Source organism: Mycobacterium interjectum (assembly GCF_900078675.2).
Taxonomy (GTDB): Bacteria; Actinomycetota; Actinomycetes; order Mycobacteriales; family Mycobacteriaceae; genus Mycobacterium; species Mycobacterium interjectum.
On record NZ_LT546237.1, the window covers coordinates 2,828,343 to 2,943,685 of the forward strand.

The following is a 115,343-nucleotide window of genomic DNA, read 5'->3' on the forward strand; positions in this document are numbered from 1 at the left end:
TATGTCGCGAAATTCCTTGGCGGCCCCGACCTTTCGCGTGTCCTTTCGGGGCGTTCCCGGCGTTCGCGCCGTTCCAGCGGCGCCTCGGGCGCCATCAGGAACGCCTCGCCGTCGCGTGACTGCACCGCCAGCGCCGCGGCGATGTCGGCCATCGGGACGTCGTGCTCACGTTCGTAGTCCTGAACCAGCTTGCGGAACAGGTCGATTCCCGGGGCGGCGAGCGTGTCGGTGATGGAGTCTGCGAACTTCGTGATGCGTTGGGTGTTGACGTCCTCGACGGTGGGAAGTTCGGCCTCGGTGAGCGTTTGTCTGGTGGCCTTCTCGATCGCCTTGAGCAGATGGCGCTCGCGCGGGGAGACGAACAGCACCGCGGTTCCGGACCGCCCGGCCCGGCCGGTGCGCCCGATGCGGTGGACGTAGGACTCGGTGTCGTGCGGGATGTCGTAGTTAAGGACGTGCGAGATGCGCTCCACATCGAGGCCCCTGGCCGCGACGTCGGTGGCGACCAGGATGTCGATGCTGCCGTTTTTCAGCGCGGCGATGGTGCGCTCCCGTTGCGCCTGGGGGATGTCGCCGTTGATGGCTGCCGCGGAAAACCCTCGGGCCCTCAGCTTTTCGGCAACTTCCTCGGTCGCCTGCTTGGTGCGCACGAAAACGATCATGGCCTCGAACGGCTCCACCTCCAGGACCCGCGTGAGCGCGTCCATCTTGCGGGGCCCGGCAACCTGGATGTAGCGCTGCGAGATGTTCTCGGCGGTCGCGGTTTTCGCTTTTGCGGTGATCTCGACCGGGTCGTGCAGGTACTTCTTCGTGAGCTTGCGGATCGCCGGCGGCATGGTCGCCGAGAACAGGGCGACCTGCTTGTATTCCGGGGTCTCGGACAGGATGCGCTCGACGTCCTCGGCGAATCCCATGGTGAGCATCTCGTCGGCCTCGTCGAGCACCAGGTAGTCGATGTGGGACAGGTCCAGCGTCCCTCGTTCGAGGTGGTCGATGACGCGGCCGGGGGTGCCGACCACCACCTGCGCGCCGCGCCGCAGGCCCGCCAGCTGCACGCCGTAGGACGAGCCGCCGTAGATCGGCAGCACGTGGATCTGCGGCAGGTTCGCGCCGTAGCGGCTGAACGCCTCGGCCACCTGCAGGGCCAGCTCGCGGGTGGGCGCGAGCACCAGTGCCTGCGTCGCGGTGCTCTTCACGTCGATCTTGGACAGGATCGGGATCGCGAACGCCGCCGTCTTGCCGGTACCGGTCTGCGCCAGCCCGACGACGTCGGACCCCGCCATCAGCGGCGGGATCGTCGCCGCCTGGATGGCCGTCGGGGTCTCGTAGCCGACGTCGGCGGTCGCCCTTAAGACCGCAGGGTGGATCTGCAGGTCGGCGAAGGTGGCAGGGGACGCCGCAGGCGAATTTTCGGAGGGTGCCATTGTTCATCGCAGTTTAGTGGGTGGCCGACCGGCGAGTGGTCGGGCACGCGGCCACGCCTGCCACACCCGCGGGCCCGATAACGGTACGGTTTCGCGATGTGTGTTCGCTGACTTATCGCGCGCTGACGGGTCTGGCCGTCGCCGTTTCGGCCGCCTCGGCTTTGACCGCCTGTAGTTCCGGAGATTCCACCGTCGCCAAGACACCCGAGGCGACGACGACCAGTGAGACGGCGTCGATCACGGCCCCCGCCACCCCGACCCCGGCGGCTGCCCCGCCCAGCAGCAGCCCGGTGCCGGCCGACCCGTGCGCGGTCAACCTCGCCTCCCCCACCATCGCGAAGGTCGTCTCGGACCTACCGCGCGATCCGCGCAGCCAGCAGCCCTGGAATCCCGAGCCGCTGGCCGGCAACTACAACGAGTGCGCCCAGCTGTCGGCCGTGATCATCAAGGCCAACACGAACGCCGGCAGTCCCTCTACCCGGGCGGTCCTGTTTCATCTCGGCCAGTTCATCCCGCAGGGGGTGCCGGATACGTACGGCTTCAACGGGATTGACGCCGCGCAAACCACCGGCGACACGGTCGCGCTGACGTACCCCAGCAGCATCGGTCTGGCCACCACGGTGAAGTTCCGGTGGAACGGCAACGGCGTCGAGCTCATCGGGAACAAGCCCGGCGCCTGAGGGAAGGGCCGAGCCCGCGAGACATCGGCCGACATCAATGATCGGTTGGCACCACCTGCCACGCCGATGCCCCTGGATCAAGCCGCGTTGCCGCCGCTGCTCTTTGGCTCGGCTGTCGGGGGGTTGCCCCGCGTGCCCCCTTTGCACCGCCAGCACCACCAGCACCGGCGTTACCACCGCTACCGCCGTCCGCACCGGGTGCGGCATTGGGGTGGCCTGATCTCGAGCGCGGCGAATCGGACCGGATTATCGGTCTCCACCTGGGTGAGCACGACAGGGGCGAACCGCGCCACCCGGTGCTCCCCGCCCCGAAGCCCGACAGCACGCCACCGGACACGGTGAGCTTGCTGCCCACCACCGAAGCCGCTTCGGCGAGAAAGGCCCCGGTAATCACCCCGCTGAAGGACCGCTTCGTCGGCTCTCAGCAAGGGTCCGGCGGGTGGGACGCCGATCAGGGTCGGCCAAACACTGCACCGGCGCGCCGGACCGGTGTCGGATCCCTCACCTACTGTTGCTGCTGTGTTCGTCACCGACGACAGCATCGTCTACAGCGCGTCGGATCTCGCGGCGGCAGCCCGCTGCGAGTACGCCCTGCTCAGGGACTTCGACGCGAAACTCGGCTGGGGTCCTGCGGTCGGCGTCGAGGACGAGTTACTCGCGCGCACGGCCACTCTCGGCACCGAACACGAACGACGGCGCCTTGACCGATTCCGCGACGAGTTCGGCGAGGGTGTGGCGGTCATCGGGCGCCCGGCATACACCGTCGCCGGGCTGACGGCGGCGGCCGAGGCAACCCGGCGCGCCATCGCCAACCGCGTCCCCGTGGTGTATCAGGCCGCGATGTTCGACGGGCGCTTCGTCGGCTTCGCCGACTTCCTGGTGCTCGACGCCGACCACTATCGGGTCACCGACACCAAGCTGGCGCGCTCGCCCAAGGTCACCGCGCTGCTGCAGCTGGCGGCCTACGCCGACGCGCTCGCCGACTCGGGCGTCGCGGTGTCACCGGAGGCCGAGCTGGAGCTGGGTGACGGCACCCTCGTACGCTACCGGGTCGGTGACCTGATTCCCGTCTACCGTTCGCAACGCGCGCATTTGCAGCGACTCCTCGACGAGCACCATGCCGCGGGCGCCCCGGTGCGCTGGGACGACGACGGCGTGGCCGCCTGTTTTCGCTGCCCCTTGTGCACCGAACAGCTGCGCACCGCCGATGACCTGCTGCTGGTCGCCGGCATGCGAATCGCCCAGCGGGACAAGCTCATCGACGTCGGCATCACCACGATCGCCGGGCTTGCCGAACATCCCGGCCCGGTGCCCGACCTGGCGGCTCCGGCGCTCGACAAACTGACCGCACAAGCCAAACTGCAACTGCGCCAACGCGACACCGGGGCCCCGCAATTCGAGATCGTTGATCCCCAGCCGCTGACCCTGCTGCCCGAACCGGATCCCGGCGACCTGTTCTTCGACTTCGAGGGGGACCCGCTGTGGACGGCCGATGGACACGACTGGGGCTTGGAGTATCTCTTCGGGATCCTGGACGCCACCGGGGACTTTCGCGCGCTGTGGGCGCACGACCGGCTAGACGAGCGCAAGGCGCTCACCGACTTTCTCGCCATGGTCAAAAAGCGCCGCACGCGCCGGCCCAACATGCACATCTATCACTACGCCCCCTACGAGAAGACCGCCCTGCTGCGGCTCGCCGGACGGTACGGGGTCGGCGAGGACGAGGTGGACGAGCTGCTGCGCAGCGGCACCCTGGTGGACCTTTACCCCTTGGTGCGCAAGAGCATTCGCGTGGGCGCGGAGTCGTTCAGCCTCAAGGCGCTCGAGCCGCTCTACATGGGGGCGCAGCTGCGCGCCGGCGAGGTCACCACCGCCGCCGAATCGATCACCTGCTATGCCCGCTACTGCGAGCTGCGCGCCGCCGGCGAACACGACGACGCCGCATCCGTGCTCAAGGAGATCGAGGGCTACAACCACTACGATTGCCGCTCGACCCGCGAGCTGCGCAACTGGCTGATGCTGCGCGCGTACGAGTCCGGCGTCGTTCCGATTGGCGCCCAACCGGTTCCGGAGGGCAACACCGTCGAAGACCGCGACCGGCTGGCGGTCGCCTTGTCGGCGTTCACCGGCGACGCCGGCGTCGGCGACCGCACGCCCGAGCAGACGGCGGTGGCCCTGGTGTCGGCGGCCCGGGGCTACCACCGGCGCGAGGACAAGCCGTTCTGGTGGGCGCATTTCGACCGGCTGAACTTCCCCGTCGAGGAATGGTCCGACGACACCGACGTCTTCATCGCCGAGTCGGCGTCGCTCGACGCCGACTGGCACACCCCGCCCCGCGCGCGCAAGCCGCGGCGTCAGGTGCGACTCAAGGGACGGCTGGCGCGCGGCGATTTGATGAGGAGCGTCTTCGCGCTGTACGAGCCCCCGGCCCCACCCAGCATGACCGACAACGCGGACCGGCGCGCGACCGGTCGCGCCGAAGTCATCGTGGTCAACGACCCGGCGGTACCCACAGAGGTCACCATCGTCGAGCGAGTCGGCAATGACGGCAACACCTTTGACCAACTGCCGTTCGCGCTGACCCCCGGCCCACCTATTCCCACGACGGCGTTGAGGGAGTCGATCGAAGCAACCGCCGCCGCCGTCGCCGCCGGGTTGCCTCGACTACCGCACAGCGCCGTGGTCGACATACTGCTGCGCCGCGCGCCGCGCACCCGCCGTGCCAGCGCGCTGCCCCGCAGCGCGGACACCGTCGCCGACATCATCGCCGCGGCAATCGATCTGGACTCGTCATACCTGGCGGTGCACGGGCCGCCGGGCACCGGCAAGACGCACACCGCGGCGCGCGTCATCGCACGATTGGTCACCGGCCACGGCTGGCGCATCGGCGTGGTGGCGCAATCCCACGCCACGGTGGGGAACCTGTTGGACTGCGTGATCGACGCCGGCCTGGACCCGGCGCGAATCGCAAAGAAACCCGCCGGCCACGACGCACCCCGGTGGCGGGAGATCGAGTCCAACGAGTACGCGGCGTTCATCGATGGCAACCAAGGCTGCGTGATCGGCGGCACCGCATGGGATTTCGCCAACGCCAGCCGGGTGCCGCCGGGCACCCTGGACCTGCTGGTGATCGACGAGGCCGGCCAGTTCTGCCTGGCCAACACCATCGCGGTGGCGCCGGCGGCCGCCAATCTGCTGCTGCTCGGCGACCCCCGGCAGCTGCCTCAGGTCAGCCAGGGCACGCATCCCGAACCGGTCGCCACGTCGGCGCTCGACTGGCTGGTGGACGGCGGGCGCACGCTGCCCGACGAACGTGGCTACTTCCTGGACCGTTCCTACCGCATGCACCCGGCGGTCTGCGCCGCCGTGTCCGCGCTGTCCTACGAGGGCAGGCTGCGCTCCCACGAGTGCGCCGCGGCGCGTCGCCTCGACGGCTACCCACCCGGCGTGCACGTGAGCGCCGTTGCCCACCAAGGCAACTCGACCGAGAGCCCCGAGGAGGCGGACGCGATCACCGCACATATCGACGAAATCCTCGGCCGGCCGTGGACCGACGAGCGCGGCTCCCGGCCGTTGGCCGCCTCCGACGTGTTGGTGCTGGCCCCCTACAACGCGCAGGTGACGCTGATCCGCCGGCGGCTGGATGCCGCCGGGCTCGGCGCGGTCCGGGTCGGCACCGTCGACAAATTTCAGGGCGGTCAGGCGCCGGTGGTCTTCGTTTCGATGACGGCGTCGTCGGTCGACGTGGTGCCACGCGGGATCTCCTTCCTGCTCAACAGGAACCGGCTCAACGTCGCCGTCAGCCGGGCGCAGTACGCCGCGGTGATCGTCCGCTCGCAGTTGCTCACCGAATATCTCCCGGGCACACCCGCGGGCCTGATCGACCTGGGCGCTTTCCTGGCGTTGACTCGGGACTAGTCGCCCGACGAGTGCCGGCCGTAGCCGGTGGGGGCCGCATCCGGATCGGGACGGTAGCGGTGTCCCGGAGACACCATCGGGCGCGGCGCCTTCCCCCCCTCGACACGAGAGCCACCAGAACCCCTGTGGGCAAGGCTGGTCGGTCCCACAAGCGGCGCGGGGCCGGCGTCCGGTTCGCGAAGCAGGATGAATTCGACGTACTCGTCGTCGTCATAGTCGTCGTCGACGACGTCGCCCTCGTCGGCCAGATCCCGGGGCCCGACGGCCGAGCGGGCGAACCCGACCAGGAACAGCGCCGCGATGATGCCGAACAGCGCGATGAACGCGGGCAAGAGCACCGACTGCGCCATCGCGGTCGCAAACGGCGCGCGCAGGAAATCGGGCAGTTGCACCGAAGGGCTGTCGTCGCCGACCGGTGCGGCCGTGGGCATCTCGGCGCCGATCCGCCACGTCATGAACGCGGCCATGCCCGCGCTCCCGAGAACCGCCCCCAGCTGCCGCACCGAGTTGTACACGGCGGAGCCCGTCCCGGCCAGGGCGTCGGGCAGGTTGCGCGTCGCGGTGGCCGTCAGCGGCGCCCACACGAACGCGCTCCCGACGCCGATCACCGCGAACGGCAGCAGCAGCCGCCAGATCGGCGTCGACGGGGACATCTCGAACGAAAGCCAGGTCAGCCCGATCGCCATCATCGAGAAGCCGAAACCGAGCACCGGGCGCGGGTGGTGCCTGTCGACGATCATGCCCGCGAACGGCGCCAGCACACCGCCCGTGACCGCCATCGGAGCGATCACCAGGGCCGAGCGCGTCGGCGACAGTCCACAGCCGGCCTGCAAAAAGAACGGCAGCGGCAGCATCACCGCCGTCGTCGCGAACGAGGTGATGGCGACCCCGGCGTTGCACACGGTGAAGTCGCGGTCGGCAAAGACCTGCGGCGGGATCAACGGCTCACGGGTGTTGACGGCCTGCCAGTAGACGAACACCGACACGAACCCGACGCCGGCGACGATCATGGCCCAGACCCAGGGCTGCCAGTGGCCGGCCTGGCCCTGCTGCAGGCCGAACACGATCAGGAACATGCCCAGCCCGGACAGCCCGACACCGACCAGGTCGAACCGGTGCGCCTGGGTGGGCAGCGCGGGAACCAGCCACACTGCCAGCGCCAGCCCGACGACGCCGATGGGGACGTTGACGAAGAAGATCCACTGCCAGCCCAGCCCGTCGACCAGCGCGCCGCCGACCAGCGGGCCGACCAGCGTGGCCACCCCGGCGGTGGAGCCCCACAGGCTCACCGCCACCCCACGCCGCTCCGGCGGGAAGATCCTGGTGATCGTCGACAGGGTCTGCGGGGTGAGCACCCCGGCCCCCACGCCCTGGACCACGCGGGCCGCGATCAGCATGGCGGCGCTGCCCGACAACCCGCACCACAGCGATGCGGCGGTGAACACCGCCAGCCCGATCAGGTAGAGGTTCTTGGTGCCGAACCGGTCGCCGAGCCGCCCGGCCACCAGCAGCACCACCCCGTATCCCAGCAGGTAGGCGCTGGTCACCCAGACCACGGTGGCGTAGCCGATATGCAGGTCGGACTTGATGGTCGGGTTGGCGATGACGACGATGGTCGAGTCGACCATGATCATGAAGAAGCCGACCATCATCGCCCAGAGCGCGTGCCAGGGATTCCCGGAGCCCCGCGAATTCGAGGGCATCGCGGAGTTCCATAGCTTCATGAAGTCGGTGCGACTCGACGTCGCCCTGGTCATGTGGCCTCCCCCTGGAAACGAACGGCCCGGAACCTCACCCTGCCCGCATTATCCCGATGCGGCAATCGGGGCCAGCGCCGCGGGCTTCGCGACCGACCTATGTTTTGGCCACCGCGGGTTAGCCTGGAAAGGACGCCACGCGGCGGGAAAGACCAGGAGAGGCAAGATGCGGGCCCGACGGAACAGAGCTTCACATATGTCAAAGCCGGACCAGCCGCCGGCCAACGGCGGTCGGCCCAAAGCATCGGCGCGCGCATTGGCGCAGGTCATCGAGCGCAGCACGCGGATACACGGTCCGGCGGCCGAGGCTTACGTCACCAGGCTGCGACGGACGCACCCCGGCGCCGGTCCCGCCGACATCGACGCCAAGCTGGAAAAGCGCTACCTGGCGGCGCTGACGGCCAGCGGGGCCGCCGTCGGTTCGGCCGCGACGTTCCCCGGGGTCGGCACGGTGGCGGCGGTGTCCGCGGGCGCCGGGGAAACCGTGTTCTTCGTCGAGGCCACCGCGTTGTTCGTGCTGGCGAAGGCCGCGGTCTACAACATCCCGGCGGACCACCGGGAACGACGCCGCGCGCTGGTGCTGGCCGTGCTGGTCGGAGACGACAGCCGCCGCGCGATCGGCGAGTTGATCGGTCCGGGCCGCACCCAGGGCGGCTGGCTGGCCGAGGGCATGGCGTCGGTGCCGTTGCCGACGCTGGGCCGGTTGAACACGCGGATGCTCAAGTACTTCGTCAAGCGGTACACGGTGCGCAAGGGCGCGCTGATGTTCGGCAAGGCGCTGCCGGTCGGCATCGGCGCCGTGATCGGCGGCGCGGGCAACCGGATGGTGGGCAAAAAGATCGTCACCAACGCCCGCCACGCGTTCGGGCCCGCGCCGACCCGTTGGCCCAGCACGCTGCGGCTGTTGCCCCCGGTCCACGAGGCCGGCTAGCGGTTCGCTCACCGGTCGCACTCGCGGATCGCCGGCAAAGGGTTAGCCTTTATTGGGGCGGCAACGCTCCGGGACCGGCGCGGGTGTGAGGTGCCCCACCATCAGGGGCGCGGGAGAGTCGCAGGCGTGAGGAAAGCGCTTGCAGAGCAAAAGAATTGAGGCGAACAGCGGCCGTGAGCAATATATCGCCATTCGGGCAAAACGAATGGCTGGTCGAGGAGATGTACCGCAAGTTCCGCGACGACCCCTCTTCGGTCGACCCGAGCTGGCACGAATTCCTGGTCGACTACAACCCCGAGCCCATCGCCGACACGGATGACGGGCAGGCTGCGGAAGCAAACGCGCCCGCGCCGGAAGCCAAGCCCGCCGCCCCCGCGGCTCCGCAGCCCACCGGTGGCAACGGCGCCGCGGCGCCCGCCCCGGCGGCGCCCGCAGCGCCCCCCCAGCGGTCCGCCGCTCCCGCGCNAAGCTGATGATCGACAACCGGATCGTCATCAACAACCAGCTCAAGCGCACCCGCGGCGGCAAGATTTCCTTCACCCACCTGCTGGGCTACGCGCTGGTGCAGGCGCTCAAGCAGTTCCCGAACATGAACCGGCACTACGCCGAGGTCGACGGCAAGCCCACCGCCGTCACCCCGGCCCACACCAATCTGGGCCTGGCCATCGACCTGCAGGGCAAGGACGGCAAGCGCTCCCTGGTGGTGGCCGGCATCAAGCGCTGCGAGACGATGCGGTTCGCGCAGTTCGTCACCGCCTACGAGGACATCGTCCGGCGGGCCCGCGACGGCAAGCTGACCGCCGAAGACTTTGCCGGCGTGACGATTTCGCTGACCAACCCCGGCACCATCGGCACCGTGCACTCGGTGCCCCGGCTGATGGCCGGCCAGGGCGCCATCATCGGGGTCGGTGCGATGGAATACCCCGCCGAGTTCCAGGGCGCGAGCGAGGAGCGCATCGCCGAGCTGGGCATCGGCAAGCTGATCACACTCACGTCGACCTACGACCACCGCATCATCCAGGGCGCGGAGTCCGGCGACTTCCTGCGCGTCATCCACGAGATGCTGCTCTCGGACGGCTTCTGGGACGAGATCTTCCGCGAGCTGGGCAACCCGTACCTGCCGGTGCGCTGGAGCACCGACAACCCGGACTCGATCGTCGACAAGAACGCCCGGGTGATGGAGCTCATCGCGGCCTACCGCAACCGCGGGCACCTGATGGCCGATATCGACCCGCTGCGCCTGGATTCCAGCCGCTTCCGCAGCCATCCCGATCTGGAGATCCTGAACCACGGCCTGACGCTGTGGGACCTCGACCGCATCTTCAAGGTCAACGGCTTCGCCGGTTGCGAGTACAAGAAGCTGCGCGACGTGCTCGGCCTGCTACGCGACGCCTATTGCCGCCACATCGGCGTGGAGTACACCCACATCCTCGAACCCGAGCAACAGGCGTGGCTGCAGGAGCGGGTCGAGACCAAGCACGTCAAACCCACTGTGGCCGAACAGAAATTCATCCTGAGCAAGCTGAACGCCGCCGAGGCATTCGAAACCTTCCTGCAGACCAAATACGTTGGGCAGAAAAGGTTCTCGCTGGAGGGCGCCGAAAGCGTGATCCCGATGATGGACGCGGCCATCGACCAGTGCGCCGAGTACGGCCTCGACGAGGTGGTGATCGGGATGCCGCACCGCGGCCGGCTCAACGTGCTGGCCAACATCGTCGGCAAGCCGTACTCGCAGATCTTCAGCGAGTTCGAGGGCAACCTGAACCCGTCGCAGGCGCACGGCTCCGGCGACGTCAAATACCACCTCGGCGCCACCGGCGTTTACCTACAGATGTTCGGCGACAACGACATTCAGGTGTCGCTGACCGCCAACCCGTCGCACCTGGAGGCCGTGGACCCGGTGCTGGAGGGCCTGGTGCGGGCCAAGCAGGACCTGCTGGATCGCGGCTCCAAGGATGACGGCGACGACAAAGCCTTCTCCGTGGTGCCGATGATGCTGCACGGCGACGCCGCCTTCGCCGGCCAGGGGGTGGTGGCCGAGACGCTGAACCTGGCGAACCTGCCCGGCTACCGCGTCGGCGGCACCATCCACATCATCGTCAACAACCAAATCGGGTTCACCACCGCGCCGGAGTACTCCAGGTCGAGCGAGTACTGCACCGACGTGGCGAAGATGGTGGGGGCACCGATCTTTCACGTCAACGGCGACGACCCGGAAGCCTGCGCGTGGGTGGCCAAGCTGGCCGTCGACTTCCGGCAGCGCTTCTGCAAAGACGTCATCATCGACATGCTGTGCTACCGGCGGCGCGGGCACAACGAGGGCGACGACCCGTCGATGACCAACCCGTCCATGTACGACGTCGTCGACACCAAGCGCGGGGCCCGCAAGAGCTACACCGAGGCCCTGATTGGCCGCGGCGACATCTCGCTGAAGGAGGCCGAGGACGCACTGCGCGACTACCAGGGCCAGCTGGAGCGGGTGTTCAACGAGGTCCGCGACCTGGAGAAGCACGGCGTGCAGCCCAGCGAATCGGTGGAGGCCGATCAACCCGTGCCCGCGGGGCTGTCCACCGCGGTGGACAAATCGCTGCTGGCCCGCATCGGCGACGCGTTCCTGGCCTTGCCGGACGGGTTCACCGTGCACCCGCGCGTGCAGCCGGTGCTGGAAAGGCGCCGGGAGATGGCCTACGAGGGCAAGATCGACTGGGCGTTCGGCGAGCTGCTGGCGCTGGGTTCGCTGGTCTCCGAGGGCAAGCTGGTGCGGCTGTCCGGGCAGGACACCCGGCGCGGCACCTTCTCCCAGCGGCACTCGGTGATCATCGACCGCAACACCGGCGAGGAGTTCACGCCGCTGCAGTTGCTGGCGACGAACCCCGACGGCACCCCCACGGGCGGCAAGTTCCTGGTCTACGACTCACCGCTGTCGGAGTACGCCGCCGTCGGCTTCGAGTACGGCTACACGGTGGGCAACCCGGACGCGCTCGTGTTGTGGGAGGCGCAGTTCGGCGACTTCGTCAACGGGGCTCAGTCAATCATCGACGAGTTCATCAGCTCCGGCGAGGCGAAGTGGGGCCAGCTGTCCAACGTGGTGCTGCTGCTGCCGCACGGGCACGAGGGGCAGGGCCCCGACCACACCTCCGGGCGCATCGAACGCTTCCTGCAGCTGTGGGCGGAGGGTTCGATGACGATCGCGATGCCCTCGACGCCGTCGAACTACTTCCACCTGTTGCGCCGCCACGCCCTCGACGGCATCCAGCGCCCGCTGATCGTGTTCACGCCGAAGTCGATGCTGCGCAACAAGGCCGCCGTCAGCGACATCAAGGACTTCACCGAGATCAAGTTCCGCTCGGTGCTGGAGGAACCCACCTACGAAGACGGCATCGGCGACCGCAGCAAGGTCAGGCGGATCCTGCTCACCAGCGGCAAGATCTACTACGAGCTGGTGGCGCGCAAGGCCAAGGACAACCGCGACGACGTCGCGATCGTGCGCATCGAGCAGCTCGCCCCGCTGCCCAAGCGCCGGCTGGGCGAGACGCTGGACCGCTACCCGGCCGCCGAGGAGTTCTTTTGGGTGCAGGAGGAGCCGGCCAACCAGGGCGCGTGGCCGCGGTTCGGCCTGGAGCTGCCGGAGTTGTTGCCGGACAAGCTGACCGGGCTCAAGCGGATCTCGCGCCGCGCCATGTCGGCGCCGTCGTCGGGCTCGTCGAAGGTGCACGCCGTCGAGCAGCAAGAGATCCTCGACACGGCGTTCCGCTAGCCCGGTGACGCCCCTTCGCCGCGAGCGTGCGCGTTTGCACATCGACACGCCGCGGTGAGCGTCATTGTGCGCACGCTCATCGGCTGACCCGGGCTAGGTGCCGTTGGTAGCGCCGTTGTTTCCGGTGGCACCGGCGGCCGAACCCGACCCACCCGCGGCTCCGGCGCCGCCCAACCGCGGCGCGTCCTCCTCGTCCCTCCTCGCGACGCTGCCGGTACCCCGGGTACCGTCTAGCCTCGACGAGAGCCCACCAAGGAGGATGGTCATGCACGGATTCGCGGGGAAGGTCGCCGTAGTCACCGGAGCCGGTTCGGGCATCGGCCAAGCGCTGGCCATCGAGCTGGCCCGCTCCGGTGCCAAAGTGGCGATCAGCGACGTCAACACCGAGGGCCTGGCGCAGACCGAGGAGCAGGTGAAGGCGATCGGCGCGTCGGTCAAGGCCGACCGGCTCGACGTCACCGAGCGCGAGGCCTTCCTGGCCTACGCCGACGAGGTCGCCGAGCACTTCGGCAAGGTCAACCAGATCTACAACAACGCCGGCATCGCCTTCACCGGCGACATCGAGGTCAGCCAGTTCAAGGACATCGAACGGGTGATGGACGTCGACTTCTGGGGCGTCGTGAACGGCACCAAGGCGTTCCTTCCGCACGTGATCGCCTCCGGGGACGGCCACGTCATCAACATCTCCAGCGTGTTCGGGCTGTTCTCGGTGCCGGGGCAGGCGGCGTACAACTCGGCCAAGTTCGCCGTCCGGGGCTTCACCGAGGCGCTGCGACAGGAAATGATCCTGGCCCACCATCCGGTCGCGGTGACCACCGTGCACCCCGGCGGCATCAAGACCGGGATCGCTCGCAACGCCACCGCCGCCGAGGGGCTCGACCGCGATGAGCTGGCCAAGCTGTTCGACAAACGGCTCGCCAAGACCAGCCCGCAACAAGCCGCCCGGGTCATCCTGGACGCGGTCCGCAAGAAGAAGGCCCGGGTGCTGGTCGGCAACGACGCCAAGGTCCTCGACCTGATGGTGCGGGTGGCCGGCCCCTACTACCAGCAGCTGTTCGGGCCCGTCATGGGCCGGTTGATGCCCAGGGTCTGACCCTCAGCGCCGAGACTGCGCTCAGCGCGCCCGATCATGGCCGAGGCACGCGCCAGGCGCAGGCTCGATGCCCACGCCCTCAGCGGCCCAGCGGGTGTTCGGCCAGCCATCCGCCGGCCACCGCCCGCGGATCGGCGCCGCCGGCCACCTGCCGGCGCATGTCGACCAGGGCCGCGGTGTCCAGCACCCCGGCCACCTCGTTGATCGCCAGCAGCTGCCGATCACTCAACGCGTTGCGGCGATACAGCGGCACCACGTTCTCGGCCCGGATCAGCGCGGGTTTGCCGTCGGCCAGCACGACCAGGTCGGTGGGGCTGGCCGGGTCGGCGGCCGTCGTCCACCCCGCGGTGAGTTGGCCGGCCCGCACCGCCGCGAAAAGCGCATCCGCCGAAGGGAATTGGCGCACCGCGGGCAGCCGGCAAGATCCCACGGAGGCGGGCGCGGAAAATCCCTCGACCGCCCCGAGCACCAGCCCGTCGCAGTGCTTGGGCAGGGCGCTCAGGTCCGCGGTCAGGTCATGGCCGCCCCAGGCCTTGGCGGTGGCCTGCGTGACCAGCAGCACCGGCTTGTCGTCGGCCGCCGTGGTGTAGTCGCCGGCCAGGACGCCCTCGGGCAACGCCGCGATCATCGCGCGGTAGACCTGCGCGTCGGACATCGCCACCGCGCCGGGTTGCAACCGCTGCAACGTCTGGCCGGTGAACGCGGGGACGACGGTGTACGCGCCTGAGTCCAGCTTGGCCATCGGGTCGGCGTCGGCTTCTGGCCGAGCCGCGAAACCGTAGGACCGCAGCGCCGCCACGTACACGCCCGCCAGCAGCGCCGACTCGGGGTCGGGCCGGGATCCCACCACCAATTCCGGGGCCGGCCGGCCCTCGCCGCAGCCCGCCACCGCAAGCAGGGCGGCCAGCAGCAGCGCGGCCAGCCTGATCACACGGACGTGTCTGCGGCGATCGCGACGGCGGCGGCGACGGCTTCCCCGACTCGCGAGTCCAGCGGGCTCGGAACGATCCGGTCGACCGCGAGGTCGTCGCTGACGACGGAGAAGATCGCCTCGGACGCGGCCACCATCATCTTCTCGGTGATCCGGCGCGCCCCGGCGTCCAGCGCGCCGCGGAACACCCCCGGGAACGCGAGCACGTTGTTGATCTGGTTGGGATAGTCGCTGCGGCCGGTGGCCACCACCGCCGCGTACTTGGCGGCCACCTCGGGGTGGATCTCCGGGTCGGGGTTGGACAGCGCGAACACGATCCCGCCGGGCGCCATCGTGGCGATCAGCTCCTCGGGCACCACGCCGCCCGACAGCCCCAGGAAGACGTCCGCGCCCTCGAGCGCCTCGACGAGGCCGCCGGTGAGGCCGTCGGGGTTGGTGCGTCGGGCGAGGTCGACCTTGACGCGGTTCATGTCGTCGCGCCCGGTGTGCAGAATGCCGCGCGAGTCGAGGACCGTGACGTCCGAAAGACCCATCGTCAGAAGGAGATTCGTGCACGCCACGCCAGCGGCGCCGGCGCCCGAGACCACCGCCCGCAGCGACGACATGTCGCGGCCAAGCAGCTTGCTGGCGCCCATCATCGCCGCCAGCACGACGATCGCGGTGCCGTGCTGGTCGTCGTGCATCACCGGGCAGTCCAGCGCCTCGATGACCCGCCGCTCGATCTCGAAACACCGTGGCGCCGAGATGTCCTCGAGGTTGACGGCGCCGAACGTCGGCCGCAGTCGCACCAGGGTCTCGACGATCTCGTCGGGGTCCTTGGTGTCGAGCACGATCGGGATCGCGTTCAGACCGCCGTACGCCTGGAACAGCGCGCACTTGCCCTCCATCACCGGCAGCGACGCCTCGGGCCCGATGTCGCCCAGGCCCAGCACCGCACTGCCGTCGCTGACGACGGCCACCAGCCGGTTCGACCAGGTGTAGCGGGCGGCCAGGGTGCGGTCCGCCGCGATCGCGCGGCTGACCTGTGCCACGCCCGGGGTGTAGGCGATCGACAACGCGCGCTGGGTGTTCAGCGGCGCGCTCAGGGCCACCGAAAGCTTGCCACCTACATGCGCATCGAAGATCTCGTCGTCTCCGATGGCGACCTGTGGGTGCGCGATGTCCGGCATCGCATCAGGGTAAGGGCTACCCATTAGTAGGCCTAATTTCCGCTCGGGTCAGATGAGCCCGAGCTCGGTCACCGCGCTGCGCTCGTCGGCGAGCTCGGCCGTCGACTTGTCGATCCGGCCGCGGGAGAACTCGTCGATCTCCAGGCCGGTGACGATCGACCAGTCGCCGCCCTTGGTCGTCACCGGGAACGACGAGATCAGGCCCTCGGGAACCCCGTAGGAACCGTCGGAGATGACCGCCATCGACACCCAGTTGCCCTCCGGGCTGCCGAGCAGCCAGTCGCGGGCGGCGTCGATGGTCGCCGACGCGGCCGACGCGGCCGACGAGGCGCCGCGGGCATCGATGATCGCCGCGCCGCGCTTGGCGACGGTCGGGATGAAGTCGTTCTCGATCCACGCCTGGTCGCCCACGACCTCGGCGGCGTTCTTGCCGCCCACCTCGGCGTGGAAGATGTCGGGGTACTGGGTGGCCGAGTGGTTGCCCCAGATCGTCATCTTCTTGATGTCGGTGACGGCGGCGCCGGTCTTGCGGGCCAGCTGCGTGATGGCCCGGTTGTGGTCGAGGCGGGTGAGCGCCGAGAACCGCTCCCGCGGGATGTCGGGCGCGTTGCTCATCGCGATCAGCGCGTTGGTGTTGGCCGGGTTGCCGGTCACGCCGATGCGCACGTCGTCGGCCGCGACCGAGTTCAGCGCCTTGCCCTGCGCGGTGAAGATCGCGCCGTTGGCCTCCAGCAGGTCGCCGCGCTCCATGCCCGGGCCGCGCGGACGGGCGCCGACGAGCAGCGCCAGGTTCACGCCGTCGAAGATCTTGTTCGGGTCCGCGCCGATCTCGACGCCGGCGAGCAGCGGGAAGGCGCAGTCGTCGAGCTCCATCACGACGCCCTCGAGCGCCTTAAGCGCGGGCTCGATCTCCAGCAGGCGCAGCTCGATCGGGCGGTCGGGGCCCAGCAGCGCGCCACTGGCCAGGCGGAACAACAGGCTGTAGCCGATCTGGCCGGCGGCGCCGGTGACGGCGACCTTGACAGGACTTGCGCTCACTTCGCTTTACTCCTCAGGACACAGTTGCGGTCGTGCTCGAAACTAGCGCACCGCCCTCCGGCCGAAACCTCCGGTCCACGGCCCGCGCGCAGTCTTCACGTCGTGTTTCGCCGGGACGCGTAGCATTGAGCACCGCTTTCCCGACCTGCACCCGCGATCGGAGGTGACGGTGTTTCCCGGACCTGACGCCTTGCCCGAAGTGCTGCGACCGCTCGCGCGCGAGCCCCACGAGCCGCCGACCCAACCCGTCGAACAGGCGCCCAACGAGACCCTGGTCGACTGCGCGGTTTACGCGGCCGGCCACCGGCTGCCGGGAAAGTTCACCTACGCCGCCGCGCTCGACCGGGTGCGCCAGCTCGAACTGCTCGGGCAGGCGGCATTCGTCTGGGTCGGCCTGCGTGAGCCGAGCCTGGCCGAGATGCAGGAGGCGGCGGACGTCTTCGGGCTGCACGCGCTGGCCGTCGAAGACGCCGTGTGTGCGCACCAGCGGCCCAAGCTGGAGCGTTACGACGAGACGCTGTTCCTCGTCCTGAAGACCGTCAATTACGTGCCGCACGAATCGGTGGCGCAGGCCCGCCAGATCGTCGAGACCGGCGAGGTAATGGTCTTCGTCGGCCAGGATTTCGTGGTCACCGTGCGCCACGGCGAGCACGGCGGGCTGTCTCAGGTGCGCAAGCGGATGGAGGCCGACCCCGAGCAGCTGCGCCTGGGACCGTATTCGGTGATGCACGCCATCGCCCACGAGGTGGTGAACCACTATCTCGAGGTGAGCCATCTGATCGAAGCCGACATCGACAGCATCGAGGAGGTGGCGTTCTCCCCGGGCCGCAAGCTCGACGTCGAGCCGATCTATCTGCTCAAGCGCGAGGTCGTCGAGCTGCGCCGGTGCGTCAACCCGCTGTCCGGCGCGTTCAATCGCATCCAGATGGAGAACAAAGACCTGATCGCCAAGGAGGTGCGGCGCTACCTGCGCGACCTCGCCGACCACCACTCCGAGGCCGCGGAGCACATCGCCAGCTACGACGACATGCTCAACTCGCTGATCCAGGCGGCGCTGGCCCGCGTCGGCATGCAACAGAACAACGACATGCGCAAGATGGCGGCCTGGGCGGGCATCTTGGCGGTGCCGACCATGGTCGCCGCCATCTACGGGATGAACTTCCATTTCATGCCGGAGCTGAACTGGACGTGGGGCTACCCGGGCGTGATGGCCGGGATGGCCCTCGTCTGCCTGGTGCTGTACTTCCAATTCCGCCGCAACAACTGGCTCTAGCCGCTTGCGTGTGCGCTAACGGCTTTGCGTGTGAATCCAGGGCGGGAATTTCGCGATTTGACCGCCGCGGCCGCACACTCAAAGCCGTCAGCGCACACTCATTAGCAATCAATCCGGTTGCGCCGCAGGGCGTTTCGGGTCCAGCACGTCGACGCCGTCGTTCAGCCATGCCTGCCGCATCGCCTCGGCGCCCTTGAGCCGCACCCACGCGGCCTCGGTCGCGGTGATCGGGGTGGCCGACAGGAACTGCACCGGGTCGCGCGGCGGGTCCAGCGGGAGATCGCCGATGTCGCTGTGGCCCAACAACACCGCGGTGAACGGCACCCGCCCCGACGGCCAGGCCCACAGCGGCGAACCCCGGTCGATCAGGGCGTCGGGGACCAGCACCACGCCGTCGACGGCCGGCGTGGCCGCCAGCACCGCCAGGCTGCGGGCGATGCCGGTGGCGCGCCCGGGATCCCGCAACCGCAGCACGACCTCGGCGCGCGGGCCGCGCTCGGGGTCGGCCACCAGGTCCGTCGGGTCGGTCATCGGATGGCGCGAGCACCCCAGCGACACGTAATGAACCAACCCCTCGGCCCCGCGGAACCGCAGCACCTCAAGCGTTTCGGTGCCCAGGAACGTCACGCTCGCCGAATCGGGCTGGGCGCCCGCGAAGTGGGCGCGCAGGTGCGCGCGCACCAGGTCGGTGATCACCCGACGGCGGCCGGCGCGATCGTCAGGTTCGCCCCGGAGTCGGCGTCGAAGACGGCCACCTTCGTGGTGTCGAGTGCCAGCTCGATCGACTGCCCGACGGACGCCTTCGACTCCGCGGAAACCCGTGCCACGAATTGGTTTTCGTGCATTTCACCTTCGGCCTCCAGCTCGTCCAGCTGGGCCGCGTGCACGGCCGGGCCCGCGGTGGTGAAGTACACGTACTTGTCGGCCCCCAGCGATTCGACCAGGTCGACCTTCACCTCGAAGGTCAGCGCCCGGATGCGCTGGTACCCGTCGATCAACGCCGCGTCGGCCAGGTGCTCGGGCCGCACCCCGACGATGACGTTCCCCGGCCTCGGGTGCCCCTCGATCACCCGCTGGACCTCCGGCGCCAGCATCACCTCGCCGAAGGACAACGTCAGGCCGGTGGGCGTCAGGCTGGCGGGAAAGAAATTCATCGCCGGCGATCCGATGAACCCCGCGACGAACAGGTTCGCGGGGCGCTCGTACAGCTCGTCGGGCGTGCCGATCTGCTGCGCGACCCCGCCGTGCATCACCACCACGCGGTCGCCCAACGTCATGGCCTCGGTCTGGTCGTGGGTGACGTAGACCGTGGTGGTGCCCAATCTGCGCTGCAGGCGGGCGATCTCGCCGCGCATCTGCACCCGCAGTTTGGCGTCCAGGTTGGACAGCGGCTCGTCCATCAAAAATGCCTTGGGATGGCGCACGATCGCACGGCCCATCGCCACCCGCTGCCGTTGCCCACCCGACAGCTGGGACGGCTTGCGATCCAGAAGTTCGGTCAGGTCAAGGGTTTTGGCGGTTTCCTCGACCTTCTGCGCGATCTCGGCCTTCTTCATCTTCGCCAGGGTCAACGGGAAGGCGATGTTCTGCCGCACGGTCATGTGCGGGTAGAGCGCGTAGGACTGGAACACCATCGCGATGTCGCGGTCCTTGGGCGCCTTCTCGTTCATCCGCACGCCGTCGATGCGCAGCTCGCCCGACGAGATGTCCTCAAGCCCGGCAATCATGTTCAGCGTCGTCGTCTTGCCGCAGCCGGAAGGCCCGACCAGGATCAGGAACTCGCCGTCGGCGATGGTGATGCTCAGGTCCTGCACCGCCGCGGCACCGTCGGCGTAACTCTTGTTGACGTGCTCCAAAACGATTTCGGCCATCGCGCTATCCCTTCACAGCGCCAGAGGTCAACCCGGCGACAATCCGTCGTTGGAAAATTAGAACAAAAACGATGATCGGGACGGTAATCACGACGGCACCCGCCGCGATCGACCCGGTCGGTTCCTCGAACTGCGAACTGCCGCCGAAGTTCGCGATCGCGACCGGGGCGGTGATCGCCGCCTCGGTCGCAGTCAGCGACAGCGCCAGCAGCAGGTCGTTCCAGGCGAAGATGAACACCAGGATCGCCGCGGTCACCAGGCCCGGCGCCGCCAACGGCACGATCACCCTGCGGAAGGCCTGCCCCGGCGTGGCGCCGTCCATCTTCGCCGCCTTTTCCAGATCCCAGGGGATCTCCCGGAAGAACGCCGACAACGTGTAAATGGCAAGGGGCAGCGCGAAAGTGATGTAGGGCAGGATCAGCCCTGGCCAGGTGTCGAACAGGCCCAGTGCGCGTTCGATGTTGAACAACGGGGTGACCAGTGAGATCGCCGGGAACATGGTGATCAGCAGGGTCGCCCCGATCAGCACCCGCTTGCCGGGAAAGCTCAGCCGGGCGATCGCGTAGGCCGCCATCGCGCCGAGCACCACGGCGATCGCGGTGGTGATCAAGCCGATCCCGATGGAGTTGATCAGCGCGGAGGCGAAGAACTCGCCGCGGAAGATGCCCCGGTAGTTGTCGAGGGTCACCGACGACGGAATCAGCTTGCCGTCCTTGATCGTTGACGACGGCTTGAGCGACAGGGACAGGATCCACAGCACCGGAACGAGCGCGTACACCACGACCAGCGTGTCGATCACGGCCCAGGCGGCGGCGCGCCGCGCGCCCACCGCTTTAGCGGCCATCGCCATCGCCACCGGGCACGGCGGCGCCGAACACCTTGATGTACACCAGCGCGATGATGCCCACGCAACAGAAGATCAGCACGCTGATCGCCGAGCCCAGCCCGACGTTGAAGCCCTTGAACAGGTTGTCGTAGCCCAGGATTGACACCGAGTCGGTGTTGTTGGCGCCGTCGGTCAGCACGTAGATGTTGTCGAAGATGCGGAAGGCGTCCAGCGTGCGGAACAGCAGCGCGACCACCACCGCCGGCTTGATGATCGGCAGGATGATCCGGGTCAGCCGCCGCCACGCGCCGGCACCATCGACCTGCGCGGCCTTCACCAGGTCCTCGGGGACCAGCGCCAACCCGGCCAGCAGCAGCAGCGACATGAACGGCGTGGTCTTCCAGACCTCGGCCAGCACGACGATGCCCAGCGACGGGATCTGTTGCGTCAGCGGCGCGCTACCGTGCGGCAACAGGTTGGCCAGGTAGCCGGTGCCCGGCGTCCAGGCGTAGTACCAGCTGTAGGAGGCGACGACGGTGACGATGCCGTACGGGATGAGCACCGCGGTGCGCACCAGGGCCCTTCCGACCAGCGTGCGATGCATCACCAGCGCCAGGGCCAGGCCCAGCACGAACTCGATCGACACCGACACCACCGTGATACCCAGCGTCACCGCCAGCGCGGTCCACCAATACCGGTCGGTCAAAATCGTTTGGTAGTTGCCCAACCCGATGAACGCGGTGTCGTGCGGGGTGGCGAGGTTGTTGCGCTGCAGGCTGAGCCACACGGCGTAACCGATCGGATACGCCGTCACCGCCAGCATCAAGATGGCCGCCGGTGCGACCAGCATCAGGCCAAGTCGCCGCTCGGGGGCGCTCACGGCAGCAGGCCCTTCCCGTCGATCGCCTGCTGCGCCTGCGCGGTGAGCACGTCGGCCGTGCGCTCCGGATCGATCTCGCCGATCGGGCTGAGCGCCGTCGACAGCCGCAGCGACAACGCCTGATACACGGGTGTCGCCGGACGCACGGCGGCGTCGGTGAGCTGCCGGCGGATCGCCCTGTACATCGGATACTTGGCCTGAAACTGCGAATCGGAATACAGCGACGTGCGCACCGCGGGCAGGCCGCCCTCGATCGACACATACTTTTGGCTGGCCAGGCTGCGCAGGCAGCGCACCGCCTCGAACGCCTCGGCGCGGTGCCGGGTGGTGCTGGACACCGCCAGGTTCAGCCCGCCGATCGTCACCTTGGCCGGCCGGCCCGGCGCCACCCGGGGATAGGGCGCGAAACCGAACACCTTTTGGCTGGCCTCATACGCGATGCGGAATTGCTCGTCGTTGGGCACGAACGTGCCGACGTCGTTGACGCTGCCGGCCAACGCCGGGTCCCGGTTCAGCGGCAGGAAGGGCACGCCGCCCTTCACCGCGTTCTCGAGCAGCGACGCCAGCACATAGGGCCAGTTGACCTCGAGCGCGGCCTTACCCTGCTCCACCGCCAACCGTGCGGTGCCCTCGTCGGTCCGGCTGATCGACGGGTCGGCCCCGGGTGCGGTGGCCACCGATTTGAGGACCCGCAACGCGGCGACGGCGGCGGCCCGGTGCGCGGGCGTGTCGGTCAGCGTGACCCGCGTGCCGTCGTCGGAGAGCACCTGGCCGCCCGCGCTGACCAGCAGCGTGTTGAACCACACCACCAGGCCCTCGCCCTCGTTGGCCTGCACGGCAATCCAGCCGGGCAGGCCCGCGGCGTGCAGCCGGGCGGCCTCGGCCACCATGGCGTCCCAGGTCATCGGCGGTGGGTTCACCAAATCCGTTCGGTACCAAAGTAATTGAGTATTGGTCGTCACGGGTGCGCCGTACAGCTCGCGTTTCCAGCGAGCCGTCGCCAGCGGGCCCGGCAGGGTGTCGACGGTCGCGTCCGTCTCGGCCCGCCCCGCCGGGTCGGCGGAGAGCGGCAGCGCCCAACCGGCCTCGGCGAACTCCGCGGTCCAGACCACGTCCAGCGCCATCACGTCCAGCCCGCGGTCGTGGGCGCTCAGCCGCCGGGCCAGCTGCACCCGCTGCTCCCCCGGCCCCCTGGGCAAGCTGACGTGCCGGATCGTAAACCCAAGTTTCTTCGTGCACTCCCGCGCGACCGCGGTGAACGTGGCCGCATCGGTGGCCGGCGTGTAGAAGCTGATCACCAGACCGCCCCCGGGCGACCCGCAGGCCGAAGGCACCGACGCGATCGTGAGCATCGCCAGGGCGGTGGCGCCTATTCGGCGCGCGCGCCCGCGACGCCTGCCCACCAATTCAGATCGCCAGGCGCGCCAGCAGATCCCGCGCCTTCTCTGCGTTTTGCGGATCGCAGAGCACGTCGTAGCGGCCGGCCACCAACTGCATAGTCGAGCTGAAATCCCTTGTGCCACGGGCCATTGCGTAGGGGACGGCAGAGGTGATCAAGCCGAAGAACACTCCGGCGACCAGGCCGGTGACCAGCGCGGCCCAGGGGTTGGGGCTGAAGAAGCCGAGCACCAACCCGATGAACAGGCCGAGCCATGCCCCGCTGATGACGCCGCCGCCGAGCACCTTCGGCCACGACAGCCGGCCGGTGACCCGTTCGACCTGCATGAGGTCGACGCCGACGATGGTCACCTGCTGCACCGGGAACTGCTGGTCGGACAGGTAGTCGACGGCGCGCTGCGCCTCGGCGTAGGTCGGGTAGGACCCGACCGGCCAACCTTTGGGCGGGGTCGGGAGCGAGGGCCCGCCGCGCCGCGCGGCCGCCGNGCATTCCGTCTATCGCCCTCGCCGCCTACCGCAGCGCCGAACAGAAGATGGCCGTCGCCGCCCCGGGCTGCGGCGTCAGCTGGAACCTGCTGGCCGGGATCGGGCGCATCGAGTCGGGCCACGCGGGCGGTGGGGCCGTCGATGCGCGCGGCACCGCGGTCGTCCCGATCTATGGCCCCTCGCTGGACGGCACGCTGCCCGGCAACGAGGTCATCCTGCAGAGCACGGTCGGTAATCGCCCCACCTACGCGCGCGCCATGGGGCCGATGCAGTTCCTGCCCGGCACCTGGGCGCGGTACGCCGTCGACGGAAAGGGCGACGGGACCGCCGATCCGCAAAACCTGTTCGACGCCGCGCTGGCCGCCGCCCGATACCTGTGCAGCGGCGGGCTCAACCTCCGCGACCCCATGCAGGTGATGTCGGCGATCCTGCGCTACAACAACTCGGTGCCCTACGCGCAGAACGTGCTGGGCTGGGCCGCCGCGTACGCCACCGGCGTGGTCCCGGTCGACCTGCCGCCGATGACCGGACCGCCGCCGCCGCTCGGCAATGCGCACGACGATCATCCGGAGGGGCTGGGGCCCAACCTGCCGATGAACGTCATCGGCCTGCCGTCGGACGACTTCTTCGCGCGGACACCGCTGATCGACCTGAGCGGGACGCCGCCCACCGGCCAGCAGCCGATGTTCCCGTGGATGCAACCCACGCCGCAGCAGGCGCCGACGCAGCTGCCCGGCTGCACCGTGATTTGCATCGGCCCGCAAAACCCGGCACCGCCGGCGCCGTTCGGGCAACCGCCGTTCGGGCAACCGCCGTTCGGGCAACCGCCGTTCGCGCCGCCACCCCCGCCACCCCCGCCCGNATCGCCTCGCTCATCGCGTCGTTCACCGGTTTCCTCTGCTGTGTCATCGGCTCGGTCGCGGCCATCGTGCTGGGCGCGGTCGCGCTCAACCAGATCAAACAGACCCGCCAGGAGGGCTACGGCCTGGCGATCACCGGCATCGTGCTCGGCGTCGGCACCCTGGTGGTGTTCTTGATCATCGCGATGTTCAGCATCCACTCGCGCTAGCGGCGACACTTCGCCGAACACGGCATGGCCCGCCCGCCGTCCGCACGGCGGCTGAATAGGCTCTCCTGCATGGGACCGGTCAACAGGGTGTACGTCGCGCGGCTCCCGCGGATGCTGGTGCTGGGTCCACTCGGCGAAAACTTCGGCCGCGTCCGCGATGTCGTGATCAGCATCAGCATCGTCCGCCAGCAGCCCCGCGTCCTGGGACTGATCGTCGATTTGGCCACGCGCCGCAGCATTTTCATTCCGATGCTGCGGGTCGCCGCGATCGAGCCCAACGCGGTGACGCTCAACACCGGCAGCGTGTCCCTGCGCCACTTTCAGCAACGCCCCGGCGAGGTGCTGGCGATGGGCCAGATCCTCGACACCCCGGTCAAGGTCAACGATCCCGAACTTCCCGAGCTGGCCGGCCTCGACGTGGTGATCACCGACCTGGGCATCGAACAGACCCGAACCAGAGACTGGATGGTCACCCGGGTCGCCGTCCGCAGCCAGCGAAGGCTGGGACGGCGCGGCCCCGTCCACGTGGTGGACTGGCAGAACGTGCAGGGCCTGACGCCGTCGGCGCTGGCGTTGCCGGACCAGGGGGTGGCCCAGCTGCTCGCCCAGTTCGAGGGGCGCCGGGCCGTCGACGTCGCCGACGTCATCCACGGGCTGCCGCCCAAGCGGCGCTACGAAGTGCTCAAGGCGCTCGACGACGAGCGGCTGGCCGACGTCTTGCAGGAGCTGCCCGAGTTGGATCAGGCCGACGTCCTCTCCCAGCTGGGCACCGACCGATCGGCCGACGTGCTCGAGGAGATGGACCCCGACGACGCCGCCGACCTGCTCGGCGTGCTGAACCCGACCGACGCCGAGATGCTGCTCACCCGGATGGACCCCGACGAGTCCGAGCCGGTGCGCCGGCTGCTGACCCACTCCCCCGACACCGCGGGCGGGCTGATGACTTCCGACCCGGTGGTGCTGACGCCGGACACGTCGGTGGCCGAGGCGCTGGCCCGGGTGCGCGACCCCGACCTCACCGCCGCCCTGGCATCGATGGTGTTCGTGGCGCGCCCGCCGACGGCCACCCCCACCGGGCGTTACCTGGGCTGCATTCCGTTGCAGCGGCTGCTCCGCGAGGCGCCGGCCGAGCTGGTCGGCGGGATCGTCGACAGCGACCTGCTGACCCTGACGCCGGAGACGCCACTGGGCGCGGTCACCCGCTATCTCGCCGCCTACAACCTGGTGTGCGGGCCGGTGCTCGACGACCAGAACCATCTGTTGGGAGCGGTAACCGTGGACGACCTGCTCGACCACCTGCTACCGCACGACTGGCGCGTGGATGTGCAGCAGCTGGACACCACCGGCCGGATCGAACGACGACTGGGAGGGCCCGGGTGAGCAGATCCACGGCAACACGAAGGCTCTACACCCCGCGGGCCTCCCGCAGGTATTCGCCGCGCGTCGACCCCGAGGCCGTCGGGCAGGTCACCGAGTCCATCGCGCGTTTCTTCGGCACCGGCCGCTACCTGCTGATCCAGACGATCCTCGTGTTGGCGTGGATCGCGCTGAACGTCTCCGCGGCCCAGCTGCGCTGGGATCCGTACCCGTTCATCCTGCTCAATCTGGCCTTCTCCACGCAGGCCGCCTACGCGGCGCCGCTGATCCTGCTGGCCCAGAACCGCCAGGAGAACCGGGACCGGGTCGCGCTCGAAGAGGACCGCCGTCGGGCCGCGCAGACCAAGGCCGACACCGAGTACCTGGCCCGCGAACTGGCCGCGCTGAGGCTGGCCGTGGGCGAGGTCGTGACGCGCGAGTACCTCCGCCACGAGCTGGAAGACCTGCGTTCTATGCTGACCGAGTTACTGCCGGAGGGCGCGGAAGGGCAGGCCGCGGGGGTGAGCGATGACTGGGAGCGGATCGCTAAGAAATCCCGGTAATAATCAATTCCCCCATTGCGCCACTCCCGTCACGGGGGTTATGTATTGTGATCTGGTTCACGAAGCTAAGCAGTAGTTTCCCGACCTTTTAGGACGGTCGAGTGCGCATTGGGGGACGCTGGAGTCCACGCCCGGCCGCCGCTGCCGTGCGACAGCGAGCACTTCGCGTGACGAAACTCCGCGTGACAAAGACGCCCGCGTTCGGCGTCGCGGTGATCGCCCCCCTCGTCTTCGCCGGGGCGGTCGGGGGCTCGGGACCCGAAGTTCACGCGAAGGTCCCACCCGGCCACAGCCAGGGCGCGCCGGTGCGCGCCGCCATTTACCCCGTCGCCGCCGTGTCGCCGAGCGTCCCCGACACCTCCGGGCCGGTCGTCATCGCCGCCGACCGCACACCCACCGCCTTCCACATCGCCGAGGCCGCCCCCNCCCCGAATTGCGCCGCCCGATCACCGAACTCGGGATGGTCAAGAGCGTCGACGTCGAACCCGACGGCGGCGTGCACGTCGCGATCTACCTGACCACCGCCGCCTGCCCGAAGAAGACCGAGATCAGCGAACGGGTCACCAGCGCGGTCGCCGACGTCCCCGGCACCGGGGCCGTCAAGGTCAGCCTGGACGTGATGAACGACGAGCAGCGCACCGAGCTGCGCAAGCAGCTGCGCGGCGACGCCCGCGAGCCCGTCATCCCGTTCGCCCAGCCCAGCTCGCTGACCCGGGTGTATGCCGTCGCCTCCGGGAAAGGGGGCGTCGGGAAGTCGACGGTCACCGTCAACCTGGCCGCGGCGATGGCCGCCCGCGGGCTGTCCGTCGGCGTGCTCGACGCCGACATTCACGGCCATTCCATCCCCCGGATGATGGGCACCACCGACCGGCCCACCCAGGTCGAGTCGATGATCCTGCCGCCCATCGCCCACGAGGTGAAGGTCATCTCGATCGCCCAGTTCACCCAGGGCAACGCCCCGGTTGTGTGGCGGGGGCCGATGCTGCACCGCGCGTTGCAGCAGTTCCTGGCCGACGTCTACTGGGGCGACCTGGATGTGCTGCTGCTCGACCTGCCGCCGGGAACCGGCGACGTCGCCATCTCGGTGGCCCAGCTGATCCCCAACGCGGAGATCCTGGTGGTGACCACGCCGCAGCTGGCCGCGGCCGAGGTCGCCGAACGGGCCGGCAGCATCGCGCTGCAAACCCGCCAGCGCCTCGTCGGCGTCGTCGAGAACATGTCCGGGCTGGTGCTGCCCGACGGGACCACCATGCAGGTGTTCGGCGAGGGCGGCGGAAAGCAGGTCGCCGAGCGGCTGTCGCGCGCGGTCGGCGCCGACGTGCCGCTGCTGGGCCAGATCCCGCTGGACCCGGCTCTGGTCGCGGCCGGCGATGCCGGCGTCCCGATCGTGCTGAGCGCCCCGGACTCCCCCGTCGGCAAGGAGCTGCGCGGCGTGGCCGACAGCCTCTCGTCGCGCAAGCGCGGGCTGGCGGGCGTATCGCTGGGGCTGGACCCGACGCGACGCTAGGTCGCGTCGGCGTCGAACGGCGCCGGGCCGCCGTTGCGCTGCTCGGGCTGCGACGGCTGTGCCGGCCGCGTGGGCTCCGCCGGCTGTGGTGGCGCCCCGTTGACCGGCCTGTCGAAGTTTCCGGTCAAAAACGAGTCGTCGCCGTCCAACAGATGCTTGGTCAGCGCGGCGCGCGGGCTCATGCCGCGCAGCCTCTGCAACTCGCTGAGTGGCTCGCGCAGGTCGTCGAACTCGGGTCCGAGGTCCTCGCGCAGCTGGGTCGTCATGCCGCTGAGGTAGTCACGCGCCTGCCGCAGCGCGTTCGACGTCCAGCGGATCGCGCCCGGGAGCCGCTCGGGCCCGAGGATCACCAGCCCGACCACGACGAGGACGAGGATGTGCTCCCAGCTCAGGTTGCCGAACACTTAGCCGTTATCCGAATCAGGTTTCACGGTCAGCGTGACGTGCCGGCCGTCGCGGACCACCTCCACCGGGGCGTCCTGGCCGATGGTCAGCAGTCGCACGGCGACGACGAATTCGTCGGCATCGGCGACCTTGCGGTTGCCGACCTTCACGATCACGTCGTTCTCCAGGATCCCGCCCTTTTGGGCCGGACTGCCCGCCTTGACGTTGGCGACCTGCGCGCCCGAGGCGATCGCGTTGCTCACCGACCGGGTGCTGACACCCAGCGTCGGGTGCACGATCTTCCCATCCTTGATCAGCGTCTGGGCCACCTGCTTGGCCTCGTTGATCGGGATCGCGAAGCCGAGCCCACTTGCGCTGTCGGACAACGACTTACCCGCGGTGTTGATGCCGATCACCTGGGAGTCCATGTTGATCAACGGGCCACCGGAGTTGCCGTGGTTGATCGACGCGTCGGTCTGGATCGCGTCGATGACGGTGTCGGTGTCGGAGCCCTCGCCCGACAACGGAACCGGGCGGTGCAGCGCGCTGACGATGCCGTGGGTCACGGTGCTGCGCAGGCCCAGCGGCGCGCCCGCGGCCAGCACCTCGTCGCCGACACGCACCTTGCTGGAGTCGCCCAGCTGGGCCACGCTCAGGTTGTCGACGTTGTCGACCTTGAGCACGGCCAGGTCGGTCTTGGGGTCGCGGCCCACCAGGTTGGCCGGCACCTCCTTGCCGTCGTTGAACACCACGGTCGTCTTGAACTGGCTGGGGTTGTTGGCCGCCTCGGAGATGACGTGGTTGTTGGTGACGATGTAGCCGCGGCCGTCGATGACCACCCCGGAGCCCTGCATGCCCTCCTGATCGCTCTTCGACTCGATGGTGACCACGGCGTTGGCGGTGGCGGCCGCGACCTTGGCGAACCGGCCCGCCGGCGGCTCAGAATTGCCGGGTGTCGACAGCGTCACCTTCGAGGTGGTGAACGCCTCGACGACCTCGGCGGTCTTGCGGCCGATCACCCCGCCGAGCACGCCGATCACCAGGGCGATCAGCAGCAGGACGGCCAGCGCGAGGTAGGACACCTTGCCGCCGAACAACACGTCGCGCACCCCGAGCTTGCCGCCGTAACCCGGCACGGCCTGCGGTCCCGCCGGCGCGACGGCCGGGGTCCCCAGGGCGGCGGCGGCGCCGGGGTCGCGCCACGGGTCTTCCGCCCCCTCGGGCTCGGCGCCGTCCTGCTCGGCGGCCAGCGCGCCGGCGTCGATCGGGTGGCGCTGCAGCGTGTCCACGGTCCCATCGGGCCGGCTGAAGGCCTCCTCGAGGACAGGATCCGACGCCGGATCGTGCGGCCTGAACTCGGATTGCTCGCGGTACTTCGGTGGGCGCACCCGCTCGGCCACGAAGGAGCCTCGAAGCCCGGTGGGACGGCCGAACGCCTGACGCGATGCGGGGTCGACCGGTGGCCGGGAGATGGGGCGCGGCGCCAGGCGGTCTCCGCCGTTGTCGTCGGCGTTGCCGCTGTCGTTGCCCCTGTTGTTGCCGTCGGAGGTCACGTTACGTTTGGATCCTCTTCTTGAGCGTTCGAGACGGCCGCTTACCGGGCGCTTTGCGCCGCGGCGGCATCGTGCTTGTCCACCCTAGTATCCACGGGTGCGGCGATTATCGGCGCTTACGCTGGTCGCGCGTATCGCGCTCGGACGCGTCGTCGTCCGACGGGTGGTGCGGGATCTCGGACAGCAGCCCCAGCAGGTTGCTGGGGATGCGGATCGGATTGGAGTCGCGCAGCGCGGCACGCGCCCGGCCCTGGTCCTCGACCTCGGCCGCGCATTCCGGGCACAGCGAGAGGTGGTGCGCGGCGCGCAGGTGCGCGTTCATCCGCAGCTCACCGTCGACGAACGCGGCGATCGCCTCGATGGACAGGTGCTCGGTGGAACGGAACCGGCGGGGCGCACCGACGGGCTCGTCGCTCTGGGAGGCGAATTGTGCGGGCAGCCAGGAGAACGCGCGGCGAAACACCTCTCCTCGGTCCGCCATCACCAGTTCCTTTCTTTGCCGCCCTTCCACGAATGTAGCGCGAGGTCACCCCCCATACCGCGCCTACAGCGCGCAAAGCCGTCGGATTCTTCGGTCCAACGGTGTTATTCGGCTGTGGAGAAGCCGTTCGGCGGCCGCGTGCTGCTACGCCGACTCGGCGTGCAGCCCGTGCTCGGGATGTGCGGCCAGGTAGTCCCGCAGCGCCTGGCGCCCGCGGTGGATGCGGCTGCGCACGGTGCCCAGCTTGACGTCGAGCGTGGCGCCGATCTCCTCGTAGGACAGGCCCTCGATGTCACACAGGACGACCGCGGCGCGAAACTCCGGCGGCAGCGAGTCCAGCGCGGCCTGCAGGTCGGGCCCCAGCCGCGAATCGTGATAGATCTGCTCGGGGTTGGGTTCGTCGGCGGGCACCCGGTCGTAGTCCTCGGGCAGCGCCTCCATGCGGATGCGCGCGCGCCGGCGCACCATGTCGAGGAACAGGTTGGTGGTGATGCGGTGCAGCCACCCTTCGAAGGTCCCGGGCTGGTAGTTCTGAACCGAGCGGAAGACCCTGATGAAGGTCTCCTGGGTCAGATCCTCGGCGTCCTGCTGGTTACCGGAGAGGCGGTAGGCCAGCCGGTACACCCGGTCGGCGTGCTGGCGCACCAGCTCGTCCCACGACGGCATCGTCGCCTTGTCCCCGGTCGCGTCGAACACCGCGGTGCCCTGCAACGCGTCCGTCGTCTCCACCCATCCGTCGTCAGGGCGGTCCTGGGCGTGCGACATCGTGGTTGGGCTCAAAAGCGCTGTACTGATTGAATCCTCCGGATTTTCCCTGCCGTAGAAGCCTGGCAGCTCATCGCCCACGTCAACACGGAGCTGCCATCGCGTATTCCCCGTCCGGCCAGAACTATTCCCGGTCCCCCGCACACCCCGTTCCATAGGGATACCGTCGCCTATCGGCGTATGCACGACATAGGAGCAGTCTGAGGTTTGGCTGAGAAACCAGATCGTTACCTGCGCTGAACAGCGCGAACCCCTGGCCGAGTGAGTTGCGTCGCCGCGCGGCGGCCGGGCGCGTCGGGAAGGATCGAATCAGGCGCGCCTGCCCGGCCGCGCGGCGAATTGGAATACGCTGCGGGGCATGGACGGCACCGACGCAGCAGCCCCCGGCCAGACGGCCACCAGTCGAGCCGAGTCACTCTGTGCGCACGCCGAGGCGTCGATCTCGGAGGACGCGCTGCTGGCGGCGGCCCGCGAACGCGCCGTGGAGATCGGCGCCGGCGCGGTGACGCCGGCGGTCGGGGGACTGTTGAGCCTGCTGGTCAAGCTCAGCGGCGGCAAGGCCGTGGCCGAGGTGGGCACCGGCGCCGGGGTCAGCGGGCTCTGGTTGCTGTCGGGCATGAGCGACGACGGCGTCTTGACCACGATCGACATCGAGCCCGAGTACCTGCGGCTCGCCAAGCAGTCCTTCTCCGACGCCGGCATCGGACCCTCGCGCACCCGGCTGATCAGCGGGCGCGCCCAGGAGGTGCTCACCCGGCTCGCCGACGAGTCCTATGACCTGGTGTTCATCGACGCCGACCCGATCGACCAGCCCGACTACGTCGTCGAGGGCGTGCGGCTGCTGCGATCCGGGGGGGTCATCGTGGTGCACCGCGCGGCGCTGGGCGGCCGGGCGGGCGATCCCGCGGCGCGCGACGCCGAGGTGAGTGCGGTGCGAGAGGCGGCCCGCCTCATCGCCGAGGACGAGCGGCTCACCCCGGCACTGGTGCCGCTCGGCGACGGGCTGCTGGCGGCCGTCCGCGACTAACACCCTTCCGCCGCGCCGACGGAGACCGGCTCCCGTTGAAGCCACCCGGGCTCTGGGTGCCGGAGTTGTGCGAAGCCCGAGACCTCTGGGCCGCAGTTCGATATTTACGGATTCCTGACGGCGCGCCCCCTTGACCGCCGACTGAACGCGCGTTTAGCGTACTGAACATGCGTTCAGCCGACCTGACCGCCGCCGCCCGGATCCGGGACGCGGCCATCGAGCGGTTCGGCGACCGCGGGTTCGACGTGGGCCTGCGCACCATCGCCGAGGCGGCGGGCGTGAGCGCCGCACTGGTCATTCACCACTTCGGCTCCAAGGAGGGCCTGCGCAAGGCTTGCGACGACTACGTGGCCGAACAGATCCGCGAGACCAAGTCGGAGACGATCAAGTCCAACGACCCTGCCACCTGGTTCGCGCAACTGGCCGAAATCGAAGAATTCGCCCCGATGACCGCCTACCTGGTACGCAGCATGCAGACCGGCGGCGACCTCGCGAAGATGTTGTGGCACAACATGATTGCCAATGTCGAAGAGTACATGGAAGAGGGCGTGCGGGCCGGCACGATCAAGCCTAGCCGTGACCCGAAGGCCCGGGCCAAATATCTCGGCATCACCGGGGGTGGCAGCCTCCTGCTCTACATACAAATGCACGACACGCCAACGGATTTGCGTGCGGTTCTGCGCGACTACGCCCGCGACATGATCCTGCCGGCCCTGGAGATCTACACCGAGGGCCTGATGGTGGACCGCACCATGTACGACGCATTTCTGGCCGCCGACGATCAAGGAGGACCCCATGCCAGCTGACAACGTCGCACCCATCGAAATCCGCGGCCTGACCAAGAATTTCGGCGCGGTGCGCGCCCTGGACGGCCTGGATTTGACGGTGCACGAGGGCGAGGTGCACGGGTTCCTCGGGCCGAACGGGGCCGGCAAGTCGACGACCATCCGCGTCCTGCTGGGCCTGGTGCAGGCCGACGGCGGAACCGTTCGGTTGCTGGGCGGCGATCCGTGGACCGACGCGGTCGCCCTGCACCGCCACATCGCCTACGTGCCGGGCGATGTGACCCTGTGGCCGTCGCTGACCGGCGGCGAGACCATCGACCTGCTCGCCCGCATGCGCGGCGGCATCGACGAACGGCGTCGCGCCGAGCTGATCGAGCGCTTCGACCTCGACCCGCACAAGAAGGCGCGCACCTACTCGAAGGGCAACCGGCAAAAGGTGTCCCTGATTTCCGCGTTCTCCTCGCACGCTCGGCTCCTCCTTTTGGACGAGCCGAGCAGCGGCCTGGACCCGTTGATGGAGAACATCTTTCAGCAGTGTGTCGGCGAGGCGCGCGACCGCGGCACGACGGTCTTGCTGTCCAGCCACATCCTGGCCGAGACGGAAGCGCTGTGTGAAAGGGTGACCATCATCCGCGCCGGCAAGACCGTCGAGAGCGGCTCGCTGGAGTCGATGCGGCACCTCAGCCGCACCTCGATCAAGGCCGAAATGATCGGCGACCCGGGCGATATCACCCGCATCCGGGGCGTCGAGGACGTCAGCATCGACGGCAACACGCTGCGCGCCCAGGTGGACAGCGAAAGCCTGGGCGCACTCATCCGGGCGCTTGGGGACGCCGGCGTGCGCAGCCTGGTCAGCCAGCCCCCGACGCTCGAGGAACTCTTCCTGCGCCACTACGACACCACGGACAAGGTCTCCGCATGAGCACCCCGACGCTGGATCGGCCGCGCCCGGCGCGGCCGGCGCCGCGGGCCGGTTCCAACTTCTCCGGCACGCTGAGCATGCTGCGGCTCTACCTGCGCCGCGACCGCGTTTCGTTGCCGCTGTGGGTGCTGCTGCTATCGGTGCCGCTGGCCACGGTGTACGTCGGCAGCATCGAAAAGGTCTACCCCACCCGGGCCGACCGCGCCGGCTTCGCGGCCTCCATCATGGCCAGCCCGGCCCAGCGCGCGCTCTATGGCCAGGTCTACAACGACAGCCTTGGGGCCGTGGGCATTTGGAAGGCCGGCATGTTCCACCTGCTGATCGCGGTGGCCGTCATCCTCACCGTGATCCGGCACACCCGCGCCGACGAGGAGACCGGCCGCACCGAGCTGGTGGATTCGACCGCGATCGGCCGGTACGCCGGCCTGAGCGCGGCGCTGCTGTTGTCATTCGGGGCGTCCATCGCCACCGGCGCGATCGGGGCGACCGGATTGCTGAGCACCGACGTCCCGGCGGGCGGGTCGCTGGCGTTCGGGGCGGCGCTGGCCGGCTCCGGGCTGGTCTTCACCGCGGTGGCCGCGGTGACCGCCCAGCTGTCGCCGAGCGCCCGGTTCGCCCGCGGCGCCGCGTTCGCCGTGCTGGGGGCCGCGTTCACGCTGCGCGCCGTCGGCGACGCGGGCGGCGGCGGGCTGTCGTGGCTGTCGCCGCTGGGGTGGTCGCTGCAGGTACGGCCGTACGCCGGGGATCGCTGGTGGGTTCTGCTGCTGCACCTGGTGACGACGGCGGCGCTCACCCTGGTGGCCTATCGGCTGCTCGCCGGCCGCGACGTGGGCGCCGGACTCCTCGCCGAACGCGCCGGCCCCGGCACCGCCGGGGCGGCCCTGCGCGGCGTCGACGGCCTGACGTGGCGGCTCGATCGCGGCGCGCTGCTGCTATGGACGGTGGGCTTGTGCCTGTATGGGCTGCTGATGGGCAGCGTGGTGCACGGCATCGGCGACCAGCTGGGCGGCAGCACCGTCGTGCGTGACATCGTCGCGCGGATGGGCGGCACCTCCGCCCTGGAGGAGGCCTTCATCGCCGTGGCATACGCCATGATGGGCATGGTCGCCGCGGCGTTCGCCATCTCACTCACCCTGCGATTGCATCAAGAGGAGTCCGGCCAGCGCGCCGAGACGGCGCTGGCCGGCGCGGTCTCCCGAACTCATTGGCTGGCAAGCCATTTGGTCGCCGCGGTGGCCGGGTCCGCGGTCGCGATGCTGGTCAGCGGCGTGGCCGGCGGCCTCGTCTACGGCATCGCGGCCGGCGACGTCGGCGGCAAGCTGGCCATCGTCGTCGGCACCGCGGCCGCGCAGCTGCCCGCCGTCTGGCTGCTCGCCGCCGTCACGGTCGCGGTGTTCGGGGTGGCACCGCGGTTCACGCCAGTGGCGTGGGGCGTGCTGGTCGCGTTCGTCGCCGTGTACCTGATCGGCGAGTTGGCCCGGTTCCCGCAGTGGTTGCTCGACCTGGAACCGTTCGCCCACACCCCGCGGGTCGGGGCCGATTTCACCGCGGTGCCGCTGCTGTGGCTGCTGGCCATCGACGCTGCGCTGATCCTCTTGGGCGCCATGGCTTTTCGGCGTCGCGATCTACGTTGCTAGGGAGGGCACGATCATGAAAACCGCTGTTCGACTGACGGCATCCTCGGTCTTCGGAACCCTCGCGGTTGGCCTCATTCTCTTCGGACCGGCCGGCACGCTGCACTATTGGCAGGCGTGGGCTTTCATCGCCGTGTTCACCGCGGCGTCGCTCGGCCCCACGATCTACCTGGCGCGGGCCAACCCGGCGGCCCTGCAGCGCCGCATGCACGCCGGGCCGCGGGCCGAAACGAGGGCCGCCCAAAAGGTCATCATCACAAGCTCATTCGTGATTCTCTTCGCGATGATGGCGTTCAGCGCCCTCGACCATCGGATGAGCTGGTCGACGGTGCCGCCGTGGGTATCCGTGCTCGGCGACATCCTGGTGGCGACCGGGCTGGGCCTGGCGATGCTGGTCATCATCCAGAACAGCTACGCGGCGGCCACCGTCACGGTGGAGACGGGCCAGCAGGTGGCCTCCGGCGGCGTCTACAAATTCGTCAGGCATCCGATGTACGTCGGAAACGTGATCATGATGGTCGGGATGCCCCTGGCCCTCGGTTCCTACTGGGGCCTGCTCTTCGTGCCCCCCGGCGTCGCGGTGCTCGTCTTCCGCATCCTCGACGAGGAGAAGCTGCTCACCCAGGACTTGCCCGGGTACCGGGAGTACGCGCAGCACGTGCGCTACCGGCTGGTGCCCAACGTGTGGTAGCGGCCGGGCAGGTGCGCCTAAGGTATTGGCGTGGCGCGAAATTCGGTACCGGCCCTGGACCGCCCGTGGCGACGCCCCGGGGCCATCCGGTATGCGCTAGTGCGGCTTCACAGCATCGCCAAACCGCCGATCACGGTCACCGATCCGCCCCCCGACCTCCTTGTCGAGCGTGACATCGCCGTCCCCACCCGCGACGGGACGGCGTTGCGCATCAACGTCCACCGGAAGCCCGACGGCGGCCCGCGGCCGGTCATCCTGAGCGTCCACCCGTACGGCAAGGACAACCTGCCGAGGCGGAAGGGCAACAGGTGGACCTTCTCGGTGCAATACCGGGTGTTGCGCCAGCCCCGACCGGTGAGGTTCTCGGCGCTGACCGGTTGGGAGGCACCGGACCCGGCGTGGTGGACCGTGCAGGGCTTCACCGTGGTCAACGCCGACTCGCGCGGCTGCGGCCATTCCGACGGCACCGGAAACCTGTTGTCGCGCAAGGAGGCCGAGGACAGCTACGACCTCGTGCAGTGGATCGCCGCCCAGCCGTGGTGCGACGGCCGCGTCGTCATGCTCGGGGTCTCCTACCTGGCGATCAGCCAATACGCCGTGGCGGCCCTGCAGCCGCCGGCACTGCGGGCGATCTGCCCGTGGGAGGGCTTCACCGACGCGTATCGCGACCTGACCTTTCCCGGCGGCGTGCGCGAAGTGGGCTTCACCCGGATCTGGTCGCGCAACCTGCGCCGCGACACGCGACAGGCCTACGACCTGGAGGGGATGCAGGATTCCCACCCGCTGCGCGACGACTTCTGGCGCTCGGTGGCGCCCGACCTGTCCGCCGTCAAGGTGCCCATGCTGGTCTGCGGCAGCTTCTCCGACAACAACCTGCACAGCCGCGGGTCGATCCGAGCTTTCGCGCGCGCCGGCTCCGCCCATACCCGCCTCTACACGCACCGCGCCGGCAAATGGGCGACCTTCTACTCCGACGCGGCGCGGGCCGAGCAGCTCGACTTCTTCCGGGGCGTGCTCGACGGCGCCGGCGGTTCCCGCAGCGTCCGCCTCGAGGTGCGCGAGGACCGCGACACTATCGCCACGGTGCGCGAGGAGGCAGACTGGCCGCTGCCCCGAACCCGTTGGCGTCCTTTGTATTTGGCTGGCGCCGGGAAGCTTGCGCCGGACCTTCCGGCCGAGGACGGCGGCATCGCGTTCCAAACACGCTCCCGCGCAGCGGCATTCAGCTGGATGGTGCCGGCGGACATCGAGCTGACCGGCCCGATGGCCGCCCGGTTGTGGGTCTCGCTGGATGGCTGCGACGACGCCAACCTGTTCGTCGGCGTGGAGAAGTGGCGCGCCGGCCGGTTCGTCGCATTCGAGGGGTCCTACGGCTACGGCCGCGACCGGGTCACCACCGGGTGGCAGCGGGTCTCGCTGCGGGGGCTGGACCGCGAACTTTCGCGGCCGTGGGAGCCCGTCGCGGCCTGCGCGGAGCCGCGGCCCGTTTCCGCCGGCGAGGTGGTCGCGGTCGATGTCGCGCTGGGCCCGTCGGCGACGTTGTTCCGCGCCGGCGAACAGCTGCGGCTGGTGGTCGCCGGGCGGTGGCTGTGCCCGACNCGGGCAGGGTGATCTGCTGCTCGTGGTCGACGACGCGCACGAGCTCGACGTGCTGTCGGCCACGCTGGTGTACCAGTTGGCGCTGGCCGGCACGGCCCGGATGATCGTCACCGCCCGCACCGACAGGGCTCCCGAGGCGATCGCGGCCCTGTGGACCGACGGCCTGCTGGACCGGATCGACATCGAGGCGCCCGGCGAGACCAGTCGCGCCGAGGTCGACGCGTTCCTCGCCGAGTTGCCCGCCCCGGCCCGGGCGGTGCTGGACTACCTCGCCGTGGCGGAGCCCCTGTCGCTCGCCGACCTGACCGCCCTCGCGGGTGCGGGCGCCGTCGGCGCGGCCGAGNTATGCGAACTCACCCCGCGGTCGCGTCACCCTGCACTGGGGCCCACGCCATGACGCGCACCTGCTGGTTCCGGAGGTCCCCTAAGAGGCGCGAGCAGACGCGGAATCGCACGTTTCATCATGAAACCGCGCGATTCTGTGTCTGCTCGGCAAGCTAACCCGGGCTAGATCCAGACGCCCTTGCCGACGGCGACCACGCCGCCGGCGCTGATCGCGAAGCGCTCGCGGTCCTTCTCGAGATCGACCCCGACCATCTCCCCGGGCCCGACGACGACGTTCTTGTCCAGGATCGCGTGGCGCACCACCGCCCCGCGGCCGACCCGGGCGCCCGGCATGATCACGCTGCCCTCCACGATCGCGCCGTCGTCGACCACGACGTTCGACGACAGCACGGAGTTGCGCACCGAGGCCGCCGAGATGATGCTGCCGGCACCCACCACCGACTCCTGGGCCGAGCCGCCGTTGACGAACTTGGCCGGCGCCAGGTTCTCCGACTCGCCACGAATCGGCCAGCGCTTGTTGTACAGGTTGAACACCGGATGCACCGAGACCAGGTCCATGTGCGCGTCGTAGAAGGCGTCCAGCGTCCCGACGTCGCGCCAGTAGCCCCGGTCGCGGTCGGTGGCGCCGGGCACCTCGTTGTCGGAGAAGTCGTACACCGCGGCCATCCCGTCCTCCACCAACCGCGGGATGATGTCGCCGCCCATGTCGTGATCGGAGTGGTCGTCGTCGGCGTCGGCGCGGATCGCGTCGATGAGCACCTTGGTGGTGAAGATGTAGTTGCCCATCGACACATACGTCGACGAGGGGTCATCGGGGGTGCCCGGCGGATCCAGCGGCTTCTCCAAGAAACCGCGGATGCGGCCGGAGTCGTCGGCGTCGATGCAGCCGAACGCGGAGGCGTCGCTGCGCGGCACCCTGATGCCGGCCACGGTCGCGCCGGCCCCGCTGTCGATATGGAACCCGACCATCTGCTCGGGGTCCATCCGGTACACGTGGTCGGCGCCGAAAACGACTATGTAGTCGGGGTCTTCGTCGTAGATCAGGTTGAGCGACTGGTAGATCGCGTCGGCGGAGCCGGTGTACCAGCGCGGGCCGAGGCGCTGCTGCGCGGGCACCGGCGTGATGTACTCGCCGGCCAGGCCGGACAAGCGCCAGTTCTGCGAAATGTGCCGGTCGAGTGAATGCGACTTGTATTGGGTGAGAACGCAGATCCTTAGATAGCGGGCGTTGACCAGGTTGGAGAGCACGAAGTCGATCAGCCGGTAGGCGCCGCCGAAGGGAACCGCGGGTTTGGCCCGGTCCGCGGTCAGCGGATACAACCGCTTGCCCTCACCCCCGGCCAGGACAATGCCCAGCACGTGTGGCGCTTCCCTCATGGCTCCCAAACTATCGGCCGCCGCCAACCGCTGCCAGGGGAAATCCCCGGTGGCCGCCGTTCTGACGGACTGTCTGTCAAGGTATTTGGTTTAGTTCTCGCCAAGTTTCACAACCCGATACCTGCCATTATTGCGCAATCTCACTCGCGGGCCGCATCGTCACAATTTTTTTCGCGTTTCTCCGCCGCCCGACTCGCGGGCGGCGTGCTCGCCGAACTACCGTGCGGAGTATGCGGGTGGCGATGATGACTCGGGAGTACCCACCCGAGGTCTACGGAGGGGCCGGGGTACACGTCACCGAGCTCGTCGCGCAGCTGCGCCGGCTGTGCGCGGTCGACGTGCACTGCATCGGAGCCCCCCGCCCGGATGCCTTCGCGCAGCAACCCGACCCGCGCATCCACGGCGCCAACCCCGCGCTGGCCACCCTGTCCGCGGACCTGATGATGGCCAACGCCGCGTCGGCGGCCACGGTCGTGCATTCGCACACCTGGTACGCCGGCCTGGCCGGGCATCTGACCGCGTTGCTCTACGACATCCCACACGTCCTGACCGCGCATTCGCTCGAACCCCTGCGGCCGTGGAAGGCCGAACAACTCGGCGGCGGCTACCGGGTGTCGACGTGGGTGGAGCGGACCGCGGTGCTGGCCGCCGACGCCGTCATCGCGGTCAGCGCGGCGATGCGCGAAGACATCCTGCGCGTCTACCCCACGCTGGATCCAAGCCTGGTGCACGTCGTCCGCAACGGCGTCGACACCACCGTGTGGCACCCCGCCGGCCCGATGCAAACCGGTTCCGTGCTGGCCGAACTCGGCGTGGACCCGAACCGGCCGGTGGTGGCGTTCGTCGGGCGCATCACCCGGCAGAAGGGCGTCGCCCACCTGGTGGCGGCCGCGCACCGGTTTGCCCCCGGGGTGCAGGTGGTGCTGTGCGCGGGCGCTCCCGACACCCCGGAGCTGGCCGAGGAGATCCGGGCCGCGGTGGCCGAGTTGGCCCGCGACCGGGACGGGGTGTTCTGGATCAGGGAGATGCTGCCGACCGGGGAGCTGCGGGAAATACTGTCGGCGGCAACGGTTTTCGTATGCCCGTCGGTGTATGAGCCGTTGGGGATCGTCAACCTCGAGGCGATGGCGTGCGCCACGGCGGTGGTGGCCTCGGACGTCGGCGGGATACCCGAGGTGGTCAGGGACGGGCGCACCGGGTCACTGGTGCATTACGACGCCGACGATCCGGCCGGCTTCCAGGCGGGACTGGCGGAAGCGGTCAACGAACTGGTCGCCGACCCCGACAAGGCTAAGCGCTACGGCGAGGCGGGACGCCAGCGCTGCGTCGAGGACTTCTCCTGGGCCCACGCGGCCGAGCAGACGCTGGAGATCTACCGGAAGGTGTCGGCGTAAGCCGGCCTAGCTGGTGACGCCCTTGAGCTCGTCGCCGAGGGCGGCTGCTTCGTCGGGCGTGAGCTCAACGACCAGCCGACCGCCTCCCTCGAGCGGTACCCGCATAACGATGCCGCGCCCCTCCTTGGTCGCTTCCAAAGGACCGTCTCCGGTACGGGGCTTCATCGCCGCCATCGAGTGCTCCCTCCAGATTCGAGCTGGCCCGGCGTCGCGGACCTGGTCGGCGCCGGGCATGCCCCGCCAGTGGATTTCCAGCCATACCCGACATTGAACTGCCAAATCACCCCCCCATTGTTCCCTATCCGGGGCGGCAGTTACACCAAGACCCGCTTCTGACGCCTCATCGGCCCCTCAACGTGCGTTTGCCGGCACCCAGCAACCGCGAATATGGTCGTCGACCATGCCGGTCGCCTGCATCAGCGCGTAGGCGGTGGTCGGCCCGACGAAGCGGAACCCGCGCCGTTTCAGCTCGGCGGCCATCGCCTTGGATTCGGGGCTGGCCGAGGGAATTTCGGAGCCGTCGGCGGGGCGGGGGCGCGGTGCCGGCGCGAACGACCACAGCAGCTTGGACAGGTCCTCGGCGGAACCCAGCTCGGCGGCGGCGCGCGCGTTGGCGATGGTCGCGTCAACCTTGGCCCGGTTGCGGACGATCCCCGTGTCGGCCATCAGCCGCTGCACGTCGGCATCGGTGTAGCCGGCGACCGTCTCGATGTCGAACCCGTCGAAGGCGCGCCGGAAGTTCTCCCGTTTGCGCAGGATGATCAGCCACGACAGGCCGCTCTGGAAGGCCTCCAGGCTCATCCGCTCGAACAGCGCCACCCCGTCGTGCAACGCCCGGCCCCATTCCTGGTCGTGGTAGTCGCGGTACATCTCGAAGTCCGGCCCGGGACGAATGGCCGCCCAGCCGCACCGCACCAGCCCGTCATCGCTCACATTGAGTCCTGACGATCCTCGCCGCCCCCGGGTTCCACGGAATCGGGCTCGCCCTCGGTCTCGCTGTCGGAGACCGGCGGGGCGTGCACCGCCGCCAGCTGGCCCCGCAGCGCCTCGAGCTCGCGGGCGGGCCGGGCCAGCACCCAGTCCACCTCGCTGGTCTTGTATCCGCGCAGCACCTGGGTGAACTTGACGGCGTCGACGTCGGCTCCGGTGACGCCGTAGGCGGGCAGCACGGTCGCCGTCGTCCCCCGCGGCAAAGGCGGCAGCTGCTCACCGCGGCCGAACAGCAGGCTGGCCGCGCCGAACAGCACGATCGCCACCAGGACCAGCACCACCAGGTACAGCAACACCAACGCCACGCGTTCGATATTGCCCTATCCCGCCGACATCCCGGCGCGCGTGGGCCCTAGCGCGGCCGCAGTCCCTGGATCGGCGGCCGGTCCTCCAGCGACACCGGCGCGGTGTGCGCGGTGTAGGCGTAACCGTCGGCGCCGTCGGCGAAGAACTGGGTCAAGCCCACCCCGGAGTCGGGGATCCCGCAGCGCGAGAGCAGGGTCGCGATGACCTGGCGGCTCATCACGCCCAGCTCGGGCAGCGGCCGGTTGCGGTGCGCCCGCACGCCGAGGTTCACCTGGGCGATCGAGTCCAGCCCCAGCCGGTCGAAGGTGTCCACCAGCACGCCGATCTCCACGCCGTAACCCGGCGCGAACGGCAGCGAGGTCAGCAGTTCCCGGCTGGCCGCGTACTCGCCGCCGAGCGGCTGCAGGATGCACCCCAGCTGCGGGCGCAGCGCCGCCAGCAACGGCCGGGCCACCAGCTCGGTAACCCGCCCGCCACCCGAGTCGGCGCCGCCCAGCGGCCGCCGATAGAAGCTCTTCACCAGATGAATCCCGTCGCCGGTGAGCAGCGGGGCCACCAGCCACGGCACGAACATCGGGTGCGGATTGATCAGGTCGGAGTCGACGAACACCACGATGTCGCCGCCGGTGGCCGCGAGCGAACGCCACAGCACCTCGCCCTTGCCGGGCCGGACGGGCACCCCGGGCAGCGCCTGCTCACGGCTGACGACGCGGGCGCCCGCCGCGATCGCGCGAATCTCGGTGTCGTCGGTGGAACCGGAGTCCAGCACGATCAGCTCGTCGACCAGGCCGTCCACCAGCGGCGAGATGCTGTCGACCACCGAGGAGACGGTGGCTTCCTCGTTGAGGGCCGGCAGCACCACGGAGATGGTCCGCCCGGCCTTGGCGTCTTCCAGCTCGCCGACCGTCCACCCGGGCCGATCCCAATTGCGGTCGGATAGCCAGACGTCGCCGGGCCGCGCGGCCAGCACCCCCGCGCTGGCGAGGTCTACCAGCTCCGTCATGCGAGCCCCCGCACGGTGCGCGCCGGGGGGCGTATCCCCTGGATCGAGGACACCATCTCGAGCACCCGCCGCGTCGCCGCGACCTGATGCACCCGAAACATCCGGACGCCGGCCGCCGCCGCCAGCGCGGTGGCCGCCAGCGTTCCCTCGAGCCGTTCGGTCAGTTCCACACCCAAAGTCTCCCCGACGAAGTCCTTGTTGCTCAAAGCGAGCAGGACGGGCCACCCCGTCTTAACCAGATCGCCCACGTGGCGCAACAAAAGCAGGCCATGGAACGTGTTCTTGCCGAAATCGTGGGCCGGGTCGATCAACACCCGGTCGCGGGCCACCCCGGCCGCGACCGCCCGGTCCGCCGCCGCGGTCACCCGGCGGATGACGTCGTCAACCACCCCGCGCGTGCTCGTCCCGTAGCTCACCCGGAACGGCCGGGTGCGCGGCAGCGCCCCGCCGGTGTGCGAACACACCAGGCCCGCCCCGAACTCGGCGGCCACCTCGGGCAGGGCGGGGTCGATGCCGCCCCAGGTGTCGTTGATCAGGTCGGCGCCCGCGGCGCAGGCCACCCTGGCCACCCCGGAACGCCAGGTGTCGACGCTGATCAGCTGGTCGGGGTGGGCGCCGCGCAGCCACTCGATGAACGGCACCAGCCGGGCGATCTCGGTGTCCTCGTCGACGCTGTCGCCCGGGCCCGCCTTGACCCCGCCGACGTCGATGACGTCGGCGCCCTCGGCGATGGCCGCCTGGGCGGCGGCGCGGGCGGCCTCGTCGCCGAACGTCGCGCCCCGGTCGTAGAACGAATCCGGGGTGCGGTTGACGATCGCCATGATCAGCGGCCGATCCCCCGCGACGGGCCGGCCGCAGAGAGTCTGCATCCGTCTATGGTGCCTGGCCCGGTCCGCGAGGGCGCGGCCAGCCTCAGCCCTTCGGGCGCTTACCGTCGGCCACTTCGTCGGGATACTCGTCGTAGTAGGGCACGTAGCCCTCGTCGCGCCCGGCCAGCACATACAACGGGTCCTCGACGTCGGGGCCGTACGCCTGCTCGCGCAGCTCCACCTTGCGGCTCTTGAACGTCGTCGTGTGCTCCAGCGACTTGACCACCCGCACGAACAACGGCAGCGCGTAGGGCGGCAGCTCGCCGTACACGGCGCGGGCCAAGGACTGCCCGTCGAACTCGGCGCCGTCGCGCAGCTGGACCGCGGCCATCCCGGCGCGGCCGCCGGTGCGCGGGACCTCGACGCCGAACACGGTGCATTCCTCGACGGACTTGTCGGAGGCCAGCGCCGCCTCGACCTGTGTGGTCGCGACGTTCTCGCCCTTCCAACGGAACGTGTCGCCGAGCCGGTCGACGAACGCGGCGTGGCCCATGCCCTGCGGGCTCATCACGTCGCCCGAATTGAACCAACAGTCGCCCTCACGAAAAGCGTTGCGCACCAACTTCTTTTCGCTCGACTCCTTGTCGGTGTAGCCGTCGAAGGGCTGCAGCCGGTTGACCCGGCTCAGCAGCAGGCCGGGCTGTCCGGGGGGCACCCGGCGCACCCGCCCGTTCTCGTCGCGCAGCGGCTCACCGGTGTCGGGGTCGTACTCGACGTAGGCCAGCGGCATCGGAAAGACGCCGGTGCTGCGGGGCACGTTGAAGACGTTGATGAACGCGGTGTTGCCCTCGCTGGAGGCGTAGAACTCGCAGACGCGCTCGATGCCGAATCGGTTGGTGAACTCGTCCCAGATCTCCGGGCGCAACCCGTTGCCGGCGATCACCCGCACCTTGTGCCGCCGGTCGGTCGGCTTGGCCGGCTGGTTGAGCAGGTAGCGGCAGATCTCGCCGATGTAGATGAACGCGGTGGCCTCGCTGGCGATCACCTCGTCCCAGAACTTCGACGCCGAAAACGACTTGCCGAGCGCCAGCGTCGCGCCGGAGTTGATCACCGACGACAGCGCGACCGTCAGCGCGTTGTTGTGGTACAGCGGCAGGCAGCTGTACAGCGTGTCGGAGCTCTTCAGCCGCAACCCGATGCCGCCGAACGCGGCCAGCGCCTTCAGCCACCGCAGGTGGGTCATCACGCTGGCCTTCGGGAAACCCGTGGTGCCCGAGGTGAAGATGTAGAACGCGGTGTCGCGGGCCTGCACGGCCGACACCGACGCCGGGTTGGTCGCCGGGGCGCTGACGGCGAATCGCTCCAGGTCCTCGACGGTCATCGTCTCGGTTGCGCCCGCACCGCCGCACTCGGTCACCGCGCTCACCAGATCGGTCTCGGCGATGAGCACCCTGGCGTCCAGCAGGCCCAGGCTGTGCGCCAGCACCTCCCCGCGCTGGTGGTAGTTGATCATGCCGGCGACGGCGCCGCACTTGACCGCGGCCAGCATCACCAGCACCGCCTGGGGCGAGTTGCGCAGCATGATCGCGACGACGTCGCCGCTGCCGACGCCGTGCGCGGCCAGCACCGCGGCGTAGCGGTTGGCGGCCGCGTTGGCGTCGCGGTAGGTCAGCTGCTGGTCGCCGAACCGCAGAAACACCCGGTCGCCGTAGCGGGCGGCCCGCTCCTGGAACACCGTGCCGATCGATTTCTTGGAGCCCGGCTGCGCCAGCAGCCCGGTCAGCGCCCCCCGCATGATCACCGGGATGTCGGCCAGCACGCCCGGCACCCGCGATGCGATGTCGGTCAGCCGGACCGCTGTGCGCGCTCCCCCGTCGTGGTCGGACACGTTTTCCTCTATTCCTGTAAGTCCCCTCGGCGCCCTTCCGCTGAGCTGAGCCCGGATCTCACGCGGGTGCGCACGCCTCCACTGCGGCACCCACCTTATCGACCAGCACCAACCGGTCCAGCGCCGCTTGCGTGATGTAGCCGCGGTCGGCCAGTCCGCACAGCCACAGCCACAGGCCCTCGTAGTGCCCGAAGGGGTCCAGCAGCACGACGGGTTTGTCGTGCACCCCGAGGAAACCCGTGGTCCACGCGTCGAACAGCTCGTCCAGGGTGCCCACGCCGCCGGGCAGCACGATGAACGCGTCGGCGTGGTCCTCCATGATCTGCTTGCGCTGGTGCATGGTCTCGCTGACGATCAGCTCGTCGGCCTCGGTGTCGGCGACCTCGAGGCGCATCAGGTGCTGCGGGATGACGCCGACGGTCCGGCCGCCGCGGGCGCGGGCCGCACTCGCCACCGCCCCCATCGCCGNGTTCTCGCCCTTCCAACGGAACGTGTCGCCGAGCCGGTCGACGAACGCGGCGTGGCCCATGCCCTGCGGGCTCATCACGTCGCCCGAATTGAACCAACAGTCGCCCTCACGAAAAGCGTTGCGCACCAACTTCTTTTCGCTCGACTCCTTGTCGGTGTAGCCGTCGAAGGGCTGCAGCCGGTTGACCCGGCTCAGCAGCAGGCCGGGCTGTCCGGGGGGCACCCGGCGCACCCGCCCGTTCTCGTCGCGCAGCGGCTCACCGGTGTCGGGGTCGTACTCGACGTAGGCCAGCGGCATCGGAAAGACGCCGGTGCTGCGGGGCACGTTGAAGACGTTGATGAACGCGGTGTTGCCCTCGCTGGAGGCGTAGAACTCGCAGACGCGCTCGATGCCGAATCGGTTGGTGAACTCGTCCCAGATCTCCGGGCGCAACCCGTTGCCGGCGATCACCCGCACCTTGTGCCGCCGGTCGGTCGGCTTGGCCGGCTGGTTGAGCAGGTAGCGGCAGATCTCGCCGATGTAGATGAACGCGGTGGCCTCGCTGGCGATCACCTCGTCCCAGAACTTCGACGCCGAAAACGACTTGCCGAGCGCCAGCGTCGCGCCGGAGTTGATCACCGACGACAGCGCGACCGTCAGCGCGTTGTTGTGGTACAGCGGCAGGCAGCTGTACAGCGTGTCGGAGCTCTTCAGCCGCAACCCGATGCCGCCGAACGCGGCCAGCGCCTTCAGCCACCGCAGGTGGGTCATCACGCTGGCCTTCGGGAAACCCGTGGTGCCCGAGGTGAAGATGTAGAACGCGGTGTCGCGGGCCTGCACGGCCGACACCGACGCCGGGTTGGTCGCCGGGGCGCTGACGGCGAATCGCTCCAGGTCCTCGACGGTCATCGTCTCGGTTGCGCCCGCACCGCCGCACTCGGTCACCGCGCTCACCAGATCGGTCTCGGCGATGAGCACCCTGGCGTCCAGCAGGCCCAGGCTGTGCGCCAGCACCTCCCCGCGCTGGTGGTAGTTGATCATGCCGGCGACGGCGCCGCACTTGACCGCGGCCAGCATCACCAGCACCGCCTGGGGCGAGTTGCGCAGCATGATCGCGACGACGTCGCCGCTGCCGACGCCGTGCGCGGCCAGCACCGCGGCGTAGCGGTTGGCGGCCGCGTTGGCGTCGCGGTAGGTCAGCTGCTGGTCGCCGAACCGCAGAAACACCCGGTCGCCGTAGCGGGCGGCCCGCTCCTGGAACACCGTGCCGATCGATTTCTTGGAGCCCGGCTGCGCCAGCAGCCCGGTCAGCGCCCCCCGCATGATCACCGGGATGTCGGCCAGCACGCCCGGCACCCGCGATGCGATGTCGGTCAGCCGGACCGCTGTGCGCGCTCCCCCGTCGTGGTCGGACACGTTTTCCTCTATTCCTGTAAGTCCCCTCGGCGCCCTTCCGCTGAGCTGAGCCCGGATCTCACGCGGGTGCGCACGCCTCCACTGCGGCACCCACCTTATCGACCAGCACCAACCGGTCCAGCGCCGCTTGCGTGATGTAGCCGCGGTCGGCCAGTCCGCACAGCCACAGCCACAGGCCCTCGTAGTGCCCGAAGGGGTCCAGCAGCACGACGGGTTTGTCGTGCACCCCGAGGAAACCCGTGGTCCACGCGTCGAACAGCTCGTCCAGGGTGCCCACGCCGCCGGGCAGCACGATGAACGCGTCGGCGTGGTCCTCCATGATCTGCTTGCGCTGGTGCATGGTCTCGCTGACGATCAGCTCGTCGGCCTCGGTGTCGGCGACCTCGAGGCGCATCAGGTGCTGCGGGATGACGCCGACGGTCCGGCCGCCGCGGGCGCGGGCCGCACTCGCCACCGCCCCCATCGCCGACACCCGCCCGCCGCCCCACACCAGGGTCCAGCCGCGCTCGGCGATCGCCTCGCCGAGTTCCGAAGCGAGCTCGAGCAATTCGGCGTGCTCGGGGCCCGACGCGCAGTACACGCACACCGCCCAGGCGGCTGACGGGTCGCGTTCCGCGGGCATACAACGAAAGGTAGACCAAGCCCGATGCGGCGCGCACACCGCGCGCAATAAACTCCGGCGGGTGCCGATTCGTTGGAACGTCCCCCAACACGAGGCGGCGTTGGCGCGGCTGAACGACGCGCTCGGGGCCGGCCGGGGGGCCGTCGTGCTCGGGCCCGACGGCTGCGGCAAATCGACCCTGGCCCGGTTGGCCGCCGAGGGCTACGCGGCCGCGCACCCGGGCGCGCTCACCCGCTGGGTCACCGGCACCCCGACCGAGCGCGCGGTCCCCTTCGGGGCGTTCGGCCACCTGGTCGCGATCTCCGAGCTCGGTAAGCCGGCGGCGCTGGTGCGATCGGCCCGCACGTCGCTGGACGGGCAGGGTGATCTGCTGCTCGTGGTCGACGACGCGCACGAGCTCGACGTGCTGTCGGCCACGCTGGTGTACCAGTTGGCGCTGGCCGGCACGGCCCGGATGATCGTCACCGCCCGCACCGACAGGGCTCCCGNCCGCTGGATGACCGACGCCGACGGGCGCGTCGTCATCCTGCACGGGCTCAACCAGGTGTACAAGCTGCCGCCGTATGAGCCGTCGGCCGACGGGTTCGGCGACGACGACGCGGCCTTCCTGCAGGCCAACGGGTTCAATGCGATGCGGCTGGGGGTCATCTGGGCCGCCGTGGAGCCGCAGCCGCTCAGCTACGACGACAACTACCTCACCTCGATCGCGCAGACGGTGGCGACGCTGGCGGCGCACGGCATCGTCAGCCTGCTCGACTTCCATCAGGACCTCTATAACGAGGCGTTCCAGGGCGAGGGCGCACCGGCGTGGGCGGTGGCTCAGGCGGGCCTGCCCAACCCGCAGCTCGGCTTCCCGGGCAACTACTTCCTCAACCCCGCCGAGGAGTTCGCCTGGAACGCCTTCTGGCGGGATGCCCCGGCGCCCGACGGGATCGGGCTGCAGGACCACTACGCGCGCGCGTGGGCGCACGTCGCCAGCTTCTTCCACGGCAACCCGGGCGTCTTCGGCTACGAGATTTTGAACGAGCCGTGGCCCGGCTTCATCTGGGAGGGCTGCTTCAACTTCGTCCTGGGCTGCCCGATCCAGGACCACAAGCTGACCGTGTTCTATCGGAAAGTCGTGCCGGTGATTCGCACGGCCGACCCCACCACGATGGTGTTCTTCGAGCCGAACACGCTGTCCGACGAGGGCGTCCACACCGACATCGGCGGGGTGGCTGACCCGAGCACCGGGTTCTCCTTCCACGACTACTGCGCCATCGAGTCGGCGTTGCACAAGAACATCACCTGCCGCTTCCAGGACGGCCTCACGATCACCAACGCCAACCTCTACGCGGCCTTCCACCACGTCCCCCCGCTGCTGACGGAGTTCGGCGCCACCAACGACCTGAACAACCTCGTCGAGGTGATGCGCCACACCGACCACCAGCGGATGGGCTGGCTGGAGTGGGCGTACACCGGCAACGACAAGACGAGCTCGTCGCCGACCGACCAGGCGCTGGTGTTCAACCCCGCCCAGCCGCCGACGGGCGCCAACGTCAACGTCGGCAAGCTCGGGGTGCTCGCCTCCCCCTACCCCCAGGTGGTCGCCGGCACGCCGCGGGACTGGTCGTTTGCCTCGGGCGTCTTCCGGCTGTGCTACTCGACCGTGCGGGCCGACCGCGCGGGCAGCTTCGCGCCCGGCGCGCAGACGCTCATCTCGGTGCCGCCCATCGAGTATCCCAACGGCTATCACGCGAGTGTCGCAGGGGGACAGGTGGTTTCGCCGCCCAACGCCCCGGTGCTGGCCGTCGTGGCCAACCCGGGCGTCGGCACCGTCGACGTGGTCGTGGCGCCGGCCTGACGCTCAAATGGTGACTACGCGGACCAGGCCTTCCAGCCCGGCGAAGTCGTCACCGTTGCGGGTGTAGAGGTCGAGGCGACTCGCGTGAGCTGTGGCCGCGATGAGTAGATCGGCGAATCGGCTCCGCGGTTTTCTTCCCTCGCGGACCACCGCCGCGACCACGAGCCCGTAGCTGCGGGCTGCGGCCGCGTCGAACGGAATCGGCTCGAGTACCGATTCGACCTCCTGCAACCGAGCCTGACGCTTCGCCGCCTCCACCGCGTTCGCGGCCAGCTGCGGACCGGACGCCAATTCGGCGGCGGTGATTGCGGAGATCGCGAACTCGTCGGGCAGCGCGGCAACCACGGCCGGGTCATGCCAATCGACCACGACGGAGGTGTCCAGTAAGCCGGTTGACACTCAGAGACCTTGGTCGATCAACCGGTCCAGGTCGGCCCGGAACCGGCGATGGTCGATACGCACCGCGGCCGCCGCAAGCGCCGCGACCTCGTCGCGCGAGATAAAAGTGCGACGACGACCGGCTTTGATCGGGCGGAGCTCGGCTACCGGCTCACCGTTTCGGGTGACGACGAACGTCTCACCGGCCGCAACCGCGTCGATCACCTTGGCGTTCTCGTTGCGCAGCTCACGCTGGGCGATAGTCCGAACCATCCCGCCAGTGTAGCGCGTTGTGCTACAGTTTGCTACGCGCTCAGGTAGCGCCGCAGCATCTCCACCGCGGCGGTGATGTTGGCGACCGGCACCCGTTCGTCGCGGGTGTGCGCCAGGTTGGGGTCGCCCGGGCCGAAGTTGACCGCGGGGATGCCCAGCGCGGCGAACCGCGCCACGTCCGTCCAGCCGTATTTCGCGCGGACCCGGCCGCCGGCGGCCTCGACCAGCGCCTTGGCGGCGGGCTGCGACAGGCCGGGGAGCGCGCCCGCGGCGGCGTCGGTCTGCTCGATGCGCACGTCCAGGCCGTCGAACACGTCGTGCACGTGTTGCAGCGCCGCGGCCACCGACCGGTCCGGGGCGAAGCGGAAGTTGACCGTCAGCGAGGCCGCGTCGGGTATCACGTTGCCGGCCACGCCGCCGTCGATGCGCACCGCCGACAGGCCCTCCCGGTACTCGCACCCGTCGATGTCGACGGTGCGGGCGTCGTATGCCGCGAGCCGGTCCAGCACGGCGCCCAGCTTGTGAATGGCGTTGTCGCCCAACCAGGCTCGCGCCGAATGCGCGCGCGTGCCGGTCGCGCTGATCACCACCCGCAGGGTGCCCTGGCAACCGGCCTCGATGTAGCCGCCGGTGGGCTCGCCCAGGATGGCGACGTCTGCGGCCAACCACTCCGGCAGCTCGCGCTCGATGCGGCCCAAACCGTTTGCGGCGGCGTCGATTTCCTCGCAGTCGTAGAACACCAGCGTCAGGTCGTGCACCGGCTCGGCCACGGTCGCGGCCAGGTGCAGGAAGACGGCGTCGCCGGCCTTCATGTCCGCGGTGCCGCAGCCGTACAGGTCGGCACCGTCCAAACGGCTGGGCAGGTTGTCCGCCACCGGCACGGTGTCGAGGTGGCCGGCCAGCAGCACCCGCGTGCGCCGCTGCGCCCGGGTGCGCGCCAGCACCGCATTGCCGTTGCGGACCACCTCGAAGCCCGGCGCCTGGGCGCGCAGCGCGGCCTCCACCTCGCCGGCCAGGCGCGCCTCGTCGCGCGATTCGCTGGGGATGTCGACCAGCGCAGCGGTCAACTCGATCGGGTCCCCGCGCAAGTCCAGCACGCCCCCAAGGGTAATGGGTCCCCTTCTCTCGGCGAGCAGACGCAAAATCGCACTCGTGGCGGCCCTGGGATGCGATTCTGCGTCTGCTCGGCGGCCCAAGTAACCTGGCCGCCGTGACTGGAGCGCAAGGTATCGGGTTGGCGACGCTGGCCAACGACGGGTCGGTCCTCGACACGTGGTTCCCCGCACCGGAACTGACGGAGTCGGGCGCCGGCGGCACGTCGCGCCTCGCGCTGTCGGATGTCCCGCCGGAACTCGTCGCGCTGGTCGGCCGCGACGACGAGCGCGGCACCGAGACCATCGCCGTGCGCACCATCATCGGCTCGCTCGACGAGGTGGCCGCCGACGCCTACGACGCCTACCTGCGGCTGCATCTGCTGTCGCACCGGTTGGTGGCGCCGCACGGGCTGAACGCCGGCGGCCTGTTCGGGGTATTGACCAACGTCGTGTGGACTAACCGCGGGCCCTGCGCGATCGAGGGCTTCGAGGCGGTCCGGGCGCGGCTGCGCCGCCACGGCCCGGTGACCGTCTACGGCGTGGACAAGTTCCCCCGGATGGTCGACTACGTCCTGCCGACCGGGGTGCGCATCGCCGACGCCGACCGGGTGCGCCTCGGCGCCCACCTGGCCCCGGGCACGACGGTGATGCACGAGGGCTTCGTCAACTACAACGCCGGCACCCTGGGCGCGTCGATGGTCGAGGGGCGCATCTCGGCCGGCGTCGTGGTGGGCGACGGGTCGGACATCGGCGGCGGGGCGTCCATCATGGGCACGCTGTCCGGCGGTGGCACGCAAGTCATTTCGATCGGCAAGCGGTGTCTGCTCGGCGCCAACGCGGGCGTGGGCATCTCGCTGGGCGACGACTGCGTCGTCGAGGCGGGCCTGTACGTCACCGCGGGCACCAAGGTCACCATGCCCGACGGCGCGGCGGTCAAGGCCCGCGACCTCTCCGGCGCCAACAACCTGCTGTTCCGGCGCAACTCGGTCACCGGCGCGGTCGAGGTGGTGGCCCGCGACGGTCGGGGCATCGCACTCAACGAGGACCTGCACGCCAACTGAGCTAGCGGCCGGGCGCCTGTTCGAAGCGGGACCCGAGCGGCGTGCCGTTGGTTTCCGGGAGCAGGTAGGTGCAGACCAGGCTGGCCAACACCAGCGCGGCCAGCATGGCGCCGACCGCCCAGCTGCCGTACGTCGCGAGCAGCGACCCGGCGAGCAGCGGCGGCAGGGCCCCGCCGATGACGCCGGCGAGGTTGAGGGCCAGCGCGGCGCCGCTGTAGCGGTAGCGGGTCGCGAACAGCTCCGGAATGAAGGCCGCGGTGGGCCCCGAGCCGATCGCCCCGCCGACCGCCATGCCGACGACGGCGACCACGTACAGCGCCGGGCTGCGGGTGTTCAGCAACGGCATCACCACGAAGGCCCACGGCAACAGGATCGACCAGCCCAGCAGCATCAGGCGGCGCCGCCCGACCAGGTCGGACAGGGTGGCCGAGGCCGCGACCGTTGCGATGCTGACCAGCCCGGTCAATGCGCCCACCGACCAGATGAAGCCACGCGTGTACCCGAGGTGCGAATTGGCGTAGATGAGCAGATAGGTGTGGCCCAGGTAGCCGAAACCGAAGCCGCCCAGCAGGCTGCCGGCGGCCAGCAGGATCTCCCGGCGCTGCAGGTGCCACAGCTCTTTCAGCGGCGCCTTGGGGACCAGGTCTCGAGCCTTCTCCTCGGCGAACACCGGGGTCTCGTCGATGTTGAGCCGCACGTACAGCGCGATCCCGATCAGACCGGCGCTGAACAGGAACGGCAGCCGCCAACCCCATTGCATGAACGCGGCGCTCGTCTCCCCGATGCTGAAGTTGACGCCCAAAAACGTCAGGCTGCTCAGCACGGCCGCGGTGCCGGCGCCGAGCAGCGTGAACATGCCGTAGCGGCCCCGCTTGCCGGGGGGCGCGTACTCGGCGCTCAGCAGCGCCGATCCCGCCCATTCGCCGCCGACGGCGAACCCCTGCAGGAGCCGCAACACGGTCAGGATCAGGGGGGCGGCCGCACCGATGGCGGCCGTGCTGGGCACCAACCCGACGCCGACGGTCGACACGGCCATGATCAGCAGCGTGGCGATCAGCGTCTTCTTGCGGCCCAGCCGGTCACCGAAGTACCCGAAGACGGCCGCGCCCAGCGGCCGCGACAGGAACGCCGTCGCGAACGTCGCCAGCGAGGCGATGATGCCCAGCGTCGAACCGAGGCGCGGGAAGAACACCGTCGGGAACACCAACGCCGCCGCGGTGCCGTAGATGAAGAAGTCGTAGTACTCGATCGCCGAGCCGACCAGACACGCCGCCGCCACCCGCCGCATCGGTGTCGACGCGCGCCCGGCCGCAACCGTCGGCAGTTCCGTCACGCCTACGACGGTAGGTGAAGGTTCGCCGTCTCGCTCGACGGAAAAGCTGGCAAAACGCTGCGTGTCACCCAACTGTGACTCCCCGCGAGCGTGCGTGTGACCCCCCGCGAGCGTGCGTGTCCGTGCGGCGACACGCCGCGAAACGCGTACCTCTGCGCACGCTCGCGACACGGGCGGGCGCGACGCTCAGCCCTCGGCGAGCAGCAGCTTCTTGAGGACCTTGCCCATCGCGTTGCGCGGCAACGCCGGCACGAGGCGGACCTCGCGCGGCCGCTTGTGTATCGAGAGCTCCTGGGCGACGTGATCGATCAGGTCGTCGGCCCGCAGGTCGGACGCGCCGACGACGTAGGCGACGATGCGCTGGCCCAGGTCCTCGTCGGGCAGCCCGACGACGGCCGCCTCCTGCACGCCGGGATGCCCCAGCAGGGACGTCTCGATCTCACCCGCGCCGATGCGGTATCCGCCGGACTTGATCAGGTCGACCGACTCGCGTCCGACGATGCGGTGCATGCCGGCGCCGTCGATCACCGCGACATCGCCGGTGCGGTAGAAGCCGTCGGGGGCGAACGCCTCCGCGGTGGCCTCGGGCCGGTTCAGGTAGCCGTCGAACATCGTCGGCCCGCGAACCTGAAGCCGCCCAACGGTTTCCGCGTCCTGCGGCACCGGGTTGTCGTTGTCGTCGAGCAGCCGGGTTTGCACGCCGGCGACGGGCAGGCCCACCCAGCCGGCGCGGCGCTCGCCGTCGGCCCGCGTCGAGATGGTGATCAGCGATTCCGAGGCACCGTACCGTTCGATGGGCCGGTGCCCGGTGAGCTCGGCCAGCCGGTCGAACACCGGCACCGGCAGCGGCGCGCTCCCGGAGACCAGCAGGCNCGGTTTCCGATCCGCAGCGACCCGAGCAGGCCCAGCACCAGCCCGTGCACGTGGAACAGCGGCAGGCCGTGCACCAGGACGTCGTCGGGCGTCCACTGCCAGGCCTGGGCCAGGGCGTCGAGGTCGGCGGCGACGGCGCGGCGGCTCAGCTGCACGCCCTTGGGCAGCCCGGTCGTGCCCGACGTGTAGATGATCATCGCGGTCGCCTCCGGCGACGGCTCGGGGTAGCGGTGCCAGGAGCGGGCGTGCAATCGCACCGGGATGTGCGGCAGCCCGTCGGCATCCTCCGGCTCGGGGCCCAGCCAGGCCTCCGCCGCGGAGTCGGTGAGCATGTGCCGGCGCTCGGCCACGCCGACATCGGAGGGCACCGGCACGAACGGCACACCGGCGATCAGGCAACCGGTGACCGCCAGCACGGTGGACGCGGTCGGCGTGGCCAGGACCGCGACCCGGCTCGCGCCGGCGACCCGCTCGGCGACCGACGTTGCGGCACCGACCAAGTCGCTGCGGCTGAGCGTGGCGCCGCCGATCCGCACTGCGTCGGCGATGTCGGTGGTGGTGACGGCCGAGGGATTGAGCGACGCGAGCAGCACGCCTGCAGGTTACCCGGCGGCGTCAGGCCTGCTCGTCCCAGATCTTCGTCAGCGTGGACAGGATCTCCTCGCCGCGACCCAGCCCCGCCAGATGGCTCTCGCCGGGCAGCACCAACAGCTCGGCGTCGGGCAGCAGGGACACGACGTGCTCGCCGTGGGCGAACGGGACGATGTGGTCGCTGTCGCCGTGCCACCAACGGACCGGGACCTTGACCTCGTCGAGCCGGAAACCCCAGTCGCGGGTGAACAGGATGATGTCGTTGAAGGGGGCCGCCAATTGCTTACGGCTGCCGTTGAGCAGGTCGTCGAGGAACATGGCGGCGAACTCGGGGCGGGTCAGCAGGCGCCGGTCGGCCTCCGGCGATATGGCGGCATACAGATACAGCGCGGGATTCGCGACCGGACGGATCATCCGGATCACCAGGCTGGCGCCGATCCGCAGCGGGTCGCCCCCCAGCCGCAGCAGCGGCGCCGCCCGCTTGCCCAGGTTCATCAGGCCGCTGGTGATGCCCTCGTCGCCGAGGAACGGTGCGACGCCGCCGAGCACGCCCGCCGCCACCACGCGGTCGGGCAGCACCGCAGCCGCCGCGAGCGCGTACGGTCCGCCACCGGACAGGCCGATGACGGCCATCTTGTCGATGCCCAGCGTGTCCGCGATCGTCCGCATGTCGTCGCCGAACGCGCGGATGTTTTCGTACCGATGCGGCGTCGACGAGCCGATGCCCGGCCGGTCGATGCCGATCAGGCGGATGTTGTGCTGCTCGGCGTAGACCCGCGCCTCGATCGGGATCTGCCGCCGGGCACCGGGGGTCCCGTGGAACCAGAAGAAGGCGCGGCCCCAGGGGGCGCCGAACTCGGCGAAGCCGATTTGGCGGTCATCCCCGACCGCGATGTTGCCTTCCAGCTTGGGGCGGGCGATCTCCATGACCATGCCCCGAGCTTTGCATGTGACGAGCCGTTTACCAAAGGCTCACGGCCTAGCCGTTGAGCGGCCGCTCGCCGATGACCCGTTCGGCCCGCAGGGCCGCCAGCTCGCCCGCGGAAAGGCCCAGCCCGCGCAGGATCTCGTCGTTGTGCCGGCCCAGGGTCGGCGCGGCGCTGCGGTGGTGGCGGGCCGGCCCGGNCGCCTGCAGGTTACCCGGCGGCGTCAGGCCTGCTCGTCCCAGATCTTCGTCAGCGTGGACAGGATCTCCTCGCCGCGACCCAGCCCCGCCAGATGGCTCTCGCCGGGCAGCACCAACAGCTCGGCGTCGGGCAGCAGGGACACGACGTGCTCGCCGTGGGCGAACGGGACGATGTGGTCGCTGTCGCCGTGCCACCAACGGACCGGGACCTTGACCTCGTCGAGCCGGAAACCCCAGTCGCGGGTGAACAGGATGATGTCGTTGAAGGGGGCCGCCAATTGCTTACGGCTGCCGTTGAGCAGGTCGTCGAGGAACATGGCGGCGAACTCGGGGCGGGTCAGCAGGCGCCGGTCGGCCTCCGGCGATATGGCGGCATACAGATACAGCGCGGGATTCGCGACCGGACGGATCATCCGGATCACCAGGCTGGCGCCGATCCGCAGCGGGTCGCCCCCCAGCCGCAGCAGCGGCGCCGCCCGCTTGCCCAGGTTCATCAGGCCGCTGGTGATGCCCTCGTCGCCGAGGAACGGTGCGACGCCGCCGAGCACGCCCGCCGCCACCACGCGGTCGGGCAGCACCGCAGCCGCCGCGAGCGCGTACGGTCCGCCACCGGACAGGCCGATGACGGCCATCTTGTCGATGCCCAGCGTGTCCGCGATCGTCCGCATGTCGTCGCCGAACGCGCGGATGTTTTCGTACCGATGCGGCGTCGACGAGCCGATGCCCGGCCGGTCGATGCCGATCAGGCGGATGTTGTGCTGCTCGGCGTAGACCCGCGCCTCGATCGGGATCTGCCGCCGGGCACCGGGGGTCCCGTGGAACCAGAAGAAGGCGCGGCCCCAGGGGGCGCCGAACTCGGCGAAGCCGATTTGGCGGTCATCCCCGACCGCGATGTTGCCTTCCAGCTTGGGGCGGGCGATCTCCATGACCATGCCCCGAGCTTTGCATGTGACGAGCCGTTTACCAAAGGCTCACGGCCTAGCCGTTGAGCGGCCGCTCGCCGATGACCCGTTCGGCCCGCAGGGCCGCCAGCTCGCCCGCGGAAAGGCCCAGCCCGCGCAGGATCTCGTCGTTGTGCCGGCCCAGGGTCGGCGCGGCGCTGCGGTGGTGGCGGGCCGGCCCGGGGGTGATGCGAAACGGCCAGCCGGGATACCGGTGTGATCCGGTGACGGGATGCACGAGCTCCTCGTAGAACCCGCGCGCGTCGAGCTGCGCGATGTCGTACATCCGGTCGCCGGTGATCACCCTCTCTACCGGGATACCCTGCGCTGCAAGGGATTCCATGATCACCTCCGGAGCCTGCGTGCGCGTCCACCCGGCGACCATTGCGTCGAACGCGTCGTGGTCGACGTCCGGGTCCCCGGGCAGCGACAGCGCCACCCACACGCCGTCCTCATTCGTCGGGTACACGCCCTGCAGGTAGCCGCGCCGGCGGTTGCCATCCCGCGGCTGCACGACGCCGTTCATCGAGTACTCGATCACCGGTTCGGCGGTCACACACGCCGCGACCTCGATCTGGGCGACCTCGATCAGCCGGCCCTGCCCGGTGCGGCGCCGATGCTCGAGCGCGGCCAGCAGCGCGACCCCGGCGTGCACACCGACGACGGGATCGGCCGGCCCCTGCGGGTTGCACGGCGGCCCGTCCGCATACCCCGTGACCGCCGACATCCCCGCGGTCTGCTCGAAGTTCAGCGCCCAGCCGACGTACTCGCGCCACGGGCCCCGCAGGCCGAAACCCGGCATCCGGATCATGATCACGTCGGGCTTCAGCGCTGCCAGCGACTCGTAGTCCAGACCGAACTGCTCCACCACTCGCGGTGAAAAGTTCTCCACGACCACGTCCGCGTGCGCGGCCAGCCGCCGGACAATTTCCAGGCCGCGCCTCGAGGTCAGGTCCAGCGTGAGGTCTTTCTTGTTGAGGTTGGTGGCCTGCCATAGGCCGCTACGCTCGTACCAGTCATCACCCTCGAAGGGAAACGCGCCAGAGTAGCGAAAACCGTCGGGCCGCTGGATCGACTCGACCTTGACGATGTCGGCGCCGAACGCGCCCAGGTAGCAGGTCAGATATGCGCCCGCCCAGAAGGTGGTCAGGTCGAGCACCTTCAACTCGGCAAACGGAGCGGCCCCCGACATCCGGACGGACGCCGGATGATGCTGTACCGCAGGTCCTTTGGTCAGCCGGAACGGCGCGCCGGGGCGTTGGAATCCCCCGCCGTCAATGAAGAACTCGCGCTTGGCGTATTGCGGACATTCCAGCACGGTACCGCCGTCGTTGACCGGGGTGGCCGGAATCCGCAATGCCTGGCTCAGCTCGACGATCTCGGCGACGGTTTGCTGAGCGAGCAATGGCTCTGCGCGAGCATAGAATTCGGTACGCTCGGGGCCGCCCAACATGATCGGGATCTGCTGCTCGCCAAACTCGGGCAGGCCCAGCATCGTGCACACGTCCAGCCAATGCTGGCCCGTCAGGCAGTTGATTCCCACCCAACCGTCGGCGGCGCGGACCACCCCCAGCATGGGAGCCCCGCGAGCGTTGGCGGGCAGGCCAAGGCTGAGCATCTTCTGCGCCATCAGCATGGGATACGGCAGCGTCGACAGCAACGATTCGAATTCCGAAACATCGACCTGGACAACCTCATCGGATGCGCACCGCAGTGCGGTCAACGCGCCCAGCGCGCCGTAGGCGCCCGCGACGTACTCGGCGATCCGCGCGCCGACCTGCACCGGCGGCCGGTCGGGATCGCGGGCGCTGACCCAGCCCGACGCCGCCTGCANCGCGCGTCGAGCTGCGCGATGTCGTACATCCGGTCGCCGGTGATCACCCTCTCTACCGGGATACCCTGCGCTGCAAGGGATTCCATGATCACCTCCGGAGCCTGCGTGCGCGTCCACCCGGCGACCATTGCGTCGAACGCGTCGTGGTCGACGTCCGGGTCCCCGGGCAGCGACAGCGCCACCCACACGCCGTCCTCATTCGTCGGGTACACGCCCTGCAGGTAGCCGCGCCGGCGGTTGCCATCCCGCGGCTGCACGACGCCGTTCATCGAGTACTCGATCACCGGTTCGGCGGTCACACACGCCGCGACCTCGATCTGGGCGACCTCGATCAGCCGGCCCTGCCCGGTGCGGCGCCGATGCTCGAGCGCGGCCAGCAGCGCGACCCCGGCGTGCACACCGACGACGGGATCGGCCGGCCCCTGCGGGTTGCACGGCGGCCCGTCCGCATACCCCGTGACCGCCGACATCCCCGCGGTCTGCTCGAAGTTCAGCGCCCAGCCGACGTACTCGCGCCACGGGCCCCGCAGGCCGAAACCCGGCATCCGGATCATGATCACGTCGGGCTTCAGCGCTGCCAGCGACTCGTAGTCCAGACCGAACTGCTCCACCACTCGCGGTGAAAAGTTCTCCACGACCACGTCCGCGTGCGCGGCCAGCCGCCGGACAATTTCCAGGCCGCGCCTCGAGGTCAGGTCCAGCGTGAGGTCTTTCTTGTTGAGGTTGGTGGCCTGCCATAGGCCGCTACGCTCGTACCAGTCATCACCCTCGAAGGGAAACGCGCCAGAGTAGCGAAAACCGTCGGGCCGCTGGATCGACTCGACCTTGACGATGTCGGCGCCGAACGCGCCCAGGTAGCAGGTCAGATATGCGCCCGCCCAGAAGGTGGTCAGGTCGAGCACCTTCAACTCGGCAAACGGAGCGGCCCCCGACATCCGGACGGACGCCGGATGATGCTGTACCGCAGGTCCTTTGGTCAGCCGGAACGGCGCGCCGGGGCGTTGGAATCCCCCGCCGTCAATGAAGAACTCGCGCTTGGCGTATTGCGGACATTCCAGCACGGTACCGCCGTCGTTGACCGGGGTGGCCGGAATCCGCAATGCCTGGCTCAGCTCGACGATCTCGGCGACGGTTTGCTGAGCGAGCAATGGCTCTGCGCGAGCATAGAATTCGGTACGCTCGGGGCCGCCCAACATGATCGGGATCTGCTGCTCGCCAAACTCGGGCAGGCCCAGCATCGTGCACACGTCCAGCCAATGCTGGCCCGTCAGGCAGTTGATTCCCACCCAACCGTCGGCGGCGCGGACCACCCCCAGCATGGGAGCCCCGCGAGCGTTGGCGGGCAGGCCAAGGCTGAGCATCTTCTGCGCCATCAGCATGGGATACGGCAGCGTCGACAGCAACGATTCGAATTCCGAAACATCGACCTGGACAACCTCATCGGATGCGCACCGCAGTGCGGTCAACGCGCCCAGCGCGCCGTAGGCGCCCGCGACGTACTCGGCGATCCGCGCGCCGACCTGCACCGGCGGCCGGTCGGGATCGCGGGCGCTGACCCAGCCCGACGCCGCCTGCAGCGTCAGCGACGTGGCCGGCCGGTCCCGCCACGGCCCGGACTGCCCGAACGCAGATACTCGGAGCAGCACCAGGTTTGGGTTGAGCTCGCTCAGGCCGTCGCGGTCGAATCCCCATCCTTCCAGCGTTCCGGGCGGGAAGTTCTCGATGAGCAGGTGCGCACCCGCGATCAGGTCGCGGGCATCGGTAAACGCGGCAATTCGCTTGCCGGCGTTCAAGTATTGAAATAATCCGCTACGTTCGGGATCCGGAACCCCGCCGGGGAACGGACCCCAGCAGCGCAGCGGATCTCCGCCCTGCGGCTCGAGCTTGGTGACCTCAGCACCGAGGTCGGCGAAAAGCTTTGCCGCATAAGGGCCGGAGATCTCCCTGGTGATTTCGACGACGGACAGCCCCGCGAGGGGTCCGCTCACGCGGGAACCCCGATCGCCATTGACTCCATGTACTGGTGCAGCCCGGCTATGCCGCCGCCCTCCCGCCCCAGCCCGCTGAGCTTGAACCCGCCGAACGGCGCGCCGCCGGGACCGCACCCGTTGACCGCGACCTGTCCGGTGCGGATGCGTCGCGCGACGCCGACGGCACGGTCCACATCCCCGCCCCACACGGCTCCGGAAAGTCCGTATTGCGAGTTGTTCGCGATGGCGACCGCGTCGTCGTCATCGCGGTAGCGCAGCACCGTCAACACCGGCCCGAACACTTCCTCCTGGGCGATGGTCGAATCCGGGTCGACGCCGGTGAGAATCGTCGGCTCGAAATAGAATCCGGCGTCCAGGCCGGCCGGGCGGCCACCACCGGTCACAAGCCGGGCTCCGTCGTTGACCGCTTCGTCGACGTGCGCCTGGACCCGGTCTCGCTGCGCCGCGCTGATCAGCGGCCCCATCTGCACATCGGGGTCGGTGGGATCGCCGACCTTGACGTCGCGGGCCAGCGCCACGAGCCGGTCGACCACGTCGTCGTGCAGCGAATCGGGAAGCAGCATCCGGCTGTGCAGGATGCAGGCCTGCCCGGCGTGCAGCGAGCACGACTCGAACAGCATCTGCCGCAACATCTCGTCGGTGACCGTGGTGTCGTCCAGGACGATGCTGGCCGACTTGCCGCCCAGTTCCAGCAGGATCCGCTTCATGGTGTCGCCCGCGGCGGACATGACTTGGCGCCCGACGACCGAACTGCCGGTGAAGCTCACCATGTCGATGCGCGGGTCGGTGGTGAGCAGCCGGGCGGCCTCGACGCCGGAGGGCGTGACGACGTTGACCACGCCGGGCGGGATGTCGGTCTCCTCGTCGATGATCCGCGCGAGTGCGAGCCCCGCGAGCGGGGTCAGCGGCGAGGGCTTGAGCACGACGGTATTGCCCGCGGCCAGCGCGTGGTTGAGCTTCATGACGTTGAGGCAATGCGGGAAGTTCCACGGCGTCAGGACGGATACGACGCCCAGCGGCTGGTGAGACAGCAACGTGGTGCCGGCGCTCATTCCGGTCACCGCTTCCTCGCCCAGCTGGGCGGCGAGCTGGGCCGCGTGCATCGACATGTATCCGGCCCCGTCGATTTGCATCATCCGCTCGTTCGAAACGCAGCCCCACTCCGCCTGCGACAGCGCGAAGAAATCGTCGGCGTGCTTGAGCAGCGCGGTGCCGAGCTGATCGAGGCAGGCGGCCCGCTCCTTCGGCCCCGTGCGGCCCCACGGCCCGCTGTCGAAGGCCCGGCGCGCGGCGTCGATCGCCGCACCGACCTGGGCGACGCTGGCGTCGGGCGCGGTCCCGATCGATCGTTCGGTGGCCGGATTGATGTCGTCGTAGCGTCCGTCCTCGGCGCCGACCCAGCTGCCATCGATGTAGAGCTGGTAGGTGTCGACAAGAGATCCCGGAGTTTGTAGCTCGGTCATGCGCGCTTCCTCACCCGAACGTCGGTCATCTAGACAGCCAGTGTTCACCTACGGCTCCCCGGCGTCAATCACCAATTGAACGAATTCCGCGCTATTTCTGCGCGTTGGCGGCGCATTGACAGACACGGCCGGAACGGAGTAGACACAACGTCGCAAGACACATCGATGTGATGTGTCGGATCCCCGTCAGGGAGGCTGGCCGTGCGGACTACCTTTCCCGCTTGTCTGTTGCACTCCCCCGACTTCTACGCGGGCGATCCTTACCCGGCTTACCGGGAGCTGCGCGCGACGTCGCCGGTGTGCTGGAACGACGTGACCAACTTCTGGGCGCTGCTGAAGTACGAGGACATCCGCTTCGTGTCGAGCAACCCGGGGCTGTTCTCGTCGACCGAGGGCATCACCATCCCCGATCCCCAACAGCCGAACCCGGTCCAACCGGGCAGCCTGATCTTCACCGACCCGCCGCGGCACCGGCAGATGCGCAAGCTGATCAACTCGGGGTTCACCAGGCGGCGCGTGGCCGTCCTCGAGCCGAAGATCCGTGAGATCGTGCGGGGCATCCTCGACGACGTGGCGCCCGACTCCGTCCACGAGTTCGCCGAACGGATCGCCGCCCCGCTGCCCACCCGGATGATCGCCGAGCTGATCGGCGCCCCGCCCGACGATTGGGAGCAGTTCCGGGCGTGGTCGGACGCCGCCACCGGCAACGCCGACCCGGAGATCGAACTCGATCCCCTGGTGGCGATGGGGCAGCTTTTCGAGTACTTCCAGAAGCTGATCGCGCAGCGCCGCGTCGAGGCACGCGACGACCTGCTGTCGGTTTTGGCCGGCGCGGAGATCGACGGAGTCCGGCTCACCGACGAAGACCTGCTCAACTTCGCCTTCCTGCTGTTGGTCGCCGGCAACGAAACCACCCGCAATCTCATCGCTTTGGGCACGCTGGCGCTGATCGCGCATCCCGACCAATGCCGCTTGCTGACCGCCGACCCCGGGTTGATCCCGGGCGCCGTCGAAGAGATGTTGCGCTGGAACAGCCCGGTGGTGCACATGGCGCGCACCGCGACGGCCGACGTCGAGATCCGCGGGCAACTGATCGCCGAGGGCGACACCGTGGTGATGCTGTACGGGTCGGCCAACCGCGACGAGGACATCTTCGGTCCCGACTCCGAGGAGTTCAAGGTGACCCGGCACCCGAACCCGCACATCGCGTTCGGCTGCGGTGAACACTCTTGCGTCGGTGCGCAATTGGCCCGGTTGGAAGCCGTGGTGATGTTCGACGAGCTGCTGCGGCGCTTCCCCAGGCTGGAACTCGTCGGCGAGGTGGACCGGATGCGCGCCACGATGGTGCCCGGCGTGAAGCGGATGCCGGTGCGGTTCGGGACGGCCGACTGATGGAGCTGGACTACACGCCCGAGCAGCAGCGGCTGCGCGCCGAGTTTCGCGCCGCGCTCGAACGGGTGATGACACCGGAACGCGTCGCGGCGATCGGCGACCGAGTCGAGGGCGGCCCGGAAGTTCGGGACTGCGTGCGCGCCCTGGGCGCGGCCGGCCTGCTCGGCGTCGGGTGGCCTAAAGAGTATGGTGGGCAGGGATTCTCGGCGATCGAGCAGTTCATCTTCGCCGAGGAGGCGCAGCGGGTCAGCGCGCCGATCCCGCTGGTGACGCTCAACACCGTCGGCCCCACCCTGATGCAGTGCGGCACCGAGGAGCAGAAGCAGAAATTCCTGCCGGCGATCTTGGACGGCAGTGTTGAGTTCGCGATCGGGTACTCCGAGCCCGGGGCAGGCAGCGATTTGGCGTCGCTGCGCACCACCGCGGTGCGCGACGGCGCGGACTGGGTGATCAACGGCCAGAAGATGTTCACCAGCGGCGCCGCCTACGCCGATTACATCTGGCTGGCCGCGCGCACGGACCCGAACGTCAAGAAGCACAAGGGCATTACCATCTTCATCGTGCCGACCTCGTTGCCAGGGTTCTCGTGGCAACCGCTGCACACCATGCCCGGCGTCTCCACCTTCTACACGTTCTACGACGACGTTCGGGTCCCGGCCAGCGCCATCGTCGCCGGCGAAAACCAGGGCTGGCAACTGATCACCACCCAGCTGAATTTCGAGCGCGCGGCCTTGGGCAACCTCGGGGCGCTCGAGCCCCTCTTCGAGAAGACCCTGGAGTGGGCCACCACCACGGAGCTCGACGGCGGCCACGTCCTCGACCAGCCCTGGGTGCGCCTCGCGCTGGCCAGAGTCGAGGCGCAGGTCGCCGCGTACAAACTGGTCAATACGCGGGTCAACGCGGCCATGTCTGCGGGCGAGCTCAGCATGGGCGAGGCATCGGCGGCCAAAGTTTTCGGCACCGAACTCACCCAGCAGGTCGCCCGTCAACTCCTGGAAGTGCTCGACGGCAACGGAACACGCTCCGGCGCCGACGCGCCGCTGCGCGGGGCCCTCGAATCGGCCTACCGGTTCGCGGTCATCAACACGTTCGGCGGTGGCGCCAACGAGATTCAGCGTGACATCATCGCCATGGCCGGATTGGGCATGCCGAGGGCGCCCCGCGACCTTCGCGCCCAGCAGACAACAGGAGGATCATGACCGACCAAGATTCCGAGGTGCTCGCGAAGCTGCGAGCGCTCGTCGGCCAACCCACCGGCGGATCCGGGAAGCCCTCGGTGGCGCCGGATCCGGTCAACCAGCCAATGATTCGGCACTGGGCCCACGCGCTCGACGACATGAACCCCGTCTACCTCGATCCGGAGTTCGCGGCGTCATCGCGGTTCGGTGGCATCGTATCGCCGCCGGTGATGCTGCAAACTTGGACGATGCCGTCGCCGAAGCTGGAGGGGATCGGCGAGCGCGGCGGCGCCCCCGTCGAGATCCTCAGCAATCCAACGGCATTCCTGGATGAGGCCGGATACACCAGCACCGTGGCCACCAACTCGGAATTCGAGATCGAACGCTATCCCCGGCTGGGCGACGTCATCAGCGCGACATCGGTGTTCGAGGACGTCTCCGACGAGAAGAAGACCGCGCTCGGCACGGGCTTCTTCTTGACCTGGCTGATCACCTACACCGACCAGAACGGTGAGGTGCTGGGGCGTCAGCGATTCCGCGTGTTGCGATTCAGGCCGGCGCGCTGATGGCCCCCCGCCTGGCGCCGGCCATCAGTCCGGACACCGAGTTCTTCTGGAACGGCTTGCGCGAGCGCAAGCTGCTGATCCAGCGCTGCTCCGGATGCGGGGCGCTGCGCCACCCGCCGCGCCCCATGTGTCCGCACTGCCGGTCCCTGGACTGGGAGGCGATCGAGTCGTCGGGCCGCGGCACCGTGTACAGCTACGTGATGCCGCACGAACCGCGGTTCCCGTTCTTCGACTATCCCTACATCGTGGCGCTGGTACAGCTCGACGAGGGCGTGCGGTTGGTGTCGAACCTGTGTGGCATCGACCCCGCCGACGTCACGGTCGGGATGCCGGTCGAGGTCTACTACCAGACGTTCGATGACGACCTGGTGCTGCACCAGTTCCGACCCGTTCAATAGGTGGCGCAATGGATTTCACGTTCACCGAAGAGCAGGAGACGATCGCCGAGCTCGCGCGAGAGATCTTCGAGCGCCGGGCCACCCCCGACCGGCTGACCGAGCTGGAGGCCGGCGAGACCCGTTATGACGCGGCACTTTGGAGCGATCTCGCGGCCGCCGACCTCTTGGGCACCGCGCTGCCGGAGGCGGTCGGCGGGAACGGCGGCGGCTTCCTGGAGCTCGGCGTGCTGCTGGCGGAGGTGGGCGCGAGCGTGGCCCCGGTGCCCGCCTACGCGACACTGGTGCTGGGCGCCGACCCGATCGCCCGGCACGGAACTTCCGAGCAACGGCGACGGTTCCTGCCCGGCGTCGTCGCGGGAGCCCGCATCCTGAGCGCGGGGCTGCAAGAGCCCGGCCGATCCGATCCGATGAACCCGTCCACCACGGCCCGTCGCGACGGCCCGAACTGGCGCCTGGACGGGGCCAAGGAGCTGGTGCCGGCCGCCCAGCTCGCCGACACCATCCTGATTCCGGCCGCCATGGACGACGGTGACGTGGGCCAGTTCCTGCTGCCCGCCGACGCCCGCGGCGTCGAAATCCGGCCGGTCGCGACCACCAACCGCGAACCGCACGCGGACGTATTCCTGGACGGCACGACCGTTTCGCCGCACGACCGGCTCGACGGCCCGGTCCGATCGCTGCACACGCGTGCCCTGCTCGGCCTGTGCGCGATTCAGCTCGGGGTCTGCGAGCGCGCCCTGCGCATCGCGGCCGAGTACACCAGCGGCCGTGAGCAATTCGGGCGGCCCATCGGCAGCTTCCAAGCGGTGCAGCAGCGGATGGCCGACGCCTTCATCGACGTCGAAGCGATCCGCTGGACCACCTGGCACGCGGCCTGGCTGATCGCGCGGGGACGACCCTTGGATGAGGCCGACCGGGCGGCCCGCATCGCGAAGTTCTGGGCCGCCGAGGCCGGCTCCCGGGTCGCCGCCACCGCCCAGCAGGTGCACGGCGGCATCGGGATCGACGTCACCTATCCGCTGCACCGCTATTTCCTGTGGGCCAAACACAACGAGCTCGCCCTCGGTCCCGCGCCTGCCCAGCTGGCCAGCATCGGCAGCACCTATCCGGAAGGAATCCGATGACCACCATGACTAACCGGACCACCACCCTGCGGTGGGCCGATATCAATCTCGGCGACGAGGTGACCCCGCTCGAAATCCCGGTCACCACAACGATGATCGTCGCCGGCGCGATCGCCTCGCGGGATTTCATGCCGGTGCACCATGACCGCGACTTCGCCAAGAAGCAGGGCTCGCCGAACCTGTTCATGAACATCCTCACCACCAACGGGTACTGCGTGCGCTTCCTCACCGACTGGGCCGGGCCCGAGGCGATGGTGAAGAACCTGTCGATCCGCCTCTGCGTGCCGTGCTTCCCCGACGACCCGCTGCGCTTCACCGGCGCCGTGACCTCCAAGACCGAAGGTTCGGACGGTGAGAACTTCGTCGAGGTGACGTTCAAGGGCTCCAACAGTCTGGGCGATCACGTCTCGGGCACCGCGGTGCTCAGCCTGCTCGACGGGGAAGGCGCATGAGCTCGCTGCCCGGCAACTGCGCCATCGTCGGCATCGGCCAGACCGAGTTCTCCAAGGAGTCCGGGCGCAGCGAGCTCCAATTGGCCTGCGAAGCGGTCAGTGCCGCGCTCGACGACGCCGGCCTGGCGCCCGCCGACGTCGACGGCATGGTCACCTTCACGATGGACTCCAGCGACGAAATCGACATCGCCCGCAACGTGGGCATCGGCGACCTGAGCTTCTTCTCGCGGGTGCATCACGGCGGCGGCGCGGCGGCCGGCACCGTGGTGCACGCGGCGATGGCCGTCGCGACCGGCGTCGCCGACGTCGTGGTGTGCTGGCGGGCGTTCAACGAACGTTNCCGGGGACCGCCGCGCTCAAGCTGAGGATGGCGGGCATCTGCGGATCCGACCTGCACATCTTCCGCGGCGAGCTGCCCCTGCCGTGCCCCTTCGCCTTGGGCCACGAAATGGTCGGCGAGATAGCCGAACTCGGTGAGGGGCTCACCACCGACGCGACCGGCAAGCCGCTCGCCGTCGGCGATCGCGTCGTCACACCGTACTTTTGGACCTGCGGGCGCTGCCACGCGTGCGCACGGGGCCGGCCCCACGCGTGCCAGAACCTGATGGCCGGGGAATACCGCACCCACGACCAGCCGCCGCATTTCGTCGCCGCGCACGGTGAGTACTACTACACCAGTCGGCGGCAGCCGCTGTACAAGGTGCCCGAGGACCTCGCCGACGAGGCCGTCGCCCCGCTGAATTGTGCGCTGGCGCAGGTGCTGTTCGCGCTGCGCGACGTGCGCCTCGGCGACACCGTCGTCATCCAGGGCGCGGGCGGGCTGGGCATCAACGCCGCGGCCGTGGCACGCACGGCCGGCGCGGCCGCCGCCATCGTGATCGACAAGATCCCCGAACGGCTGGACGTCGCGGCCGATTTCGGCGCCACCGTCTGCATCGACGCGAGCGGCATCTCGACCTTCGAGGTGGCGGAGCGGGTCCGCGCGCACACCGACGGCATCGGCGCCGACTGGGTGCTCGAGGTCGTCGGGGTGCCGGGCGTCATCCCCGACGGGGTCGGCTTTCTGAACAACGGCGGCACGCTGCTCGAGGTCGGCAATGTCGGGACGGGGCGCACGTTCGAGCTCGATCCGAGCTCGCTGGTCTACGGCAACAAGGCCGTGCGCGGCGTGATGCTCTACGATCCCGTCACGCTGGCGATCGGGCTGTCCTTCCTGCAGCACACCGACTTTCCGTTCGGCCGGCTGATGCCCAAGCCATACCATCTGGCCGACGTCAACGACGCCTTCGCCTCGGCGGATGCCGGACTGGTGCCGCGCGGGGCGTTGGTGCCATGACCCAGGCGGCGCAGGCCACCGATACCCGCGAACTCATCGTCGAGTCCGCGTTCATCTGTTTCGGCAGACAGGGATTGGACAAGACGACCATCGTCGACATCGCCAAGCAAGCCGGCGTTTCACGCAGCACCATTTACGAGTACTTCAGCGACAAGGGCGCGATCGTCGAGGCGTGCGCCGAACACGCCTCCGAACGGTTCTACCGCGAGATGTCCAAGGCGATGGCCCAGGGCAGCTCCCTGGAGGACAAGCTGAGCCGCGCGGCGGTGTTCGTGACCCAGGCGCGGCGGGTCATCGCCTCCGAGAAGTACTTCGACGAAGACGCCATCAGCCTGCTGCTGACCAAAGACGCCGCGGTGTTGCTGCGCGAGTGTGTCGACTTCTTCGCGCCCTACCTCGCCGCTGCCAGGCTCACCGGCGAGGTCCGCAAGGACCTGGACGTCGAGGCCGCCGGGGAATGGTTCGCGCGCATCCTCTTTTCGCTTTTCAGCACGCCGTCGTCGACGCTGGACATGGACGACCCCGAGGTGGCCGCGGAGTTCGTGCGCGCGCACGTGGTCCGGGGATTCGCCAGCGATCGCCCGCGGCCGCGCCGCGGCTAGACATCCCAGGTCCGTAATTTGTCAAGCGGCGTTGGTGGTGGGGGTGTTGTGGCGGGGTGACCACGCTAGCTGTTCGTTGTATGTGGTGTGGTGGCGTAGGCAGCCGTGGAGGATTCCGACGAGGCGGTTGCCGACGGCGCGGAGGGCTTGGTGGTGGAGGTCTTCGGCAGCGCGGTGCTGGTCGTAGTAGGCGCGTGCGCCTGGGCTGCGGGTGATCGCGCAGAACGCCCATTGGTCGATAGCGTCGTAGAGCCGGCGGTTGCGGACGTGGCGGGCCAGCACGGCGCGTTTTTTGCCCGACGCGACTGTCAGCGGGGAGGTTCCAGCGTGGTTTTTGCGAGACTTGGCGGTGGTGTAGCGAGTGGGGTCGTCCCCGAACTCACCGAGCACCCGGGCGCCGAGCACAACACCAAGTCCTGGCAGGGAGCGGTAGATGTCGGCGTCCGGGTGTGTCTCAAAATGTGTCGACAGTTCGGCTTCCAGATCGCTGATCTGGTGGTTGAGCTCGATGATGATGCTGACTGTGGCGCGGGTGGTCGCCGCGAACGCGGCGCTGACAGAGGCAGCAGTGGTGAGTTGCTCGCTACGCAGAATTTTCTGGATTTGTAGTGCTCGGGTATCGAGGTTTCGTTGGCGCCCAGCGGCTTTGAGCGCTGACCGGATCTTGGCCACGCTCAAGCGAGCGCCCTCGGCCGGGGTCGCGGCGCGGCCGAGTACAGCCAGTGCGTCGCGGTCGGCCAGGTCGTCGAAGGCGTCCAGCGCGGCCGGGTAGTACTCGCGCAGTGCCGATCGCAGCGCGTTGGTGTGCCGGTTGCGGGTCCAGATCAGGTTCTGGTGCCCACGCGCGAGCACCTTGATCGCCTCGGCGTCGGCGCTGTTCCCAGCGATCGGGCGATGATTGTGGCGGTCGGTGCGCACCAGGTCGGCCAGCAGTTTGGCATCGCCGGCATCGGATTTAGCTCCGGAGACATGGTGGCGGTCGCGGTAGCGAGCGACCGCCAGCGGGTTGACCGCATACACCTGGTAACCGGCCGCGACCAGCGCGTTGACCCATAAACCTCGATCGGTTTCGATGCCGATCACGACCTGTCGGGGGTCTTGGGCGTGGGTGGCCACGATGTCGTGCAATCCGCGGATGCCGGGGAGCCCTTCTGGCAGCCGGCGCGAGGCCAGCCGGGTGCCGTTGTCGTCCATCACGTGGATGTCGTGATGATCTTCGGCCCAATCGTCGCCGACGAAGATCATCGATCACCTCCTCTGCCGAAACGGGTGGAACCTGTTCGAGCCCAAGGCAACCCGGCGGCGACCTAATGGATCAGTGCTCGAATCGGCACGACACCCCATCAGCGCTATGGGAAGCCTCACCAACCGGCCGGGGCACGGTCTAGCCGTAGGAATCGAACATCACTCCAGGGCGCGGAAGTGCTCACCGACCGGCGGCTCGGCGACCAGCGTCCCGCTACCGGATCACTATCCGTTCGAGGCTCGCCGATCAACTCCCATTAGGGCTCGTCGTCGAGTGTGCATCGCGGGCTTTGGTGTGCGCCCAGGGCGAGTTTTGGGCGTCTTTCGCGCCCCCGACGCACACTCAAGTACCTGAGCGCACACTCAGCGACGCTGTTGCGGCCACACGGTGTCGGCGGCGTGGACGGGCCGGCCATGGCCGGGCAGCAGGTGCGCGACGGGCAGTTCTTCGAGACGCTTGCGGGTGGCGGCGGCACTCGCGGCGTCGACGATTTCCGGTGTGTGCCAGGCCTGCCCGCGGACGGTCAGCACGGCGTCGCCGGACAGCAGAGTGCGGGTCGCCGGGTTCCACAGCGCGATGCTGTCGTCGGTGTGTCCGTTCGCGGCGACCACGGTCCAATCCGGCGCCCCGGGCACCGGCTGGCCGTCGGCAAGCCCGCCGCCGGGCGGCGGACCCGTCCAGCGCATACCGGCCGGCGTGCCGTATCCAGCCACCCAGGCGCCGCTGAGAAACCCGGTCACGCCGCGCCGATCCAGCGGCTGGTCGATCATGGTGGGCCAGATGCTCGCGGCCCGGCCCAGGGTCGGGGTCCGCGGTTTCGCCCCGTCGAGGTAGGCAAGAGTGGCCTCGGGCAACCAGATTGGCGCGCGGTGGCGCGCGGCCAGCTCCGCAGCGCCGGCGACGTGGTCGCTGTGTCCGTGGGTCGCCACGACGGCGTGCAGGGTTCCGGCGCGGCCCAGGGCGGCAGCGAGATCGCCGGCGACCCGCGGTAGCCCGGCGTCGACCACCACCGCGCCGTCGCCGCCGCGCAGGACGTAGCAGTTGAAGATCCAGCGCGACAGCCGGGTGATGCCGAGGTCGGGCATCTCGTCGATGACCAGGCTCATGCCCGAGACGCTACGCCCGGCGAGCACCGAGTGTGCACCCCGGGTTTCGGGTGTGCGGCCAGGGCGGTCACGCTCAATGTGCCAGCGCCCGCAGGAAGAACTTCAGGTTGGCGGGTCGCTCCGCCAACCGCCGGGCGAAGTACCCGTACCACTGGGTGCCGAACGGCACGTACACCCGCACGTGGTTGCCGGAGGCGGCGAGCCGGCGCTGCTCATCGTCGCGGATGCCGTACAGCATCTGGTATTCGAAATCATCGACGGTGCGGCCCGATGCAAGCGCCAAGGCCGGGACCCCCTCGATCACCGCCGGGTCGTGCGACGCCACCATCGGATATCCCGACCCCGCCATCAGCACGCGCAGGCACCGCAGGTACGAGTCGGCGACCTCGGCGTCGTTCCGGTAGGCCACCGGGGCGGGTTCGTCATAGGCGCCCTTGCACAACCGGATCCGCGCCCCGGACGCGGCGAATTCTTCGCAATCCCCGCATGTGCGGCGCAGGTATGCCTGCAGAACCGCTCCGAGCCAGGGGAAGTCGGCCCGCAGGTCGCGCACGATCGACAGGGTCGAGTCGGTTGTCGTGTGGTCCTCGGCGTCCACGGTCACCCACACGCCGGCACGCTGGGCGGCATGACAGATCGACCAGGCGTTCTCGCGGGCGATCTTCTCCCCGTCGCGATCCAGCGCCTGCCCCAAGGCGGACAGCTTCAGCGACACCTCCAGCGGCCGGACGCCACCGCCCTTCTCACCGGACTGCCCCAGCCTGTCGATCAGATCGAGGTACACCCGCACCGCCGCGTCGGCGTCATCGACGTCGACGACGTCCTCGCCCAGGTAGTCAACGCTGACGATGCGACCCGAATCGCGAAGCGCGCCAACGCTGTCCAGCACGCTGTCGATCGTTTCGCCGGGCACGAACCGATCCACCACCTTACGCGCGGCCGGCATGCGGTCGGCGGTGCGGCGCAACGCCTCCCACCGGCTGGCCGCCATGATCGCCGGGCGCACCGTGTGGGCGAACAAGCCGGCCATCAGTCGGCCGCCATGTGCGGGTAGGCGTGCTCGGTAGCCGGGACGAAAGTCTCCTTGATCGTGCGGGCCGACGTCCAGCGCAGCAGGTTCAGCACCGAGCCGGCCTTGTCGTTGGTGCCGGACCCGCGCGAGCCGCCGAACGGCTGGCGACCGACCACCGCGCCGGTCGGCTTGTCGTTGACGTAGAAGTTTCCCGCGGCGAACCGCAGCCGGTCCTGGGCGGTCAGCACGGCCGCCCGGTCGTCGGCGATGACGGCGCCGGTCAGCGCGTAGCGAGAACCGCCGTCGATGACGTCGAGGATTCGTTCGTACTGGTCGTCGGGGTACACGTGCACTGACAGCAACGGGCCGAAGTACTCGGTTGCGAAGGACTCGTCGGTCGGGTCGTCAGACAGCAGCACGGTGGGCCGCACGAAATAGCCGACGCTGTCGTCGTATTCGCCGCCGACCGCGATCGTGACGCCGGGCGCGCCCTTCGCCCGCTCGATGGCGTCGACGTTCTTGATGAAGGCCCGCCGGTCGATCAGCGCGCCGCCGTAGTTGGTCAGGTCGGTGATGTCGCCGTAGCGCAGCGCGGCGGTCTCGCCCAGGAACTCATCGCCCATGCGCTGCCACACCGAGTGCGCGACGAACGCCCGCGACGCGGCCGAGCACTTCTGCCCCTGGTAGTCGAACGCCCCGCGGATCAGCGCCGTGGTCAGCACATCCGGGCGCGCCGAGGCGTGCGCGACGACGAAGTCCTTGCCGCCGGTCTCGCCGACCAGCCGCGGGTAGCTGTGGTAGCGGCCGATGTTGGCACCCACCCGCTGCCACAGGTGCTCAAAGGTGGCCGTCGACCCGGTGAAGTGGATGCCGGCCAGCCGGGGATCATCCAGTGCCACATCGGAAACCGCGAAGCCGTCGCCGGTGAGCAGGTTGATCACGCCGGGCGGCAGGCCGGCCGCCTCGAGCAGCTGCATCGTCAGATAGGCCGACAGGGTTTGGGTGATCGACGGCTTCCACACCACGGTGTTGCCCATCAGCGCGGGCGCGGTCGGCAGGTTGCCGGCGATCGAAGTGAAGTTGAACGGCGTGACGGCGTAGACGAAGCCGTCCAGCGGGCGGTAGTCGCTGCGGTTCCACTCGCCGGGCCCGCTGATCGGCTGCTGCGCCAGTATCTGACGGGCGAACGCCACGTTGAACCGCCAGAAGTCGACCTGCTCGCACGGCGAGTCGATCTCGGCCTGATAGACCGACTTGGATTGGCCGAGCATCGTTGCGGCCGCGATCTTTTCGCGCCACGGTCCGGCCAGCAGGTCGGCCGCGCGCAGGAACACCGCGGCGCGCTCGTCGAAAGGCGTTGCGGCCCAGTTCTTCTTCGCGGCCATCGCGGCCTCGATGGCCGCCGTCGCGTCGGCGTGCCCGGCGTTGGTCAGGGTGCCCAGCGTCGCGGCGTGCCGGTGCGGCTGGACGACATCGATCCGCTCGCCCTCCCCCATCCGGCGGTGACCGCCGATGACGTGCGGGAGGTCGATCGGCTGGTCGGCCAGGGTGCTCAACTCGGCGAGCAGGCGGGTTCGTTCCGGGGAGTGTGGCGCATAGTCGTGAACCGGCTCGTTGGCCGGGACTGGTACCTGGGTGATCGCGTCCATGCTGCCCAGGATCCCCGGCGCGGCGCTCGATCCTACTGGCCGATTAGACAAGGTCTAGGGCCTTACCTAGTAAGATCGGACAATATGCGATCGGTGGGCGTCGGCCTGGGCCAGTTGTTGCTCGCCCTGGACGCGACGCTGGTCAGCCTGGTGGACGCGCCGCGGGGGCTCGATCTTTCCGTGGGGTCGGCGGCGCTGATCGATTCCGACGATACGCGGCTTGGGCTGGCGGCGGCCGCGGGCTCGGCCGACGTCTTCTTCCTGCTCGGGGTCGCAGACGACGAGGCGCGGCGGTGGCTGGACAACCAGGCGCGCGAGCGCGTCCCGGTGGCGATCTTCGCCAAGGGGCCATCGGAGCACCTCGTGGCGGCGGCGGTCGCGGCCGGCTCGGCGGTGGTAGCCGTGGAGCCCAGGGCCCGGTGGGAGCGGCTCTACCAGTTGGTCAATCACGTTTTGGAACATCACGGCGATCGCGGCGACCCCGTCGATGACTCGGGCACCGACCTGTTCGGCCTGGCACAGTCGCTGGCCGACCGCATCCACGGCATGGTCAGCATCGAGAACGCCCAGTCGCACGTGCTCGCCTATTCGGCCTCCAACGACGAAGCCGACGAGCTGCGCCGGCTGTCCATCCTGGGCCGCGCCGGGCCACCCGAGCACCTGAAATGGATCGGCCAGTGGGGCATCTTCGACGCGCTGCGGTCCAGCGGCGAGGTGGTGCGGGTGGCCGAGCGCCCCGAGCTGGGCCTGCGCCCCCGGCTGGCGATCGGCATCCACCAGCCACCGGCCGGCCCCCGCCGACCGCCGATGTTCGCCGGGGCCATCTGGGTGCAGCAGGGCTCGCAGCCGCTGGCCGACGACGCCGAGGTCATGTTGCGCGGCGCGGCGGTCCTGGCCGCACGAATCATGTTGCGGCTGGCGGCCCGTCCGTCGACGCATGCACGACGGATACAGCAATTGCTCGGGCTCAGCGACGAACCCGGCGACGCCGCTGCCGTCGCCCACGAACTCGGCCTCTCCGGCGACGGCTCCGCCGCGCTGGTCGGCTGGGACACCGTGGGTACTCCCCATCCGCGGATAGCGGACGTGCTGGCGTTGAGCGCCAGCGCTTTTCGGCGCGACGCCCAGGTTGCCTCGCGCCAGTCACGCGTCTACGTGCTGCTGCCACAGACGCAGACCCGGTCGGTCACCTCGTGGGTACGCGGGACGATCGGCTCCCTGCGCGCCGAACTCGACGTCGAGCTGCGGGCCGCCATCGCCGCCTCGGTCGCCGGTCTGGCAGAGGTCGCCGCCGCCCGCACCGAGGTCGACCGCGTACTCGATAGCGCTGAGCGACACCCGGTTTCGATCGGGCAGGTGACCACGCTGGCCGAAGCGCGCACCACCGTCCTGCTCGACGAGATCGTCACCGTGGTGGGCGCCGACCAGCGGCTGGTCGATCCGCGGATACGCGATCTGCGCGCCCGAGACCCGGTGCTGGCCGACACGCTGCGGGCCTACCTGGACAGCTTCGGCGACATCGGAACCGCAGCCCGGGCGCTGCAAGTGCACCCCAACACCGTTCGCTACCGGGTGCGACGGATCGAGAAGCTGTTGGCGACGTCGCTGTCGGATCCCGAGGTGCGGCTGCTGTTTTCGCTGGGATTGCGGGTGACCGAGCGCTCGGCGTAGTCCGCCTGCGGCGAGGGCGCCGCCCGCGGCACCGGCCAGACCACGGGCGGCGGCCCCGCACGCCGACCAACCCGGGCGCCGGCGGTCTTCTGGCCGATGCTGCTGCCACAGAAGCAGATGCGGTCGGTCAGATCAAGGGTGTGCGACGCAATCGGCTCCATGCGCGCCGAACTGCGCGCCATTCGATGACGACATGGTGGAACTGATCGGCGGCCGATTAGGCGCAAGGATTTCGCAAGCGCCCGGCAATAGGCTACGGCCGGATAGCAGCGAAAGGAGCCGCCATGGACACCGCACGCACGCTGAGAGCGTTGATCGCGAAGGCGTTGCTGGCGGGCGGCATCGCGGTCGCGGGTTTGGGACTGGGCGCGGGTAGCGCCGAAGCTCAACCCGGTCCTGCTCCGCTCAATCACTTCACCTGCTGCCCAGGCCACCCGGATCCGAACGACCACATCTCACCGGGGGTCCGATCGTCGCCATGCAGCGGGAGGGCTGGGATCTGAATGTCTGCCAAGACTATTGGTATCCGGCGGCCGGTTTCCCGGATAGTCCGCAACACAACGACATCGGCGAGGGAGTCCATGTGCCCCGTGGGCCGGCCTGCGCACCTCTCTGCGCTCGCTGGCCGTAGTTCAGAAGTCAGCAGCCTCGTGGTGCAAACGCGCATCTTGCGCGAGGCCCGCATCGCCGCACCACCCGAGAAAGGCGGTAGGAAGCGCCATGGGCACCAGCACGAACCCTCGGTTTGTTGGGTTCGGTAACAAACCGGCCCATATGTGCTGCTTCGAGTGGTCAATTACCTATGCGACGTATTCAGTGTGAGCCGATACTGATCGTCAGCATCGTCAAGGAAGGAAGCGAGGCCAGGCCGTGTCGCACTATCGCGCAGTGACGAGGATGCTCGGTGGAACCCTGCTGTCAGGTGGCGTCGCCGTGGCGCTGTTGGGCGTGGGGGCCGCCACCGCCCAAGCCGACCACGGATTCATGCCACCGGTGCATGGTCTTCTGCCGGAGGACGGACCGGTACCCCCGGGCGCATCCGGGCCGTACAAGTGCTGCCCGGGAGATCCGATGGGACTGCGCCCGAGCACCGGTCACGGATGCCCCGGGGGGTCGGACGGGCTCGGTGTTCACTGGGACAGGAGTCAGTGCCACACGTGGTGGGGCGTCGTGTGGGGGCATGGAAACGTCGACCCCAGTGTTTGGGAGGGAACCGATCCCCCGCCCCCGGAGGCGACGCAGAAGCCACCGTGCGGCTTTCCTTTCATGTGTTCAGGAACACCGTGATCAGCGGCTGGTAGCCCCGTCCGCGATGGCGGACGTGTGGCGTTGAACGCCAGCGCTTTTCGGCGCGGCGCCCGGTCGGTCACCTCACGCGTGCGCGGGCACGGACGAATCATCCAGTCCCGCAACGACAGACCGACCATCGCGGCGGCAAGGACTTCGCCCAAGGCCGGCATCAAGCGCCACCAGCAGTTCATCCATTGATGACAGGTCCGAACCGACCCCGGCGACGGCGCCGGCCAAGACGAGGGTGATCCGCCCAGTAACCGCGTGGCCGGCTCTTGCCGGTCCAAAATCTGTCGGTGCGAAACTTTTGTCATCAATACGGAAAGGGTAATTCCGGCGCACCAGAATGATTCGCGCCGACCCCGTGGCCTACAAGTACGCGTCTTGCCCAAAAACCCTGCGGCAGGCATGATTTTTCCCCAAAATGTGTCCGCTTAACCCGGTTAACCGGATTGTGTCCGGAAAGTGGAAATCTGCCCCGAATCGTGGACGGACTCAGTAGCCTCTGCAAATCACCTGGTCCGGGAGGTTCGGGGTCTTGCAAACGGAGAGCGCGTCGGAGTGGCCGATAGTGGCCCGCGACGACGAACGGCGTCAAGCCCTGGCGGCGCTTGCCGAAGACGCGGAGTTCCGTGGCGTCGCGTTGGTCGGCGAAAGCGGGGTGGGCAAATCGACGCTGGCTCGCTCGCTTGCCGACACACTCGAGTCGGACGGGGCGACCGTGCGGTATGTGCTGGGCACCCAAACCGGCTCGACGGTGCCGTTAGGTGCGTTCTATCGGTCGGTGACGGTGGAGGCGCCGCAGGAACCGGCCGCCATGCTCGCGGCCGCGCAACGAACGCTGGAACAGGAAACGAACCTCGTCGTCGTCGTCGACGACGCGCAGCTGCTTGACCCGTTGTCGTCGACGCTGGTGCAACAGCTCGCTGCCAGTGGCTGCGCGCGCTTGATCGCGACAATCCGGTCGGGTGAACCGGTGCCGGACGCGGTGACCGCGCTGTTGAAAGAGCGGTTGTTGCTGAGCCTGCACATTGCGGCGTTCACCCCGGAGCAGACCGAGGAGTTGGCCCGCGCCGTGCTCGGTGGCGTCGTCGACTCCGGGCTGATCAACGCGTTGCACGGGCGGGCGGCGGGGAGCCCGCTGCTGCTGCGCAGCTTGCTGGGCGCGGGTCGCGAAAGCGGCGTGTTGGTGCACACGGATGCGGGCTGGCAACTGCACGGTGCGTTGCGCGCGGACCGCGAACTCTACGATCTGCTCGAATTTCGACTGCAATCCTTCACGCCGGAGGAATTGGAGGCCGTGGAAATCGTGGCGGTCGCAGAGGTGCTCGACTGGGAGATCCTGCGCGAGCTGTGCGATGCCGACGTGGTGGGACGCCTCGAGCGGCGCGGGGTGATCCAGGTGGTCGCCGACGGCTTCCACACGGTGGCGCGGTTGGGTCATCCCGTCTTCGGTGAGGTCGCGATGCATCGAGCCGGAGTAGTGCGCACACGACAGCTCACCACCCTTCTGGCGCAACAACTTCAGCAGCAGGTGCAGACGCAGCGGGAGCGGTCGGGGTCGCCCGACGTGCGCACCCGGATGCTCCTGGCGCAGTTGATGACGCGAAGCGACATCTCGCCCGACCTCGATTTGATCATCGACGCGGCGGCCAGCGCGATGACCATGTCGGACGTCGCGCGCGGAGAGGAGTTGGCCCGCTTCGCTTTCGAGCGCGGCGGCGGCCTGCCGGCCGCGATCGTGCTGGCGGAGGCGATGGGCTGGCAGGGACGGGGCGACGAGGTCGAGGCGGTGCTCAACGACGCCAACCCCGCTGGTGCCGATGAGCGGACGGTTGTGCAGTGGGGCTGCCTGCGTGCCGCGAATCTCTTCTTCAGCTGCAGGCAGGTGGAGCCGGCCCGGGTGGCGCTCGCCGACGTCAAAGGGCGCATCAATTCTGACGCACTCCTGCCGCTCGTCACGGCCATGGAGGCGGCGTTTGCATGCTTTTCCGGGGACGTCCGAACGGCACTCGACCTCGGGTTCGAAGTCTGTCAATCCGATGTGCCACCGGTGATGAGGACGTGGGCTGCCACGTGGACGTGTTGGGCGTTGGCCCTCACCGGGCAGGTCGGCGAAGTCCGGCGCGTGGCGGACGCGGGGCGGGCAGCCGCATTCGACCAATCGGGACCGTGCCGGTTTGCCATGGGTTTGGCCGAGGTGGTGGCGCTGACGTCGGCCGGCGACAACCCTGCGGCCGAACGGGTTCGGGAACGCTATGCGTCCACGACCAGGGTGTGGCCCGCTGCAGACGCCTTCCTGCACGCGATGCTCGGAGCGGTGCTGCTTGCGCGGGGCGTGTTGACGTCGGCCTGTGCCGCCCTTCAGGATTCGGTATCGGCGATGTCGCGGGGTTTTCCGTCGGGCTGGTTGATGCTGGTATCAGCCTGGTCCGCGCAGGCCGAGGGCGCGCGGGGAGACAGCGCGTGCGCCGCGGCGGCGCTGCGCAGGGCCGAAGACGCTTACGGACCCCAGGTCGCGGTGTTCGCGCCCGAGCTAGAGCTGGCCCGGGCCTGGGAGCGCGCCGCCGCGGGCCACCCGACGGCAGCGCAAACACATGCGCTGCGCGCAGCGCAAATCGCCCGACAATCCGGGATGGACGCCGTCGAGCTGCGGGCCCTGCACACCGCCGTCCGTCTCGGCGTCCGCTCCCAGACCCAGAGGCTGGCCGAGCTGGCCAAGGTACTCAAGACCCCCATGGCAGAGGAAATCGCCGAGCACGCCCGCGGCCTGGCCGACCACGATGGCGACGCCCTCGACGCCGCGGCCGATCGGTTCGCCGACATGGGCGCACTGGCGCTGGCTGCCGACGCGGCCGCCCAGGCGGCGCGCGAACACGCCGACACCTGCCAGCGCGGCAAGCAGATACGATCCTCGACTCGCGCGCACACGTTGGCCGCGCAGGGCGGGGTACGGACACCGGCGGTCGATGCCGCGGCTTCGCCATTGCCCATCACGGCCCGCGAACGCGAGATCGCGAACTTGGTCACGACCGGTTTGTCCAACCGCGAGATCGCCGACCGGCTGGTCGTCTCGGTGCGAACCGTGGAGGGACACGTGTACCGCATCTTCGGCAAGTTGGGCATCGACGATCGTGAGCAGCTCGTCCACCTCATGCGTGCCGCTAGGAACGAGAACTGAACAGCGCTACCAATATTCGCCTCAGCGTGACTCGACCGCTTGTGCCGCGACCCGCTTGCGTTGTCGGTGTATCGCGGCGCGTCCGTGTTGCTCAAGCTCTAGGATGTGTTGATCGCAGCCGCAGAGCTGGTCCCTCGTTTGGAAGGTCGCTTCTGTTGCGCGACCGGCTTCGATGCACACGGCGCACAGCGGGACGACCGAACCGCGATCGAGACGTGTGCTCGTGATTCGGCCGGCGGGCAGATCGCAAGGCGGCACGCGATGACGACCCCTTCGCCTGCTGCGGGGCATAAGTCGCAGCATGGGGCGAAGGCGCCGAATGGTGAGGTTGTTCATGTGGCCCCCTCGACTCTCGATATCGCGCCAGGCCGCGCTGTTAACCATCCTCCCAGCGACCCCCCGCGGAAATGAGTAGTTGACTACTCGACCACTACTCGACTTGATTCCTGTCGACACAATGGATTCGATCCGAACAACGCCGCCCGTTCAGCCGGCCGCCTTGCGAATCGCGACGTTCAGGTACGGCATGAACAGGCCGAACGGCAGCTCAGCGCATTGTCGGCGTAACAAGTTGGCGTAGCGACGATTCGCGGATTGGCGATAGTACAGCCAGCGCAAGGGATTCTGCTTCATCTGAAACGTCTGCCGATCGGCCATGAAGTCGAGCTCGGAGATCGGTCCCAAGGCCAACTCGATGTCGTGATAGCTCACGCCGCGACCGCGACGGGTGAGTTCCAGCTTGGCGTCCTCCGACGTGGTGTCGAACGCCGACGCTTGGTACCTAGGCGTCCGCTTCAGGTACTCCAGAGCTATCTCGTCCGGCAGCCAGTGGAAGAACGGCAAGTCGGCGGTGTGATCGTCGAAAAGCCATAGCCGATTGGGCGCTTCGATAATGCAGAGGATCCCGCCGTCGGCCAATAACTGCCAGGCGGCTCGCAGGCTGGTCAACCGCTCGTGATACGTCATATGTTCCAGCGACGCGAAGAAGATGACGAAATCGAAGCCGGCGTGGTCGAAATGCGCGGCAATCTCGGTCGCATTCATGTGATGCAGGGCCGGTTCGCCGAGCCCGAAGAAACGCAACCGGGCCCGCGACACGGCTATGGATTCTTCCACCACGTCGATGCCGGTGACCTCGGCGCCTTGCTCGACCAGGGCCATGATGGACGACCCAGTCCCGCAGCCGATCTCGAACACTCGCGCGCCGTCCAGGCGGCGGAGGCCGTCAAGCCACGGCACGTACTCGTGCCGGTCGTAGATCAGACGCCCGACGGTGTGCTCGTCCATGTCGTGACGTCCAACCTCGGAATCCCAATAGTCCTCTGTCGACCAGTTCTCGCGTAGGTATTGACGAAAGCCTTCCACGCCTACCGGATTCAGTGGCACGAAGCGTCGACGCAGCTCGGCGGTGGTTCCCCGGTCCGCGCGCCAGATGATTCGGCGGGCCGACTCTTTGACGGAGTTGTGCACGACGGTCATCATCGCATCCGGCGGCCGGCGCCCGGCGGCCGATACTTATGTTCAGCGTGAACCCGATCGAACGAGTTGCGGGGCGTTTTCCGCCGGTTAGGCTTCCTTGGTGACTGAAAGCCCGTCGTCATATCTGGTGCTGGCTTCTCAGCGCAGCGGCAGCACGCTGCTGGTGGAATCCCTGCGCGCCACCGGCGTGGCCGGCGAGCCCCAGGAGTTCTTTCAGTACCTGCCGGCCACCAGCCAGTCCCCGCAGCCGCGGGAGTGGTTCGCCGGCGTGGACGACGAGTCGATACTGCGCCTGCTCGATCCCATGGACGAGGGGACGCCCGACCTGGCGCCCCCGGAGATTTGGCGCGACTACATCCGCACGGTCGGGCGGACACCCAACGGCGTGTGGGGCGGCAAGCTGATGTGGAACCAAACGCCGCTGCTGTTGAACCGCGCAAAGGACCTGCCGAATCGATCCGGCGACGGCCTGCGGGCCGCGATCCGCGATGTCATCGGCGAGGAACCGCTCCTCATCCACGTGCACCGACCCGATGTGGTGTCGCAGGCGGTGTCGTTCTGGCGCGCGGTGCAGACGCGGGTGTGGCGCGGCAGCCCCGATCCCGCGCGCGACGCGCGCGCCACCTACCACGCCGGCGCGATCGCGCACGTCGTCACCATGCTGCGCGCCCAGGAGGAAGGCTGGCGGACCTGGTTCGCCGAGGAAGACATCGAGCCGCTGGAGGTTCCGTATCCGGTGTTGTGGCGCAACCTGACTGAGGTGGTGGCCACCATCCTCGAGGCGTTGGGGCTGGACCCGCTGCTGGCGCCCGAGCCGGCGCTGCAACGCCAGGCCGACCAGCGCTCCGACGAATGGGTGGAGCGCTACCGTGCCGACGCCGACCGGGACGGGCTACCGACCTAAATTCAGGGCGAGCCAATCGATTGGCCCCCAACGCCGGCCACGCCACCATTGCGTCGTGATCCGGTTATCCGAGGATTGGTGGGCGACGCTGCTGGCGGGCGTGATCGTCGCGTTGGCGGTCGCCGGCGTGCTTCCCAGGATCCCCTGGTGACGCCATGAGCACCCTCAGCATCGACGCGCAGGAAGCCGAGGAAGAGTCCGCGGAAGCCGCCTTCACCAGCGGGCGCCCACTGGACTACGTGCCCGGCATCCTGCTGCTGATCGGCGTGGGCGTGCTGGGTAAGTACGCCCAAATCTGGTGGAGCACGGTGGCGAAACACCACCACTGGACCGTCCCCGACATCGAATACGTGTTGTGGGCCATCGTGATTGGCCTGCTGATCGCCAACACCGTTGGCCTGCATCGGATATTTCGGCCCGGCGTGCTGACCTACCAGTTCTGGCTCAAGGTCGGGATCGTGGCACTGGGTTCGCGATTCGTGCTGGGCGACATCGCCAAGCTCGGCGCAACCAGCCTGGTGCAGATCCTGGTGGACATGGCGGTCGCGGGAACGATCATTCTGGTGGTGGCGCGCGCCTTCGGCCTGTCGGGCAAGCTGGGCTCGCTGCTGGCGATCGGCACCTCGATCTGCGGGGTGTCGGCCATCGTGGCCGCCAAGGGCGCGATCCGGGCCCGCAACGCCGACGTCAGCTACGCGATCGCGTCGATCCTGGCGTTGGGAGCGGTCGGGCTGTTCGCGTTGCCCCCGCTGGGGCACCTGTTCGGCCTCACCAATTACGAATTCGGTCTGTGGGCCGGCCTGGCGGTGGACAACACCGCCGAAACCACCGCGACCGGATACCTGTTCTCCGACCACGCCGGCAAGATCGCGGTGCTGGTCAAGTCCACCCGCAACGCGCTGATCGGCTTCGTCGTCCTGGGATTCGCGCTGTACTGGGCCGCCCGCGGACAGGCCGACGCGCTCGCGCCCGGTGCCAGGGCCAAGGCCGCGTTAGTCTGGGCGAAGTTCCCGAAATTCGTGCTCGGCTTCCTCGCGGTCTCGGCGATCGCAACCGCGCACTGGCTGAGCAAGGGGCAGACCGCGAACCTGGCCAACGTGTCGAAATGGGCGTTCCTGCTGACCTTCGCCGGCGTCGGCCTCACCACCGACGTCCGGCAAATCGCCCGCACCGGGTGGCGCCCGCTCGTCGTCGCGGTCATCGGGCTGACCGTCGTCGCCTCGGTCTCCCTCGGGCTCGTGCTGCTCACCTCCCGCGTGTTCCATTGGGGCGTAATCACGTAGCGAAGGCCGGACGGTAACCTGGCGGCCGTCATGTTGCTCACGATCCTGGTGATGGCCATCGCCGTCAGCCTCGAGCCGTTCCGGGTCGGCATGACGGTGCTGATGCTCAACCGGCCCCGACCGATGCTGCAACTACTCGCCTTCCTGTGCGGCGGCTTCGCGATGGGCCTGACCGTGGGCCTGGTCGTCTTGTTCGTCCTGCGACGCAGGTTGCTGGGGTCGACATACTTCACGTTGCCCAGGGTGCAAATCGCCATCGGCTTGCTGGCGCTCGTGGTCGCCGCGGTGGTGATCGTGCGGCCCGACACGCGCCGCGCCGCCGTGCCCCAAAGGTTGGCGACACGCGCCAAGCGCTTGGCGAGTGGGCGTTCACTGTGGGTGGCGGGAGTCGCCGGGCTGGGGATCGCCCTGCCGTCGGTGGACTATCTGGCCGCGCTGGCCGTCATCCTGGCCTCGGGCGCCGCGGCCGCGACGCAAGTCGGGGCGCTGGTGATGTTCAACGTCGTGGCCTTCGCGCTGGTGGAGCTTCCGTTGCTCGCGTATCTGCTGGCGCCCCGGCGGACGCGCACGGCGATGGGCGCGCTGCACGACTGGATCCGGTCGCGACGCCGCGTCGAGGTCGCCACGCTGCTGGCCGCGGTCGGGTGCGTCCTGCTCGTGGTCGGCTCAGCCGGCGCGTGAAAAGCTACGCCGGCGTCGGCGCCTGCGGTGTCGGCACGTCCACGGGTTCCTTCGCCGCATCCGATTTCAGTAGCGGCCAGCCCTTGCGCAGGACGTGGTCGAGCCAGGCGCCGGCGAGCTGCGAGGTGAGCACGGCCGCGACCACCAACGTCGTGTAGAACTTCGAGCTGATGATGCCGGCGTCGAAGGCGACGCTGGCCAGGACGATGCCGGGGCCGCCGCGGGCGTTGGTGGTGATGCCGAGGTTGATCAGTTCGAGGCCGCGGAAGCCGGCGAATCGCCCGGCCAGCGCGACCGACGCCATTTTGACTGCGCAGGTGCCGACGATGAAGATGACGATCATCGGCAGGGAGACGCCGCGGATGAGGTCCAGCTTCAGCCCCACGATCGCGAAGTACACGGGGATGAAGAAGGCGAAGGACACTTTGCTGATCGCGTCGATCGAGTCGTCAAAGATCCTGCGCTTCCGATGCACCAGGGCGAAACCCGCGAGGAACGCGGCGAACACGAGGTTGACGTCGAGCGCGCCGGCGACCGCGCAGTATGACAGCAGGACCGCGATCGCGTAGCCGGTGGGCGAGTGCCGCGCGAGGGCATTCCAGCGAGCCGTGTTGAGGCGCTTGATGAGGCGCGGCACGATCGTGAGCCCGAGGCCGAAGTAGGCCACCGTCACCAAGAGGTGCAACGACATCTGCCACGGGTGCAGATGGGATTTCGCGGCGATGGACGTGGCGATCGCGAGTGCGAGCCACAGGACGATGTCCTCGAGCACGGCGACACCGAGAATCAGCCGCGCGAACCGCGTGTCCAGGATCTTGAGGTCGGCGAAGATCTTCGACACCACCGGCACCGACGTCACGGCCACGCCGACCGCGAGAATGATGATCAACGACACGCGATTACCGTGCGGCCCAGCCAGACTCGGGGTGATCAGGTGGGGCGCGAAGATCAGCCCCAGGAGGAACGGGACGCCGGTCCCGACGACGACGAGCCAACTCACGGTGCGCCGCTCGCCTCGGCCGAAGAGCTGCTGCACCTCGGCGCCGGAAACAAACATCAGCAGTAGCAGACCGAGCCAGTAGACGAAGCTGAGGATCTGGGTGTTGTGCCTGGCGGTGCTCACGACGTGCTCCACGAACGGCAGTCGGCCGAGCAGCGCCGGGCCCAGCACGACGCCGGCCAGGATTTCGCCGACGACTTTCGGTTGCCGCAGCTTCACGAACGCATAGCCCAGCAACTGCGCCAGGCCGACGAGCGCCAGCAAAACGAATATCACCGCGGTCAATTGGCTGTTCGACATCGTGCACTCCTCAAGTCGGTCATATTTCGGCCAGCGCGGCCCTGGCGGATGACCCATCGCTGGTACAGCTGCGTTGCGAGCGTCAGTGCTCCTGTCCCGATGGCCACGGACACCGGGTATGTGACGTCGGGGGAATGGATGACAAGGGGAAGAAGCCCAACGGCCAGCGCGGGCGGCATGTGCAGCCTCAGTAGCCGAAGCACGATGACGCCCGACGCCATTGCGCATGCGGCCGCAATGCCGCCGCTTCCGAGGACGCTGACGGCGGCCCACCCGGCAGTCGCCGTCAGAAAGCACGCAGCGGGAAGGGCCACCGGCTTTCCCGCCCACGGGCACACGGTGGGGTGGGCGAACATCTCGTAGGCGATCACGATGAGCGGGGGGAAGAGGATAAGCCGGAGTCCCGAGGTCGCCGCGCAAAGCGCCATGGCCGTGACGAACACGAAAAACGGCAGGACCCAGGAACTTCCGCCGGGCCGCGCTTCCAACGCGTCGTCAAGGTCGTGATGCGTCGGCCGGAAACGCCTTCGCCAAGGCAACAAAATGACGACCAATACCACCAGGCTGACCGCTATCGACGCCGGATACATCCAGGTTTTGATGCCCAGGAAGAGCGGCAGCACGCCGGCCGCGATCGCCGGGGCGATGTTTGACCTGAGCACAACGACCAGCAGCACGCACAGCGCAACGACAAGCAGCATGCTCAAGACGCCATAGGGGAACATCGCGGTGATCAGCGTCCCGATGGCGGCGCCCAGCACCGGCGTCACGACAAGTCGCCCCGGTTGACTCGCCCACTTTCCCCACGGGCGAGTCAACACGTCATGCGAAAGCGCCGCCAGCCCAGGGAAGAACAGGTAATGCCAGCCGTTGCACTGCGCCGCCACCGCGACGTAGACCAGCGCAACGACATCCATCAGCCATGGGCCCCGGTAGGCGGCGCCTCGCCCTAAAGGGAGGCGGCTCAGAGCCTTTCCCCGGTTTCCAACCAGTGGGCGCACTCCTCGCCAAGCTTTTCGAGTGCGACGCGGTCGAAGCGTTGCACCTGCGCCGGCCTCAACTCGTTGCGGTGATCGCGCTTGAGGCCCTTGTGGAAAAAGGCCTTGGCGCTCGACATGTGCGATCCGCCGAACGGCGCCATCTTTTCCGCCCTGGCGCTCATGTAATCGAACGAACAATGCTCGACGATGACGTCCATGCTCAGCGATGCGGGATCGATGGAGAAGAAGTCCGCCAGCCGGGCGATCTGACCGGGGAGGTCCTTCTTGAGCTGTGCGTAGTGCAGGAGAAGGACATTCGGCTCGTCCCGAAGCTCCCACCACGACTTCATGATGTCGAGAAGGTCGCAGCACTGATACCCGTCATTGTCCAGCCACAGGTCGAAGAACTCCTGCATGTCCTCGGGGATCACCAGCGGCGTGGGGTCACCCGACCACTCGGCGTGGATCCGATTGATCTGCGACATCGTCGGCTCGGAGAAGTTGTAGAGATAGTTGTGGAAGCTGATCCCAAGGTCTTTGCCGTTGCGCCCGACGAATACGTAACGGGCCTCGGGCGCGATCGGCAGGGCGTTCGCGGGCAGGTGCGACTTCATCACCCGACGCATCCCGGAATCGCGTTGCTCCCCAAGCACCTTGAGCATTCCGGCGTGATCTCCCCAGCTGGAATCGAGCCAGGGCGACGTGTCCGACAGCCCGCCCTCCGGCTCCTCGCCGTTATGAAGGATTTGCTGGACGATCCGCTGGGTCCACGTCGTGCCGGCCTTGAATGGATCCGCGACGACGATGTCCCCCTCGACGAAACCACCCTGGGCGAGAAAGTCTTCCCACACCATCGAGTTGGACAGATAGTCTCGCACGACTCTGGTCGGAGCGAGCAGCTGCTTTTCCATAGAATATTTGCCTTCCGTCAGCTCGGTCGCAAATGGCGCGAACGATGATCAACAAGAAATAGTTGGGGTCGGTTTAGAAAAGGAACCTTTCTAAACGCAGCCCTCCCTTCCCAATAATCGCGGCAGGCGATATCCATATGTCGCGCGGCGTCGAGTGTGCTACGCCTTCGCGACGCCTGGAAAGCGCGCCTGAGCTGGAGATTTTAGCCGCGGTCGGCGCAGGCCCGAGAGGCCGGCCGGATCGCGGTGCGCATTTTACTCAGCATGATTCTTATTATGGTGACGCAAGCTTATGACTAGCTGTGTTTTGGTTGGACGCTTCCTGTCGCTTGGGCGGTCGATCCGCGTCAGGTATATACAGGAGTTTCCTGGCTAAATTGCTCAGAATTGGCCGGATGGAAATAGCACAACCAGCCCCTTCTACGAAGGGGCTGGTTACCAGAATTGAAGGGGCTGGTTACCCGAAATTCAGGATCGCGCTTCTTCGAGAAAACGGCCCATCACCTCGGGACCGGTCGAATGCATCTCGATGGACAAGTCCAATAACTTGTCCTTTGCCTGTTTGGGCAGCAGCTCGATGGAGCGCGTCGTGGCCGAATCATACTTCGCGCCGGGGTACCGCTTCAGGAGCACATTCTTCTGCTCCTCGGTGGTGTAGATCTCCAGCAGCTTCATGCCGGCGAAAGCCTCGTTCGCCAGTTCCGCCATTCCGGCGTTTTGCAACGCTTCCAACCGCTCCTCGTTGATCCACACGTTGATCTTGATGGTTCCCGGCTGCCGGCTCATGAGTCGAGTCCTTCCAGGGGGTTGAGGGTGAAGACCGGGCGCCGGTTTTCCAGGTATTCCTCGGTCACGAAGGGTGAGCCCTGGCCGTGGGTGGCGGCGCATTCCATCACCACTTCGAACACCTCGTGTCGCATCACCTTCTGCGTCGGCTTCACTTCGTCGGTCAGGATGCTTCTGATCAGGCTGCCGCTGAAACTTTGGGATTTGTCCTCATGTCCGCAGAGCGCCGAGTTCGTGACATCCAAACACTCTGGGCAGTACCAGTTTTCACGCAGGAATACCGGTTTGATCCCGAGCTCTGTTCGGTGTTCTTTGAGGAGATTCTGGGAGTCGTAGGGATCGTAGAAATCGCCCACACCGGCGTGGTCCCGGCCGAACATGTGGTGCGTGCACCCGAGATTCGCCCTCAGGATCGCATGGAAGATCGCCTCCCGGGGCCCCGCATATCGCATGTCCCAGAGTGTGAAAGACACCATGTGAACGTCGTTTCGGAAGTACCCGCTGGTCCGCAGCGCGTTCTGCGCCAACAGGATCGCCTCGTCGATGTAGTCACCCACGCGTTTCTGTCCGATGATCGCGTTGACCAGCACGCCGGTGCTCAGGTTGTCGACCGGCATGTCCTCATTGGAGGCGAACCAGGCCTGCTTCATCAGGGCCTCGTGACCGGTGTGCGGAACGTTTCGGGTCTGATGGGCGACGACGTGCTTCCAGCCCTTCTCCAGCAGCGCGTCCATGTGTTGCTTCGGAGTGAGCCAAAAACTCCGGAACGGCTCGTTGAAGACCGGCTCGTTGATGAGCGTGATCTCGCCACCGATGAACCTGTTTTCGTAGCCCAGTGTCTTTTTGACCCCGGGGTGCCGGGGATCGGCAGTGCCGTAGGTCTTTTCGGCCATCCGCTCCAGGTCGTAGTCATATATTTCGGCGATCTCGAAGATCGCCATCGGCGCGCCGAGATATTCGAGGACGGCACTGCCGCCTTCCCGGATGTCCAACTTCTGAATGTCTTCCGCGGATATGTCGAAAACTATCGGGATGCTCCACAGCGTTCCGTCAGGAAGCTGCATTTTGTCCAGCGTTCCGTCCACCTCCTGCCGGCCCATGAACCCCGTGAGCGGCGTGAAAAACCCATAGGAAAGGCTGATCACCTCGTGCGCCGTCGCCTTGGATATGGGAATGCGCGGCAGGCCCCGGATCGCGCGAGCCGCGTTCTCGGTGGACACCTGCTCCACAATCGTTCTCCCATTGTGGCCCCTGTATTCCATCGTCATGACCTCGATTTCGGGATAGGTATGAGTGATTGCATCAGTTCGCGTCTCGTGTGGCGGACCACGTGTTCCCTAAACTTCAACCATCCCCTCCCGGGAGTTTCGGCTTCCGGCCGGGGCGGGAATCACACCGACCCGCTCGAGGTGGGAAACCACCTCGAGCGCCAGCGTCTCGGCGTCGGTTTTGCCGCCCTCCACTCGCAACTCGGGATGTAGCGGTGGTTCGTAGGGATCGTCGATGCCGGTGAACCCCCTGATCTGACCCGCCCGGGCTTTCTTGTAAAGCCCTTTCGGGTCACGCTGTTCGCATATTTCGATGGGGGTGTCGATAAAGACCTCCATGAAGTCGCCATCGTCGAGCGTGGCGCGCACCGCGTCGCGATCGCGCCGATACGGACTGATGAACGCGGTCAGCGCCACCAGCCCGGCCTCGCAGAACAATTTCGCGACGGCACCGATCCGGCGGATGTTCTCCTCGCGGTCCTCGGCCGAAAAGCCCAGTCCGAACCGCCCGGCGAACTCGCTGCCATGGCGTTCCTCGAGGATGTCCGGTCCGGCATTGAGCCCGTACCGTACGTTGTCGCCATCCAGCAGGTAGGTGCGCACACCCCGCTCGTACAGCTTTTGCTCCACGAGGTTGGCGACCGTGCTCTTGCCGCTCGCGCTCAGCCCGGTGAACCAGATGACGCAGCCCCGGTGGCCATTGAGCCGCTCGCGTTCACCGCGTGTGACGTTGTGTTGGTGCCAGGTGATGTTGTTGGCCATTCTCAGCTCCTAAGCAGGGTTCATCGGAAGCCGACGACGAAACCGTCGTTCCTCAAGGTGGGTTTGTTATAGGTCAATGACGAGGCTCGTTGACCAGACCGCGCAGAGTTCCGGTAAATGCAATCCCCCGCCGCCACATCCCATTCCATGGTCGGGTTCAGCCGCGGGTAGATGTCGGCGGCGCCCTCTGCGACCAGGCAGAATTTGAGCGAGCTGCCGGCGCTGATCCGCTCCTTCACGGGAAGGTCCTTCAAGTAACTTTCCAGTGCTTCGGAGGGATGCGACTTGCTCTCCACGACCGTGAGCCCCCGTGCCAGGTCCGGGACTGACGAAAATATTCGCACCGGGGGGTTGTTCCCGTCCCGGCGCCAGCTGCCCGTCCTCTTCGCGGCGTAGTAGATCAGGTCTTTCCCCGGGATGACGACTACCCCCAGCACGGGTTCGTGATCGTCGATGAGGGCGATGTTGACGGTGTACTCATCACTGCCCCGCACGAATTCCTTCGTTCCGTCCAGCGGGTCCACCAGCCAGAACCGCCGCCACCGTTTCCTCGTCTCGTAGTCGGCCGCGGTGGCTTCCTCCGAAATGATCGGGATGCCCGGATCCAAGGCCCCGAGGTGTTGGGCAATGTAGCGATGCGCCGCCAGGTCGGCGTCGGTGACCGGGGAGGAATCCGCTTTGGTGGCGACGACGGGGCGCCGCTGATGCTCGAGGATGAGCTTTCCGGCTTCGACCGCTATCGCGACAACTGTCTCCAGCAGCTCACCGGCCGGATCCTGGGTACGTGACGGGGTCACGTCTTGACGACCTCCTCCGCGGGCACTCGCACCGACTCCGGCATCGCCACGCCATCGGCGTCGGGTCGCACGTAGCGGTACCAGACCAGCGCCGCGGCAGCGACGTAGCACAGCAGGAAGGTCCACAACGCCGGCGTCTCGGTGCCGGTGGTGTCGTAGGACTGCCGCAGCGCCAAGTCGATCCCCACACCCCCGAGCGCCCCGAAGGCGCCGGCGACGCCGATCAGCGCACCCGACCGGACGCGGGCCCAGTGACCGCGTTCGGCCGCACCGATCCCCAGCGCCCGGGCGCGCTTTTCGAAAACCGACGGAATCAGCTTGTACACCGCCGCTTTGGCGGCGCCGCAGAAAATGAACAACGCGATGAACCCGATGATGTAGCCGACCAGGGTAAAACCCGTCACGGCGGTGCCCCGGTCCTCGGCCGCATCGGCGTGCGCGCTGACGCCGACCAGGAACCCGCCCGCCACGATCGAGGCGGCGAAGACCGCGAGCGGCACGTGGCCGCCGGCGAACCGGCCGCTGACTTTCCCGCCGATTTNAGCGTCACGTGGCCGCCGCCGAACCGGTCGCTGACTTTCCCGCCGATTATTCGCGCCAGCGACCCCAGCAGGGGACCCACGAAGGCGACCTCCGCGGCGTGCAGCGATGCCTGCCCATGGCTTTCGCCGGCGGCGGCGAAGTTGTGCTGCAGGATCTGACCGAACGCGAAGGCAAATCCAAGGAACGAACCGGAGGCGCACAGGTACAGAAACGAGATCGCCCACGTGTCGGGAACCGTGAGGATCGCCCGCAGGTTGTGCGGCGACAATCCAGTGCGGTGCGCGACGACGTTGTCCATGAACAGCGCCGCGCCGACACCACCGATGGCCAGCAGCACCAGGTAGATCGCGCATACCCAGTACGGCGCCTCGTGGCCCGCCGTGGCCAGCGCCACCAGCCCGACGGCCTGGATGCCCGCGGACCCGAGGTTGGCCATCCCCCCGGTGAGGCCCAGCGTAAAGCCCTTGAGCCGCTGCGGGAACAGGCCGTCCACCTTGGCCAGCGACGCGGAGTAGTTGCCGCCGCCCAGGCCGGTCAATGCGGCACACACCAGGTATGGCCATAACGGCAGGCCGGGATGAGCAAGCAGAAAGATGGCCCCGGCGGTCGGAAACAACAGCACCATCGCCGAGAACATCGTCCAGTTGCGGCCGCCGAACCAGTTGGCCGCCATGGAATAGGGGATGCGCGCGAGCCCCCCGACCAGCGCCGCGGTCGCGCCCACCAGCAGCTTGTCACCAGTCGAGAAACCGTAGACCGACTGCGGCATGAACAGCACCATCACCGACCAGAGGTACCAAATGGAAAACGCGACATGCACATTCACGACCTGCCACACCAGGTTGCGTCGGGCGATGGCGTGGTTTCCGGCGTTCCAGGCCACGGCGTCTTCCGGATCCCAAACCACGATGCGATGTGAACGGGCCACGCGTTATCTACCTTTCACCGGCGATGAAGGCGTGGCCGTCGAGCCACCCTGTCCGCATATGGAGCCAGATCTCGTTGGGCTTATCAACAATTCCGCACCCCGCGCCCCAGTGTTATGGGACATCGATCACGTGAATGAGGCGAGAACTGGACGGCCATTTACGATCCTCCCGCGTCACAACATCTGCTCTGCACACCCGGCCAGCCGACCACTTGGTGTCTGTTCCGCAGGGACCGTTGGCCGTCATCATCGACGCGCGGTTATTGGCGAGCCCCACCGCCTCGTGCGTTCACAACCCGGTCACCCGTCCCGCCAACGCACGTCGTACATCCTTGGTAATCAAGCGAACCGAGTTTGACAAGCTAACCTGGTCGATTTACAGGAGATTTGCAGCCAGTTCGGCCCGCACGTCCAGACGGCTGTGAGATCCGCTGGGCCGCAGTGCGGCCCCAGCTTCGACCGGACGGTCGACGTTGCGACAGTGGATAGTCATGCGCACCTGTCGCGCTGGCACCGAGTTTGCCGGATCGTCTGCCCCGTCGCGAATCCGGCGCGGTTCGGCTGCGCCGCCGCGGCCGCGTCGCCGGCTGAACGCATCGGGGATGTTAGCTGTTCATCTGCTCGATAGAGGGCTGACGGCAACAATCTGCTCGCACCGCGGTTGCCACGAGGCGCCCTCGCAACGTGTTTGCGGCGTCTTCGGCACCGTGCGTTACCTCGGTGGGGCGCTCACGGCCGGCGGGCAGATCGGCACCGTGTCGTCGCGCGCGACTCGCGACCCCATCGGCTATCCACCGTACGGCGGGCGGGGCATCTCGAAGCGGCGGCGTCCGTTACGCAAGACGAAGCTGCGGGTCGCTTCGGAGTGCCCCGTCGGTATGGCCCCCAGCATGTTAGCGCCTGGGGATGGGTTCGCGCCCGCCGCGGCCACCTGAATAGCGCTGTCCGGCAATGGAATCTGGCCGTTGATGGGATTGTCGACCGCGTTGGCGATGACCCAGCCCCGCGGGACCGACAGCTTGCCCATTGACGCCGACGCTCCCATTCGTGCGAGCGCCGCGCCGCGGACGCCGCCAGCGTCCAGGGTCTGGCTCCCGACTGCGGCGGGCGGGACCACGGCCCTGGTGGACTGGATCCTCGTCCGAAAGATCCCGCTTCCGCCGCTGGTCGCGGACGTAGCCGTACGACTGAAAGCCGCGCCCAGATTCGCGGGTCCGGTGAGGGTATTGAAGTCACTGAAGGCGGTAAGGATCCCGCTATAGGCGGCCGCGGGAGACTGGGCAGCCGACGATGGCTCCGTAGCTGCCCCCGTCGCGAGGGCCTGCAACTGTCGCGTCAGCACGGACATCAGCTCTGCGACGGTAGACTGCGTTTGCCCGGTGGAGGTACTCGCGGCTTGACCCAGCGCCGCAGACTGGATGGATTGGGCTGCAACGTTGGTGGTTTGGGGCGGCTCGCTGAACGGGCTCAGGGCGGATGCGGCCGACGAGGACGCGGCGTATCCATACATGGCGGCGGCGTCTTGGGCCCACATCTCGGCGTATTCGAAATCGTTGGCCGCGATCGCAGGCGTGTTCTGCCCGAAGAAATTGGTGGCGACCAGCAGCGCCAATTGGGTGCGGTTGGCCGCGATTGCCGGCGGCGGTACTGTTGCGGCGAATGCCGCCTCGAATGCGGCCGCCGCCACCCGTGCCTGAATCGCGGATTGCTCGGCGCGCGCCGCCGTCGCCGCCGCCCAAGCGACAAACGGCGCGACCGCACCGGCCATCGCGGAGGACGCGCCGCCGGACCACCGGCCTTGCAGCTCGGTGAGGATCGATGAGTAGCCGGCGGTGTACGAATCCAGTTGTGCAGCAAGGGACTCCCACGCCGACGCAGCTGTCGTGAGTGGCCCCGAGCCCGGTCCGGAATACATTCTGGCCGAGTTGATCTCGGGCGGCAGCGCCCCAAAATCAACCATCGACATCCCTTTCTCAACACCGATGACCATCACCCGGGAAGGTCAGTGCGGCTGGTGCGCGCTGCGTGGGGGCTGCTGAGTTATCCGCCAAGGGAAGGACGGGGCATCGCAAATTTGCGCGGCGCCACGCGCAGCGCGTTGTTGACCGAGGAACCGGACCACCCCGCTGACTTCGCCGCCGGCACGCTGTTCCACATATTGCTCACCGGTACTTCCTCCCATGCCGGCCCACCACCGATGTCGGCGTCGGACGACCAATCCGGTTCAGAAATAGGCGTAACTGTCGGGTTTGTCGGCGCCCAACTCGGCGGAACGGACAACTTTCCCACTGTCGTCGCGTTACCCGCACTGGCGAGCACAGGAGCTTGCAAGCCCGCTGAAGCCGCGGTGGTCGGCGTTGCGGCGGCCCGTGCGGCGCCCTGGGCCGCCTTGGCGGCGTCCTGTCCCGCTTGGATGCCGGACCGGTAAATCCCGGTGTAACCGCTCATCGCCGATGTGCTGGTTCGGCTGAAGTTCGACGCCAAACTGGCCGGGCCAGTGAGGGTATTGAAGGTGCTGAACGCGGTGAGCACGGGTGCTGGAATCAGCGACTGCGCCGAAGACGCCGCCGATGTGGAAGCCGAAGTCCCTGTGGTTGCCAGCGATTGCAGCTCCTGCGGCACGGTCGACATCAGTCGAGAGAGCGCTGCCTGGGCGGGCTGGGCGGCGGCGGTGGTGGTCTGCGGGGGCTGGCTGAACTGCCTCAGCGCTGCCGCGGCCGAAGAGGAGGCCGCGTAGTTGTACATGGCGGCCGCATCCTGAGCCCACATCTGCTCATATTCCGCCTCGAGGGCGGCGATACTGCCGGTGTTCTGCCCGGCGACATTGGTTGCGACCAGCTCCGCCAGTTGGGTCCTGTTGGCCATCACTACCAGCGGCGGCACCGTTGCGGCGAACGCCGTCTCATAGGCGGCCGCCGCTGCCCTGGCCTGACTGGCGGCCTCCTCGGCCTGTGCAGCCGCGATTGTCAGCCACGCGATGTACGGACCGACCGAGCCGCCCATCGCGTCCGACGCACTACCCGACCAACTTTCGCCTTGCAACCGCGTGATCACCGAGGAGTAACCGCGTGAGACCGACTCCAACGCGCCGGCCAACACGTCCCAGGCTGTGGCGGCCGCCATCATCGGTCCGGCGCCAGGACCGGAATATATTCTTGCTGAATTGATTTCTGGCGGCAGTGTTCCGTAATCCAACATCCGTCTCTTCCTTTTGGCTAAATATCTCCGCCGGACGACCGAGCACGACGGGCCCGCAAGCGGCTCGGCCAAGTTGCCAGCCAGACGGCTCTAGCTGTTCCGTCGGCAACGACTTCTGTTGCGCCCTAGCGCAATACACATCTAGATGTCAACGCCATTACCATTCCGAGCGGTTCCCGGACATCGGCGTAGGGGAATTCGCCGGGAGTCGAGCGACTCGACAAGGTAGGGCCCGAAGGCAATCGAGCTGGATTGTCCACCCTCAATAAGGTTGCCGGCAAGGGTAGTGGCCAGCAACGGATCCCGATGGCGTCCAACCCAGGCTATCGGCCAAATTCGAAGTTGCACAACAACACCCCTCCTGCGTCAGTCCAGGCCGAACAGTTGTCCGGCCGTGTATTAGCCTGTTCCGCAGGGACCGTTGGCCGTCGAAGACCGCAGTTGTTGGCGAGCCCCACCGCCATTGTTCGCATCTGTATTCGGTCGACACAGATTTACTGTTCGTTCACTTCAGTCAAACCGAACTGCCGCCGTTCGACAACTCGACGCGGGCGATGCACAGGAGATTTCCAGCAGATATCACCAGTACGTCCAGCTAAAGCCGCTTGCAGACAAGTTCGTCGGCTGCGAGGCGGCGGCGGACGCCTCCAGCCGCAATCCCGAGGGGATCGGGTTTCTCGGGCCTCCGGCCCGTGACCTCCCAATCCGTGCCGGCAGTGGTTGTGTGTCATACGGACATTGGGCCGGGCGGAATGAAGCGACATTCAGCTCGCTGACTGCAATCGCCGAAGTCTGCGGTTAGTCACCCGTGCATCGCACCCGCCGAGTTGTCGCGGGCTCCTATATTCAGGCGAGGTGGCACTCGAACAGCTACCCGAGATGCCGACGCGGCTCGCCACCATCGCGCGTCACGCATCGACGGGCGCCGGTCCCGTGACCAGGCGGACCACGGCCAGCCAACCGTTCGGCCGAATGCGAAGCGCAGGAGGAACGTTGAGCCCCGTTCAACATCGCGTGCGGTCGATGCCTACGACCGCATACCTCCCGGCTTTCGCGCGCGCATGCACTGGCCATGAGCGCGCATCCCTCGATGCCGCGTTTTGAGCATATTCACAGCTTGCTGCGGGTTGCCGCCCAAGCATCGCGCTGTAGAGTGCCGCCACTGTGGACCTTCGGCTCGCCGGTACGACCCGGCGATGGAAGTCGACCACCGCGATCGTGACCGCGCTGAGCGTGTTCGTCGCCCTGATCGCGGGTTCATCGTTGCGTCCCCAGTTCTCCGCGCCCACACTTCCCGAGCCGGCGGCGTGGACCCATGCGACCCCGGGTTTCCCGGCGCACGCCGGCCGGGTCGAACTTCGCGCTGCCGCCCAGGGCTTGTCACCGGGCTCCACGCCGGCAAACAAGAAGCCCTTCCACAGCATGTGGATGACGCGCGACCGGCCGGCCAGCGTGACCCACTTGTCGCCGCAGTCGGGCTGGTTTGCCCTGCCGGCGTCGTTTGGCGCGCCGGCGTTGCAGCCGGATCGTGTCCGATGGGCCGCACCCGCGCCCCCTCCTGACGACCGGGATGTGTTGACGCGACTCTGCGTCGCCCGCTGCTGAAAGGCCGGCGCCGGGCCATCGCGTCGTATGGCGCGGCCCGGTAAAGCCCGCGCACACATCAATTCACGGTATCCGCCCGATCATGGCCGATCGTCCGCGGCTGCAACGGGCCGGACCGTCAACGTCTCGTGAGGGATCAATGGAATTCGTTGCACAAGAACCAAAATCCGGGCAGGCCTATCCAGGCCTCGCCCTCGGCGAGGGCCGCGCACGCAGCTTCCACCTGCCGCGGCTAGAGCATTCCGCCCTACCGATGGCCGCCGATCGAGGTGCGGGATGGAAGGCGTTGCGGGACGCCGGGCCGGTCGTGTTCATGAACGGCGCCTATTACCTCACGCGCCGCGAGGACGTACTGAGGGCGCTATGCGAACCGAACCTCTTCTCAGCGCATCTCGCGCTTCAGCCCCCGGGCAGCCCGGTGCCGGTGCTGCCCTCGGCGTTCGACCCTCCCGAGCACACCCGATACCGCAAGATCCTGCAGCCGTATTTCAGCCCGCACGCCTTGGCGAAATCCCGGCCCGTGATGAGGCGCCACGCGGTCGAGATGATCGCCGCCCTCGCGGCGCGGGGCGAGTGCGAGGTGATGGCGGCCTTCGGCCGCCTCTATCCGTATCAGGTCTTCATGGACCTCTACGGGCTGCCGCTGGAGGACCGCGACCGCGTGATCGCCTGGAAGGACGCCGCAGTGGACGGCAGCCCCGAGGGCAACGAGCTGCTGACGTATTTCACCGACGTCATCCGGCAACGCCGGGAGAGCCCGGGCTCGGACATGTTGTCCGAAGTGATGACCGGTCCGGGCGATCTCACCGATCTCGAGCTACTCGGTATGAGCCACCTATTGATTCTGTCCGGTCTGGACACGGTGGCCGCGGCGATCGGATTTTCGCTGTTCGAATTGGCGCGCCGACCGCAGCTGCGCAGGGAGCTTCGCGGCGACCCGGAGCAGACCAAGGTCTTCATCGAGGAGATCGTCCGGCTCGAGCCCGCGGCGCCGTTGGCGGCCCGGGTCACCACCGACTTCGTCAAGGTGGGCGGCATGACGCTGCCCCCGGGCACGCCGGTGCGGTTGTGCACCGCCGCGATCAACCGCGACGGCAGCGACGACATCTCCACCGACGACCTGGTCATGGACAAAAAAGTGCACCGCCACTGGGGATTCGGAGGCGGGCCACACCGTTGCATCGGCTCCCACCTGGCACGCATAGAACTGGCGATCGTCGTCGACGAGTGGCTCAGGCAGATCCCCGACTTCCAACTGCCGGAGGGCTACACGCCGGAGATCAAATTCCCGTCGAAGAGTTTCGCCCTCAAGTCGCTACCACTGAGCTGGGCACGCCGGACCGACCCTCAGCTGTGTCGCGAGGCATAGGTCTCGGCGAGGAACTGCTCGACGGCCACCGCGGCGTGCGCCGCGCGCGCCGAGCCGAAGATGTCGAAAGCGTGCTGCGCGCAAGGTAACTCGGCGTACGCGACGGGCTGGCGGCTGACGGCGCGCAGCCGCGCCGTGAAGCGGCGGGCCTGTTCGACCGGGATCAGCGAATCGTTGGTGCCGTGCAGCACGAAAAACGGCGGCGCGTCTTCGCGGACGTGGGTGATCGGCGAGGCGACCCGAAAGGGCTCGCCGGCGTCGGTCAGACTCAGCTTGAACACCCGCTTGGCCACTATCGGCGCCATCAACGGATGCATCGCCTCGCGCGATCCGAAGTCGTACACGCCGTAGAACGGGATGGCGGCCTGCACGCGGGTGTCGGCGTCCTCGAAGCCGGGCTGAAAGCGCGCCTCGTTGGGGGTCAGCGCGGCCAGCGACGACAAGTGCCCGCCCGCCGAGCCCCCGGTGATCGCGATCCAGTGCGGGTCGCCGCCGTATTCGGCGATGTGCTCCTTCGTCCAGGCGATCGCGCGCTTCACGTCGACGATGTGATCGGGCCAGGTGGAGCGGGGGCTGAGCCGGTAGTTGATCGCGACACAGATCCAGCCGAGCTCGGCCAGGTGGCTCATCAGCGGATGCGCCTGCCCGCGTTTGTTTCCGACCATCCAGGCGCCGCCGGGAACCTGCAGCAACACCGGGGCCCGCCCGCCGCGATCCAAATCGGGCCGGCGCCAGATGTCCAGGTGGTTCCGCGAGCCGCACTCGCCGTAGCTGATGTCGCCGTCGTGCGCGTAGTCGCGGTAGATCCGCAGCATCCGCGCCGCGCCGGGCTTCTTCGCCGTCGCACCCCCGGCCGCGGGCCGCGTCCACAGGTCGCCCGACTCGGTGCGACGGTCGGGGCCCAGCGCCGCGTCCAGCGCGGCCGTCAACGGCTCGTTCGCCTGCCGTCCAACACGGCGCAGGCCCACCAGTCCCAGCCACGACACCGCCGACACCAGCCAGCTGAGCCGGCGCGTCCGCGGGGGCAGCCGGCGCGAGACCGCCGCCACGGCCGCCAGCTGGACGGCGAGGGTTTGCATCGGAAGCTCGGACGCGAACACACCGTGGGCGAACGCGATGCCCGACCCGTAGCGGTCCCTCGTCAGCGGTCGGTAGCCGTTGGCCGTGTACGCCAGACCCAGCACCGACACCAGCACGGCGGCGACTCGTTTCACGCCTGCTCCCTTCCGGTTTCGTCGGGCTCCCCCGACTCCCCGGCCTTGGCAGGATCGTCGATCACGTGATACGCCGGGTCGACCATCGACACGGCCTTGTTGCCACTCTGGCGCGCCTTGCCGGTGATCCGTAAGAGCTGGCCGGGCTGGATGTCGGCGCCGCCTCGACCGGGGCGGAACGTGACGTTGAGTTCGCCGCTGTCGTCGCCGACGACGATCGACCGGAGCGTGCGGCGCCGCTTGGTGATGTCCTCGACCTGGGTGACCCGCCCCTCGACCGTGGCGCGCTGCCCCGGGATGAGCCCGGCCACGGTGATCAGCGACGGCCGTTCGGGGTGTTCGTAGGCCTCGACATCCCGCTCCTCGTCCTTCAATACCAACGCCTCGACCCTGTCGAGTCCGCGCGCGATTCGATGTTCGAAGTCGTCGGGAAAGGCCTCCTTGATCCGCGACTCCACGTCGTAGGGGACGATCGTCGCCGCCGCGTCCGGGATCAGGCTCACCGCCCGGGCGATCTTGTCGGCGGTGCGGTCGTGCAGCAGCCTGCCCAGCAATGGCGAATAGGTGCGGCGCGGCAGCAACACCGTGACGTTGGTGTCGCGATGTTCCTGCAGCGCCTTGGCGACCAGCACCTGCGCCGACCGGTTGATCCGCCGGTCCGGGCAGTCCACCACCCGCAGCCGGGTGTCGAGTTCGAAGTGATCCCAACGCTTGCGCAGCTGCTCGGCGAGGGCCGCGTCGACCATGAAGTGCACCGCGATGAGCTCGTCGGCCCGCAACCCCCTGCCGTAGCGCAACGCCTCGATCGTCGCCAGATCGACCGCGTTCACGAACACGAACACGCGGTGCCTGGCGTACTTCACCAACTCGGGCCGATCGGTGCGCAACATCTCGAGAATGGCCGCCTCCGCGCGGTATTCGCGGTTGAGCCGGATCAGCAGGAACACCAGCACCGGGAAGACGACGACGACGAGCCATGCGCCCTCGGTGAACTTGGCCACCGCGAAGATGCCCACCACGACCGTCGACAGGATTCCCGCGGACAGGTTGATCGCCAGCCGTCGTCGCCATCCCGGTTCCCGATGGGTCAGATGGTGTTTGGTCATCCCGTAACCCGCCATCGAGAACCCGGTGAACACCCCGATCGCAAAAACCGGGATAAGGGCGTTGACCGAGCCACCGGTCGCCACAAGCAGGGCCACAGACAGCGCCGTCAGGGTGAGGATCCCGTTCGAAAACACAAGCCGGTGACCGCGTTTCGTCAGCTGCCGGGGCAGGAAGCGATCCTCGGCCACGAAGCTGGCCAGCGCGGGGAAGCCGTTGAAGCTTGTGTTTGCGCCGACGTACAAGATCGCGGCGGTCGATGTCTGGACGAGGATAAAGAAGACGTTTCCGATCACGCCATTGCCGAAGACGGCACGACCGACCTGTGACAATACCGACGGATACTCAGTGAGATACGGCGTCGAGCGGGTGGCGTACGCCAGATAGGCAACGCCCGCCAACAAAAACCCGAGAATGCAGGCCATTGCGGTGAGCACCCGACGTGCGTTCACGCCCTGCGGTTTTCGCAATACGTCCACCGTATTGGAGATCGCTTCAACTCCTGTCAGCGACGAGCCTCCGTTGGCGAACGCACGCAACAAGGTCAGTATGGTTGCGCCCATCACCAGGCCGCTGCCCTGTTGCACCGGCACCGTGCCAGTCAGCTGGTGTGGATCGTATACGGGCAATTCCCAGAATATTTCGCGGATGACGCCGACAACGATTGTCAGGCCAATCATGACCACGAAGAAGTAGGTAGCAGCGGCGAATGGCCAGCCGGCTTCGCGCAATCCGCGCAGGTTCAGATAACAGATGACCAGCACCACGCCGACGGTGATTTGCAGGCTGTGCGGACCCAACGCCGGTACCGCCGACGCCACCGCAACCGTCCCCGCCGCCGCCTGGACCGCCACGGTGACCACGTAGTCGATCAACAGCGCCGCGGCGGCGACCTGCGCCACCCGCGGCCCGAAGTTCTCGCGCGCCACGATGTACGAACCGCCCGCCCGGGTGTAGGCCATGACGACCTGGCGATACGACGCGGCCACGAACATCAGGATCAGCAGGATCACGCCGGTGACTGGGAGCAACAGCACAAAGGCCGCCAAACCCGCATGCGGCAGAAGTTCGATCAGGATCTGCTCGGGCCCATACGCCGTCGATGAGATGGCGTCCGGCGAAAGCGCCCCCAGCGCAACCGGATTCGACAGCTTCTCGCTCGCCAGTTCCTCGGTGATCAGCGGCTTGCCCAGGAAAATCCGCTTGGCTATGTCCCCGATCGACGTCGGGATGTGCAGCCTGCCCGCCGAACTGCCAGCCGAACTAGTCACGACCAAGCATTCTGCCTGAGCCGGGCTCGCGGCGATCGCAAGCGCGGCGTGCCGGGCGCTGCGGGTCGCCGCCATCGGCCTAGGAGNCCGGCCAACGACGAGGTCTTGGACAGCGAGTGGATCGCCAGCAGCCCGGTGTGGTCGCCGTCGCAGACCGAGGGATGCAGTACCGAGAGCGGTTGGGCCTCCCAGCCCAAGCCGAGGTAGCACTCGTCGGAGGCGACGACGACACCGCGGTCGCGCGCCCACCCGACGACCTTGCGCAGGTGTTCGACGCCCAGCACGCGTCCGGTCGGATTGCTCGGCGAATTCAGGTAGAACAGCGCCGGGGATAGCGGGCCCACCTGGGTCAGCGAATCCGCGCGCAACACCTGGGCCCCGGCCAGGCGGGCCCCGACGTCATACGTCGGGTAGGCCAGCTCCGGCACCACGACCACGTCCGCGGGGCCCAGGCCCAGCAGCGTCGGCAGCCACGCGATGAGTTCCTTGCTGCCGATCACCGGCAGCACGGCCGCCTCGGCCAGCCCGGTGATTCCGAAGCGGCGGGCCAGCGCCGCCGCCGCCGACTCGCGCAGGCGCTCGGTGCCGGCGGTGGCCGGATACCCCGGCGCCGAACCGGCGGCGGCCAGCGCGTCGGAGATCAGCGTGGCGACCGGGTCGACCGGGGTGCCGACGGACAGGTCGACGATCCCGTCCGGATGGGCCGCGGCCCGCACTTTGGCCTCGGCCAGCGTGTCCCACGGAAACTCGGGCAGGGACGCCGAGACCTTCCCGTGCGGGGGCCGCGCCCCCACCTCGGGCTGCTGCGGCACCGGCCCGCTCAGTCGCCTTCGCCCTGCGGCGGCAGGTCCTTGACCACTTGCGGGTCGTGCTCGGTCATGCCGACCTTCGCCGCGCCGCCCGGCGACCCCAGCTCGACGAAGAAATCGGCGTTGATCTGGGTGTACTGGCTCCACTGCTCCGGCACGTCGTCTTCGTAGTAGATCGCTTCGACGGGGCAGACCGGCTCGCATGCCCCGCAGTCGACGCATTCATCGGGGTGGATGTACAGCATCCGGGCGCCCTCGTAGATGCAGTCGACCGGGCATTCCTCGATGCATGCCTTGTCTTTGATGTCGACGCAGGGTTCGGCGATCGTGTACGTCACAGACGTCTCCTCCAGCTCTGTCCATGTACCGCGTGTGGGCTGCTGTTTGGCTCGCCGCGGCGCTTCGGCCGCCCCGGCGAAAGCTTTCGGTTACTGATACTAGACGTTGCACATACACGTCAACCACTGGGCATGCAACAGGCGGGCGCAAAATCGGCCACCGCGCGCGCCGCCCGGCCGCCCGGCCCCGCCCGGGCCCGCGTTCACTCACGGCGAACACGATCCGCACGGCGCTGACCTGCGCCAAGTTACGATTAGAGCTTCCTGTGCGATAACGGTTGCGAGGATGAAAGCTCGCGGGGCCTGGTAGCCTCGACCGGAGACGGCAACCGTTGGGCTGATGTCGTCGCCGTTTTCCGACGGTGCATTGAATGGGGAAGGTGTCCACAGATGGTAAGGCTGTCGTTGACTAAGTTTGCCGCCGCCGTAGGCGGCGTGGCGTTCGCGTTGACTGCTGGTTCCGGGATCGCATCCGCAGATCCCCTGGATCCGGTCATCAACACGACGTGCAACTACGGGCAGGTGATGGCCGCGCTCAATGCGACCGACCCGGCGGCCGCTGCGCAGCTGACCGCGTCGCCGCTCGCGGTGAGTTACCTGAACCAGTTCCTCGCGTCGCCGCCGCCGAAGCGCTTGCAGATGGCCCACCAGATCCAGGCCATGCCGCAGGCCGCGCCGTACTTCAACGACGTGTTGTCGGTGGCCGGCAGCTGCAACAACTACTGAGCGAAGAGTTCAGTAGCCGCTGAGCAGGCGGCGCAGTTGGCCCAGGGTTTGCGGTCCGGCACCGCTGCATATCCGCGAAGGGTCTCCGGGTCGACGACCCCACAGCAGTAGCGCCCGCGCGGCCGCATCGGTTTCCAGGGTGGCCCCGCCTTGCGGGTCGTCCATTCCGATGACGGCGTGGTCGGCGTGGGCGGTCACGACGACGTCGTTCGGTGCCGGGTACTCGCAGCCGGGCTGCTATCCACTCGCCGGGCCGTAATTCCTTGGCGCCCTTGGCAAGCAGCGGACGCCTGACGGCGGTGACGCTGTGCGTGGTCATCCATGGCTCGGCCAGCCGCTCCCGGGCGGCCGGGTCATCTCCGGTGATGTCCCAACCGTGCAGGACCCGCTCTTCGCGCATGTGCTCGGCGAACCACGGCACCTTCATGGTGCGACCGGTCCGTCCGGGCCTCGCACCAGGTGCCCGCGTCGGCCCGGCGGTGCCGCACCGCGTCCAGGAACGGCCGCCACCCCGGGAATCGATCGTGGTCGATGTGTCGCTTCACGGCGCCGGTATACCCGCCGCGTGTCACGGCTACGCCGCCAGCGGGGCGTAGGTGGTGGTGCGCTGGCGTGCCGGGCGACCGATGCCCTCGGCAATCGCCGCCAGCTCCGCCACCGTCTTCGAGGACCCGTATTCCGACCCTGCCATCCGCGAGATGGTCTCCTCCATCAGCGTGCCACCCAGGTCGTTGGCGCCCCCGTTGAGCATCACCCGCGTGCGCTCTACACCGAGCTTGACCCAGCTGGTCTGGATGTGGGAAATGCGGCCGTGCAACATGATTCGCGCCAGCGCGTGCACCGCCCGGTTGTCGCGATGCGTGGGCCCCGGGCGCGCCGCGCCGGCCAGGTAGAGCGGCGAGCTGTGGTGCACGAACGGCAACGGCACGAACTCGGTGAAGCCGCCGGTGTGGTCCTGGATGTCGCGCAGCACGTTGAGGTGGCCGACCCAGTGCCGCGGGCTGTCGACGTGGCCGTACATCATCGTCGACGAGGACCGCAGGCCCACCTCGTGCGCGGTGCTGACGATCTCGATCCACATCGACGTCGGCAGCTTGCCCTTGGTGAGCACCCAGCGCACCTCGTCGTCCAGGATCTCGGCGGCGGTGCCGGGGATGGTGTCCAAACCCGCCTCGCGCAGGCTGATCAGCCACTCGCGAATGCTCAACCCGCTCTTAGTCACGCCGTTGGCGATCTCCATCGGGGAAAACGCGTGCACGTGCATCGACGGCACGCGGGCCTTGACCGCGCGCACCAGCTCGGCGTACCCGGTCACCGGCAGCTCGGGATCGATCCCGCCCTGCATGCACACTTCGGTGGCGCCCTCCACGTGCGCCTCCCAGGCGCGGTCGGCCACCTCCTCGGTAGACAGCGAATACGCGTCGGCGTCCCCCTTGCGCTGCGCGAAGGCGCAGAACCGGCAGCCGGTATAGCAGATGTTGGTGAAGTTGATGTTGCGGTTCACCACGAAGGTCACGTCATCGCCCACCACGTCGCGCCGCAACGAATCCGCCAGCGCCGCAACCGCATCCAGCGCCGGGCCGTCGGCCGTCGCCAAAGCCAGGTACTCGTCGTCGGTGCAGGCCGCGGGATCACGCTCGGCCGAGGCCAGGGCGGCGAGCACGTCGGTGTCGATGCGCTCGGGGGCGCGCGCGCCGAGCTCGTGCACCTTGGCACGGATCGATTCCCAGTCGCCGAACGCGCTGTCCAGGTCGCTGCGGGCTTCGGTATTGCGGCCCTCGGTGTCGATCTCCGCATGCAGGTCGACCCGGCCGGTGGACTCCACGTCGTCGGGCTCCTGCCAGGGCATGCCGACGGGGTTGACGTCGCGGGCCAGGCCGGTCCGCGGATCGGCCAGCGCCGCAACGTGTCCGGACACCCGCGGGTCGATCCACGCCGCGCCGGCCTGGACGTACTTGGGCTGTGCGGTCAACCGCTGCACCAGGTCGTATCCGGCCTCGGCGGTGATCGCGGCCAGCTCGTCCAGGGCGGGCCAGGGCCGTTCCGGGTTGACGTGGTCGGGGGTCAGCGGTGAGACCCCGCCCCAGTCGTCGACGCCGGCGCGGATCAGCGCCAGGCACTCCTCCCGCGACACCAGGTTGGGCGGCGCCTGGATGCGCATCCCCGGCCCGAGCACCAACCGCGCGACCGCCACGGTCGCCAGGTAGTCCTCGATCCCGGCGTCGGGAACGGCCGCCATCGGGGTGTGTTCCTTGGCCCGGAAGTTCTGCACGATCACTTCCTGGACGTGCCCGAACTCCTTGTGCGACTTGCGGATCGCCAGCAAGGTGTCCGCCCGTTCGGGCAGTGTCTCGCCGATGCCGACGAGTAGCCCGGTGGTGAACGGAATGGACAGCCGCCCGGCGTCGGTCAGCGTGCGCAGCCGAACCGCCGGGTCCTTGTCCGGGCTGCCGTAGTGCGCGAGCCCCTTGGTCTCGAAGAGCCGCCGCGACGTGGTCTCGAGCATCATGCCCATCGACGGCGCCACCGGCTTGAGCCGCGACATCTCCGACCAGCTCATCACGCCGGGGTTCAGGTGCGGCAGCAGCCCGGTCTCCTCCAGCACCCGGATGGCCATCGCCCGGACATAGGACAGCGTGGAGTCGTAGCCCCGTTGGTCGAGCCAGTCGCGCGCCTGTTGCCATCGGTCCTCGGGCCGGTCACCGAGGGTGAATAGCGCTTCCTTGCAACCCAGTTCGGCCCCGCGGCGGGCGATGTCGAGGATCTCGTCGGGCTCCAGGTACATGCCGGCGCCCTGGGCTCGCAGTTTGCCAGGGACGGTGACAAAGGTGCAGTAATGGCAGGTGTCGCGGCACAGGTGGGTGACCGGGATGAACACCTTGGGCGAATAGCTGATCGGCAGCCGCCCGCCCGGGCCGCGCCGCCCGGCCGACTCGAGGCCCGCATCGCGCACCCGCGCAGCGCTCGCGCACAGATCGGCGAGATCCTCGCCGCGCGCCGTCATCGCGACGGCCGCCTCGTCGAGATTCAGCGCTACCCCGTCCCGGGCCCGCCGCAGGACGCGTCGCAACGCCGACGCGCCGGCCCCTGGCAGGGCCGCAGCCGGCACGATGGGGCTGGGCAGGGCTACGGGCTCCAGAGGCTCCGGTGTTCCCGGTGTCAGTGGCACGTTGGTGTAACTTCCCCACGATCGAATTTCATCCGCCCGGCCCAACCTGTGAAAGCTTGGGCAACGGTGCCATACGCGCAACAGTAGCGCCAGGCTGCGGCCACTCCGCCGCCGCCATCCCGACCCCACGGCCCCTGCTGTGTGTTTGGCGGACTTGCCCGCTAACAAACCGCGACCGCGTTACCATCCGTCGTATCTCAGAGAGGTGCTAGATGTCGTTCCTATTCGCCGACCCGGACGCGCTGGCCGCAGCGGCTTCGGACCTGTCCGGCATCGGATCGACCCTCAGCACGGCCAACGCCGCGGCGGCAGCCCCGACCAGCGCGGTGGCAGCGGCCGCCGCGGATCAGGTGTCCGCGCAGGTCGCCGCGTTCCTTTCCGAGCACGGGCTGGGATATCAGCAGATCAGCGCGCAAATCGCCGGGTTTCACGACCAGTTCATCCAGACGTTGAGCGCCTGTCTCTTATACACATNCTCGGCGGCGGCGCCCAGGCGATCGCCGGTCAGGCCGGTGCGGCCATCAACGCCGTGTCCGGTGCGGCCGTCAACGCCGTGTCCGGTGCGATGACCGAGGTCGAGAGCGTCGTGGCGGGCTCCGCCAATCTTCTGGGCGGCGCCGGGCTGTTCGGCGGCGTCGGCCAGGCCGCCGCGCTGCTGCTGGGGCCCACCGGGGGGATGAGGGCTCTGACCGCGGCCAGCGCCCTGCTCGCGCCGGCCGCCGTGACCAACGCCGCGGCGGTGTCGGCGGCGAACGCATTTGCTTCTATCGCCGAGTCGATCGAGAACGCCTACCTGCTGATTGAGCCGTACGTGCAGTACGGCTTCGAGCTGGCCTCGTACGCCGCGGGCTGGCTGCCCTGGATCGGCTGGATAGTGGCACCGCAGATCCTGTACTTCTACAACCTCTTCGAGCCGATGGTGCAGAGCGGCCTGTTCAACCTCCTGGACTGGCTAGGCGGCACCATCACCTTTGTCCAGGGCCTGAACAACTTCATGGCGGCCACCACGGCGTCGATCAATTACTTCATCCAGACCGAGATCAACTGGTTCTTGAGCTTCCTGCCGCCGCTCCCGCCGTTGCCGCCGTTCTTCCCGTAACGGGCCGGTCAGCCCTGGCGGCTGCGCCGCAACAGCACCCACACCGGCGGCGCTACGCCGAGCGCGATCAGCAGCAGGGCCCCGTACGCCATCAGCCCCCGGCCCCCCAGGATGACGTCGTCGGCGGGGCCGCCCATGCTCATCACGGCCACCGTGAGGAGCCATGTCCACAGCGGCAGCGCGGCCACCCGCGCGGATTTGGTCCACAGCCCGGCGGCCCAGACCAGTGCCGCGTTCAGCAGTCCGCTGAGCAGCCCACTGATGGGGAACGGAATCGAGCCGATATAGGAAGGCAGCAGGAGCGCGCCGGCGAGTGCCGACAGGGTCCCATCGACGGCCAGCAGCGCCAGGACAACGAAACGAATCGCGGGATCTGTCGCGCCGCCGTCCTCAGCGGACGCGGCGCGCGACTTGGTTTCGGTCAGGTCGGAACGCTGTCGATGTTGGAGAGTATCGAGCCGATGACCCACTGCAGGCTGTCGAGGCGGTCCTGCCAGTGTTGCTGGTTAGGGTCCAGGTCGGGGTCCATGCGAATTCCTTCCGTGGCTGCCTGTTTCGCAGCCTACCGCGTTGCGCCGGCGGTGAAACCCAGCCCGGCGAGCAGATCCGTTTCCCAGCCGCGCCCGTCGCGCTCCCCCGCGGCGCCGCCCACCAGGACGTAGTGCTCCTCGGCGAGGATGGGCAGCGCCATGTTGTTCGACAGGGCGCAGGCCCTGCCGGTCGGGCCGACGACGACCTGAGTGGCGTGCGCGGCGAGGGCGGCCGTCTTCGCCGCGAGCGCTTCCGGGGCCGCCTCGACGACCGCGTCGATGTCGGAGTCGGCGTATCCGAAGTCGAACTCCTCGTGGGGCGGAATCGCCCAGTCGGGCAGCAGGTCTTCGCGATCAAGCGCCCGCCATCCGGCGTGGAATGCGCTCTCCGCCAAGACCGTCCAGTAGAACTTCGGCACCGCCCAGGGCTCGCCGGGGTAGTCGTGGCTGGAGCCCGCCGCAGCGACGGCGGCAGTCGTGACGGTGTGGGCGTGGATGTGGTCGGGATGGCCGTAGCCGCCATTGGGGTCGTAGGTCACGACGACGTGCGGGCGCTGCGCGCGGATGACGGCGACCAGCGCGCCGACGGCCTCGCGCTCGTCGGCGTCGATGAACCTCTCACGCCGCCGTTTCGGGCTGCCCTGCATCCCCGAGTCGCGCCACCGCCCCGCACCGCCGAGATAGCGGGGCGCGCTGACGCCGAGCGCCCGCAGTGCGTTGGTGAGCTCGCCGATTCGGTAGCCACCGAGTTGGTCCGCGTGGTCGACGGCGAGCCCGGCCCACCGATCGCCGATGACCTCGCCCTCCTCGCCGAGGGTGCAGGTGACGACGAGCACCTGCGCCCCGCGGGCGGCGTAGTGCGCAATGGTGGCGCCGTTGCTGAGGCTTTCGTCGTCGGGGTGCGCGTGGACGAACAGCAGCCGCGGAGTCTCGGGCATGGACGCACCCTATCGCGGCGGTCGGAGGCGATGGCGCATCACCGCGGGCAGCGGATAGGAACGCAGGCGGCTACTATCGAGAAATGCCCCAGCTAACCCAGGACCGGAGTGGCACGCGGAGCCGCCGACGAGGTGAAGTGCTCGAACGCGCGCTGTACGAGGCCACGTTGGCGGAGTTGGCCGAAGTGGGATATGGCGGGCTGACGATGGAAGGGATCGCGGCGCGCGCCCACACCGGCAAGGCCGCCCTGTACCGGCGCTGGTGCAGCAAGCACGATCTGGTGCACGCCGCCCTGGTCTACGCGCTGCCGCCGCTCCCCGAGCTGCGCGCCGGCCGGTCGGCCCGGGAGAACCTGCTGACGATGTTCACCTCGCACCGCGACATGCTGGCCGGCAAGACCAGCTTCCCCGGCCTGGACGTCATCCACCAGCTGCTGCACGAGCCGGAGATGCGCGCCATCTTCGCCGACGCCGTGGTGCGCCCGCGTCTCACGATCGTCGAATCGATCCTGCAGGCCGCCGTCGACGACGGCGACCTCGACCCGGCCACGGTCACATCGCTGACCGCGCGAGTCGGGCCGGCGCTGATCAACCACCAGTTCATGCTCACCGGTGAGCCGCCGAGCCGGCGCGACCTGGCCGTCATCGTCGACACCGTGATCCCGCCGCGGTCGCCCGCCGCGGGCGACTAGCCCACCAACAAGCCGGCGAAGTCCCCACCCGCGGCCAGGGTCTGGTCGAAGATGCCCTCCAGGCCGCCGATGTTGCCGCCGTTGAAGACCTGCGCCACGGTACCGGTCAGCAGTGTGCCGATGGCCGGTACCTGGACACCGCCCACGAAGCTGTTCACTGTCTGCTCGCCGGTGCCCAGGATCAGGTTGCCCACGTTGAAGAGCCGGTTCAGCCCACCGTTGAGGGCAGCGTTGGTCCCGAACGTGCTTGTCTCCCAAGCGAGTTCGCTGTTCACCAGGTTGGTGTTGAAGCCGACCTCCGCGGGAATCAGGTTGGACAGGAAGTTGAGCTGGCCCGAAGCCAGGCCCTGCAACCCCGCGGTAGGCGCCGCCACCAGCGCCACCCCGAGGTTGGGCAGCCCGGCGAACAGCGACCCGCCCAGCGCCCCGTTCAGCGAAGCCTGCAAGCCGGCCGCGTTGATCCCCGCGGTCAACGCGGCCTGCAGGGAGCCGTTGCCGGTCAGCGACGTCGCCGCCGCGCCGATGACGTCGAGGTCCCACAGGAATTTGGTGTCCACGGCGCCCAGGAACCCGCCGAGCGCGCCGCCGGCGATCAGGTTGGCCGGGGCGCCAACCGCGAGGCTGGCAAGGATGGCGCCGCCGGTGGGAAGCTGCGCGCCCAGCAGGCTGTCGAAGGTCACCTCGCCGGTACCCAGCACGGTGTTCCAGAAGTTGTAGAAGCTGTCCAGCACGCCGCCGACCGCCCCGGTGCCGCCGAACAGGGCCGTCTCCAGCGCGGTCTCCTGGGCGACCAGGGCCCCGTTGAAGCCCAGCTCGTTGGTGATCAACGCGCCGTTGAAGCCGAGCTCCATCGCCTGCAACTGCCCGAGTAACGCGGGCACGCTCGGCGCCGTCACCAGCACCTGCCAGGGCGCCACCAGGTTGGCGAACAGGGTGGGCAGCCCGGCAAGCCCGGTGCCGAGGCCCCCGTTCACGGCGGCGCTGAGTTGGGCGCTGAGCCCCGACAGGCCGGCGCTGATGCTGGCGCCCAGGCTGGGACTGAAGCCGAAGACCCCGCCCAGCGCCGCGAGCGCGGCGTTCAGGTTGGCCGGCAGGGCAAAGCCGCCCATCAGGCCCGGCAGGCCGGCGCCGAGGTTGCCGATCAGCGAGCCACCCGTCTGCAAGGCACCGGACAGGGCGGCGCCGAGGCCCGACAGGCTGCCCCCGAAGCCGCCCGACAGCGCGGCGTTGATCGCGCCGCTCAGCCCCGGCAGCCCGGCGGTCAAGCTGCCCACCAGCGCCCCACCGGTCTGCGCCAATCCCGAAAGGCCGCTGCCGATGTCGGCGGCCAACGTCGCGCCGAGGGGCCCCAGCCCCGACAGGCTGGCACCGAGGCCGCCCGACAACGCGGCGTTGAGCGAGGCGCTCAACCCGGAAAGCCCGCCGCTCAGGCTGGCCGCCAGGCCCGGGAACGCCAGGCTCAGGCCGCCGATCAGGCCGGGCAGCCCACCGCCGAGGCTCGCCGCGAGCGCGTTCCCGGCCCCGACCAACCCCGACAGCCCATTGCTGAAGTTGGTGGCCAACGTCGCACCGATCGGCCCCAACCCCGCAAGGCTGCCGCCCAGCCCGCCAGACAGCGCGGCATTAAGGGAGGCATTCAGCCCGGAAAGCCCGCCGCCCAGGCTGCCCTGCAGCCCCGGCAGCGCGGCGTTGAAGCCGCCCGCGAGTCCGGAAAGGCTGGTGCCGACGTTGGTGGCCAGCGCGCCGCCGGTCTGCGCCAACGTCGTCAGCCCGCCGTTTACGTTGGTGGCGATCGCCGCACCCAGGGGCGCCAGTCCCCCGAGGCTGCCGCCGAGGCTGCCCGAGACCGCGGCGTTCAGCGAGACACCGATCGCGTTCAGGTCGGCGCTCAGGCTGGCCCCCAGGCCCGCGAGCCCACCGCTGAGGTCGATCCCGAGAGCGGGCACCGCGCTCGCGAGCGTCTGCACGACGTTTACCTCGGCGGCGGCATAGCTGCCCGCGCCGGTGGTCAAAGTTTGCACGAACTGCTGGTGGAATACCGCGGCCTGCGCACTCAGTTGCTGGTAGCCCGCGGCATGCGAGGAAAAGAGCGCGGCAATTTCCGCCGACACCTCGTCCGCGGCAGCGGGCAGCAACCCCGTGGTCGCCGCGGCGGCCGCGCTGTTGGCCGAGCCGATGGCGGAGCCAAGATTCGCCAAATTGCTTGCCGCATCGGCGATTAAATCCGGCGCTGCGATGAGAAACGACACAAAGACCTCCCCGGTTCAGCACACCATGGTCGCTATCCCCCCGTCGCCCGATCGGGCGGGTGTTGCGATGGCCGCAGCGTATCGAAATGGCGTGCTGAAAACGCCCGTTTGCATCAAGCAAGTTTGCGGATATCCGCTCCGATTAATTCGTCATGAATTCGTTACTTTTGATCCACGCGATCCGGCGCACAACCATTCGTAGAAAATGGTCGTTTTCAATTGTTGGAAAAATGTGCGGCTACGGCCCGGTCTTGATCCATTGGCCGGCGTCCCCGACGATGCCGACCGGTACCGCGCCCGTCAGGCTGACGTTCTGCACGCTGGGCCCGGCCGCGACGATCGTGGTGTCCTGCAGGATCGGCAACACCGTCGACATATTCCACAGTCGCGGCTCGACCGCGGTGACCACGTCGTTGATGTTCTTGGTGCCGTTGAGCGCGGCGTCGATGTTCGATTGGATGCTGCGATCGCAGATTCCGGTGAGGTTCGATGGCGCCTGCACCAGCGCGCCGGGCTCGGGCGGGCGAGGGGGCGGCGGGGCCGGGGTCGGCGTCACCGGAGACGTCGGGGCGCTGGTGCCCGGACTCCCGGGCGGCGGGCCTGCGGCGGGGGTGGGGGTCGGCGTGCTCGACGGCGACACCGTCGTCGTCTGCAGCGCGGGGCACCCGTAGCGCGAGGCCAGCAGCGTCGCCAGGTTCCCGCCGGCCTGATGCCAGCCGACGATCGCGTCCACCTGGTTGCTGGTCAGCGCGTCGCGATACAGCGTCACCGGGTCCAGCGCCAGCACCGTCGCGTCGATGCCGACGTTGCGCAACTGGTCGGCGGCCGTGTTGGCCACCGCGACCGAGGTCGGGTCATTCGCCGCCACGCCGATGGCCAGCGACAGCGGCTGGCCATCCTTGCTGATCCGGCCGCGGATGACCTCTGGCGGCCCGGTGCTCGCCGGGGTCGGCGACGGTGACGCCGACGGGTTGGTCTCGATCTGATAGCCGGAGGCCGACAGCAGCGCGAGCGCCGCCGGGGTGGTCATCGCGGGGGGC

Annotated in this window: 89 protein-coding genes and 12 pseudogenes (2 of these 101 cut by a window edge); 42 read left to right on the forward strand and 59 right to left on the reverse strand. The window is 68.6% G+C overall.

The window, feature by feature from the left end; all coding sequences use genetic code 11:
- Positions 1–1,424, reverse strand: partial view of a DEAD/DEAH box helicase gene (locus BN4348_RS47965; RefSeq protein ID WP_066914761.1) — the 5' portion only. 259 nt of this gene lie to the left of the window's left edge; only the first 1,424 of its 1,683 coding nucleotides appear in the window; it begins with the start codon at positions 1,422–1,424; its stop codon lies off the left edge, out of view.
- Between the two features lie 98 nt (positions 1,425–1,522).
- Between BN4348_RS47965 and BN4348_RS47970 the strand changes: the two genes are divergently transcribed.
- Together BN4348_RS47970 and BN4348_RS47975 are read left to right on the forward strand one after the other, a co-directional pair.
- Positions 1,523–2,104: an LppP/LprE family lipoprotein gene (locus BN4348_RS47970; protein ID WP_096866175.1), complete on the forward strand. Its 582-nt coding sequence runs from the start codon at positions 1,523–1,525 to the stop codon at positions 2,102–2,104.
- Positions 2,105–2,623: 519 nt separating this feature from the next.
- Positions 2,624–6,022, forward strand: coding sequence for a TM0106 family RecB-like putative nuclease (locus tag BN4348_RS47975; RefSeq protein ID WP_066914763.1), 3,399 nt, complete (start codon positions 2,624–2,626; stop codon positions 6,020–6,022).
- On the opposite strand, the gene BN4348_RS47980 is transcribed toward BN4348_RS47975, so the two are convergent.
- Entirely contained in the window at positions 6,019–7,746 is a 1,728-nt protein-coding gene (locus BN4348_RS47980) for an MFS transporter (RefSeq protein WP_372514234.1), read from the reverse strand. The genes BN4348_RS47975 and BN4348_RS47980 overlap by 4 nt on opposite strands.
- Positions 7,747–7,945: 199 nt before the next feature.
- Here BN4348_RS47980 and BN4348_RS47985 point away from each other — a divergent pair, with 199 nt between their 5' ends.
- From BN4348_RS47985 to BN4348_RS47995, 3 genes and pseudogenes are all read left to right on the forward strand, one after another.
- Positions 7,946–8,710, forward strand: a complete 765-nt coding sequence (locus tag BN4348_RS47985) for a hypothetical protein (protein WP_066914765.1) — start codon at positions 7,946–7,948, stop codon at positions 8,708–8,710.
- Positions 8,711–8,883: 173 nt separating this feature from the next.
- Positions 8,884–12,467 (forward strand): annotated as a pseudogene (locus tag BN4348_RS47990) (multifunctional oxoglutarate decarboxylase/oxoglutarate dehydrogenase thiamine pyrophosphate-binding subunit/dihydrolipoyllysine-residue succinyltransferase subunit).
- 265 nt (positions 12,468–12,732) lie between these two features.
- A complete protein-coding gene (locus BN4348_RS47995; RefSeq protein WP_066914988.1) occupies positions 12,733–13,560 on the forward strand; it encodes an SDR family NAD(P)-dependent oxidoreductase in 828 nt (275 codons plus the stop codon).
- Between the two features lie 79 nt (positions 13,561–13,639).
- Here the strand turns inward: BN4348_RS47995 and BN4348_RS48000 are convergent, their stop codons facing one another.
- The 3 genes from BN4348_RS48000 to BN4348_RS48010 are packed head-to-tail and all read right to left on the reverse strand — an operon-like array spanning position 13,640 to position 16,698.
- Entirely contained in the window at positions 13,640–14,491 is an 852-nt protein-coding gene (locus tag BN4348_RS48000; RefSeq protein WP_066914767.1) for a glycine betaine ABC transporter substrate-binding protein, read from the reverse strand.
- Entirely contained in the window at positions 14,488–15,660 is a 1,173-nt protein-coding gene (locus BN4348_RS48005) for an NAD(P)-dependent malic enzyme (RefSeq protein ID WP_066914769.1), read from the reverse strand. The genes BN4348_RS48000 and BN4348_RS48005 overlap by 4 nt, the downstream gene beginning before the upstream one ends.
- A 48-nt stretch (positions 15,661–15,708) precedes the next feature.
- Complete coding sequence (locus BN4348_RS48010) at positions 15,709–16,698, reverse strand: malate dehydrogenase (protein WP_066914771.1); 990 nt, start codon at positions 16,696–16,698, stop codon at positions 15,709–15,711.
- A 169-nt stretch (positions 16,699–16,867) separates the two neighbouring features.
- Here BN4348_RS48010 and corA point away from each other — a divergent pair, with 169 nt between their 5' ends.
- Positions 16,868–17,971, forward strand: a complete 1,104-nt coding sequence (gene corA, locus BN4348_RS48015; protein WP_066914992.1) for a magnesium/cobalt transporter CorA — start codon at positions 16,868–16,870, stop codon at positions 17,969–17,971.
- Positions 17,972–18,079: 108 nt separating this feature from the next.
- Here the strand turns inward: corA and BN4348_RS48020 are convergent, their stop codons facing one another.
- The 6 genes and pseudogenes from BN4348_RS48020 to BN4348_RS48045 form a co-directional block, all read right to left on the reverse strand.
- Positions 18,080–18,667, reverse strand: a complete 588-nt coding sequence (locus BN4348_RS48020) for a suppressor of fused domain protein (protein ID WP_096866176.1) — start codon at positions 18,665–18,667, stop codon at positions 18,080–18,082.
- Positions 18,664–19,842, reverse strand: coding sequence for an ABC transporter ATP-binding protein (locus BN4348_RS48025; RefSeq protein WP_066914773.1), 1,179 nt, complete (start codon positions 19,840–19,842; stop codon positions 18,664–18,666). The genes BN4348_RS48020 and BN4348_RS48025 overlap by 4 nt, the downstream gene beginning before the upstream one ends.
- A 4-nt stretch (positions 19,843–19,846) precedes the next feature.
- On the reverse strand, positions 19,847–20,671 hold the full coding sequence (locus BN4348_RS48030; RefSeq protein ID WP_096866301.1) for a carbohydrate ABC transporter permease: 825 nt from the start codon (positions 20,669–20,671) through the stop codon (positions 19,847–19,849).
- Positions 20,672–20,675: 4 nt separating this feature from the next.
- The gene (locus BN4348_RS48035) at positions 20,676–21,518 is read right to left on the reverse strand and encodes a carbohydrate ABC transporter permease (protein WP_066914998.1); all 843 of its coding nucleotides are present in this window, start codon (positions 21,516–21,518) and stop codon (positions 20,676–20,678) included.
- Between the two features lie 26 nt (positions 21,519–21,544).
- Positions 21,545–22,900, reverse strand: coding sequence for an extracellular solute-binding protein (locus BN4348_RS48040; RefSeq protein ID WP_066914775.1), 1,356 nt, complete (start codon positions 22,898–22,900; stop codon positions 21,545–21,547).
- 55 nt (positions 22,901–22,955) lie between these two features.
- Positions 22,956–23,426, reverse strand: a pseudogene (locus BN4348_RS48045) (general stress protein); the annotation flags it as partial.
- A gap of 8 nt (positions 23,427–23,434) precedes the next feature.
- Here BN4348_RS48045 and BN4348_RS48050 point away from each other — a divergent pair.
- From BN4348_RS48050 to BN4348_RS48070, 6 genes and pseudogenes are all read left to right on the forward strand, one after another.
- Positions 23,435–24,289 (forward strand): annotated as a pseudogene (locus tag BN4348_RS48050) (lytic transglycosylase domain-containing protein); the annotation flags it as partial.
- Positions 24,181–24,501 (forward strand): DUF4190 domain-containing protein, encoded by a 321-nt coding sequence (locus tag BN4348_RS62895; RefSeq protein WP_235852915.1) that lies wholly within the window; start codon positions 24,181–24,183, stop codon positions 24,499–24,501. The pseudogene BN4348_RS48050 and the gene BN4348_RS62895, both read left to right, overlap by 109 nt.
- Before the next feature lie 69 nt (positions 24,502–24,570).
- Positions 24,571–25,881, forward strand: a complete 1,311-nt coding sequence (locus BN4348_RS48060) for a magnesium transporter MgtE N-terminal domain-containing protein (protein WP_066914779.1) — start codon at positions 24,571–24,573, stop codon at positions 25,879–25,881.
- Entirely contained in the window at positions 25,878–26,420 is a 543-nt protein-coding gene (locus BN4348_RS48065) for a DUF1003 domain-containing protein (RefSeq protein ID WP_066914781.1), read from the forward strand. The genes BN4348_RS48060 and BN4348_RS48065 overlap by 4 nt, the downstream gene beginning before the upstream one ends.
- Before the next feature lie 101 nt (positions 26,421–26,521).
- Positions 26,522–26,878: pseudogene (locus tag BN4348_RS61700) on the forward strand (hypothetical protein); the annotation flags it as partial.
- A pseudogene (locus BN4348_RS48070) lies at positions 26,848–27,927 on the forward strand (Mrp/NBP35 family ATP-binding protein); the annotation flags it as partial. The pseudogenes BN4348_RS61700 and BN4348_RS48070, both read left to right, overlap by 31 nt.
- Here the strand turns inward: BN4348_RS48070 and tatB are convergent.
- The 4 genes from tatB to sigE all read right to left on the reverse strand — a co-directional run bounded on the left by tatB (position 27,924) and on the right by sigE (position 31,266).
- Positions 27,924–28,331, reverse strand: coding sequence for a Sec-independent protein translocase protein TatB (tatB, locus tag BN4348_RS48075; protein ID WP_066914783.1), 408 nt, complete (start codon positions 28,329–28,331; stop codon positions 27,924–27,926). The pseudogene BN4348_RS48070 and the gene tatB sit on opposite strands and share 4 nt — an antisense overlap.
- Positions 28,332–29,864 carry a serine protease HtrA gene (gene htrA, locus BN4348_RS48080; protein ID WP_066914785.1) on the reverse strand — a complete coding sequence of 511 codons (1,533 nt, stop codon included), beginning with the start codon at positions 29,862–29,864 and terminating at the stop codon, positions 28,332–28,334. It lies immediately after the preceding gene.
- A gap of 106 nt (positions 29,865–29,970) precedes the next feature.
- On the reverse strand, positions 29,971–30,345 hold the full coding sequence (gene rseA / locus BN4348_RS48085) for an anti-sigma E factor RseA (protein WP_066914787.1): 375 nt from the start codon (positions 30,343–30,345) through the stop codon (positions 29,971–29,973).
- Positions 30,346–30,489: 144 nt separating this feature from the next.
- Complete coding sequence (gene sigE / locus BN4348_RS48090) at positions 30,490–31,266, reverse strand: RNA polymerase sigma factor SigE (protein ID WP_066914789.1); 777 nt, start codon at positions 31,264–31,266, stop codon at positions 30,490–30,492.
- Positions 31,267–31,468: 202 nt separating this feature from the next.
- On the opposite strand from sigE, the gene BN4348_RS48095 reads away from it, so the two are divergent.
- The 6 genes and pseudogenes from BN4348_RS48095 to BN4348_RS48120 all read left to right on the forward strand — a co-directional run.
- A complete protein-coding gene (locus BN4348_RS48095) occupies positions 31,469–32,137 on the forward strand; it encodes an O-methyltransferase (RefSeq protein ID WP_066914790.1) in 669 nt (222 codons plus the stop codon).
- 167 nt (positions 32,138–32,304) lie between these two features.
- The gene (locus tag BN4348_RS48100) at positions 32,305–32,943 is read left to right on the forward strand and encodes a TetR/AcrR family transcriptional regulator (RefSeq protein WP_066914792.1); all 639 of its coding nucleotides are present in this window, start codon (positions 32,305–32,307) and stop codon (positions 32,941–32,943) included.
- Positions 32,933–33,844 carry an ABC transporter ATP-binding protein gene (locus BN4348_RS48105; RefSeq protein ID WP_066914794.1) on the forward strand — a complete coding sequence of 304 codons (912 nt, stop codon included), beginning with the start codon at positions 32,933–32,935 and terminating at the stop codon, positions 33,842–33,844. Before BN4348_RS48100 ends, BN4348_RS48105 begins: the two co-directional genes overlap by 11 nt.
- On the forward strand, positions 33,841–35,481 hold the full coding sequence (locus tag BN4348_RS48110; RefSeq protein WP_096866177.1) for an ABC transporter permease: 1,641 nt from the start codon (positions 33,841–33,843) through the stop codon (positions 35,479–35,481). The genes BN4348_RS48105 and BN4348_RS48110 overlap by 4 nt, the downstream gene beginning before the upstream one ends.
- A gap of 13 nt (positions 35,482–35,494) precedes the next feature.
- Positions 35,495–36,169: a methyltransferase family protein gene (locus BN4348_RS48115; protein ID WP_066914796.1), complete on the forward strand. Its 675-nt coding sequence runs from the start codon at positions 35,495–35,497 to the stop codon at positions 36,167–36,169.
- Positions 36,170–36,199: 30 nt separating this feature from the next.
- Positions 36,200–37,765 (forward strand): annotated as a pseudogene (locus tag BN4348_RS48120) (CocE/NonD family hydrolase); the annotation flags it as partial.
- A 510-nt stretch (positions 37,766–38,275) separates the two neighbouring features.
- On the opposite strand, the gene glgC reads toward BN4348_RS48120, so the two are convergent.
- Entirely contained in the window at positions 38,276–39,490 is a 1,215-nt protein-coding gene (gene glgC, locus BN4348_RS48130; RefSeq protein WP_066914800.1) for a glucose-1-phosphate adenylyltransferase, read from the reverse strand.
- Between the two features lie 230 nt (positions 39,491–39,720).
- On the opposite strand from glgC, the gene glgA reads away from it, so the two are divergent.
- Positions 39,721–40,884 (forward strand): glycogen synthase, encoded by a 1,164-nt coding sequence (gene glgA, locus BN4348_RS48135; protein ID WP_066914802.1) that lies wholly within the window; start codon positions 39,721–39,723, stop codon positions 40,882–40,884.
- 6 nt (positions 40,885–40,890) lie between these two features.
- Here glgA and BN4348_RS48140 read toward each other — a convergent pair whose 3' ends face one another.
- The 8 genes from BN4348_RS48140 to BN4348_RS48175 all read right to left on the reverse strand — a co-directional run bounded on the left by BN4348_RS48140 (position 40,891) and on the right by BN4348_RS48175 (position 48,366).
- On the reverse strand, positions 40,891–41,058 hold the full coding sequence (locus BN4348_RS48140; protein ID WP_003406247.1) for a DUF3117 domain-containing protein: 168 nt from the start codon (positions 41,056–41,058) through the stop codon (positions 40,891–40,893).
- 177 nt (positions 41,059–41,235) lie between these two features.
- A complete protein-coding gene (locus BN4348_RS48145; protein ID WP_066914806.1) occupies positions 41,236–41,817 on the reverse strand; it encodes a DNA-3-methyladenine glycosylase I in 582 nt (193 codons plus the stop codon).
- Complete coding sequence (locus BN4348_RS48150) at positions 41,814–42,179, reverse strand: DivIVA domain-containing protein (protein ID WP_066914808.1); 366 nt, start codon at positions 42,177–42,179, stop codon at positions 41,814–41,816. The genes BN4348_RS48145 and BN4348_RS48150 overlap by 4 nt, the downstream gene beginning before the upstream one ends.
- Before the next feature lie 47 nt (positions 42,180–42,226).
- Entirely contained in the window at positions 42,227–43,183 is a 957-nt protein-coding gene (locus tag BN4348_RS48155; RefSeq protein ID WP_066914810.1) for a glucosyl-3-phosphoglycerate synthase, read from the reverse strand.
- Positions 43,180–44,052, reverse strand: coding sequence for a dihydropteroate synthase (gene folP / locus BN4348_RS48160; RefSeq protein WP_066914812.1), 873 nt, complete (start codon positions 44,050–44,052; stop codon positions 43,180–43,182). The genes BN4348_RS48155 and folP overlap by 4 nt, the downstream gene beginning before the upstream one ends.
- Positions 44,053–44,095: 43 nt before the next feature.
- Complete coding sequence (fadD6, locus tag BN4348_RS48165; RefSeq protein WP_066914814.1) at positions 44,096–45,880, reverse strand: long-chain-acyl-CoA synthetase FadD6; 1,785 nt, start codon at positions 45,878–45,880, stop codon at positions 44,096–44,098.
- Positions 45,881–45,938: 58 nt separating this feature from the next.
- Positions 45,939–47,744 carry a long-chain-acyl-CoA synthetase gene (locus BN4348_RS48170; protein WP_084454302.1) on the reverse strand — a complete coding sequence of 602 codons (1,806 nt, stop codon included), beginning with the start codon at positions 47,742–47,744 and terminating at the stop codon, positions 45,939–45,941.
- A 58-nt stretch (positions 47,745–47,802) separates the two neighbouring features.
- Positions 47,803–48,366, reverse strand: coding sequence for an LOG family protein (locus BN4348_RS48175; RefSeq protein ID WP_066914816.1), 564 nt, complete (start codon positions 48,364–48,366; stop codon positions 47,803–47,805).
- A gap of 496 nt (positions 48,367–48,862) precedes the next feature.
- Between BN4348_RS48175 and BN4348_RS60100 the strand changes: the two genes are divergently transcribed.
- A complete protein-coding gene (locus BN4348_RS60100; RefSeq protein ID WP_456238208.1) occupies positions 48,863–50,209 on the forward strand; it encodes a cellulase family glycosylhydrolase in 1,347 nt (448 codons plus the stop codon).
- Positions 50,210–50,212: 3 nt separating this feature from the next.
- Here BN4348_RS60100 and BN4348_RS48185 read toward each other — a convergent pair whose 3' ends face one another.
- From BN4348_RS48185 to dapE, 3 genes are read right to left on the reverse strand one after another with little or no spacing between them, the layout of a single operon-like run.
- Positions 50,213–50,608: a type II toxin-antitoxin system VapC family toxin gene (locus BN4348_RS48185; protein WP_066914818.1), complete on the reverse strand. Its 396-nt coding sequence runs from the start codon at positions 50,606–50,608 to the stop codon at positions 50,213–50,215.
- A complete protein-coding gene (locus BN4348_RS48190) occupies positions 50,609–50,860 on the reverse strand; it encodes a type II toxin-antitoxin system Phd/YefM family antitoxin (protein WP_066914820.1) in 252 nt (83 codons plus the stop codon).
- A gap of 32 nt (positions 50,861–50,892) precedes the next feature.
- Positions 50,893–51,957: a succinyl-diaminopimelate desuccinylase gene (gene dapE, locus BN4348_RS48195; RefSeq protein WP_066914822.1), complete on the reverse strand. Its 1,065-nt coding sequence runs from the start codon at positions 51,955–51,957 to the stop codon at positions 50,893–50,895.
- Positions 51,958–52,061: 104 nt separating this feature from the next.
- On the opposite strand from dapE, the gene dapD reads away from it, so the two are divergent.
- Entirely contained in the window at positions 52,062–53,015 is a 954-nt protein-coding gene (dapD, locus tag BN4348_RS48200) for a 2,3,4,5-tetrahydropyridine-2,6-dicarboxylate N-succinyltransferase (RefSeq protein ID WP_096866179.1), read from the forward strand.
- 1 nt (position 53,016) lies between these two features.
- Here the strand turns inward: dapD and BN4348_RS48205 are convergent, their stop codons facing one another.
- The 7 genes and pseudogenes from BN4348_RS48205 to BN4348_RS48235 all read right to left on the reverse strand — a co-directional run bounded on the left by BN4348_RS48205 (position 53,017) and on the right by BN4348_RS48235 (position 63,167).
- Positions 53,017–54,303: an MFS transporter gene (locus tag BN4348_RS48205; RefSeq protein ID WP_066915004.1), complete on the reverse strand. Its 1,287-nt coding sequence runs from the start codon at positions 54,301–54,303 to the stop codon at positions 53,017–53,019.
- A gap of 231 nt (positions 54,304–54,534) precedes the next feature.
- Positions 54,535–55,814, reverse strand: a pseudogene (locus BN4348_RS48210) (acyl-CoA synthetase).
- Between the two features lie 22 nt (positions 55,815–55,836).
- Positions 55,837–56,745, reverse strand: a complete 909-nt coding sequence (locus BN4348_RS48215) for an alpha/beta fold hydrolase (RefSeq protein ID WP_066914826.1) — start codon at positions 56,743–56,745, stop codon at positions 55,837–55,839.
- A gap of 216 nt (positions 56,746–56,961) precedes the next feature.
- Entirely contained in the window at positions 56,962–57,870 is a 909-nt protein-coding gene (locus tag BN4348_RS48220; protein WP_066914826.1) for an alpha/beta fold hydrolase, read from the reverse strand.
- Positions 57,871–57,916: 46 nt separating this feature from the next.
- Positions 57,917–59,712 (reverse strand): annotated as a pseudogene (locus BN4348_RS48225) (CoA transferase); the annotation flags it as partial.
- Positions 59,713–59,715: 3 nt separating this feature from the next.
- Positions 59,716–61,701, reverse strand: a pseudogene (locus tag BN4348_RS61710) (CaiB/BaiF CoA transferase family protein); the annotation flags it as partial.
- On the reverse strand, positions 61,698–63,167 hold the full coding sequence (locus BN4348_RS48235) for an aldehyde dehydrogenase family protein (RefSeq protein WP_066914828.1): 1,470 nt from the start codon (positions 63,165–63,167) through the stop codon (positions 61,698–61,700). The gene BN4348_RS48235 and the pseudogene BN4348_RS61710, both read right to left, overlap by 4 nt.
- Before the next feature lie 201 nt (positions 63,168–63,368).
- Between BN4348_RS48235 and BN4348_RS48240 the strand changes: the two genes are divergently transcribed.
- The 9 genes and pseudogenes from BN4348_RS48240 to BN4348_RS48280 all read left to right on the forward strand — a co-directional run bounded on the left by BN4348_RS48240 (position 63,369) and on the right by BN4348_RS48280 (position 70,215).
- Complete coding sequence (locus BN4348_RS48240) at positions 63,369–64,559, forward strand: cytochrome P450 (RefSeq protein ID WP_066914830.1); 1,191 nt, start codon at positions 63,369–63,371, stop codon at positions 64,557–64,559.
- A complete protein-coding gene (locus tag BN4348_RS48245) occupies positions 64,559–65,758 on the forward strand; it encodes an acyl-CoA dehydrogenase family protein (protein WP_066914832.1) in 1,200 nt (399 codons plus the stop codon). The genes BN4348_RS48240 and BN4348_RS48245 overlap by 1 nt, the downstream gene beginning before the upstream one ends.
- Positions 65,755–66,303 carry an FAS1-like dehydratase domain-containing protein gene (locus BN4348_RS48250; RefSeq protein WP_066914834.1) on the forward strand — a complete coding sequence of 183 codons (549 nt, stop codon included), beginning with the start codon at positions 65,755–65,757 and terminating at the stop codon, positions 66,301–66,303. Before BN4348_RS48245 ends, BN4348_RS48250 begins: the two co-directional genes overlap by 4 nt.
- Complete coding sequence (locus BN4348_RS48255) at positions 66,303–66,701, forward strand: Zn-ribbon domain-containing OB-fold protein (protein WP_066914836.1); 399 nt, start codon at positions 66,303–66,305, stop codon at positions 66,699–66,701. The genes BN4348_RS48250 and BN4348_RS48255 overlap by 1 nt, the downstream gene beginning before the upstream one ends.
- 8 nt (positions 66,702–66,709) lie before the next feature.
- Positions 66,710–67,825, forward strand: coding sequence for an acyl-CoA dehydrogenase family protein (locus BN4348_RS48260; protein ID WP_066914839.1), 1,116 nt, complete (start codon positions 66,710–66,712; stop codon positions 67,823–67,825).
- Positions 67,822–68,277, forward strand: a complete 456-nt coding sequence (locus BN4348_RS48265) for a MaoC family dehydratase (protein ID WP_066914841.1) — start codon at positions 67,822–67,824, stop codon at positions 68,275–68,277. The genes BN4348_RS48260 and BN4348_RS48265 overlap by 4 nt, the downstream gene beginning before the upstream one ends.
- A pseudogene (locus BN4348_RS48270) lies at positions 68,274–68,615 on the forward strand (lipid-transfer protein); the annotation flags it as partial. The gene BN4348_RS48265 and the pseudogene BN4348_RS48270, both read left to right, overlap by 4 nt.
- Before the next feature lie 29 nt (positions 68,616–68,644).
- Positions 68,645–69,613, forward strand: coding sequence for a zinc-binding dehydrogenase (locus BN4348_RS48275; protein ID WP_235852781.1), 969 nt, complete (start codon positions 68,645–68,647; stop codon positions 69,611–69,613).
- Entirely contained in the window at positions 69,610–70,215 is a 606-nt protein-coding gene (locus tag BN4348_RS48280) for a TetR/AcrR family transcriptional regulator (protein WP_066914847.1), read from the forward strand. Before BN4348_RS48275 ends, BN4348_RS48280 begins: the two co-directional genes overlap by 4 nt.
- Before the next feature lie 21 nt (positions 70,216–70,236).
- Here the strand turns inward: BN4348_RS48280 and BN4348_RS48285 are convergent, their stop codons facing one another.
- From BN4348_RS48285 to pruA, 4 genes are all read right to left on the reverse strand, one after another.
- Positions 70,237–71,460 (reverse strand): IS110 family RNA-guided transposase, encoded by a 1,224-nt coding sequence (locus BN4348_RS48285; protein WP_066914849.1) that lies wholly within the window; start codon positions 71,458–71,460, stop codon positions 70,237–70,239.
- A gap of 363 nt (positions 71,461–71,823) precedes the next feature.
- Positions 71,824–72,567, reverse strand: coding sequence for an MBL fold metallo-hydrolase (locus BN4348_RS48290; RefSeq protein WP_066914851.1), 744 nt, complete (start codon positions 72,565–72,567; stop codon positions 71,824–71,826).
- Positions 72,568–72,640: 73 nt separating this feature from the next.
- Positions 72,641–73,597, reverse strand: a complete 957-nt coding sequence (locus BN4348_RS48295; protein WP_066914853.1) for a proline dehydrogenase family protein — start codon at positions 73,595–73,597, stop codon at positions 72,641–72,643.
- Positions 73,597–75,228 carry an L-glutamate gamma-semialdehyde dehydrogenase gene (pruA, locus tag BN4348_RS48300; RefSeq protein ID WP_066914855.1) on the reverse strand — a complete coding sequence of 544 codons (1,632 nt, stop codon included), beginning with the start codon at positions 75,226–75,228 and terminating at the stop codon, positions 73,597–73,599. The genes BN4348_RS48295 and pruA overlap by 1 nt, the downstream gene beginning before the upstream one ends.
- 84 nt (positions 75,229–75,312) lie before the next feature.
- Between pruA and BN4348_RS48305 the strand changes: the two genes are divergently transcribed.
- Both BN4348_RS48305 and BN4348_RS48310 read left to right on the forward strand, forming a co-directional pair.
- A complete protein-coding gene (locus tag BN4348_RS48305; protein ID WP_066914857.1) occupies positions 75,313–76,899 on the forward strand; it encodes a PucR family transcriptional regulator in 1,587 nt (528 codons plus the stop codon).
- Positions 76,900–78,760: 1,861 nt separating this feature from the next.
- Positions 78,761–81,370 carry a LuxR C-terminal-related transcriptional regulator gene (locus tag BN4348_RS48310; protein WP_066914859.1) on the forward strand — a complete coding sequence of 870 codons (2,610 nt, stop codon included), beginning with the start codon at positions 78,761–78,763 and terminating at the stop codon, positions 81,368–81,370.
- Between the two features lie 486 nt (positions 81,371–81,856).
- Here the strand turns inward: BN4348_RS48310 and BN4348_RS48315 are convergent, their stop codons facing one another.
- Positions 81,857–82,849, reverse strand: a complete 993-nt coding sequence (locus tag BN4348_RS48315; protein WP_160040527.1) for a class I SAM-dependent methyltransferase — start codon at positions 82,847–82,849, stop codon at positions 81,857–81,859.
- A 100-nt stretch (positions 82,850–82,949) separates the two neighbouring features.
- Between BN4348_RS48315 and stf0 the strand changes: the two genes are divergently transcribed.
- The 3 genes from stf0 (at position 82,950) to BN4348_RS48335 (ending at position 85,717) form a co-directional block, all read left to right on the forward strand.
- Positions 82,950–83,753 carry a trehalose 2-sulfotransferase gene (gene stf0 / locus BN4348_RS48320; protein WP_066914863.1) on the forward strand — a complete coding sequence of 268 codons (804 nt, stop codon included), beginning with the start codon at positions 82,950–82,952 and terminating at the stop codon, positions 83,751–83,753.
- A gap of 155 nt (positions 83,754–83,908) precedes the next feature.
- Positions 83,909–85,036 (forward strand): YeiH family protein, encoded by a 1,128-nt coding sequence (locus tag BN4348_RS48330; protein ID WP_066914866.1) that lies wholly within the window; start codon positions 83,909–83,911, stop codon positions 85,034–85,036.
- Positions 85,037–85,066: 30 nt separating this feature from the next.
- Entirely contained in the window at positions 85,067–85,717 is a 651-nt protein-coding gene (locus BN4348_RS48335) for a GAP family protein (RefSeq protein WP_066914868.1), read from the forward strand.
- A 4-nt stretch (positions 85,718–85,721) separates the two neighbouring features.
- Here BN4348_RS48335 and BN4348_RS48340 read toward each other — a convergent pair whose 3' ends face one another.
- The 10 genes and pseudogenes from BN4348_RS48340 to BN4348_RS48385 all read right to left on the reverse strand — a co-directional run bounded on the left by BN4348_RS48340 (position 85,722) and on the right by BN4348_RS48385 (position 97,190).
- Entirely contained in the window at positions 85,722–87,017 is a 1,296-nt protein-coding gene (locus tag BN4348_RS48340) for a cation:proton antiporter (RefSeq protein WP_066914870.1), read from the reverse strand.
- Complete coding sequence (locus tag BN4348_RS48345) at positions 86,999–87,787, reverse strand: hypothetical protein (RefSeq protein WP_235852782.1); 789 nt, start codon at positions 87,785–87,787, stop codon at positions 86,999–87,001. Before BN4348_RS48345 ends, BN4348_RS48340 begins: the two co-directional genes overlap by 19 nt.
- Before the next feature lie 194 nt (positions 87,788–87,981).
- Positions 87,982–88,908, reverse strand: coding sequence for a sulfotransferase domain-containing protein (locus BN4348_RS48350; protein WP_084454308.1), 927 nt, complete (start codon positions 88,906–88,908; stop codon positions 87,982–87,984).
- Between the two features lie 468 nt (positions 88,909–89,376).
- Entirely contained in the window at positions 89,377–89,694 is a 318-nt protein-coding gene (locus tag BN4348_RS48355) for a DUF6955 family protein (protein WP_066914876.1), read from the reverse strand.
- Entirely contained in the window at positions 89,691–90,956 is a 1,266-nt protein-coding gene (sat, locus tag BN4348_RS48360; RefSeq protein ID WP_066915006.1) for a sulfate adenylyltransferase, read from the reverse strand. The genes BN4348_RS48355 and sat overlap by 4 nt, the downstream gene beginning before the upstream one ends.
- A gap of 75 nt (positions 90,957–91,031) precedes the next feature.
- Positions 91,032–91,724 (reverse strand): adenylyl-sulfate kinase, encoded by a 693-nt coding sequence (gene cysC / locus BN4348_RS48365; protein WP_066914878.1) that lies wholly within the window; start codon positions 91,722–91,724, stop codon positions 91,032–91,034.
- A 20-nt stretch (positions 91,725–91,744) separates the two neighbouring features.
- Positions 91,745–92,521, reverse strand: a complete 777-nt coding sequence (gene cysQ, locus BN4348_RS48370) for a 3'(2'),5'-bisphosphate nucleotidase CysQ (protein WP_066914880.1) — start codon at positions 92,519–92,521, stop codon at positions 91,745–91,747.
- Positions 92,518–93,992, reverse strand: a pseudogene (locus tag BN4348_RS48375) (MFS transporter). Before BN4348_RS48375 ends, cysQ begins: the two are co-directional and overlap by 4 nt.
- 787 nt (positions 93,993–94,779) lie before the next feature.
- The gene (locus tag BN4348_RS48380) at positions 94,780–95,952 is read right to left on the reverse strand and encodes a PPE family protein (protein ID WP_066915008.1); all 1,173 of its coding nucleotides are present in this window, start codon (positions 95,950–95,952) and stop codon (positions 94,780–94,782) included.
- An 80-nt stretch (positions 95,953–96,032) separates the two neighbouring features.
- The gene (locus BN4348_RS48385) at positions 96,033–97,190 is read right to left on the reverse strand and encodes a PPE family protein (protein ID WP_066914882.1); all 1,158 of its coding nucleotides are present in this window, start codon (positions 97,188–97,190) and stop codon (positions 96,033–96,035) included.
- Positions 97,191–98,354: 1,164 nt separating this feature from the next.
- Between BN4348_RS48385 and BN4348_RS48390 the strand changes: the two genes are divergently transcribed.
- Both BN4348_RS48390 and BN4348_RS48395 read left to right on the forward strand, forming a co-directional pair.
- On the forward strand, positions 98,355–98,795 hold the full coding sequence (locus tag BN4348_RS48390; protein WP_066914883.1) for a hypothetical protein: 441 nt from the start codon (positions 98,355–98,357) through the stop codon (positions 98,793–98,795).
- A gap of 253 nt (positions 98,796–99,048) precedes the next feature.
- Positions 99,049–100,164, forward strand: coding sequence for a cytochrome P450 (locus BN4348_RS48395; RefSeq protein ID WP_372514232.1), 1,116 nt, complete (start codon positions 99,049–99,051; stop codon positions 100,162–100,164).
- Here BN4348_RS48395 and BN4348_RS48400 read toward each other — a convergent pair.
- From BN4348_RS48400 to fdxA, 4 genes and pseudogenes are all read right to left on the reverse strand, one after another.
- Positions 100,143–101,378 (reverse strand): alpha/beta hydrolase, encoded by a 1,236-nt coding sequence (locus BN4348_RS48400; RefSeq protein ID WP_066914887.1) that lies wholly within the window; start codon positions 101,376–101,378, stop codon positions 100,143–100,145. The genes BN4348_RS48395 and BN4348_RS48400 overlap by 22 nt on opposite strands.
- A complete protein-coding gene (locus BN4348_RS48405) occupies positions 101,375–103,759 on the reverse strand; it encodes an APC family permease (RefSeq protein WP_066915010.1) in 2,385 nt (794 codons plus the stop codon). Before BN4348_RS48405 ends, BN4348_RS48400 begins: the two co-directional genes overlap by 4 nt.
- Positions 103,760–103,842: 83 nt before the next feature.
- Positions 103,843–104,547, reverse strand: a pseudogene (gene dapC / locus BN4348_RS48410) (succinyldiaminopimelate transaminase); the annotation flags it as partial.
- Positions 104,548–104,573: 26 nt separating this feature from the next.
- The gene (gene fdxA / locus BN4348_RS48415) at positions 104,574–104,900 is read right to left on the reverse strand and encodes a ferredoxin (protein WP_066914889.1); all 327 of its coding nucleotides are present in this window, start codon (positions 104,898–104,900) and stop codon (positions 104,574–104,576) included.
- 390 nt (positions 104,901–105,290) lie between these two features.
- Here fdxA and BN4348_RS48420 point away from each other — a divergent pair, with 390 nt between their 5' ends.
- Positions 105,291–105,626 (forward strand): hemophore-related protein, encoded by a 336-nt coding sequence (locus tag BN4348_RS48420; RefSeq protein WP_066914891.1) that lies wholly within the window; start codon positions 105,291–105,293, stop codon positions 105,624–105,626.
- 9 nt (positions 105,627–105,635) lie between these two features.
- On the opposite strand, the gene BN4348_RS61715 is transcribed toward BN4348_RS48420, so the two are convergent.
- Together BN4348_RS61715 and BN4348_RS48430 are read right to left on the reverse strand one after the other, a co-directional pair.
- Complete coding sequence (locus BN4348_RS61715; protein ID WP_235852783.1) at positions 105,636–105,824, reverse strand: hypothetical protein; 189 nt, start codon at positions 105,822–105,824, stop codon at positions 105,636–105,638.
- Positions 105,825–106,200: 376 nt separating this feature from the next.
- Positions 106,201–108,765, reverse strand: a complete 2,565-nt coding sequence (locus tag BN4348_RS48430; RefSeq protein WP_407937927.1) for a bifunctional FO biosynthesis protein CofGH — start codon at positions 108,763–108,765, stop codon at positions 106,201–106,203.
- A gap of 242 nt (positions 108,766–109,007) precedes the next feature.
- On the opposite strand from BN4348_RS48430, the gene BN4348_RS59635 reads away from it, so the two are divergent.
- Positions 109,008–109,364: a PE family protein gene (locus tag BN4348_RS59635; RefSeq protein WP_142308731.1), complete on the forward strand. Its 357-nt coding sequence runs from the start codon at positions 109,008–109,010 to the stop codon at positions 109,362–109,364.
- A complete protein-coding gene (locus BN4348_RS59640; RefSeq protein ID WP_142308732.1) occupies positions 109,325–109,894 on the forward strand; it encodes a hypothetical protein in 570 nt (189 codons plus the stop codon). Before BN4348_RS59635 ends, BN4348_RS59640 begins: the two co-directional genes overlap by 40 nt.
- An 8-nt stretch (positions 109,895–109,902) precedes the next feature.
- Here BN4348_RS59640 and BN4348_RS48440 read toward each other — a convergent pair whose 3' ends face one another.
- Both BN4348_RS48440 and mshB read right to left on the reverse strand, forming a co-directional pair.
- Entirely contained in the window at positions 109,903–110,364 is a 462-nt protein-coding gene (locus BN4348_RS48440) for a hypothetical protein (protein WP_066914895.1), read from the reverse strand.
- 92 nt (positions 110,365–110,456) lie between these two features.
- Entirely contained in the window at positions 110,457–111,362 is a 906-nt protein-coding gene (mshB, locus tag BN4348_RS48445) for an N-acetyl-1-D-myo-inositol-2-amino-2-deoxy-alpha-D-glucopyranoside deacetylase (RefSeq protein ID WP_066914897.1), read from the reverse strand.
- Between the two features lie 83 nt (positions 111,363–111,445).
- Here mshB and BN4348_RS48450 point away from each other — a divergent pair, with 83 nt between their 5' ends.
- A complete protein-coding gene (locus tag BN4348_RS48450) occupies positions 111,446–112,054 on the forward strand; it encodes a TetR/AcrR family transcriptional regulator (protein ID WP_066914899.1) in 609 nt (202 codons plus the stop codon).
- Here BN4348_RS48450 and BN4348_RS62545 read toward each other — a convergent pair.
- Positions 112,051–114,303 (reverse strand): PE domain-containing protein, encoded by a 2,253-nt coding sequence (locus tag BN4348_RS62545; RefSeq protein WP_066914901.1) that lies wholly within the window; start codon positions 114,301–114,303, stop codon positions 112,051–112,053. The two genes, BN4348_RS48450 and BN4348_RS62545, sit on opposite strands and share 4 nt — an antisense overlap.
- Between BN4348_RS62545 and BN4348_RS60480 the strand changes: the two genes are divergently transcribed.
- Positions 114,194–114,505 carry a hypothetical protein gene (locus BN4348_RS60480; RefSeq protein ID WP_167670452.1) on the forward strand — a complete coding sequence of 104 codons (312 nt, stop codon included), beginning with the start codon at positions 114,194–114,196 and terminating at the stop codon, positions 114,503–114,505. The genes BN4348_RS62545 and BN4348_RS60480 overlap by 110 nt on opposite strands.
- A 36-nt stretch (positions 114,506–114,541) precedes the next feature.
- Here BN4348_RS60480 and BN4348_RS48460 read toward each other — a convergent pair whose 3' ends face one another.
- On the reverse strand, positions 114,542–115,343 hold the final stretch of the coding sequence (locus BN4348_RS48460) for an ABC transporter family substrate-binding protein (RefSeq protein ID WP_066914903.1). 1,097 nt of this gene lie beyond the right edge of the window; 802 of the gene's 1,899 nt are visible here — the last part of the coding sequence; the start codon falls outside the window, past its right edge; it ends in the stop codon at positions 114,542–114,544.

Bases quoted from the DNA above. Each gene is read 5' to 3' on its own strand.
- BN4348_RS47980 (WP_372514234.1), bottom strand. From the start codon at position 7,746: ATGAAGCTATGGAACTCCGCGATGCCCTCGAATTCGCGGGGCTCCGGG.
- BN4348_RS47985 (WP_066914765.1), top strand. From the start codon at position 7,946: ATGCGGGCCCGACGGAACAGAGCTTCACATATGTCAAAGCCGGACCAG.
- BN4348_RS47995 (WP_066914988.1), top strand. From the start codon at position 12,733: ATGCACGGATTCGCGGGGAAGGTCGCCGTAGTCACCGGAGCCGGTTCG.
- BN4348_RS48005 (WP_066914769.1), bottom strand. From the start codon at position 15,660: ATGCCGGACATCGCGCACCCACAGGTCGCCATCGGAGACGACGAGATC.
- BN4348_RS48025 (WP_066914773.1), bottom strand. From the start codon at position 19,842: ATGGCCGAAATCGTTTTGGAGCACGTCAACAAGAGTTACGCCGACGGT.
- BN4348_RS48035 (WP_066914998.1), bottom strand. From the start codon at position 21,518: ATGCTGGTCGCACCGGCGGCCATCTTGATGCTGGCGGTGACGGCGTAT.
- BN4348_RS48040 (WP_066914775.1), bottom strand. From the start codon at position 22,900: ATGCTCACGATCGCGTCGGTGCCTTCGGCCTGCGGGTCGCCCGGGGGC.
- BN4348_RS48060 (WP_066914779.1), top strand. From the start codon at position 24,571: ATGGGACCGGTCAACAGGGTGTACGTCGCGCGGCTCCCGCGGATGCTG.
- rseA (WP_066914787.1), bottom strand. From the start codon at position 30,345: ATGGCGGACCGAGGAGAGGTGTTTCGCCGCGCGTTCTCCTGGCTGCCC.
- sigE (WP_066914789.1), bottom strand. From the start codon at position 31,266: ATGGAACGGGGTGTGCGGGGGACCGGGAATAGTTCTGGCCGGACGGGG.
- BN4348_RS48095 (WP_066914790.1), top strand. From the start codon at position 31,469: ATGGACGGCACCGACGCAGCAGCCCCCGGCCAGACGGCCACCAGTCGA.
- BN4348_RS48100 (WP_066914792.1), top strand. From the start codon at position 32,305: ATGCGTTCAGCCGACCTGACCGCCGCCGCCCGGATCCGGGACGCGGCC.
- BN4348_RS48105 (WP_066914794.1), top strand. From the start codon at position 32,933: ATGCCAGCTGACAACGTCGCACCCATCGAAATCCGCGGCCTGACCAAG.
- BN4348_RS48110 (WP_096866177.1), top strand. From the start codon at position 33,841: ATGAGCACCCCGACGCTGGATCGGCCGCGCCCGGCGCGGCCGGCGCCG.
- BN4348_RS48115 (WP_066914796.1), top strand. From the start codon at position 35,495: ATGAAAACCGCTGTTCGACTGACGGCATCCTCGGTCTTCGGAACCCTC.
- glgC (WP_066914800.1), bottom strand. From the start codon at position 39,490: ATGAGGGAAGCGCCACACGTGCTGGGCATTGTCCTGGCCGGGGGTGAG.
- glgA (WP_066914802.1), top strand. From the start codon at position 39,721: ATGCGGGTGGCGATGATGACTCGGGAGTACCCACCCGAGGTCTACGGA.
- BN4348_RS48140 (WP_003406247.1), bottom strand. From the start codon at position 41,058: ATGGCGGCGATGAAGCCCCGTACCGGAGACGGTCCTTTGGAAGCGACC.
- BN4348_RS48155 (WP_066914810.1), bottom strand. From the start codon at position 43,183: ATGACGGAGCTGGTAGACCTCGCCAGCGCGGGGGTGCTGGCCGCGCGG.
- folP (WP_066914812.1), bottom strand. From the start codon at position 44,052: ATGCAGACTCTCTGCGGCCGGCCCGTCGCGGGGGATCGGCCGCTGATC.
- BN4348_RS48175 (WP_066914816.1), bottom strand. From the start codon at position 48,366: ATGCCCGCGGAACGCGACCCGTCAGCCGCCTGGGCGGTGTGCGTGTAC.
- BN4348_RS60100 (WP_456238208.1), top strand. From the start codon at position 48,863: ATGACCGACGCCGACGGGCGCGTCGTCATCCTGCACGGGCTCAACCAG.
- BN4348_RS48190 (WP_066914820.1), bottom strand. From the start codon at position 50,860: ATGGTTCGGACTATCGCCCAGCGTGAGCTGCGCAACGAGAACGCCAAG.
- BN4348_RS48205 (WP_066915004.1), bottom strand. From the start codon at position 54,303: ATGCGGCGGGTGGCGGCGGCGTGTCTGGTCGGCTCGGCGATCGAGTAC.
- BN4348_RS48215 (WP_066914826.1), bottom strand. From the start codon at position 56,745: ATGGTCATGGAGATCGCCCGCCCCAAGCTGGAAGGCAACATCGCGGTC.
- BN4348_RS48220 (WP_066914826.1), bottom strand. From the start codon at position 57,870: ATGGTCATGGAGATCGCCCGCCCCAAGCTGGAAGGCAACATCGCGGTC.
- BN4348_RS48235 (WP_066914828.1), bottom strand. From the start codon at position 63,167: ATGACCGAGCTACAAACTCCGGGATCTCTTGTCGACACCTACCAGCTC.
- BN4348_RS48245 (WP_066914832.1), top strand. From the start codon at position 64,559: ATGGAGCTGGACTACACGCCCGAGCAGCAGCGGCTGCGCGCCGAGTTT.
- BN4348_RS48250 (WP_066914834.1), top strand. From the start codon at position 65,755: ATGACCGACCAAGATTCCGAGGTGCTCGCGAAGCTGCGAGCGCTCGTC.
- BN4348_RS48255 (WP_066914836.1), top strand. From the start codon at position 66,303: ATGGCCCCCCGCCTGGCGCCGGCCATCAGTCCGGACACCGAGTTCTTC.
- BN4348_RS48260 (WP_066914839.1), top strand. From the start codon at position 66,710: ATGGATTTCACGTTCACCGAAGAGCAGGAGACGATCGCCGAGCTCGCG.
- BN4348_RS48265 (WP_066914841.1), top strand. From the start codon at position 67,822: ATGACCACCATGACTAACCGGACCACCACCCTGCGGTGGGCCGATATC.
- BN4348_RS48275 (WP_235852781.1), top strand. From the start codon at position 68,645: ATGGCGGGCATCTGCGGATCCGACCTGCACATCTTCCGCGGCGAGCTG.
- BN4348_RS48280 (WP_066914847.1), top strand. From the start codon at position 69,610: ATGACCCAGGCGGCGCAGGCCACCGATACCCGCGAACTCATCGTCGAG.
- BN4348_RS48285 (WP_066914849.1), bottom strand. From the start codon at position 71,460: ATGATCTTCGTCGGCGACGATTGGGCCGAAGATCATCACGACATCCAC.
- BN4348_RS48290 (WP_066914851.1), bottom strand. From the start codon at position 72,567: ATGAGCCTGGTCATCGACGAGATGCCCGACCTCGGCATCACCCGGCTG.
- BN4348_RS48295 (WP_066914853.1), bottom strand. From the start codon at position 73,597: ATGGCCGGCTTGTTCGCCCACACGGTGCGCCCGGCGATCATGGCGGCC.
- pruA (WP_066914855.1), bottom strand. From the start codon at position 75,228: ATGGACGCGATCACCCAGGTACCAGTCCCGGCCAACGAGCCGGTTCAC.
- BN4348_RS48305 (WP_066914857.1), top strand. From the start codon at position 75,313: ATGCGATCGGTGGGCGTCGGCCTGGGCCAGTTGTTGCTCGCCCTGGAC.
- BN4348_RS48315 (WP_160040527.1), bottom strand. From the start codon at position 82,849: ATGACCGTCGTGCACAACTCCGTCAAAGAGTCGGCCCGCCGAATCATC.
- BN4348_RS48330 (WP_066914866.1), top strand. From the start codon at position 83,909: ATGAGCACCCTCAGCATCGACGCGCAGGAAGCCGAGGAAGAGTCCGCG.
- BN4348_RS48335 (WP_066914868.1), top strand. From the start codon at position 85,067: ATGTTGCTCACGATCCTGGTGATGGCCATCGCCGTCAGCCTCGAGCCG.
- BN4348_RS48340 (WP_066914870.1), bottom strand. From the start codon at position 87,017: ATGTCGAACAGCCAATTGACCGCGGTGATATTCGTTTTGCTGGCGCTC.
- BN4348_RS48350 (WP_084454308.1), bottom strand. From the start codon at position 88,908: ATGGAAAAGCAGCTGCTCGCTCCGACCAGAGTCGTGCGAGACTATCTG.
- BN4348_RS48355 (WP_066914876.1), bottom strand. From the start codon at position 89,694: ATGAGCCGGCAGCCGGGAACCATCAAGATCAACGTGTGGATCAACGAG.
- sat (WP_066915006.1), bottom strand. From the start codon at position 90,956: ATGGAATACAGGGGCCACAATGGGAGAACGATTGTGGAGCAGGTGTCC.
- cysC (WP_066914878.1), bottom strand. From the start codon at position 91,724: ATGGCCAACAACATCACCTGGCACCAACACAACGTCACACGCGGTGAA.
- BN4348_RS48380 (WP_066915008.1), bottom strand. From the start codon at position 95,952: ATGGTTGATTTTGGGGCGCTGCCGCCCGAGATCAACTCGGCCAGAATG.
- BN4348_RS48385 (WP_066914882.1), bottom strand. From the start codon at position 97,190: ATGTTGGATTACGGAACACTGCCGCCAGAAATCAATTCAGCAAGAATA.
- BN4348_RS48395 (WP_372514232.1), top strand. From the start codon at position 99,049: ATGGCCGCCGATCGAGGTGCGGGATGGAAGGCGTTGCGGGACGCCGGG.
- BN4348_RS48420 (WP_066914891.1), top strand. From the start codon at position 105,291: ATGGTAAGGCTGTCGTTGACTAAGTTTGCCGCCGCCGTAGGCGGCGTG.
- mshB (WP_066914897.1), bottom strand. From the start codon at position 111,362: ATGCCCGAGACTCCGCGGCTGCTGTTCGTCCACGCGCACCCCGACGAC.
- BN4348_RS48450 (WP_066914899.1), top strand. From the start codon at position 111,446: ATGCCCCAGCTAACCCAGGACCGGAGTGGCACGCGGAGCCGCCGACGA.